Annotated in this window: 84 protein-coding genes (2 of these 84 only partly in view); 41 read left to right on the top strand and 43 right to left on the bottom strand. The window is 49.4% G+C overall.

The features are described 5' to 3' along the window. Window positions 1–473 carry the 5' end (the start) of a cytochrome-c peroxidase gene (locus Pan54_RS17930; RefSeq protein WP_146504786.1) on the bottom strand. It extends 601 nt beyond the left edge of the window, so only the first 473 of its 1,074 coding nucleotides appear in the window; its start codon is at window positions 471–473; the stop codon falls past the left edge of the window. A gap of 357 nt (window positions 474–830) precedes the next feature. Between Pan54_RS17930 and Pan54_RS17925 the strand changes: the two genes are divergently transcribed. Continuing rightward, window positions 831–2,723: a cation:proton antiporter gene (locus Pan54_RS17925; RefSeq protein WP_146504785.1), complete on the top strand. Its 1,893-nt coding sequence runs from the start codon at window positions 831–833 to the stop codon at window positions 2,721–2,723. 284 nt (window positions 2,724–3,007) lie between these two features. Next, window positions 3,008–3,598 carry an REP-associated tyrosine transposase gene (locus Pan54_RS17920; RefSeq protein WP_165441838.1) on the top strand — a complete coding sequence of 197 codons (591 nt, stop codon included), beginning with the start codon at window positions 3,008–3,010 and terminating at the stop codon, window positions 3,596–3,598. Window positions 3,599–3,786: 188 nt separating this feature from the next. Here the strand turns inward: Pan54_RS17920 and Pan54_RS17915 are convergent, their stop codons facing one another. Both Pan54_RS17915 and Pan54_RS17910 read right to left on the bottom strand, forming a co-directional pair. Then, window positions 3,787–4,245 carry a hypothetical protein gene (locus Pan54_RS17915; RefSeq protein ID WP_146504783.1) on the bottom strand — a complete coding sequence of 153 codons (459 nt, stop codon included), beginning with the start codon at window positions 4,243–4,245 and terminating at the stop codon, window positions 3,787–3,789. Next, window positions 4,242–4,658, bottom strand: coding sequence for a hypothetical protein (locus tag Pan54_RS17910; RefSeq protein ID WP_146504782.1), 417 nt, complete (start codon window positions 4,656–4,658; stop codon window positions 4,242–4,244). Before Pan54_RS17910 ends, Pan54_RS17915 begins: the two co-directional genes overlap by 4 nt. A 688-nt stretch (window positions 4,659–5,346) precedes the next feature. Here Pan54_RS17910 and fusA point away from each other — a divergent pair. The 5 genes from fusA (at window position 5,347) to Pan54_RS17885 (ending at window position 11,935) form a co-directional block, all read left to right on the top strand. Continuing rightward, the gene (gene fusA, locus Pan54_RS17905) at window positions 5,347–7,431 is read left to right on the top strand and encodes an elongation factor G (RefSeq protein WP_146504781.1); all 2,085 of its coding nucleotides are present in this window, start codon (window positions 5,347–5,349) and stop codon (window positions 7,429–7,431) included. A gap of 298 nt (window positions 7,432–7,729) precedes the next feature. Further along, window positions 7,730–8,044 carry an ArsR/SmtB family transcription factor gene (locus Pan54_RS17900; RefSeq protein WP_146504780.1) on the top strand — a complete coding sequence of 105 codons (315 nt, stop codon included), beginning with the start codon at window positions 7,730–7,732 and terminating at the stop codon, window positions 8,042–8,044. Window positions 8,045–8,128: 84 nt separating this feature from the next. Then, on the top strand, window positions 8,129–8,686 hold the full coding sequence (locus tag Pan54_RS17895; RefSeq protein WP_146504779.1) for a rhodanese-like domain-containing protein: 558 nt from the start codon (window positions 8,129–8,131) through the stop codon (window positions 8,684–8,686). Between the two features lie 250 nt (window positions 8,687–8,936). After that, window positions 8,937–10,343: an arylsulfatase gene (locus Pan54_RS17890; RefSeq protein ID WP_390621951.1), complete on the top strand. Its 1,407-nt coding sequence runs from the start codon at window positions 8,937–8,939 to the stop codon at window positions 10,341–10,343. Window positions 10,344–10,456: 113 nt separating this feature from the next. After that, entirely contained in the window at window positions 10,457–11,935 is a 1,479-nt protein-coding gene (locus Pan54_RS17885) for a flavin-containing monooxygenase (protein WP_146504777.1), read from the top strand. Window positions 11,936–12,231: 296 nt separating this feature from the next. Here Pan54_RS17885 and Pan54_RS17880 read toward each other — a convergent pair whose 3' ends face one another. Then, window positions 12,232–12,801: a PDZ domain-containing protein gene (locus Pan54_RS17880; protein ID WP_146504776.1), complete on the bottom strand. Its 570-nt coding sequence runs from the start codon at window positions 12,799–12,801 to the stop codon at window positions 12,232–12,234. 618 nt (window positions 12,802–13,419) lie between these two features. On the opposite strand from Pan54_RS17880, the gene Pan54_RS17875 reads away from it, so the two are divergent. From Pan54_RS17875 to panB, 4 genes are all read left to right on the top strand, one after another. Next, on the top strand, window positions 13,420–14,982 hold the full coding sequence (locus Pan54_RS17875; protein ID WP_146504775.1) for an ABC transporter permease: 1,563 nt from the start codon (window positions 13,420–13,422) through the stop codon (window positions 14,980–14,982). Window positions 14,983–15,079: 97 nt separating this feature from the next. After that, window positions 15,080–15,814 carry an ABC transporter ATP-binding protein gene (locus Pan54_RS17870; protein ID WP_146504774.1) on the top strand — a complete coding sequence of 245 codons (735 nt, stop codon included), beginning with the start codon at window positions 15,080–15,082 and terminating at the stop codon, window positions 15,812–15,814. A gap of 255 nt (window positions 15,815–16,069) precedes the next feature. After that, window positions 16,070–16,921: a branched-chain-amino-acid transaminase gene (ilvE, locus tag Pan54_RS17865; protein WP_146504773.1), complete on the top strand. Its 852-nt coding sequence runs from the start codon at window positions 16,070–16,072 to the stop codon at window positions 16,919–16,921. Between the two features lie 407 nt (window positions 16,922–17,328). Then, entirely contained in the window at window positions 17,329–18,120 is a 792-nt protein-coding gene (panB, locus tag Pan54_RS17860) for a 3-methyl-2-oxobutanoate hydroxymethyltransferase (RefSeq protein WP_146504772.1), read from the top strand. 15 nt (window positions 18,121–18,135) lie between these two features. Here panB and Pan54_RS17855 read toward each other — a convergent pair whose 3' ends face one another. From Pan54_RS17855 to Pan54_RS17835, 5 genes are all read right to left on the bottom strand, one after another. Then, window positions 18,136–19,596: a Gfo/Idh/MocA family protein gene (locus tag Pan54_RS17855; RefSeq protein WP_146504771.1), complete on the bottom strand. Its 1,461-nt coding sequence runs from the start codon at window positions 19,594–19,596 to the stop codon at window positions 18,136–18,138. Window positions 19,597–19,801: 205 nt separating this feature from the next. After that, entirely contained in the window at window positions 19,802–21,244 is a 1,443-nt protein-coding gene (locus Pan54_RS17850; RefSeq protein WP_146504770.1) for a TAXI family TRAP transporter solute-binding subunit, read from the bottom strand. Window positions 21,245–21,472: 228 nt separating this feature from the next. Continuing rightward, window positions 21,473–21,985 (bottom strand): Hsp20/alpha crystallin family protein, encoded by a 513-nt coding sequence (locus tag Pan54_RS17845; protein WP_146504769.1) that lies wholly within the window; start codon window positions 21,983–21,985, stop codon window positions 21,473–21,475. A 140-nt stretch (window positions 21,986–22,125) separates the two neighbouring features. Next, window positions 22,126–23,436 (bottom strand): hypothetical protein, encoded by a 1,311-nt coding sequence (locus Pan54_RS17840; protein ID WP_146504768.1) that lies wholly within the window; start codon window positions 23,434–23,436, stop codon window positions 22,126–22,128. A 190-nt stretch (window positions 23,437–23,626) separates the two neighbouring features. Beyond that, window positions 23,627–25,543, bottom strand: coding sequence for an ABC transporter ATP-binding protein (locus Pan54_RS17835; protein WP_146504767.1), 1,917 nt, complete (start codon window positions 25,541–25,543; stop codon window positions 23,627–23,629). A 274-nt stretch (window positions 25,544–25,817) separates the two neighbouring features. Between Pan54_RS17835 and modA the strand changes: the two genes are divergently transcribed. Genes modA through Pan54_RS17820 form a run of 3 tightly spaced genes read left to right on the top strand, consistent with a single transcriptional unit; the run spans window position 25,818 to window position 28,374 of the window. Continuing rightward, window positions 25,818–26,615 carry a molybdate ABC transporter substrate-binding protein gene (gene modA / locus Pan54_RS17830; RefSeq protein WP_146504766.1) on the top strand — a complete coding sequence of 266 codons (798 nt, stop codon included), beginning with the start codon at window positions 25,818–25,820 and terminating at the stop codon, window positions 26,613–26,615. After that, window positions 26,615–27,277: a molybdate ABC transporter permease subunit gene (modB, locus tag Pan54_RS17825; RefSeq protein WP_146504765.1), complete on the top strand. Its 663-nt coding sequence runs from the start codon at window positions 26,615–26,617 to the stop codon at window positions 27,275–27,277. Before modA ends, modB begins: the two co-directional genes overlap by 1 nt. Then, window positions 27,274–28,374, top strand: coding sequence for an ABC transporter ATP-binding protein (locus tag Pan54_RS17820; RefSeq protein WP_146504764.1), 1,101 nt, complete (start codon window positions 27,274–27,276; stop codon window positions 28,372–28,374). Before modB ends, Pan54_RS17820 begins: the two co-directional genes overlap by 4 nt. A 221-nt stretch (window positions 28,375–28,595) precedes the next feature. Here Pan54_RS17820 and clpB read toward each other — a convergent pair whose 3' ends face one another. Next, window positions 28,596–31,232, bottom strand: coding sequence for an ATP-dependent chaperone ClpB (gene clpB / locus Pan54_RS17815; RefSeq protein ID WP_146504763.1), 2,637 nt, complete (start codon window positions 31,230–31,232; stop codon window positions 28,596–28,598). Between the two features lie 279 nt (window positions 31,233–31,511). Beyond that, window positions 31,512–33,431: a molecular chaperone DnaK gene (gene dnaK, locus Pan54_RS17810; protein WP_146504762.1), complete on the bottom strand. Its 1,920-nt coding sequence runs from the start codon at window positions 33,429–33,431 to the stop codon at window positions 31,512–31,514. A gap of 523 nt (window positions 33,432–33,954) precedes the next feature. Between dnaK and pheA the strand changes: the two genes are divergently transcribed. From pheA to Pan54_RS17775, 7 genes are all read left to right on the top strand, one after another. Then, window positions 33,955–35,184, top strand: a complete 1,230-nt coding sequence (pheA, locus tag Pan54_RS17805; RefSeq protein WP_146504761.1) for a prephenate dehydratase — start codon at window positions 33,955–33,957, stop codon at window positions 35,182–35,184. 241 nt (window positions 35,185–35,425) lie between these two features. Beyond that, a complete protein-coding gene (locus tag Pan54_RS17800; RefSeq protein WP_146504760.1) occupies window positions 35,426–36,406 on the top strand; it encodes an adenosine kinase in 981 nt (326 codons plus the stop codon). 255 nt (window positions 36,407–36,661) lie between these two features. After that, window positions 36,662–40,489: a DUF7133 domain-containing protein gene (locus tag Pan54_RS17795; protein ID WP_146504759.1), complete on the top strand. Its 3,828-nt coding sequence runs from the start codon at window positions 36,662–36,664 to the stop codon at window positions 40,487–40,489. Window positions 40,490–40,503: 14 nt separating this feature from the next. Next, the gene (locus Pan54_RS17790; RefSeq protein ID WP_146504758.1) at window positions 40,504–41,040 is read left to right on the top strand and encodes a macro domain-containing protein; all 537 of its coding nucleotides are present in this window, start codon (window positions 40,504–40,506) and stop codon (window positions 41,038–41,040) included. 285 nt (window positions 41,041–41,325) lie between these two features. Then, a complete protein-coding gene (locus Pan54_RS17785; protein WP_146504757.1) occupies window positions 41,326–42,414 on the top strand; it encodes a tetratricopeptide repeat protein in 1,089 nt (362 codons plus the stop codon). Between the two features lie 213 nt (window positions 42,415–42,627). Continuing rightward, entirely contained in the window at window positions 42,628–43,716 is a 1,089-nt protein-coding gene (locus Pan54_RS17780; protein ID WP_146504756.1) for a DUF1559 domain-containing protein, read from the top strand. Window positions 43,717–43,992: 276 nt separating this feature from the next. Next, window positions 43,993–45,087 carry a DUF1559 domain-containing protein gene (locus Pan54_RS17775; protein WP_146504755.1) on the top strand — a complete coding sequence of 365 codons (1,095 nt, stop codon included), beginning with the start codon at window positions 43,993–43,995 and terminating at the stop codon, window positions 45,085–45,087. A 130-nt stretch (window positions 45,088–45,217) separates the two neighbouring features. Here Pan54_RS17775 and Pan54_RS17770 read toward each other — a convergent pair whose 3' ends face one another. The 6 genes from Pan54_RS17770 to Pan54_RS17745 form a co-directional block, all read right to left on the bottom strand. Next, window positions 45,218–45,466 (bottom strand): GlsB/YeaQ/YmgE family stress response membrane protein, encoded by a 249-nt coding sequence (locus Pan54_RS17770; RefSeq protein ID WP_146504754.1) that lies wholly within the window; start codon window positions 45,464–45,466, stop codon window positions 45,218–45,220. Window positions 45,467–45,516: 50 nt separating this feature from the next. After that, on the bottom strand, window positions 45,517–46,161 hold the full coding sequence (locus Pan54_RS17765; protein WP_146504753.1) for a BON domain-containing protein: 645 nt from the start codon (window positions 46,159–46,161) through the stop codon (window positions 45,517–45,519). Window positions 46,162–46,233: 72 nt separating this feature from the next. After that, on the bottom strand, window positions 46,234–47,235 hold the full coding sequence (locus Pan54_RS17760) for a hypothetical protein (protein WP_146504752.1): 1,002 nt from the start codon (window positions 47,233–47,235) through the stop codon (window positions 46,234–46,236). A gap of 74 nt (window positions 47,236–47,309) precedes the next feature. After that, on the bottom strand, window positions 47,310–51,008 hold the full coding sequence (locus Pan54_RS17755; RefSeq protein WP_146504751.1) for a secretin N-terminal domain-containing protein: 3,699 nt from the start codon (window positions 51,006–51,008) through the stop codon (window positions 47,310–47,312). A 248-nt stretch (window positions 51,009–51,256) separates the two neighbouring features. Continuing rightward, window positions 51,257–51,814: a hypothetical protein gene (locus Pan54_RS17750; RefSeq protein ID WP_242631363.1), complete on the bottom strand. Its 558-nt coding sequence runs from the start codon at window positions 51,812–51,814 to the stop codon at window positions 51,257–51,259. Window positions 51,815–52,465: 651 nt separating this feature from the next. After that, window positions 52,466–54,010 (bottom strand): tetratricopeptide repeat protein, encoded by a 1,545-nt coding sequence (locus tag Pan54_RS17745; RefSeq protein WP_146504750.1) that lies wholly within the window; start codon window positions 54,008–54,010, stop codon window positions 52,466–52,468. Between the two features lie 482 nt (window positions 54,011–54,492). Here Pan54_RS17745 and Pan54_RS17740 point away from each other — a divergent pair, with 482 nt between their 5' ends. Next, window positions 54,493–55,941, top strand: a complete 1,449-nt coding sequence (locus tag Pan54_RS17740) for an IS4 family transposase (RefSeq protein ID WP_146504749.1) — start codon at window positions 54,493–54,495, stop codon at window positions 55,939–55,941. A 446-nt stretch (window positions 55,942–56,387) separates the two neighbouring features. Here Pan54_RS17740 and Pan54_RS17730 read toward each other — a convergent pair whose 3' ends face one another. The 3 genes from Pan54_RS17730 to Pan54_RS26840 form a co-directional block, all read right to left on the bottom strand. Then, window positions 56,388–58,538: a S8 family peptidase gene (locus Pan54_RS17730; protein WP_146504748.1), complete on the bottom strand. Its 2,151-nt coding sequence runs from the start codon at window positions 58,536–58,538 to the stop codon at window positions 56,388–56,390. Between the two features lie 257 nt (window positions 58,539–58,795). After that, window positions 58,796–59,737 (bottom strand): ISAs1 family transposase, encoded by a 942-nt coding sequence (locus Pan54_RS17725; protein WP_165441837.1) that lies wholly within the window; start codon window positions 59,735–59,737, stop codon window positions 58,796–58,798. Further along, the gene (locus tag Pan54_RS26840) at window positions 59,650–60,018 is read right to left on the bottom strand and encodes a transposase family protein (protein WP_390621931.1); all 369 of its coding nucleotides are present in this window, start codon (window positions 60,016–60,018) and stop codon (window positions 59,650–59,652) included. Before Pan54_RS26840 ends, Pan54_RS17725 begins: the two co-directional genes overlap by 88 nt. Here Pan54_RS26840 and Pan54_RS17715 point away from each other — a divergent pair. The 4 genes from Pan54_RS17715 (at window position 59,942) to Pan54_RS17700 (ending at window position 63,429) form a co-directional block, all read left to right on the top strand. Then, window positions 59,942–60,301: a hypothetical protein gene (locus tag Pan54_RS17715; protein ID WP_146504746.1), complete on the top strand. Its 360-nt coding sequence runs from the start codon at window positions 59,942–59,944 to the stop codon at window positions 60,299–60,301. The two genes, Pan54_RS26840 and Pan54_RS17715, sit on opposite strands and share 77 nt — an antisense overlap. A gap of 940 nt (window positions 60,302–61,241) precedes the next feature. After that, on the top strand, window positions 61,242–61,622 hold the full coding sequence (locus Pan54_RS17710; RefSeq protein ID WP_146504745.1) for a hypothetical protein: 381 nt from the start codon (window positions 61,242–61,244) through the stop codon (window positions 61,620–61,622). A 111-nt stretch (window positions 61,623–61,733) separates the two neighbouring features. Continuing rightward, complete coding sequence (locus Pan54_RS17705) at window positions 61,734–62,120, top strand: hypothetical protein (RefSeq protein ID WP_146504744.1); 387 nt, start codon at window positions 61,734–61,736, stop codon at window positions 62,118–62,120. A gap of 154 nt (window positions 62,121–62,274) precedes the next feature. Continuing rightward, on the top strand, window positions 62,275–63,429 hold the full coding sequence (locus Pan54_RS17700) for an ISAs1 family transposase (protein WP_146504743.1): 1,155 nt from the start codon (window positions 62,275–62,277) through the stop codon (window positions 63,427–63,429). A 530-nt stretch (window positions 63,430–63,959) separates the two neighbouring features. Here the strand turns inward: Pan54_RS17700 and Pan54_RS17695 are convergent. Beyond that, window positions 63,960–64,415 carry a peptidylprolyl isomerase gene (locus tag Pan54_RS17695; protein WP_242631362.1) on the bottom strand — a complete coding sequence of 152 codons (456 nt, stop codon included), beginning with the start codon at window positions 64,413–64,415 and terminating at the stop codon, window positions 63,960–63,962. A 104-nt stretch (window positions 64,416–64,519) separates the two neighbouring features. Then, a complete protein-coding gene (locus tag Pan54_RS17690) occupies window positions 64,520–67,486 on the bottom strand; it encodes an alpha/beta hydrolase family protein (protein ID WP_165441834.1) in 2,967 nt (988 codons plus the stop codon). 366 nt (window positions 67,487–67,852) lie between these two features. Here Pan54_RS17690 and Pan54_RS17685 point away from each other — a divergent pair, with 366 nt between their 5' ends. Then, window positions 67,853–72,583 carry an outer membrane protein assembly factor BamB family protein gene (locus Pan54_RS17685; protein ID WP_165441833.1) on the top strand — a complete coding sequence of 1,577 codons (4,731 nt, stop codon included), beginning with the start codon at window positions 67,853–67,855 and terminating at the stop codon, window positions 72,581–72,583. Window positions 72,584–72,759: 176 nt separating this feature from the next. Here Pan54_RS17685 and Pan54_RS17680 read toward each other — a convergent pair whose 3' ends face one another. From Pan54_RS17680 to Pan54_RS17665, 4 genes are all read right to left on the bottom strand, one after another. Further along, entirely contained in the window at window positions 72,760–74,046 is a 1,287-nt protein-coding gene (locus Pan54_RS17680; protein ID WP_146504739.1) for a hypothetical protein, read from the bottom strand. Next, a complete protein-coding gene (locus tag Pan54_RS17675) occupies window positions 74,046–74,711 on the bottom strand; it encodes a class I SAM-dependent methyltransferase (protein WP_146504738.1) in 666 nt (221 codons plus the stop codon). Before Pan54_RS17675 ends, Pan54_RS17680 begins: the two co-directional genes overlap by 1 nt. A gap of 61 nt (window positions 74,712–74,772) precedes the next feature. Next, complete coding sequence (locus Pan54_RS17670) at window positions 74,773–75,210, bottom strand: ASCH domain-containing protein (protein ID WP_165441832.1); 438 nt, start codon at window positions 75,208–75,210, stop codon at window positions 74,773–74,775. Between the two features lie 6 nt (window positions 75,211–75,216). Continuing rightward, window positions 75,217–75,669 carry an RbsD/FucU family protein gene (locus tag Pan54_RS17665; protein ID WP_146504736.1) on the bottom strand — a complete coding sequence of 151 codons (453 nt, stop codon included), beginning with the start codon at window positions 75,667–75,669 and terminating at the stop codon, window positions 75,217–75,219. Between the two features lie 556 nt (window positions 75,670–76,225). Here Pan54_RS17665 and Pan54_RS17660 point away from each other — a divergent pair. The 4 genes from Pan54_RS17660 to Pan54_RS17645 all read left to right on the top strand — a co-directional run bounded on the left by Pan54_RS17660 (window position 76,226) and on the right by Pan54_RS17645 (window position 81,850). Then, window positions 76,226–78,028, top strand: a complete 1,803-nt coding sequence (locus tag Pan54_RS17660) for a GspE/PulE family protein (protein ID WP_242631361.1) — start codon at window positions 76,226–76,228, stop codon at window positions 78,026–78,028. Between the two features lie 68 nt (window positions 78,029–78,096). After that, on the top strand, window positions 78,097–78,783 hold the full coding sequence (locus Pan54_RS17655) for a CvpA family protein (protein ID WP_146504734.1): 687 nt from the start codon (window positions 78,097–78,099) through the stop codon (window positions 78,781–78,783). Between the two features lie 303 nt (window positions 78,784–79,086). Next, window positions 79,087–80,064 (top strand): DUF368 domain-containing protein, encoded by a 978-nt coding sequence (locus Pan54_RS17650; protein WP_146504733.1) that lies wholly within the window; start codon window positions 79,087–79,089, stop codon window positions 80,062–80,064. A 154-nt stretch (window positions 80,065–80,218) separates the two neighbouring features. Then, the gene (locus Pan54_RS17645; protein ID WP_146504732.1) at window positions 80,219–81,850 is read left to right on the top strand and encodes a PP2C family protein-serine/threonine phosphatase; all 1,632 of its coding nucleotides are present in this window, start codon (window positions 80,219–80,221) and stop codon (window positions 81,848–81,850) included. Window positions 81,851–82,437: 587 nt separating this feature from the next. Here Pan54_RS17645 and Pan54_RS17640 read toward each other — a convergent pair. The 4 genes from Pan54_RS17640 to rpsO all read right to left on the bottom strand — a co-directional run bounded on the left by Pan54_RS17640 (window position 82,438) and on the right by rpsO (window position 87,242). Then, window positions 82,438–83,529, bottom strand: coding sequence for an FAD:protein FMN transferase (locus Pan54_RS17640; RefSeq protein WP_146504731.1), 1,092 nt, complete (start codon window positions 83,527–83,529; stop codon window positions 82,438–82,440). Window positions 83,530–83,532: 3 nt separating this feature from the next. Continuing rightward, a complete protein-coding gene (locus Pan54_RS17635; RefSeq protein WP_146504730.1) occupies window positions 83,533–84,273 on the bottom strand; it encodes a sensor histidine kinase in 741 nt (246 codons plus the stop codon). Between the two features lie 273 nt (window positions 84,274–84,546). Next, on the bottom strand, window positions 84,547–86,709 hold the full coding sequence (gene pnp, locus Pan54_RS17630; RefSeq protein ID WP_242631360.1) for a polyribonucleotide nucleotidyltransferase: 2,163 nt from the start codon (window positions 86,707–86,709) through the stop codon (window positions 84,547–84,549). 263 nt (window positions 86,710–86,972) lie between these two features. Continuing rightward, entirely contained in the window at window positions 86,973–87,242 is a 270-nt protein-coding gene (gene rpsO / locus Pan54_RS17625) for a 30S ribosomal protein S15 (RefSeq protein ID WP_146504729.1), read from the bottom strand. Window positions 87,243–87,747: 505 nt separating this feature from the next. On the opposite strand from rpsO, the gene Pan54_RS17620 reads away from it, so the two are divergent. Further along, window positions 87,748–88,350, top strand: coding sequence for a hypothetical protein (locus tag Pan54_RS17620; RefSeq protein ID WP_146504728.1), 603 nt, complete (start codon window positions 87,748–87,750; stop codon window positions 88,348–88,350). 16 nt (window positions 88,351–88,366) lie between these two features. Here the strand turns inward: Pan54_RS17620 and Pan54_RS17615 are convergent, their stop codons facing one another. From Pan54_RS17615 to Pan54_RS17595, 5 genes are all read right to left on the bottom strand, one after another. Then, window positions 88,367–88,720, bottom strand: coding sequence for a DUF5615 family PIN-like protein (locus Pan54_RS17615; RefSeq protein ID WP_146504727.1), 354 nt, complete (start codon window positions 88,718–88,720; stop codon window positions 88,367–88,369). Continuing rightward, window positions 88,717–88,941 (bottom strand): DUF433 domain-containing protein, encoded by a 225-nt coding sequence (locus Pan54_RS17610; protein ID WP_207310171.1) that lies wholly within the window; start codon window positions 88,939–88,941, stop codon window positions 88,717–88,719. Before Pan54_RS17610 ends, Pan54_RS17615 begins: the two co-directional genes overlap by 4 nt. Window positions 88,942–89,014: 73 nt before the next feature. Further along, window positions 89,015–90,445: an adenylosuccinate lyase gene (purB, locus tag Pan54_RS17605; RefSeq protein WP_146504725.1), complete on the bottom strand. Its 1,431-nt coding sequence runs from the start codon at window positions 90,443–90,445 to the stop codon at window positions 89,015–89,017. A gap of 98 nt (window positions 90,446–90,543) precedes the next feature. Then, the gene (ffh, locus tag Pan54_RS17600) at window positions 90,544–92,031 is read right to left on the bottom strand and encodes a signal recognition particle protein (protein ID WP_146504724.1); all 1,488 of its coding nucleotides are present in this window, start codon (window positions 92,029–92,031) and stop codon (window positions 90,544–90,546) included. A 266-nt stretch (window positions 92,032–92,297) separates the two neighbouring features. Then, window positions 92,298–92,885, bottom strand: coding sequence for a hypothetical protein (locus Pan54_RS17595; RefSeq protein ID WP_146504723.1), 588 nt, complete (start codon window positions 92,883–92,885; stop codon window positions 92,298–92,300). Window positions 92,886–93,092: 207 nt separating this feature from the next. Here Pan54_RS17595 and Pan54_RS17590 point away from each other — a divergent pair, with 207 nt between their 5' ends. Further along, window positions 93,093–93,674 carry a hypothetical protein gene (locus tag Pan54_RS17590; RefSeq protein ID WP_146504722.1) on the top strand — a complete coding sequence of 194 codons (582 nt, stop codon included), beginning with the start codon at window positions 93,093–93,095 and terminating at the stop codon, window positions 93,672–93,674. Between the two features lie 268 nt (window positions 93,675–93,942). Further along, window positions 93,943–94,308, top strand: a complete 366-nt coding sequence (locus Pan54_RS17585; protein ID WP_146504721.1) for an acyl carrier protein — start codon at window positions 93,943–93,945, stop codon at window positions 94,306–94,308. A 256-nt stretch (window positions 94,309–94,564) separates the two neighbouring features. Here the strand turns inward: Pan54_RS17585 and Pan54_RS17580 are convergent, their stop codons facing one another. After that, on the bottom strand, window positions 94,565–95,548 hold the full coding sequence (locus Pan54_RS17580; RefSeq protein ID WP_146504720.1) for a dockerin type I domain-containing protein: 984 nt from the start codon (window positions 95,546–95,548) through the stop codon (window positions 94,565–94,567). A 776-nt stretch (window positions 95,549–96,324) separates the two neighbouring features. On the opposite strand from Pan54_RS17580, the gene leuC reads away from it, so the two are divergent. The 3 genes from leuC to Pan54_RS17565 all read left to right on the top strand — a co-directional run bounded on the left by leuC (window position 96,325) and on the right by Pan54_RS17565 (window position 99,053). Further along, window positions 96,325–97,746, top strand: coding sequence for a 3-isopropylmalate dehydratase large subunit (gene leuC / locus Pan54_RS17575; RefSeq protein WP_146504719.1), 1,422 nt, complete (start codon window positions 96,325–96,327; stop codon window positions 97,744–97,746). 182 nt (window positions 97,747–97,928) lie between these two features. Further along, entirely contained in the window at window positions 97,929–98,519 is a 591-nt protein-coding gene (leuD, locus tag Pan54_RS17570; RefSeq protein WP_146504718.1) for a 3-isopropylmalate dehydratase small subunit, read from the top strand. Window positions 98,520–98,834: 315 nt separating this feature from the next. Continuing rightward, window positions 98,835–99,053, top strand: coding sequence for a carbon storage regulator (locus Pan54_RS17565; protein WP_146504717.1), 219 nt, complete (start codon window positions 98,835–98,837; stop codon window positions 99,051–99,053). A gap of 95 nt (window positions 99,054–99,148) precedes the next feature. On the opposite strand, the gene Pan54_RS17560 is transcribed toward Pan54_RS17565, so the two are convergent. Both Pan54_RS17560 and Pan54_RS17555 read right to left on the bottom strand, forming a co-directional pair. Further along, complete coding sequence (locus Pan54_RS17560) at window positions 99,149–100,393, bottom strand: cytochrome P450 family protein (RefSeq protein WP_146504716.1); 1,245 nt, start codon at window positions 100,391–100,393, stop codon at window positions 99,149–99,151. 92 nt (window positions 100,394–100,485) lie between these two features. Next, window positions 100,486–102,327, bottom strand: coding sequence for an OPT family oligopeptide transporter (locus tag Pan54_RS17555; protein ID WP_146504715.1), 1,842 nt, complete (start codon window positions 102,325–102,327; stop codon window positions 100,486–100,488). A 1,057-nt stretch (window positions 102,328–103,384) separates the two neighbouring features. On the opposite strand from Pan54_RS17555, the gene Pan54_RS17550 reads away from it, so the two are divergent. From Pan54_RS17550 to Pan54_RS17540, 3 genes are all read left to right on the top strand, one after another. Further along, window positions 103,385–104,608, top strand: coding sequence for a peptidase MA family metallohydrolase (locus tag Pan54_RS17550; RefSeq protein ID WP_146504714.1), 1,224 nt, complete (start codon window positions 103,385–103,387; stop codon window positions 104,606–104,608). 505 nt (window positions 104,609–105,113) lie between these two features. Beyond that, window positions 105,114–106,523 (top strand): protein kinase domain-containing protein, encoded by a 1,410-nt coding sequence (locus Pan54_RS17545; RefSeq protein ID WP_146504713.1) that lies wholly within the window; start codon window positions 105,114–105,116, stop codon window positions 106,521–106,523. A gap of 157 nt (window positions 106,524–106,680) precedes the next feature. Beyond that, window positions 106,681–108,945, top strand: a complete 2,265-nt coding sequence (locus Pan54_RS17540; protein WP_165441831.1) for a serine/threonine protein kinase — start codon at window positions 106,681–106,683, stop codon at window positions 108,943–108,945. On the opposite strand, the gene Pan54_RS17535 is transcribed toward Pan54_RS17540, so the two are convergent. The 5 genes from Pan54_RS17535 to Pan54_RS17515 all read right to left on the bottom strand — a co-directional run bounded on the left by Pan54_RS17535 (window position 108,936) and on the right by Pan54_RS17515 (window position 113,885). Further along, window positions 108,936–109,922, bottom strand: coding sequence for an IS30 family transposase (locus Pan54_RS17535; protein ID WP_165441826.1), 987 nt, complete (start codon window positions 109,920–109,922; stop codon window positions 108,936–108,938). The genes Pan54_RS17540 and Pan54_RS17535 overlap by 10 nt on opposite strands. Window positions 109,923–110,367: 445 nt before the next feature. Further along, on the bottom strand, window positions 110,368–111,045 hold the full coding sequence (locus Pan54_RS17530) for a DUF1963 domain-containing protein (protein ID WP_146504711.1): 678 nt from the start codon (window positions 111,043–111,045) through the stop codon (window positions 110,368–110,370). Further along, on the bottom strand, window positions 111,042–111,395 hold the full coding sequence (locus tag Pan54_RS17525; protein ID WP_146504710.1) for a hypothetical protein: 354 nt from the start codon (window positions 111,393–111,395) through the stop codon (window positions 111,042–111,044). The genes Pan54_RS17530 and Pan54_RS17525 overlap by 4 nt, the downstream gene beginning before the upstream one ends. Continuing rightward, on the bottom strand, window positions 111,392–112,714 hold the full coding sequence (locus tag Pan54_RS17520; RefSeq protein ID WP_146504709.1) for a HEAT repeat domain-containing protein: 1,323 nt from the start codon (window positions 112,712–112,714) through the stop codon (window positions 111,392–111,394). The genes Pan54_RS17525 and Pan54_RS17520 overlap by 4 nt, the downstream gene beginning before the upstream one ends. A gap of 850 nt (window positions 112,715–113,564) precedes the next feature. After that, entirely contained in the window at window positions 113,565–113,885 is a 321-nt protein-coding gene (locus tag Pan54_RS17515; RefSeq protein ID WP_146504708.1) for a DUF7716 domain-containing protein, read from the bottom strand. Between the two features lie 541 nt (window positions 113,886–114,426). Here Pan54_RS17515 and Pan54_RS17510 point away from each other — a divergent pair. Further along, a protein-coding gene (locus tag Pan54_RS17510; RefSeq protein ID WP_146504707.1) for an SH3 domain-containing protein crosses the window boundary here: on the top strand, window positions 114,427–115,343 show its 5' portion. 772 nt of this gene lie beyond the right edge of the window; 917 of the gene's 1,689 nt are visible here — the first part of the coding sequence; it begins with the start codon at window positions 114,427–114,429; its stop codon lies beyond the right edge, outside the window.

Below are 115,343 nucleotides of genomic sequence, written 5' to 3'. Positions count from 1 at the left end.
ATCTTCATATTCATCTCGATCGGATTCTGAATCGGCCCCAGGGCCTGATCTTCCAGACTGGCCGCCCGACCATCCCAGAATTGGAAGGTCTGGAATGCACTATTAATTACTGTTGGAGAATTCCGTCCTCCTTTTTGGTTTTCAACACCAGTGGCAAACTGCTCTGCGTTGCTATAGCCCTTGTCAGGGTCGTGACAGGAAGCACAGGAGATTGAACTGTCCGCAGAGAGCCGTTTGTCGAAAAACAGCATTTTCCCCAGTTCGATTTTCCCAGGCGTCGAAGGATTATCCTTCGGTTCTTTCAGCTTTGGTAATCCAAGTGGGACTTCTGCCTGCAATGACGCCCCGCAAGTGATGCAAAGTACAATGGAGAGTGACAGAAGTGCAGTGACTGCCGTATTGGATATCCCTGATGTCAAAATCAATTTTTCACAAACTGATGTATTCGATTTCTGTTGTCGTCGTAAACTCATTTGTTGCCTCGCGTTCTCTCGGTCAGTCCAGGATTGGATTGATTAACATATTCATCTCGTTTGATGGAAAAGTTCTTCAAACGGATTCTAACACCTTCTTGCACAAAAGCACTTTGCAGGAAGGCTCCTTAAACGGTACAACTCTCTGGAGCAACAGCCTCTCCTCAATAGCATGGGCAAATACTCTGGCTATTGCCTGGAATCCCCAGAAAATATCATAAGGCGGCGACGTCCATTTTTACAGTCGAAGCAGGGGAAGACAGACGGGAATCCAGTTTTTGAAATTAAACTTCGTTTTCCATTACAATTAATCTCCGAAATTCATCTTCAGAACATACAACACAGGTGGCACAGATATTGAATACTCCTCTGATCTATCTGACAGGTTTATTTGTTCTGGGTATCACTGCTCAGTGGCTGGCGTGGCGAATGAGACTGCCTGCCATTCTGCTGCTGCTCATGTTTGGCTTTGCCGCCAATACGGTGGTCGATCCCACTCGAATCATTGATGATGCGCTACTCTTCCCGCTCGTCTCGCTTTCCGTTGCCGTCATTCTCTTCGATGGCGGTTTGAGCCTGAGGCTGGGTGAATTGAAAATGACATCCGGTTCCGTAACCCGCCTCGTGACCGTCGGCTGCGTGATTACCTGGATTCTTGGAACATGTGCTGCCAAATTAATTTTCAATAGCTGGTGGATTGCTTCGCTTGCCGGTGCGATCTTCGTGGTAACAGGCCCGACAGTGATCGGCCCTCTGCTCAGGCATGTGCGACCGAATCCGACGATCAGCTCAATCGCCAAGTGGGAAGGGATTGTGATCGATCCCATCGGAGCATTGCTGGCGGTACTCGTATCCACCGCGATTGCTTCCGGGAGCTTAACCGAAGCGACGGTCGATATTATTATCAGTCTGGGATCAGCGGTGGCGATCAGTACCGTCATCGGATTCATTACCGCTTACATTTTGATTGTGATGTTCCGCAAGCACTTGATACCCGACTATTTGCAAAACCCCTTCATGCTGATGAGTGTGCTCGCCTCTTATACGCTTTCAAATCTGTTGATGGCAGAATCGGGACTGGCTACGGTCACTGTTCTCGGAATTCTGATGGCCAATCAGAAGAGCGTTTCAATCACACACCTGATTGAATTTAAAGAAAATCTAGGCGTCCTGCTGATTTCCGTATTGTTCATTTTGTTATCATCAAGATATCAATTCACCGAACTTCTCCACTTGGGCTGGCCAGCTGTCGGATTTCTGATTTTGATGATTGGAATCGTTCGGCCCATCGCAGTCTTTGCTTCGACCTATGGGACGAAACTCAAATGGCAGGAAAAGGTGTTTCTTTCCTTCCTCGCACCCCGTGGAATTGTTGCTGCTGCCGTGGCCAGTGTGTTCGCTCTCGAATTGACTCATCTGGCTGGCGGAGACCATTCAGTCATCTCGCCTGAAATGCTGGCCGATTTGAACAAACTCGTCCCGCTGACCTTCGTCGTCATTGTAGGCACCGTCGCTTTTTATGGACTGACAGCTGCTCCTCTGGCACGTTATCTGGGGATCTCGGAACGAAATCCACAAGGCATTCTGTTCGCCGGGTCCGACCGGCTGGTCCGTTCGATTGCATCGGTCGTCCACAAAGAAGGTTTTCAGGTCCTGCTTGTCGATACCAACCATGAAAACATCAGTGCTGCTCGAATGCTGGGGCTGCCTTCCAACAATGCGAGCATCCTTTCGGAATACGCTCGCGAAGAGCTGGACCTGGGTGGACTGGGCCGTTTTGTCGCGATGACCCCGAACGATCAGGTCAATATGCTGGCGGCTCTGGAATTTCAGGAAGTCTTTGATCGGGCAGATCTGTTCCAACTGAAGCCAAATGTCTCCGACAAACAGCGGCAGGCGTTATCGCATCAGTCCAAGCGGGCTCGCTACATTTTTTCCGGCGGTACAACCTATCGGATGTTGTCCGATTTGATGAACGATGGCTTCGTCGTCAAAGCGTCTAAACTGACTGAAGAATATTCTTACTCATCATTCCGCGAAAAATACGGCCCCCAGGCGTTGCCACTATTTGTCATCACAGAATCCCGCAAACTCATCATTCTGACGGATGAAGAACGCTCCGAACCCCAAGCTGGCGAAACCCTAATCGCCTTCGTACCCGATATGACCTACGCCAAAGTCGAAGAGCATCAGAAAAAGGCCAGTGAAAAATTAGCCGCGAAGGAACTGAAAAAACCTGAGGGTGCTTAATACTAGTGGCACGCCCAGAACGAAGTGATGGGCGTGGTGATTTGCCAGATACCGTTGATGATTTAAGAATTGTCTTTGCATGAATCGAGTTCATGACGTGGACGTCGATCTACAAGCGACCACGCCCATCCTTCCGCTTCGCTCCACTCTGAGCGTGCCACCCGTTGGCGTTGAATGTTTTTCAGTTTCACGATTTAATGAAATCGTGGGTAGCACGCTCAGAACAAAGTGATGGGCGTGGTGATCGCAGGATAGATATTGAATTTTCATTCAAGGCTATTTTCATGCAAGTCCGAAATCTTTCAACAGGAAAGCAATACTACAGCAAACGTCGCAAACGCTTTGAGAAGGATCTCACTGCTCGCTCACTAACCTTTACCTGCTATCAGCGTTACCAATTTCTTTCCAAGGATCGAACCAGAAAATGGCTGATTGAGGCTTTAGAGAAAAATCGCCAGCTGTTTTCTGTGGATCTCTGGGCTTATGTGATCATGCCCGAACATGTCCATCTCCTCGTTTATCCTCAAGAGGATGGGAAAACTGTCTCCAGATATATCAGCAAAGTGAAGGAAGATGTTGGTCGAAAAGCAGTCCAATGGATTGAATCAAATGCCTCTGAATGGATTCCCAAAATAACAGTGACTGAGGGAAAAAGAACTCGCAGACGATTCTGGCAGGCTGGGGGCGGATATGATCGGAATATTGATAATCCCAAAGCGATTCTCGCAACACTCGATTATTTCCATGAGAACCCTGTCCGTCGAGGATTAGTCAACAAAGCAATTGACTGGAAATGGTCAAGTGCACGATGGTATGCCGGTGAAAACGATGTTCCTCTGAAAATGGATAAAAGTTTACCCGTTTTCAAAGAGTAAGCAGCGTTGGGTGGCACGCTCAGAACGGAGTGATGGGCGTGGTGATTTGCCAGATACCGTTGATGATTTAAGAATTGTCTTTGCATCGATCGAGTTCATTTCATGGACGTCGATTTAGAAGCGACCACGCCCATCCTTCCGCTTCGCTCCACTCTGAGCGTGCCACCCGGATTCGAAGATTTAGAGAGTTAGTCCCAGCAATTGAATATCACATCGCCAATTCGTTTTGGTTTCCAATACTTGACCTGTATTCTTTCTGCTGGCGAGAGTTGTTCCAATTCTTCCTTGCTAATTTCTTTTTGCAAATCTGATTGTGAAAGGATTTCAAAGTCTTCAAATTCAGTCGTTTCCCATAGGCAATCAATAAACTGAAGGTTTGATGAATTAAAGCCTCCAGTACGTGAAACGAATCCAATAACAGGGAAGTGAAGATTAACTAAAGCGGAGAATTTTTGGTTAGGAGTTTCAAAATGAGCCGTTCTGAAGTTTGAGGTCTCATTGGGAGCTTTGAGATTCTCGGAATTAACCCGTGCGCCAGTTTTGCGCGCAAACTCAAAGCATGACGTTTTGAATTTGGCTATATCAGATAAGGAAAGAGGAGGATCCAATCGTTCTCGAAAGCCAGTTATTCCTATACGAAGAATCATTGATCTGAGCCTATACTCGCTCTCTCAGAAATAAGTGGTTTGAGCTGAATTCCTTTGTAATAGTACGGATAGATCACTTGTGGTTTTGCATTGAACCCAATGACAATCATTCCCAAATGGTAGTTTCCAATCCAAACTTCATTTGAATCATCTTTTAATCCAAATTCATCAATCAATGAGCGTCTGACAATTTCAACGTATTCGCATGCTTTGGGATCACTCTGCATATTGCCTGAAGAGACGATCTTCCAAACATTTTCTTCTACTGAGTTCCTAACGGCTGATTGCAAATCTGAAAGGTATTGATCAACTACTTTCGGAGGCAAATTCTGAATCGGAGAATACACCGAGAGAAAGACCTTGTCACCTTCTCTAGTAATCGTATAACGAGACGCTTTTCTGAATGGCCACATTGGTTACATTTTCTTAAGGGACATATTGAACTGATTACTCAATTTCGACATGGATGGGTGGCACGCTCAGAACGAAGTGATGGGCGTGGTGATTTAGTAAGAGCAATTTATTCAATTGTGTCGTGATTAATGTCGGGTCCCAATTCTTATTAAAGTATCACAAATTAATTGCCATCCGTACTCTGTTATGCCAGTTTCTTGAGGAGTGTGAGATCCTAGCCAGCAAGAAACCAGAGAAACGATAATCCCTTCTTCGAATGAACCCAATTCAACAAGGACTGCTTCCGGAAAATTTGGATGCCGAGCCTGATCAAATAGTCGATATTGTGTAATACTACTCGAACGTCCATCAATACATGCTTGGTCAAATTTTCCTATGTTATCCTCAAACGAAAACCAGATGGTCCCATCAGAATAAGCACTTACCATTCTTACACGAATAGGATTTTCGAGTGATAAGATCGGACTTAACATACAATTACTGATCTCCAAATTCCCACACGCCCATCCTTCCGCTGCGCTCCACTCAGAGTGTGTCACCCGGATTCGACATGGTTTTCAAATTCTCATCCCTGCAATCCCACCCGCCGCACTGTTCACATTCTGCAAACATACTTATGATTGACAAAACTCGGGGATTTTCCGGGAACTCAATCCAACCAATTTATCAATAAAACCAGTTGAAATCATGGCAAAATCGTTAGAAGACCTTCGTAATATTGGCATTATCGCACATATCGATGCCGGGAAAACCACGACGACGGAACGGATCCTGTTCTACACCGGGGCTTCGCATCGGATGGGGAATGTCGATGACGGCACCACCACGACCGATTTCGATCCCGATGAAGCCAAGCGGGGAATTACGATTTATTCAGCTGCGATCACCTGCTTCTGGAAAGATAAGACGATCAACATTATCGACACGCCGGGACATGTCGATTTCACAGCTGAAGTCGAACGTTCGCTGCGTGTGCTCGATGGAGCGGTCGTTATTTTCAGTGCGGTCGAGGGGGTCGAAGCTCAAAGTGAAACCGTCTGGCGGCAGGCCGATCACTATGAAGTTCCCCGTATCTGTTACATCAATAAGATGGACCGGATCGGAGCCGACTTCGAGCGAACGTTGAATCAAATGCGGGATCGCCTCAAAGCTCGACCCGTGCCGATCACCATCCCGATTGGAGCCGGGCCCACTCAAAATCCCGATCCGTTTCGCGGCATCATTAATCTGCTCACGATGAAAGCCGTTTATTTCGATACCGAATCTCGCGGCGAGAACATCACAGAGACAGAAATTCCAGATGAACTTCGCGATCAGGCTGACCTGGCCAGAATGGAACTCGTGGAAGCGGCTGTTGAGTTCAATGACGGGTTGATGAACGCCTACCTCGAAGGCGAAACCATCACAACCGAACAGATGATCCCAATCCTGCGTCAGGCGACACTCGACCGAAAAATTCAACTGACTTTTTGCGGTTCCTCTCTCAGTTATATCGGCGTACAGCCTGTGCTCGATGGCGTCTCCGCGTTTCTTCCCAGCCCGCTTGATCGACCGCCAGTTTCCGGCAGCAATTGTCATTCGAAGAAGCCAGCGATTGAAACGCGTGCTCCAGATGCTGATGAACCATTCTGCGGCATCGTCTTCAAAATTGTCGCCGAGCCTCATGCCGATTTGTACTTTATGCGAGTCTATTCTGGAAAACTCAAAAGTGGCTCGCGGGTACTGAATCCAAGAACCAACAAGAAAGAGCTGATCAATCAAATCTGGCATATCCAGGCCGACTCCAAAGAGAAAATCGAAACCGATGTCATTGGCCCCGGCGATATTGCAGGCATTGTCGGACTCAAGGAAACCGCCACCGGCGATACCCTTTGCGATACCCAAAAACCAATCGTGCTCGAATCGATCAAATTCCCGGCGACCGTCATTTCCATGGCTGTCGAACCGGAAACCAATGCCGATCGTAAGAAACTGAACGAAGTTCTCGCCCGGCTCGAAAAGCAGGATCCGACCTTTCAGTGCACCATCAATGAAGATACCGGTCAACAGATCATCAGCGGAATGGGCGAATTGCATCTGGAAATTATTAAAGACCGCATCCTGCGGGACTTCGGTCTGAACGCCAAAGTTCACAAGCCACGTGTCAGTTATCGCGAAACCATCGGGAAAAAGGTCAAAGGTCATGGCGAGTTTCATCAGACAACCGCCAGCGGCAACCGCTATGCTGGAGTCACCTTGGAGCTTGGCCCCATCACTGACGATAAGTCAGACGCTTATGTCAATAAATTAAAGCCCGATGCCCTTACCAACGAGTTGAGGTATATCCTCGATGAAACCGCCAAGCAACTACTCGATGGCGTCGGCTACTACGGCTATCCGCTGATGGGCGTGCAGATGACGATTCTCGATGTCGATTATCGCCTCAATGAAACCGAAGAAATCTCCCTTAAAGCCGCTCTCGACCGCGCGTTCGATGATGCGATGAATGCAGAGAATGTTGTGCTGCTCGAACCGATCATGAAGCTGGAAGTCGTCTGCCCGGATGAATTCCTCGGCAACATCCAGGCCGACCTGCAAATTCGACACGCGACCATTTTCGGCCAGGAACAACGCGGACACCTGACCGCAATCGCAGCCGAAGTCGCACTCGCAAAGATGTTCAGCTACTCCTCACAAGTTCGCAGTCTCTCTCAGGGACGAGCCTCCTACTCGATGGCTCCCCTCAAATACGCCCCGGCTCCTAAAGATGTGCTGGAAAAAATGCTGGGATGATTTTTGCTCAACTTGTTTCCAGGGTCCTCATCATTCTGCATGAATAATCATAACCCGAAGCGTCAGCGAGGGGGCGGCGTTCAAGACAAGAAATGAGGTAAATGTATTACCACAAAACGTTTATGGCATTTTATGTAAAACGCTGTGCTCCTGGGGAGCACGCAGTATTGAAGCTCCTGCTTCGACACCCAGGGAAAAGTGAAAAAATGATTTGTGTTTGGATTAATCTTACAGATTTCCAAATTAAATCAATTGAAATGTCGTAACATGACGATATAATTAAGTAAGAGGTTATCCAATGACAACGAAATCAAAAACTAAAGAAAAGCCACTCATTTCACTGCCAGCCTTAGAGCAGGCTGCTGAGTGTCTGAAAATTCTGGCTCATCCGCATCGACTGCGAATTGTGCAGATGTTGCTCAATGGTCGCTTTACGGTCGGACAACTTGCTGAAGCCTGTGAGATCCCCAGCCACATGGCCTCCGAACATTTGAGGCTGATGCAGCGTTGTGGATTCCTGGAAAGCGAGAAGGAAGGCCGGAAAGCTTATTATAAGGTCGTGGAACCTCACCTGGCACAAATTATGACATGCATCGAATCCCGTTTTGGGTGAGGGGTGCATTTTTTTGAAAAAATATATCGTAACATCTCGACACTATGACAATTATCAGGTGGAAGTCCACCAGGGAGACTCGCTATGAGTTCATCAACAATTACGCCAGAGCAATTGCAGGAACGACTGAAGTCAAAACCGGAATTGGATTTAATCGATGTCCGCACGCCGGCTGAGTTTCAGGAATTGCATCTAAAATCGGCTCGAAATATTCCACTCGATAAACTGGATCCGAATGCGATCGTCAAAGAACGCAACGGTTCTGCAGAAGAGCCCGTTTACATGATTTGTCGATCGGGCAGCCGGGGGGAAATGGCGTGTCAGAAATTCCAAAAGGCTGGACACTCCAATGCGGTGAACGTCGTCGGAGGAACAATGGCCTGCGATGAAGCTGGTCTGCAAGTCGTTCGCGGTCGCAAGGTCATGTCACTCGAACGTCAGGTTCGCATCGCAGCCGGGTCACTTGTTGTCATCGGGACCGCTCTGGGAGCGTTCGTCCATCCGGGCTTTCTCGGAATAGCCGCGTTCGTGGGAGCCGGATTGGTTTTCGCGGGAATTACCGATACCTGCGGCATGGGAATGATGCTGGCTCGTATGCCCTGGAACCAGTGCTCCGAGAATTCCGGATCCTGCAAAGTGTAGTAAAAACGAACTGAATTTCCGCTGAGAATTGACCTCGGGAGATTCGAGAGAGACAATGAAACTTCAACCCGTCTCACAATGTTTTCAGAATGCGCACGTGGATCAAAAGTGAGAACGGGAGTGACTACAGCGCAGAGCATGACAGCACTCAGAAAGTTTCATTATGTCGATATGTTTTTCCTGGACGCAGGTCAGCACAAACCAGTCATTCCCAAATCGTTTGTTCAATCGAATAACATCCCAAGTTATTTTGCTACTCGCAGCAGTGATTCCGCAACTCTTTCCTGCGCAATCATTCGCGGCAGAGTCCTCCACTCGGCCGAATATCATTTTCATTCTCGCCGATGACCTCGGCTATGGAGATCTCGGCTGCTTTGGTCAGGAGAAGATCAAAACTCCGAATCTCGATCAGATGGCAGCCGAGGGAATGAAATTCACGAACTTTTACGCCGGAGCAACCGTTTGTGCTCCTTCCCGTTGCGTTCTCATGACGGGCTTGCACACAGGTCATTGCGAAGTTCGGGGAAACTCCGCATCAAATATTCAGCGATTGCGGGATGAAGATGTCACGATTGCAGAAGTGCTTCAGGACTCAGGGTATCGCACCGCTCTGATCGGGAAATGGGGACTTGGCGAACCGGGTGGAGGAGAAGCTGGCTTTCCGAACAAACAGGGGTTCGATTACAGCTTCGGCTATCTTTCTCAGCATCAGGCTCACAATTACTATCCGGAAATTCTCTGGCGAAATGGCGAGAAAGTTCAGCTGAGAAATGTCGTCAATAAAGTGAAAACCGGCGAATGGGGATCAGCGGGCTGGGCGACGAAACGCGTCGATTATTCTCACGACCTGTTCATGGAAGAGACCAGCAAATTCATTGCCGATCAAAAATCGGGCAAACCCTTTTTTCTGTATCTGGCACTGACTATCCCCCACGCAAACAACGAAGGAACCCGCGGCACCGGCAACGGACAGGAAGTTCCCGATTACGGCATCTATTCTGAAAAGGATTGGAGTGATCCTGATAAAGGCCAGGCCGCTATGATCACTCGCATGGACAACGGCATCGGCGAATTATTCAAGCAACTCAAGTCTCAGGGACTCGATGAAGAAACCCTCGTCATCTTCACATCCGACAACGGACACCACAAAGAAGGGGGTAACAACCCAGAGACATTCGACCCCAACGGCCCTCTCAGAGGAATGAAACGCGATCTGTATGAAGGAGGCATCCGCGTTCCGACAATCGCCCGCTGGCCAGGGCATATTCAGCCGGGCAGTGTGACGGATCACGTCGCCTATTTCGGCGATTTCTTCGCCACTGCCTGCGAGTTGGCCGATGCGAATACACCAAAAAATCTCGACAGTATTTCCTTCGTCCCTGTCATGACCGGGCATCCCGAACAGCAGTCAGAACACGACTATCTCTACTGGGAATTCTACGAAAGAGAATCGAAGCAAGCTGTTCGCAAAAAAAACTGGAAAGCGATCCGCATTCCGATGTTTGACGGCAAAGTCGAACTGTACGATCTCTCCCAGGATCTTGGCGAAGAAAATAACATCGCCAGCGAGCATCCCGAAATCGTCAAGCAATTGACGAAACTGATGGACGAAGCCCACGTTTCACATCCGAACTGGAAAACACGCGGCAAGAACTGAGATTCTTTAGACTTCCTGTTTCTTATGGTCAGGCTCTCGTTTATAGTGTTTTCGGAACATTCAGAATCGACAATAAAAGTCAGGTAATTGCAGCTGTTAAGTTGAGGGACGAAGTGACGCGAAACGGGCCAGAAGGGAGTTTGAATTCGGGGCAGCCAACCATCGTGATTGTGGGGGCGGGGGTCAGCGGCATCTGCATGGCGATTCAGCTGAAGCGGGCAGGCTATCGGTCCGTCACAATCCTTGAGAAATCGAACGATTTCGGCGGAACCTGGCTCGAAAACAGTTACCCCGGCTGCGGTTGCGATGTCCCGGCCATGCTTTACTCGTTCTCGTTTGCCCTCAAGTCCAACTGGTCCCGCCTCTACGCACTCCAGCCCGAGTTGCTGGAATACTTCAAAGAGACCGCTAATCGGTTTGACCTCTCCTCAATCACACGATTTGGCGAAACGGTCGATCAGGCCCGTTTTGATGAAGCGACTGGACTCTGGAACATCCAGCTGGAATCTGGCGAAGCACTCACTGCCAACATTTTCATCAGCAGTGTTGGCCAGCTGAACCGACCAAGCATTCCGAATCTGCCTGGAGCCGATCAGTTTGAAGGCCAGCAATTTCACTCGGCTCGCTGGAATCATGAGTTTGATTTTCAGGATAAGAAAGTAGCCGTCATCGGCAACGGAGCTTCAGCAATTCAACTGATCCCCGAAATCTCAAAACAAACCCGTCAGACATACATTTTTCAGCGATCTGCAAATTACATCGCACCTCGAAACGATCAAACTTATTCGAGAATAAAAACCGCTGCCTTCCGCTGGATTCCCGGCTTTGCCCGACTGTATCGCTCCTATCTGTTCTGGAGACATGAATACCGGATCAAACTCTACCGGCGGAACAGCGTTTTGAACAAGAATTTTCGACACTGGCTTCTCAAAAAAATGCGGGAGCGAACGCCAAAAAAACTATGGCGAACAGTCATTCCCCGCTACCCGGCTGGCTGTAAACGAGTCCTGCTTTCCGATGATTATCTACAATGTCTGGGTCGGGAAAATGTCGAAGTCATCGATCATGGCGTGACGTCGCTGACTTCTGACAGCGTTGTCGCCGGTGAGGAAAATTATCCCGTCGATGCCATCGTTTATGCGACCGGTTTCAAATCGACTGAATTTCTCTCGCCAATGAAAGTGATCGGTCGAAACGGTCTGGATATCAATACCGCCTGGCAAGCCCGCCCGAAAACCTGGTACGGCGTAATGGCCCACGGCTTCCCCAACTTTTTCATGCTCTATGGTCCAAATACCAACCTGGGACATAATTCGATTATTTTCATGATCGAATGTCAGGTCAAACTCATTATGAACTGCCTCAAATTGATGCAAAAAGCACAGGCCAGTACGGTCGAAGTCACAGAATCAGCCGTCGAAGAGTTCGATCAGAAACTACAGTCCGACCTCGACAACTTGATCTGGAATGAAGACTGCGGCAACTGGTACACCAATCAAACCGGAAACATCGTCAACAACTGGTCCGGTGCCCCCATTCGCTACTGGTGGGAAACGAGAAACATCAATCAAAAAGTGTTTGAATTGAAATGATTGACAATAAAACGGGCGAGTCTTTTTCAGACTCGCCCGTTTTTGTTTTCGTTTGACGCTCTGCAGGAGTAACTGGAATCGTTTTCTGTACCCAAATCGTCCAAGCGACTGCCCCCGGTGGAGCAGTTGTAGGGTGCGTCCTGACGCACCATGCTGCCGAGATGACTTCGCTATTGACTCTCAAATCCAAAATGAAACCTCCGCGATTCACTTATCGCTTTCGAATTGAATTCTACCCGGATTCCGGTGCGTCAGGACGCACCCTACTATTCCGCCCCCGGTGGAGCAGAATGCTCCTAGTAAGCCAGGCCGGGTGCCAACTGTGCGTGGTACTCAAGGATCGTGTGTTGTCCGCAGGGAATCACTTTGAGGCAGGCGACTTTGCCTGAGCACTTGAGTGCGTGAGTCCAGTCGTCTTCGCAGATGATGCGGATGTCATCGAACATCTTGATCACATCGCCAGGAGCCAGACCCAAACGGCAAGCTTCGCTGTTCGGCTGGATTTCTTTGATCAGCATCCCTTCAGGACACATCACACCGAAAAAGCCGAGGGAAGGGAGTGGAGCCGGGCAGACAGGTTTTTCAATGATGACTGGCTTTTCGACAATCACTTCGCGGTAAACCGGTTTTTCAATCACAACTTCGTGAACGATTGGCTTGGCGTATACAGGTTTCACATAGTGATCGTTGTGGTAAGTCTTTTTGTAGCCGTAATTTCCGCCGCCGTAGTGACCACCATAATTTCCACCGTAGTTGCCGCCGTAACCTTTTTTGTAGCCTCCCTTTGAGCAACCACCCGCTTGAGCAGCAGTGGTGAAGGTTGTCAGAGCAGCCAGAGCGATCAGTGTGAGAGTGAAGCGTGACATGGTTTTGTTCCTTGGAGTGATGTTGTTTTTGTTGTGTTGAGGCCGCGTTGTGCTGCCTCTCACTCTTAAAAACGGAAAGTCGGCACGGGAGGGGACAGGGGGATGGAAAGCCGAGGGCAGAAAGCGGAAAGCCGCAGGTATAATCTTATACCCGAAGCGTCAGTGAGGGGACGGCTTTACTTGTCTTTTTGCTTGGAATGCATCAATAAAAGAGATCTCACAAAAAAATCTGAATGCGGAAAAAATTTGGAATCTCAATTTTCCATGGGATCGCCTGCCCCTCGCTGACGCTTCGGGTTGTGATGGCAAAAGGTTGTTTACGATGCTTGGAGCTAAGATTCCGCGCCCATCACTTCGTTCTGGGCGTGCCACCCGATGCTGGATGAAGCTATAATTTCAGCTCTTTCGACTTGGGCTTGGCTGGATGTCGGGGAATCGATATAGTTTCGGGATCGGGAAGGGATTGTTGCGTATTCTGGTTGATTCCAAGAACGCAATGGGGACAAGTTCACCTGTTTTTGATGTGGATTTGTGCGGTTGTTTACAGATAACAGCCCTTCTGATGCGGTCTGGAGGACCGGGACACGAAAATAATTCCTCAGCCAAGGGACTGGCGAGATGTATAAAATGCTCTTATGTCAGCGATATTTGCGGACCCGCTATATTGCTTTAGCCAGCATTATCAGTGTGATGCTCGGCGTTGCCACAATGATCGTCGTCAACAGTGTGATGTCCGGTTTCGGCACTCAGATGCGGGAGCGAATTCACGGATTGTTGGCCGATGTCGTCATCGAATCCCACAGTTACGACGGCGTTTCCGATCCCGATCTGCAGATTCGCATTGCCAGGGAAGTGGCCGATGGTTACATCGAAGCGGTCACACCGACTGTCGAAGTCTACGGCATGTTGAACTTCAACTTTGCCGGGCAATGGATCACAAAACCGGTCACACTGATTGGAATTGAGCCGGAAGGGAAGGCGAAGGTCGGCCCGTTACGCTCATTTCTGGACAGTTTTAATCCGGTCTACGAAAATGGTGAAATCGCTCGACCTGCCTTGCGACCCGATGAGGAAGTTCCGAACTGGAAACTTTCGCCGGAAGCCGAAGAATATCGTCACGAGAAAATCGATCGTCAAAAGTGGTATGAAAGTCAACTGGCGGCTTTGGAATCGGAGAAAACGCCGAAACAGACAGCCTCGATTGAGCCTCAGCAAGAAGTCCAGACCGCTGCCCTTCCAGTAGATCCGTTTGCCGATCCGTTTTTTGATGGACAAGCCGCCGAACAGGCTCCGGCTGACCCTTATGAAATGATGGATGGTCGAGTTTATGTCGGAGCAGGACTGGTCAGTTATCCGTATCGCGATCCGGAAACCGGATTGATGAAAACAATGATGATGGCTCGTCCCGGAGACGATGTTAAAATCAGCACTGTGACCGCTGGACGTCCTCCTTCTCATGCCGCCTTCCAGGCAACGATTGTCGATGTTTTCAAAAGCGGAATGACCGAATACGACAGCAATCTGGTCTTCTGTAATCTTGAAGAACTCCAAAATGTGCGAGGCATGCTTTCCCCGGCGACCGGTAAGCGAGCGATTACTTCTCTGCACATCAAACTGAAGGATTACAAAGATGCCGAGGTTGTTGTCGAACGATTGAAGTCGGCATTTCCCCCGGATCAGTTTGTCGTTAAAACCTGGGAACAGAAGCAGGGGCCATTGTTGGCCGCTGTGGAAGTGGAATCAGCCATTTTGAACGTGCTGCTCTTCCTGATTATTGCCGTGGCTGGCTTCGGAATTCTGGCCATCTTCTACATGATTGTCGTCGAGAAAACCCGCGATATCGGCATCCTGAAAGCATTGGGAGCTGGCTCGGGTGGCATCATGTCGATTTTCCTCTCTTACGGTCTTGCTTTAGGAGTCGTTGGCAGTGGAGTCGGTGTTCTGCTGGGGCTGACGTTCGTGCATTACATCAATCAAATCGAGGATGCGATCACGTATATAACGGGCCGGAAGGTGTTTGATGAAACCATTTATTACTTCCCGGAAATCCCGACTGCAGTGCAACCCTCCATGGTCCTCTCGGTTGCCCTGGGAGCGATGTTAATTGCGGTACTGGCCAGTGTCTTCCCGGCTCGTCGAGCCGCTCGAATGCACCCGGTCGAGTCGTTGCGACGCGAATAGCTGTAGGTCAGGCTATGCCTGACATGATGTATAATTGACGTCCATTTTCGTCAGGCACAGCCTGACCTACGAGTGTTTTCAAATTCAGGTCCATCGAATGAACGAAATTCTTCCGACTCCACCGGTCCACTTGTCGGCTGTCGCTCTCGATAAAAGTTATCGAAAAGGACCCGAAGCGGTGAATGTCCTTCGGGGTGTGAATCTGGAGGTTCGCAAAGGCGAGTTCCTCTCGATCATCGGCCGCTCAGGCTCCGGAAAAAGCACATTACTGCATCTTGCAGGCTTGCTGGACACGCCCGATATCGGAGAAATCCGACTGGATGGCAAACGGATCGATCATCTGCCCGCAAAAACTCGAGATCAGTTACGAAATCGAGTCTTCGGCTTCGTCTTTCAGTTCTATCATTTGCTGCCTGAACTGACAGTTCTCGAAAATGTGCTGTCTCCGCTGATGATCCGCTATTCGATGTGGGAATACTGGAAAAAGCGGAGCGAACTCCAGGATCAGGCTCGGGAATTGATTGCCCAAGTGGGTCTGGAGCATCGAATTAAGCACAAGCCGAGCCAAATGTCGGGTGGCGAGTTGCAGCGAGCCGCCATTGCCCGCTCTCTCATTTCCGAGCCGGAAATCCTCCTGGCCGACGAACCTACGGGAAATTTGGATGTCGATACGGGGAAAGGGATTATTGAACTGCTGGAGCGATTGAATTCTGAGCGACAACTTACCATTATGATGGTCACTCACGATGAGGCAATTGCCCGTAAAGGCCAGCGGATTGTAAGGTTGTCGAAAGGTCAGGTCGAAAACATTCGCGAGCGAGTCGCTTCTTAATGACTTTCGATGATTTGACTTCAAAACTGACTGACAGCCAGAATTGCCAGATGAGTCAATAGTCCAACAATTCCGTAACCAATACAGAAACTGCGATGCAGTATTGGCACGAAGCAGGTGCAGCGACCATTTTATTGTGTGAGTGATCAATCCTGTTTGAGCACACCAGTGAGTGTGCGGATTTGTAGGATTCACCCATCAATAGTAAGTGGTTACGCCACCGGACCTCGTGCTTTTTTTCGTAAGAAGCAGCTCATGAAGATTTACCTGAACGGTCAACTCGTTTCCAAAGATGAAGCAAAAATCAGCGTTTTCGATCACGGCCTCCTCTACGGAGACGGAATATTTGAAGGGATCCGCATCTACAATCGGAAGGTCTTTCTGCTAGAGGAGCATATCGAGCGTCTGTATGAAAGTGCCCATGCTATTCGATTGCCGATCCCGCTTTCCCCGGCAGAAATGACTAAAGCTGTTGAAGAGACCGTTGCCGCCAACGAACTCGTCGATGGCTATATTCGTCTGGTCATCACCCGAGGTTCGGGGTCACTGGGACTGGATATCCGCCGCACGAGCGATCCTCAGGTGATCATTATTGCCGACAAAATCAGCTTGTATCCGGAAGAATTGTACGAGCAGGGGCTGAAAATCATCACGGCCAGTACGATTCGAAACCATCCCCAGGCGCTGAGCCCGCGGATCAAATCGCTCAATTACTTGAATAACATTCTGGCTAAAATTGAAGGTTCGGACGCAGGTTGTCTCGAAGCGGTGATGCTCAATCACAAGGGAGAAGTGGCCGAGTGTACGGGTGATAATATCTTCATTGTCAAAAATGGAGTGCTGAAAACTCCCTCAACTGATGCCGGCATTCTCGATGGAATCACTCGCCGGGCCGTTCTGCGGCTGGCTCGTGAAGCGAAGCTGGAAATTATGGAAACGACAATGACCCGACACGAACTGTATGTGGCCGATGAATGTTTCCTGACGGGAAGTGCCGCAGAAGTGATTGCGGTCGTCGAACTCGATGGTCGCTTGATTGGCGATGGCAAACCGGGGCCTGTCACAAAAGACCTGAAATCTCGCTTTGAAAAACTGACCAGAGAGTAGTTTCAACGCACTGGGTTTCGCTAAGCACAAAAAAAGACGTGACCGGTTACACCACCGATCACGCCTATGTCCACCATCGAAGCAAGTGCGGGCCAACTCCTGCCTCAAGGTGAATTCTATTAAATGCAAGATATGTGCCAATTGCTTATTCCCGTTTTTAATTGGCATAAGGCGATTGCAGGTAGCAGGTTACGTCAGAGATGGATTGTCAGAGCCCGAGAGCGTATGTATTGATTCGTTGCATTATCGTTCAATGCGACTGTTCAATTTTGCAACATGTATCGAGATAAGACACTCGTGTGGTCTTCCGTTCAGGAGTTGCTTGCGAGAAATTGATACGAATAATGAAGTCCGTCATACAGAATTTAACCATCTGTCGAATTATTGCTGGAAGTTAAGGTGAGTCGATGAGTTCCATGACTGTTCCCAAGTTCGCTGCTGCCAAGCAGAAAGGACGAAAGCTGGCGATGCTGACTGCCTATGATTTTACCTGGGCAAGCATTGTCGATGCGGCTGGAGTCGATGCGATTCTTGTCGGAGATACGCTCGGCATGGTCGTGCAGGGAAATTCCACGACATTGCCAGTCACAATCGATGAGATGATCTACCATGGGAAGATGGTCGTTCGCGGAACTCAGAATGCTCTGGTGATTGTTGATCTCCCGTTTTTGAGCTATCAGATCAGTCCAGAGCAGGCGATTGCGAATGCCGGGAGAATCCTCAAAGAAACAGGAGCAGCAGCCGTCAAACTTGAGGGGGGCATCTCGCAAGCCAAAACGATTGCGGCTCTGACAAATGCCGATATCCCCGTGATGGCACACGTTGGCTTCAAACCGCAATCCATTCGAGCGGTCGGTTCGATGGGCAAGATACAGCGGGATGAAGATCTATTGCTCGCAGATGCCAAAGCCGCTGAGGCAGCCGGGGCTTTTGGAATCGTGCTCGAAATGATTTCCAGTCCGATCTCGGCTCGAATCACCAAAGAACTGCAGATTCCGACGATAGGCATTGGAGCCGGGCCCGAGTGTGATGGTCAGGTCCTTGTCCTTAACGACATGCTGGGACTGACCGAGGGCTTCAAGCCGAAGTTTCTCAAGCATTACGCCAATCTGCACGAAATCGTGACAAAGAGCGTGCAGAACTATGCAAACGACGTCCGGGAAGGAACCTACCCGGACGCCGATCATAGTCATCAATAAAGTTTACACGTTTCCTTAAGCAATTTCGGGCACTTCAAAACCGGGGCGGTACTCTCGTTTGAGCAGAGCATTGGCTCCTTCAGCATGAGGTCCGGTGAAGCGTTCCGTTTCGGGATCGTGGTTCAACATCGGACTGACACGGATTTCCGAGTCGCTCAGTTTGTAGCCGTGGGCTGCCAGATGCGATTCCATTTGAGCCTGTAGATCAGACCAGATGCGTTTCGCACCTTCGTTTGGTGTGACAATTTCTTCGAAGGCGTCCGGCTTGTACTGACCACCAACCTGGAAGCCGATGTTGGCCAAGTTGCACCAGCCGGTGGAATCGTGACCGACGGCCACTTCCGCTTTCAGATTCGAATTGTCCTGAGCACGAACCGCATCAATAAAGTTCTGAGCGTGAGAAGTTCCAGAGGAACCTCTCAGAGAACGCATTTTCTTGCCTTGATTATCGTAGGCATCTCCTCCGCCGCGGCGTCCCGAGTAGTAGCCTCCTTCGCACTGAACGAGGTAGCCCGAGGTGACGCCGCGATAGTTCAGGCCTTTCTTGCCACCAGGCTCAGCTGGCAGGTTGCTCAAACCAATAAAGGTTGGGATTTCGCCGGTATCGAAGTACGCGAAGTGCACATTCGGCGTATCTCCGGCATCATTCCAGACAACCCGTCCGCCACCTGCCAGAATTCGCGTCGGCAATTTGACGGAATCGCGGAAGACAACGTTGCGGACATCGTCGAGCACATGCACGCCCCAGTTGCCCATTTCGCCGGAGCCGGTATTCCAGTCCCAGTGCCAGTCGTAATGGAATTTGTCACGGTAGAGAACCTGATCGGCTGCGGGGCCGAGCCACAGGTCGTAATCGACACTGGAGGGAACTTCCAGCGGAGTCGATCGCTTTCCGATCGAGCCACGGATGCCGTAACGACAGACCTGCACGCTGAGAATTTTTCCGAGGGCCTGCTCTTCATGCAGCAGTTTTTTCGCTTCGTCCTGAATCGGTGAAGAACGCTGCTGAGTACCGATCTGCACGACTTTGTCGTACTTACGAGCCGCATTGACGACCTGACGGCCTTCCCACTGACTGTGAGACAACGGTTTTTCGACATACACATCTTTACCCGCTTCCATCGCCCAGATAGCAGCCAGACAGTGCCAGTGATTACAGGAGGCAATCGTGACCGCATCGATCGCAGGATCTTCGAGCATCTTGCGAATATCGGTATAGCGTTTTGCTTTCGGGAATTTTCGTTGGGCAGAGCCTGTTCGACTTTCATCAGGATCGACCAACCCGGCAATATTCACGCCCGAGAGAGAGCTAAACTGACTCAAATGCGCTCCACCTCGTCCACCGCAGCCGATCACGGCGATGTTCACTTCTTCATTGGCAGCCATCGCTTTTGAGGACGACGCAGAAGATAAAGAAACAAAAGCCCCGGCAGCCAGACTGCTCTGCAGAAATTGACGACGATTGAATTGTGACATGGAAAAGCTTTCGTAAATAATTTGAATCGAATCAACAGTTTTAGTTTTTACAAGCACGAAGCGCAAGCGAGTGTGTTCCTCCTGAGCTCACACATTCACTTGTGCTTCGTGCTTATACGATACTTAAAGGCGAGCCGAGCCAGTAATGGCTCGGCTCGCATCCATATAGGATAAGCGAGTTTGGATGGGAACGCAAACTCTGTTTTCAGGAGTTCGTGCCGGAATTCTGACTCAAATCCGTCACACCCAATACGCGACGACGGATCAGATCGATGTGCAGGTGTAAATTGTAGAACTCTTCCATGTAAGAAAGCGGGACATCGACTTCACTGAGTTCGCAGGCAATTCGATCGAGCTTTTCCAGATATCTCTGCTGGTTTACTGTGGTTTGGTCGCGAAGATTTTCCTGATCGATTTCGCGAAGTAAACGATACCAGCGATAAATTCGTGAGCGAATTCGCCAGCGGTAAGCAGGAGGTGCCATTTTGAACAAAGGTATGGCAAGCGTGAGCAAAGGAACCGCCATAATTTTCATGCGATTCAAAAAGGATGCCAGCCAGAAAGGGAGATAGCGATACAGGAACGATTCCCCCGACTGAAAATAATCGACGGCTCCTGCATGAGGCTCAAATTCTATATATCCCAATGACGGAAACTCCCGAGACGGAACGATCAGGTTTCCTTCATTGCTGGTCAGCGTGGCCGCTTTGAGCAGTAACGGCACAAAAGCATCGTGCAATTCCGGGGTACAGACCAGGTTGGCAGCCGGGGCAATCAGTTTGAGATTTTGAGCAGGCTGATGATTTTTCAGATCCAGAATTCCTTCCTGAAGCTGAATGTCAGAGAGGGCAGGAAACAGCAGCCGATACGTTTTATTCAAGGGGAAGGGCATTGCGGAAAGCTCCGGTGTTTCAAAGAGCTGACGAATCACCGGATTGGAAGCCGAGCGAACCATGCAAACAGCATCCCGCTCGCCAGCACGTAGTTTTGCAATCGCTGTTGCAGAGGATTCCCGGAATAACTCGATCGCCTCCTCTGGAGTGGAGTCTGTTGATGCTTGTGACTCTTCAACGGGAGCAATCAGGCCATTAATTTCCAGAAGGCGAAGCATCAGCGCTTCGGTCCCACTATCGGACAGACCAATGCTGATTCGCTTTCCTTTCAACTGACGGATTTCCGTAATTTCACTCTCAGCCTGACGAAAGATCCATAGCGGCTCGAAATTCAGACTGGCGATTGCTTCCAGAGACGTTTTTTCCAGCGTCTCCGGGACAGCTCCTCCCTGGACAATCGCCAGGTTAATGTCGTTGTCTTCCTGAAGCAGACGATAGTTTTCGATCGTCCCTGCGGTTTCCACAATTTCCAGATTGATGCCCGCTCCCTGGAATACCGCTGCATATTTTTTTGCTGTCGCGTAATAATTCCCATCACTGGGACCGGCTGCGATTTTCAAATGATTTCCGGGAGCGGGCTCAACAAATAGCCACGCAATCGTAAAACCAACAATGGTGAGAGCAATCGACGATCCCCAAATGCTGTAGAACTCCTTACGCGACCGTTTGCGAGGTTCCAGAGGTGGCGATAGTGCTAAATTCTCTTCCGATGAGTTCTGTGCTGATGAGTTATCGATCATAGATTCGTCTGGCATTGAATAATGAAGCAAAATTGATGGGCATCATATCGTTTGTCCGCAGACAATTCGATCTTTACAGAACAATTCTGCAACGGCTTCACTTCAAAGAGGCAATCCGTTAGCACCTTAATTTTGATGTTCGCTGAACTTTATCACTCAATCAAGCCGCATCGCAAACGAAAACAGGCTGGAAGCCTATCCTCTCGGACGTGCCTTCCAGCCTGTTTACTTAGCAGAGTTGCCCTACACATGCTGTGTTTGATGAGCAGGTTCGTCGACCTGAGTGATAGGGACTTTGCGAATGCGGTTATCAACCGATTTCTGCATCTCAACTTTGAACACACCCTTTTCGGTCTGGGCGGATGCGGAGTCGTTTTCGACCGGGCAGGGCAGTGTCACGACACGTTTGAGATGCCCGGTAGGTCGTTCTCGTTTAATCACACGATCATGATCCTGCAAGGTGAGCGAGTTCAAATCGGCAGTCACTTCGAGAGTGTTGCCGATCAATGTCAGTTCCACATCATTGGAACTCAAGCCGGGCAGATTCATGAACACCACAATCGTATCGTTGGTTTCCACAATATCGACAGCCGGCGTCCAGTCGCACGATGTCGAATCCTGATTGCGAAACTGCCCGAGGACTTCTTCGCCTCGTGTCCAGGCCATGTCGGTTAAACGATCCAGTTCCGTGCGAAAACGTTCGACAGCTTGTGAGAATCGTTGATTGGTCGATTCGGTGTTACATTTCTGATTCATGATTAGCGACTCCTGTTGAACCCAAATGGGAGATTTGTATTGATTGTCGGAGACAGCTCTCCTTCTATCATTGTGACAGTTGCAACTGTGGAATCAATACCTTTCTGTCATGCAAATGAAATGTATTTCAATATCATTTATCAACGCGACGTTTTCCATTGCGGCAGGGTCTCACTGAGAATCTCGTAAATCGCCTGACGATCCTCATCACTCAAATGAGCGAACTCTGCTTCAACAGTTTCGGCTGTCAGAATCTCCTCCAGACGGCTTAGCACCTGATCAACAACGGGCTGTGGTAATTGCTGAAACGAATCTGCATAGATGAGGTAGCTGCACGGATACTTGAAAAGCCGAGTCTTTAAATCAAAATCGCGGAGGGAACGGCCTTGAGAATCTTTTGGACCAAGGGCAGAAAAATAATCGGCAAAGCCGGATGTCCCAGCTACGGGAGATTCGAGTTTGAATTCGTCGCAGAAGAGCATGTATTGGACGATTTTTTCCGTCGCCGCCTGAAATCGCCTGACGGTGCTTTCACTTTGATACCCGGCTGGTCGTTCGAGAGCCTTGTTCATGATGCCGTCGTAATGATCAGCCAGGCGGGAGTCCATCTGGGCAAATGTGAAATGATTATGCATCGCTGTTTGATGTTCGAGAACCATCAGTGCGACCAGATCGCTATGCGATGACAGATAAGGCGAAGTTTCAAATAGAGAATCGAGCGAGACCAGATTGGCGCCTGCTTCACGATCAATCTTTTCGAGGGCATCGGGTTCACTCACAATCGCATTGCCCATATGACGCATCGTTCCATGAGTTCCCGTTACATACCAGCCTCCCCAGCGTTCAGAGAATGGGCTGGAATGTTCTGTATTGAAGGTCCCGGCAGAAAGCAAAAGTTGTCCGCGACGATCCACAAAAACAGAGCGAACCAGATGGCCGGGGACATTTTTTGTCCGTGATGAAGCATGGCAAGTGAGGCAATGCCCCTGATCACGAATGAGAGACGGCTGCTTTGCTGGTGAATATTCCAGGGAATAAAAAACCGCACCCAGGTTTGGATCAGCCGTCGAAATCTCGAGCAGGTCGCTGTGCTGAACCCAGCCGACGTAAGTTTCGTCGTTGAAATAAATCGCGCGGGGTTTCTGGGGCGTAATTTTTCGAAGCTGAAAACTTGTCTGTGAAAACACCAAAACCTGAGATTCCGGGGAAATGTCCAAAGCATCCAGCAAAGCCGGAAGGTATCCATGCTCTTCGGAATATTCCAACTGGACACGACCGGCTACCAGATCCGCATGTAACCTGGCTACAGGATTCTCTGCTGGTGCATTTTGATAATCGATGGGAGGGGATTCAAATTCCAGTTGAGCGTGAACTGAAGAACTGAATCCGATCAGAAGCACATAAGAAATGCAGAGCTGTTTCAGAAATAATTGGAATTGCAGATGGGGCATGAGCATCGCCTCAGCTTTGCGGGAATGAGGATTGGTGATTCCTCTATCATAGCAAATAAATCTATACAAAGAGAGGTAGAATATTCCCTGCGGCAATTTATCGCAAATACAAGCACGAAGCGCAAGCGAGTGAGTTCAAATGCGTGATGACTCACTCGCTTGCGCTTCGTGCTTGTATAATAAGAATTTGTTACACCGAACCGGAAACTTCCTGATCAGGGATCCGTTCTTCTGAGGTTTGCATCCGCACCATTTCTCGATAGACCCCATCTTCAGCCATCAATTCGGCATGCGTTCCAACTTCCAGTATCCGCCCGGCTCGCAAAACGATAATTCGATCCGCATGTATGATTGTGCTCAGTCGATGGGCAATCACGAAGCAGGTTCGGTTTTCCATTAGCGAAACCATACTCGACTGAATGAGCCGTTCGCTTTCGGTATCGAGATTGCTGGTTGCTTCATCAAGAATCAGAATTCGTGGATCGGCCAGGACAGCTCGAGCAATCGCCAGTCGCTGCCGTTGACCTCCGCTCAATTTGACACCCCGTTCACCGATGATCGTGTCGTACTGCTTCGGAAGTTGCTCAATGAATTCAGCCGCATTGGCGATTTTCGCTGCTCGTTTAATATCGTCGAGAGAAGCCGAGCGATCTCCGTATCCAATGTTAGCAGCGACAGTCCCATCAAACAGAAAGACATCCTGTTCAACGATGCCGACCAAACGCCGATAACTTTCAACTTCGAGATCGCGCAAGTCAACTCCATCAATTTTCATGGAGCCGGAAGTCGGATCGTAAAATCGAGCGACCAGATTACAGAAGGTCGTTTTCCCGGCTCCACTCGGCCCAACCAGGGCAATGGTTTCTCCCGGTTGGATTTCAATCGAACAGTCAATCAACGCCGGCTGATCGGCAGCCGGGTAACTGAAACTGACATTCTCAAAAGTGATTTTTCCATCGCAGGTTTCCAGATCAAGAAGTCTGGTCTCACGATCACTCTCCATCTCCTGAGTTTCTTCCAGCAGATCGAGAACTCGATCCAATCCTGAGAGGCTGTTCTGGAAGGTGGCCGCACTTTGTGCGAGCACCGCCAGGGGATCGAGGAGCATCAGCAGATAAACGAGGAACATCATCAAATCGCCCAGCGATAAAGTACCCTGTAGCACCTGATAACCGCCATACAGCAGCAGTCCAGCCGAGGCGAGAGGGATGATCGTTTCCCAGACAATTTCAATGAGCCGCATCCACCACCATGCGTATAATTCCTGCCGCCCCATCAGATGATTACCACGCATCAGCCGATTTGTTTCCGCACGCTGCTGGCTGAATCCGCGAACAATGCGAATGCCTCCAAACGATTCCGTCGCCTGACTATCCACTTCCTCCCGCTGAGCGCGCACTTTGCGAAACTGCGGACGAATCCGACTGATCCACGTTTTGTGGGTGACATAGACGACAGGAATCAACAACGAAGCCCCGATCAACAGTTTCCAGTCCACCCATGCTAAAACGAGCAGGCTGCCGAGCAATTGAATCAACGCCCGCCACGGATTGTATAACATCCCGAACACGAGATCGCCGACACTTCCTGCATCTTGCCTCAGAATACTGGCTGCTCCTCCCGAGCGGAGTTCGTGTATTCGATGCAACGGCAGTCGAATCGCATGATCGTAAACTTTCTTGCGAACCGACATCTGCACTAACTTAGTGACGCGTGTCGCATGCCAGCGACCCCAGACATGCAGCAATGTTTTGATCAGTGAGATCCCGAGGACGCCGAGAGTTATTGTCATCAATAACGGCCACGGCTCTCGTGGAATCCAACTCGGAAAAGTTGTCGGCATCGATTTGTCACCGAGGACATAATCGACCACAAATTTGATCCCGACTGGTGGCAACAACGCAAGGACTGTCGCAATCGTTAATGTGCCGAGTGAAAGAGTGATAGCCGCGTAATGTCCCCGCAACAGTCCAAAGAAATCGGCAATCAGCTTCCGTGAGGATCGCTCCCGCTTTTTGCCGGACATCTTCGAATTACGGACTTCCTTATCAAGAAAATCGGCTCGATATTCATCAAATTTCTGACGGCTCGTAGGTTGACGCTGCATGAATGTTTCAGGAGTTCCCGTTAAAATTTCGATTGTTGAGTTTTGTGGTTGAATTATATGCAGTCATAAGAGATTTAATAAGTACCTCAAGGGCAGGTCAGGCTGTGACTGACATAATGTGCGAACTTCGCGACTCAAGAATTCATGAGTGGCGGGGGCGCTCCGCTTCAGCGGAAGCCCCCGAAAGTTCAACGATTCGGGGGGCTTCTATTCGAGAGCGCCTCGCCACCCTGACTGGCTCGCCTCACTAGAATTATTTTAATGTTGAATTGCGATGAATTCACTTTGGCTACTAATGTTTCTTGTATTTATTGCTGGCTGTGCAGATTCACATGTTGAGCAAACGTCTGGGCATGAAACTATCGTCCTCAAAGTCGCAGCCGCGGCTAATCTTCAGTATGCCATGACAGAAATAGAATCGAAATTTGAGGAGAGTCAGCCGGCCATCTCATTAGAGATAACTTATGGGTCTTCCGGGCAATTCTTTTCTCAACTCTCGCAGCTCGCTCCCTACGACATCTTCTTTTCCGCAGATACGAACTACCCACAGAAACTTGTCGAACAAAATTTGATTGCCGAAGCCGATTATTTCCCCTACGCTTCCGGACAGATTGTTCTCTGGGTGCCAGAAGGTTCTCCACTCGATCTGGAAGCTTCCGGGTTGCAGATTTTGCTCGATCCTTCCGTGAAAAAGATCGCAATCGCCAATCCCCGTCTCGCTCCCTACGGCTCGGCTGCTGTCGAAGCGATGCAGCATTTTGAGTTGTACGATCAAATCAAAGATAAGCTTGTGCTCGGAGAAAACATTTCCCAGACGACTCACTTCGTCGAGTCAAAAGCGGCTGATGTGGGCGTGCTGGCATTCTCACAAGTCTGTGTGCCCGAGCAGAAAAATCGCGGGCAATATTGGAAGATACCCACTGACGCTTATTCCCCGATTATTCAGGCAGGTGGAATCCTAAAAACCACTTCACATCCCGAAGCCGCCCGGCAATTCCGTGAGTTTGTTCTCGGATCTAATGGTCAGAAAATTTTGTTCCGCTTTGGCTATTCGATTCCCGAGGCGAACTGATGGACTGGATCGCAATCGGACTCACTCTCAAGCTCGCACTGTGCACCACATCAATTCTGTTCGTGCTGGGTATTCCACTCGCCTACTGGCTGGCATCGACAAACTGGAGAGGGCGATTTCTAATCGAAGCAATCGTCGCCCTCCCATTAATTCTTCCACCGACCGTGCTCGGCTTCTATCTGTTAATTGCAATGGGGCCACAAGGTTGGCTGGGCAACTCTTACGAGCGTTTTTTCGACAGCCGATTGCCATTCTCTTTTGCTGGCATTTTGCTGGGATCGGTTTTGTACAACCTCCCCTTTGCAGTCCGACCTTTTGTCGCTGCCTTTGAGAGAATGGATCGAAAATTGATTGAAGCCTCGTGGTGTCTGGGTGAATCGAACTGGCGAACCTTCTGGCGAATCACATTTCCCCTCAGTTGGCCGGGGATCCTTTCAGGATTGATCCTGACTTTCACTCATTGCATCGGCGAATTTGGCGTGGTGCTGATGATCGGCGGAAATATCCCCGGCGTCACACGCACACTCTCGATTTCCATTTACGATGATGTCCAGGCTCTCGATTACGCCTCAGCCAGTAGAACTTCCTTCTGGCTCATCTTATTTTCAATAATCGTGCTGTGTTGTGTGCATCTGTTGTCTCAAAGGGGAGGCCAGAGATGACAGCTCTGCTCGATACTCATTTTGAAAAGCATTATTCCGGCGGCACGCAGATCTCCGCTGACTTTTCACAACCATCACAGGAATTTTCAATCACCGTGCTGTTCGGTCCATCCGGCTGTGGCAAGACGACCATTCTCCGCAGCCTGGCTGGGTTGATTCGCCCAGAAACCGGCTCTATCAAATGTGATGATGATCTCTGGTTCGATGAGAACACGTCCATTTGCCTGCCGCCGCAAAAACGGGATGTCGGCTTCTGTTTTCAAGATTACGCACTATTTCCGCATATGACGGTGAGTCAAAATATTGGCTATGGATTACGTCTGGAGAAGCAAAAGCGAAATCAAATTGTTGGCGAATTCCTGGAGCGATTTCATCTGACAGGTTTAGAGGATCGCTTGCCTCATCAAATCTCAGGAGGTCAACAGCAGCGTGTCGCACTGGCAAGAGCTCTCGTTCGTAAACCGAGACTACTTTTGTTAGACGAACCTCTCTCTGCCTTGGATTCAACAATGAGGGATGAACTGCGGCTGCAAATGCGAAAATTGCTCAGTCAATTCAAAATTCCTGTCGTCCTCGTGACACACGATCGGACGGAAGCGATTTCACTGGCTGATCAGATGATTGTGATGAAAGAAGGCAAAACTCTGCAATGCGGTCCTGTCGAAGACGTCTTTTCTCGTCCAAACGGACCAGAAGTCGCGCGGATTGTAGGCATCGAAACTATCGAAGTCGGTGAAGTCATGAATCGTAAAGACGGTATGGCCACCATTGAAATACAAGGTGTGAAATTGCTGGCCGTCGATACGGTATCGCTCTACCGAAAAGTCCATGTCTGTATCAAAGGAGAACATGTCACATTAAGCAGAGGCGAAGCTGGGACGCTGAGCAGCAGAAATCACTTGCATGCGTTTGTAAAATGGATCACTCCCGAAGGCCCGCTCATTCGAATCGGCCTGGAGTGTGGAGAGAATCGAAGCCTTGAATTGACATCACTCATCACGCCATCAGCCGCTCAGGAATTGCATCTCCAGAACGGCAGCCAGGTGATGGCGATGATTAAAGCTTCCTCGATTCATTTGATCCCGATGGTGGAATAACTCAGGGGGGATCTGACGTCTTTCCTATCCCCTGGAAACTGGTATTCTTTCCTTCTCCCTGGGGAGATGGTGGCCGAAGGCTGGATGAGGGGATACCTTCGACGCACAAAAAATCTCACGCCGATTCCCCTCACCCTAACCCTCTCCCTGTGGGAGAGGGAACTTTATAAAAGCGTGACCACACCTGAGTCATGACTGACTCGGCTCGCCAGTTATTCCACTTACTTACTCGCAAACGTAAACTCACCATTCTGCTCATCAATGGCAATCGTCGAACCTTCCGGGAATTCTCCTGAGAGAATCGCATTAGCCAGCGCATTCTGCAGGCGATTCTGAATCACGCGTTTCAAAGGACGAGCCCCGTATTGAGGTTCGTAACCTTCCTCGGCCAGCAACGCTCTCGCGTTTTCTGAAACCTCCAGTTGATAATCGTGATCAGTCAGTTGCTTCTGCAGCCGACTGATCTGCAAATCGACAATCTGACGGATGACAGACCGGTCAAGCGGATGAAAGACGATCACTTCGTCAACACGATTCAAAAACTCTGGTAGGAAGTGCTTGCGTAACTGTTCTAAAGCAGTCTGTCGAATCGTGTCATCATCGAGTTGCCCCGAGTATTCCATAATCTGCTGCGAACCGATATTGGATGTCATCACGACAATCGTATTTGTGAAATCGACCGTTCGACCCTGACCATCGGTGAGGCGACCGTCATCGAGCAATTGCAGCAAAACATTGAACACATCCCGATGAGCCTTCTCAACTTCGTCGAGCAGAATCACCGAATAAGGCTGACGACGCACCGCTTCAGTCAAGCGACCACCTTCTTCGTAGCCAACATATCCCGGAGGAGCACCAATCAATCTCGCGACCGAATGCTGTTCCATGAACTCGCTCATGTCGATGCGAATCATGTTGCGTTCATCATCAAATAGAAACTCCGCCAGTGCTTTACACAACTCAGTTTTTCCGACACCGGTTGGTCCCAGAAAAATGAATGAGCCGATGGGTCGGTTCTTATCTTGTAAACCGGACCGCGAACGACGGACCGCATTCGAAACCGCAGCCACCGCTTCGGTCTGATTGATCATCCGGCGATGAATTGCCCCTTCCATGTTGAGCAGTTTTTCCCGCTCCGTCTGCAACATGCGTGAAACAGGCACGCCCGTCCAGGAGCTGACAATGTTCGCGATCTCTTCTGGACCAACTTCTGTCCGCAGCAGTTTGGTTTTTGTCTCACTGGATGTCGATTTCTCAGCCGCGGCTTCTTCCTGTTCCAATTGAGAACGCAGCTTCTTCAATTTGTTATCCAGCTCGTACAGTTTCTGATAATCCTGCTCCGAAACAACCTGGCCGGATGACTGTTTTTCTCTGACAGCCGCTTCGAGTTGAGAGTACTCCAGTTCTGCCTGCTCAAGTGCCTGACGTGTCCCTTTGACATCGCCCAGGCCTAGCTTTTCAGCTTCCCATTGCTCATTCAACTCGGCCAGTTGCCGCTTAACACTTTCCATTTCCTCCTGAATTTCATCCCGCTCTTTCGCGGCATGATCTTCCTGCTCCTCAGAAAGTTGACGGGCAGCCAGTTCGAGGCGAGTCAACCGGCGTTGAAGCACATCGATTTCCGTCGGCACACTATGTAATTCGAGTGACACGCGGGAAGCGGCTTCGTCGACCAGGTCGATGGCTTTATCAGGCAGGAATCGGTCATTGATGTATCGATCCGACAATGTCGCGGCGGCTTCGAGAGCAGAGTCGCGAATTTTAATATTGTGATGCTTCTCGTATCGTTCTTTGAGACCGCGAAGAATGGCAATCGTATCTTCCACGCTTGGCTCATTCACCTTGACCGGCTGAAACCGGCGTTCCAGAGCAGCATCTTTTTCGATGTACTTGCGATACTCTTCGAGAGTCGTTGCACCGACGCAATGCACTTCCCCACGCGCAAGAGCCGGTTTTAAGAGGTTTGACGCATCCATCGCCCCTTCCGAAGCCCCAGCTCCGACAACGGTATGTAATTCATCGATGAAGAGAATCACCTTGCCGTTGGATTGCTCAACTTCTTTCAAAACCGCTTTGAGTCGATCTTCAAATTCACCCCGGAATTTGGCCCCGGCTACGAGTGCTCCCATATCGAGCGCGACAACACGCTTGTCTTTGAGAACCTGAGGGACATCGCCCAGTACGATACGATGAGCCAGTCCTTCAATAATCGCCGTTTTCCCAACACCCGGCTCTCCGATGAGAACGGGATTGTTCTTCCGGCGGCGGGAAAGAACCTGCACAACGCGGCGGATTTCGTTATCGCGACCAATCACTGGATCGATCTTGCCCCGCTTCGCCAGCGCGACCAGATCTTTGCCGTAGCGTTCAAGTGACTGGTATTTGTCTTCAGGATTCTGGTCATTCACGGATTGTCCACCACGAACCGATTGCAGAGCCGCGAGGACATCCTCTTTTTTGACGCCATTGAGTTCCAGCAATCGCTTCGGCTGATCATCCCGTTCGACCAACGCCAGAAACAGATGCTCGGTCGACACATACTGATCCTGCATTTGATCGGCAATGGACTGAGCTTTCTCAAGCGTATCCATCATGGCCCGAGTTGCAGTGGCTTGGGTATCGGCTCCAGAGACGGAAGGAAATCGCTTCAGTTCCCCATCAACCATGCTGGTCAACTGCTGTTGGTTAACACCAATTTTCTGCAGCAGTGGTTTAATGACTCCCTCAGTTTCCTCCAGGAGTGCCATCAGCAAGTGCAGCGGTTGCAGCTGCTGATGATTGCGCTGTTCGGCCAGTCGCTGAGCATGTTGCACAGCTTCCTGAGCCTTGACTGTTAATTTATCGAATTTGAAAGCCATGATACATTCTCCTGATCACGGTGGGTTTATTAAATCTTAACCCGACGCGTCAGCGAGGGGCCAGTTTGGAATACAAAGTCGACAGCTATCTTTGCATGACACAATTGAATGCATTACTAATGATGTCGATAAGCAATCAACATTCTCCCCTCGCTGACGCTACGGGTTAAGAAGTTCAGTTCAGCTAGCTCTCGATCAGGTCCTTGGGAATAGGTTAAAGTGAATTATCAGTAGACGTAAAAAAAGCCCCGGAGATCGCCCCGGGGCTGGATCTCGTTATTACTCTTTCTTCTCAAACTCGGCGTCAATCACTTCGCCTTCGTCTTCGGTGGCAGCCGCTTCGGGCGGTGCTCCGTCGGCTCCAGCCGCAGCTGACTCTTCCGCCTGCGATTCATACATCGCTTTGGAAAGAGCATGCGAGGCTTGCGTCAACTCTTCGATCGCCGCTTTGATCTTATCCACGTCATCGCCTTTTTCGGCTTCGCGGACTTTTTCAATCGACGATTCGAGAGCAGTCTTGGAACCTTCATCGAGTTTGTCGGCATGTTCTTTGATCAGCTTTTCAGTTTCGTATGCCATTGTCGAAGCCTGATTTCGGACCTCGGCCAGTTCACGTTTCTTCTTATCTTCATCAGCGTGAGCTTCGGCATCTTTCTGCATCTTGCTGATCTCATCTTCAGAAAGTCCACTCGAGTTGTCGATCGTTACAGACTGCTCTTTGCCAGTCGCCTTGTCGGCGGCCTTCACGTGCAGAATTCCGTTCTTATCGATATCGAATGTCACTTCAACCTGAGGCACACCGCGTGGTGCGGGTGGAATTCCATCGAGGTTGAACTCGCCCAGCATCCGGTTATCGTTCGCCATTGGGCGTTCACCCTGGAAAACACGTACCGTCACAGCGGTTTGGTTATCAGCAGCCGTTGAAAACGTTTCCTTCTTCTCGAAAGGAATGGTTGTATTCCGTTCGATCAGCTTCGTTAATACGCCCCCTTCGGTTTCAATTCCGAGGGAAAGCGGAGTCACGTCCAGCAGCAGGATATCTTTATATTCCCCGGCTCCGGCAATAATCGCACCCTGAATTGCGGCACCGATCGCGACGACTTCATCAGGATTTACACCCTTGTGAGGCTCCTTGCTGAACAGTTTCTTGACCAGTTCCTGAACCTTGGGAATGCGAGTCGAACCCCCAACCAGAACGACTTCGTCGATATCGCCAGGTTTGAGATCGGCATCAGCCAGTGCGCTCAAAACAGGTTTGCGGCAACGCTCAACCAGATCATCGACAAGACGTTCGAATTCCGAACGGGAAATTGTCATCTGCAAGTGCTTCGGATTTCCACCATCAACTGCGATAAACGGCAGGTTGATGTCGGTCGATTGTGATGAAGACAATTCTTTCTTCGCCTTCTCGGCTGCCTCACGCAATCGTTGCAGTGCCATTGGCTCTTTGCGGAGATCGACACCTTCGTCAGCCTGGAACTTCTCGGCAATATGATCGATCAGCACTTCATCAAAGTCGTCACCACCAAGGTGAGTATCTCCGTTTGTACTCAGGACCTGCACCAGTTCGGCATCGACTTCAAGAATCGAAACGTCGAATGTACCACCACCCAGGTCGAAGACGGCGATTTTTTCGTCCTTCTTCTTTTCCAGTCCGTATGCCAGAGCAGCTGCGGTAGGTTCGTTGACGATACGTTCAATTTCCAACCCAGCAATCTGACCGGCATCTTTAGTCGCCTGTCGCTGAGCATCATTGAAGTAAGCCGGCACAGTGACAACCGCTTTATTCACTTTATGACCCAGGTAACTTTCAGCAGCTTCTTTCAGCTTCTGAAGCACCTTCGCGGAAATTTCCGGCGGAGTATAATCTTTGCCGTTCGATTTGATTTTGACGTAATCGCTCGCTCCACCGACGATTTCGTAAGGAACCGTTTTTTCTTCGGAAGCCACTTCGTCGTGACGACGCCCCATAAATCGCTTTACCGAGTAAATCGTATTCTTAGGATTGGTCACTGCCTGACGCTTGGCAGGTTCTCCAACCAGAACTTCACCCTTTTCAGTAAACGCGACGACACTCGGTGTTATGCGGTTGCCTTCAAGGTTTGTAACGACCTTCGCTTCGCCACCTTCCATCACTGCGACGACCGAGTTGGTGGTTCCCAGGTCGATTCCAATTATTTTTTCACCATCTAATGCCATAATAAATATCCTTTCAGAGATATGACCGTGTTATCTTCATTGAATGCTCTGTAATCAGTGCAGAGTCATTGTCAAATTTCAAATAGAATTTAGGCCCCTCATGATCTATACCGGACAGATTGGCATAATTAAGAGGTTGTGATTGTATAGAGCAACAGGTGTACCAAATGAATGGAAAAAATTGAAAAATGTTCCGTAACGTTATCGACAACATGACTTTACGGAATATTAGAAAAACTTGTTGCCTGGGGGCTGCCAATACGGCACAGTGCGGCCGGCGACCAGATTTCCCGGAATAGTGCCATAATGGCACTTCGGTTGCTGACTTTTTCCTGAAAAAACAGATGAAGCATGAATTCGACAGAAATCGAGCAGAGTCAATGGATTAGGTTCATTTCGGCAGTTTCGCTTCCTTGACTTTCGGGAAACGTGCGGTTACAAAATACTCGCTTAAACAGGGTCATGGAGGGTGTGAGCCGCAAATCGAAGAGCAACTTGAAATCTACTCCAGCGGAACAGAGTCATGGCGAAAAAAAGTAGTGCAGCTAAGGGGTCGTCCTCAAAATCGGCAGCCGCGAAATCTGGTAGTGCATCGACTGCCAAGGCAAAAAAGAGTACGCCAGCTGCCAAAAAACGTTCCACGAGTTCCGGGACGACAGCGGCTTCCAAGAGCCCCTCGACCCGAAATGCTTCTCCGGATGTGCAGATTCGACGCATTGATAAGGAAGTGGTCGATCTGCTCAATAAGCGGTCGCAACTGGCTCTCAGCCTGCTGCAGAAAGAGCCGATTACCCGGGAAGCCCTGTTTGACCCCCATGCCGACGATCAGTTATGGGCCAAATTGGCAGAGTTGAACAAAGGGCCTTTGCCAGATAGTGCTTTGCGGGCCATTTTCCGGGAAGTTCTTAGTGCGACCAAGCAGAAGATCAAACGCCAGCGGGTCGCCTATCTCGGGCCGCTGTACAGCTTCACTCACTTTGCTGCTCTGGAGCGATTTGGTGGACATGCCGATCTGGTTGCAGTCAATACGATTGCATCTGTCTTTGAAGAAGTGAACCGCGGTCATACCGAATTCGGAATTGTGCCGATCGAAAACAGCACCGATGGTCGAATCGTCGATACGCTCGACATGTTCCAGCGTTTGCCGCTGAAAATCTGCGGAGAACTGCAGATTGCTGTCCATCACAATTTGCTGTCCCGCTCACCTCGCAGTGAGATCAATGAGATTTACAGCAAGCCCCAGGCACTTTCGCAATGTCGAGACTGGCTTTCGCGCAATATGCCTCAGGCAGATCTGATTGAAGTCACCAGCACTTCGACAGCTGCTCAACTGGCACGGGATAAACCTGGTGCAGGTGCAGTCGCGTCTCGCCAGGCTGCAGTGCAGTACGATCTGGAAATGGTGGCAGATAATATTGAAGATAACCCAAACAATATTACCCGCTTCGCCGTCATTGGCGATGTCGAAGCCAAGCCAACCGGCCACGACCGCACTTCCGTACTGTTGCAGATTCCCCATGCACCGGGTTCACTTTCCGATGCCTTGAATGCCTTCAAAACAAATCGTGTCAATCTGACCTGGATCGAGTCTTTCCCATTGCGGGGTGCAGAATCCGGATATCTGTTCTTCCTCGATTTCGAAGGACATGAGAAGGACGCCAAAATCAAGAAGACACTCAATGCTCTGCAGAAAAAGGCAGTTGCATTACGGATCCTGGGCTCCTATCCTCGCAGCGAACCTGTTGATGGTTAGTTGAGAGCTTGTCAAAGCTCGACCGTAGTTCAGGCTCTGCCTGACATGAGTTCCTGTAGATAGAGATTTCCCTACAAGCACGAAGCGCAAGCGAGTGTGTCAATCATAGCAAAGACTCACTCGCTTGCGCTTCGTGCTTGTAACCCAATATAAATCGACATGGGTGGCTGGGGTCGAAGCGTAGCGAAGCCCCCAGTAAGACTATCGTTCCAATTCGCTACAACAACAGAAATATTTTTCAATGTATAACGTATACGGTGTTGGTAACTCACTCGTCGATATTCAGGCTCATGTCAGTGACGATTTTCTCACGGAATTAGCCTATCCCAAAGGGGGCATGACGCTGGTTGAAGAAGCAATCCAACAGAAGGTCATCGCATCTCTGAATCCCGATAAATTCAGCCGCTGTGCCGGAGGATCGGCTGCCAATACAATGATGGGAATCGCCGACTTCGGTGGCAAAGGAGCCTACGCAGGCAAGACCGCTGACGATGACATCGGTCAATTCTTTCTAAACGATATGCGAAATGTCGGCATCCGCATCGAAGTTCCAGCGACTTCCGGACAAAGTGGAACCTGTGTGATTCTGATTACGCCCGATGCTCAGCGAACCATGCTCACGCATCTCGGCGTCTCTTCAGAACTGGGGCCAGACGACATCGAAGAGAGCGAAATCGTCAAGTCGCAATACGTCTATATCGAAGGGTATCTCTTCACGGGCGAATCGACCAAAGCCGCTGCCATGAAGGCAATTGAGCTGGCGAAAAAGAACAACGTCAAAGTTGCATTCACCGTTTCCGACCCGTTCCTGATCGATCTGTTCCGAGACGAATTCTGGGAATTGATTCACGGACCAGTCGACCTGCTGTTCTGTAACCTCGATGAAGCCCGCGCCCTGACAGGAAAAGATGACCCTGTCGATTGTGCTCAGGAAATTCATCATCATGCCGAAAATGTCGCGATGACTCTCGGAGCAGATGGCTCCATTCTGATGCACGAAAAGAAAGTGATTCCGATTGAAGGAGTCCCAGTCAAAGCGATCGATACAACCGGAGCCGGCGATATGTATGCCGCGGGAATCCTCTTCGGCATCACCAATGGGCTGACCTGGCAACAATCCGGCCACCTCGCTTCCCACGCAGCCGCTCGCATTGTTTCGCAACTGGGAGCCCGACTCGCTCAGCCGTTCACGCAGGAAGAAATCGGCCAGTTGGTGAAATAGTCTTCGATGACGGTGCCACGGCTCTGTGAGCCGTGTTCTTGGATAACGCTTATGGACTTCACGGCTCACAGAGCCGTGGCACACCTTCGTTCAATTCTCTCGCTCGCAGCAAGCAATTTCTTATTCAGGTTTCGCAAAATCTGAATCTCATGCGTGTATTCCGATAGCTCATGCAGTTATGATTTGTGAGTGAACTCACTTCTGGGAGTTCGCCTGCCTAAAAATCAATTTCCCTGCTGAATCACGGATATCCCTATGCTGCGATCTGCTTTAAGCCTGCTCTGTGTTGTCTTTCTGACTGTCACTCATAATTCACGGATCGATGCGGCTGAGAAGCCAATCAAAGCATTGCTGATTACCGGCGGCTGCTGTCACGATTATGCCCGTCAACAGAACATCATTGCCCAGGGTGTTTCTGCTCGTGCCGATGTCGAATGGACCATCGTGCATCAGGGGGGCTCCACCACCGATACCAAAATCCCCGTCTACGAAGACGACAACTGGGCCGATGGTTTTGACATCATCGTCCACAACGAATGTTTTGCGGGTGTGAAAGATAAAGAGTGGACCGATCGAATTTTGAAGCCGCATCAGAATGGGACACCCGCCATTTTGATTCACTGTGCAATGCATTGTTATCGCACGGGGGATGATCGCTGGTTTGAATTTTGCGGCGTGCAGTCTCCGGGTCATGGTCCGCATTATTCATTTCGAGTCGAAAATCTGGAGCCCGAGCATTCGATCATGAAAGGTTTCGGTTCGGAATGGCTGGCTCCGAAAGGCGAGTTGTATCACTCGGTCAAACTGTTCGATACGGCCACTCCTCTCGCACAGGCAAAACGACAATCGGATAACGAACCGCAAATTTGTATCTGGACGAATCAGTATCAGAAAGCTCGTGTGTTCGCGACGACGATCGGCCATTACAACATTACGATGGCTGATCCGCATTATCTCGATATGCTCACACGAGGCTTGCTGTGGGCGGTCGGTCGGGAAGATCAGCCCATTCGAGAAACGGACGAGGAAACCAACGACAAGATTCTCGCACTCGTCGAAGCTCCGCTTGAGCAGGAGTCGGAACAGTCGGATCTCCAAGCCTGTTGTGGAGCCGGGAATCTGGCGTTTGGGCGGAATACGAAAGCGAAGTCTGAGGAAACATCGAAAAACAATTTTGCGAAGAATGCAGTCGATGGAAATCTGAAAACACGTTTCTGCCCGAATGGCGGACAGGCGAACGAGTGGTGGCAGGTGGATCTGGAAAAGCCGGAGGATGTGAAATCGGTTCGCATTCATTGGGAAGGCAATACTGCCTATCAGTACAAAATTGAAGCCTCAGCCGATGGCGATGAGTGGAAAACGATTGTCGATGAATCCAAGAATCAGGAGACACGCAAAGTTTGTGGTCACAAGGTCGATTCTCCTGAAACTCGCTATCTGAAAGTAACCTATCTCGGCAGCAAAAGCGGAGGCTGGGGCAGCTTCTGGGAATTCGAAGCTTATGCAGGCGATCTTCCGGAGTTGCCGAAGGTCTCGGATGAAAAAATCGTTTCCGTCTCCGATGTCAAAGCTCCTGCTGAGTTTGAAGTGCGGGCATTCGGTCTTCCACCGGAAGTGAATTACCCGGTCTGTCTTTCCTGTGCACCGACAGGAGAAGTATTCGTTGGCGTCGATGAAATGGGCTCTCTTGGAAAAGAAGAAGGCCGGGGAAAAATCCTGCGATGTGCAGACCGGGATGGCGATGGCAAAGCCGATGAGATCATCGAATTCGCAAAGGTCGATCATCCACGCGGGTTGATTTACGATCAGGGGAAACTGTGGGTGCTGCATCCACCGAAGTTGACTTTGTTTCACGATGACGACCTCGATGGCAAAGCCGATCGCAGTGAAGTGCTGATTGAAGGAATCAGTACGGATCAGGTCGGTAAGAGGGGAGCCGATCATACGACGAATGGAATTCGTATGGGAATCGATGGCTGGATCTATATTGCCGTCGGTGACTATGGAGTTGTTAAAGCGGTCGGAAAAGATGGAACCACCTTGAACCGACGTGGTGGCGGTATCATCCGTATTCGCCCTGATGGAACCGAAATGGAATTCTTCGCCTGGGGACTGCGAAACATTCTCGATGTCTGTATCGATCCGTATATGAATGTCTTCACTCGCGATAACACCAACGATGGCGGCGGCTGGGATATCCGGGGGACGCACATTCTACAGGGAGCAGAATACGGCTATCCTTCCTGGTATGCGAATTTCGCCCCCGAGACAATGCCCCCTCTGGCCGATTACGGCGGAGGTTCCGGCTGCGGCGGCATGTATCTGCACGAGAGCCGCTGGCCGGAAGGTTTTCGCGATGCACTCTACACCTGTGACTGGGGACGCAGCGAAGTTTATATCCATCGTCTACCCGCTAATGGCCCAACCTTCGATCCCCATCAGGATGTCTTTCTCAACATTCCCCGACCAACCGATCTGGATGTTGATGGCAGCGGGTTGATGTATGTGGGAAGCTGGAAGAATGGCCGCTTTGCTTACGATGGTCCGAATATCGGATTCGTAGCACAAATTCGACCGAAGAACTTTCTGCCGAAACCGTTTCCGGATTTGCAGTCACTCGAACTCGATCAACTCGTTGAACAGTTGCGAGTCGACAGCAGTGTCTATCGCCTGCACGCTCAACAGGAAATATTGAGACGGGGGATTAGCCCAGAAGCGACTACCTTGTTAACTGTACTGGCATCTGACCGTCTCGCTCAGACCGCCTCCCGTGTCGCTGCGATCTTTACACTGAAGCAATTGAACGGCGAAAAATCGAAAGCAACACTTGTTGAGTTAACGAAGGATGAATCGATTCGCGAATTCGCACTCAAAGCATTGACCGATATTCCCTCACAAAACACAAATCTACCAGTCGCTGTTTTTGTGGATGCTCTCAAGGATCCCAATCCACGGGTTCAGGTGCAGGCCTTAATTTCTCTGGCACGATTAAATGTCTCCGATAAAGACGCAGTCGCCCGTCAGGTCTTACCTTTGACCTTACGTACAACGGGCGAACTCCCTCCAGCAAATCGCGATCAGCATAAGCAGGCCGACCCCGGTCGAGTCATTCCGCATCTGGCAGTCCGAACCCTGGTTGCTTTGGATGCAGGCGATGTTTGTGTCGAAGCACTGGATGGTTCCTTCCGTGAAGGAGCCTTGTGGGCCTTAAAGTATTTCCATCAACCTGAGATTGTGAATCAGTTAATCGATAAATTAAAAAAGACCGAACAGCAAGGGGCTCAACAGGAGTTGGTCGCCTTGTTGATTCGCCTCTATTTCCGTGAAGGCGATTACGATGGCGGCTGGTGGGGAACGCGCCCCGATCACAGCGGCCCCTACTTTGATCGAGCCAAATGGTCTGCGACTCCCGCCATTGCTGAAGCTGTTCGAGCTTATTATGAAAATGCCTCCGAGTCTGTTCAGGATGGATTCCTCAAGCAACAACTCGTGCTGCATAAAGTCACTATTGATGGACTGCCAGAGTGGACCGAGTCGGATACAGAAATGATCACAGAGAACAAGCCGATTGCCGTGCCTCAGTTTGATCCGAATAACAAAGACCAGATTGGAAATCTGGATTACGAAGAAGTTGTCAAACGTCTCGAAGCATTGCCCACAGTGAAGAAAGGGAATGCCGGGAAGAAGTTGTTTATCTCGCAATCCTGTAATGCCTGCCATACAGTTCATGAGGGGGAGACACCCAAGGGGCCACACCTGATGGATATCGGGAAGCGTTATAAACGACCCGAGTTGATTGAATCGATCCTCAAACCATCAGCAAAAATTGCTCAGGGATTTGACACCTACATCTTCGTGATGGCCGACGGCAAGCAGCATATCGGCTTCGTGACGAGTGAATCAGCAGAGTCGATCATGATTCGCAAGAACGACGGTGTCTCGGTAGAGCTGTTACAGGATGATATCGATTTCCGTAAAAAGCAGGAACAATCGATGATGCCAAAAGGGATGGTCAATAATTTGACGGCTGAGCAGTTTGCTGAATTGCTGGCTTATCTGGAATCGTTGAAATCCAAGAAGTAAGTGATTTTATCATTATGAAACGTCGGCTCGGAAATTGCATTGTCGAATTGGCCATTGGAGACATCACAGCCGAGCAAACCGATGCGATTGTCAATGCGGCGAATTCTGAACTGGCAGGCGGCGGAGGAGTCGATGGTGCAATTCATGCCGCTGCTGGCCCGACGATTATGCAACAGACACGTAAACAATATCCAGATGGTTGCCCGACAGGGTCCGCTGTGGCCACCAATGGTGGGCTCTTGAATGTGAAATATATCTTCCATACCGTCGGCCCGATCTGGCGTGGCGGCCGCCTCGGTGAAGAAGCCGACCTGCGTTCGGCTTATCGATCCTGCCTGCAACTCGCAATCGATTTCCAGTGCGAGAGTCTCTCCTTTCCAGCCATTTCCACGGGCGTGTACGGCTACCCTCTGGATTTGGCCACAGAAGCAGCTTTGAGCGAAATTCAATCCTTCGTAAAAAATAACGAGGCTCCCCAACGAATTCGCTGTGTCTTGTTCAATGAGGGAATCTACGGTGCCTATGCCCGAGTGCTTGAATCGTGGGAATGAGCATACACGGTTTATGGAATTCTTTGCTTCTACTTGGGGGAGCGGTTTTCTTTCCTTCTCCTTGGGGGAGAAGGTAGCCAAAGGCCGGATGAGGGGATGCCTTCGACGTATCTACAAAAAACACGTCGACTGCCCCTCACCCTAACCCTCTCCCCGGGGGAGTGGGGACTTCATAGGATTCATGAGTTGTTATAGTTTCCCGTCTGATAGGGAATTCATGAGTTACTTCGATGCTCGCTGGGTGGTTCCCTTTCACTGAAAATGGTATGAAATAAATCGTAGTTGATGTCCCACAAGATTTTCAGCAGGGTGCCTGTCGCGGTGAATGATGATTTTGAAAAAGTTCATGAATTCAAATTCCAATGGCTGAATCAAAATGGTCAGCCGACATCGATGTTTCGCAAGAAAGGAAATATCGAGGGGGAGACGATCACTCTTGAAAAGTCGGAAATTCCGATTGCGGCCATTTTCCAGACATTGATCCGCGATAAATCGATGGTGATCACAATCGCCACCGTCGACCCGGCTAATCCTTACTCTTCGCTGCTACTGCAACTCCCTTCTGTCAAAGCCGCCAATGAATTGAAAACGTCGATCGATATTATTCGCTCTGCAATCTGGGCGAAGCAGCATCGGGAAGATCTTCAGAAGAAAGGTATGGGACATACCTTTCGAGCGGGGCAATGTCCACATTGCGATGCAGTTCTCATTTTGAGCGATATGCCAGAAACGCCTCAACTCTATTGCCATTTTTGCGATTCTCTTTCGACAGTCGATCCAACAGCCGAGCCGATTCGCCAGGAAAAAGATTTGCGGATCTGCGAAGAATGCGGCATGTACAGCAAGCCTCAGAAATTCACGATCTTCTATTTTTATTTTCTGCTGGTCGTTTATGGCTTCTGGCAGAAATCGACCTGGCGATGTCCGCCCTGTATGCGTGGTGAAGCCTGGAAAATGGTGTTCGGAAATCTGCTGTTTGTCCTCGGATTTCCCTGGGCGGTCTATCAATTGTTTCGCTCTTACGGGGGAGCCTCAGTTGGAGGTGTATATCGAGGGTTAGATACGGGAAATCTCCGTGCCCGCAAAGGGAATTTGACTGGAGCTCTCGATAATTACCGAGAGATTTTATCCAAGGTCCCGGTCTCCGCAGGCGTTAAATATAATCTCGGAATCGCACTGCTGGGGCAAAACAATCCCAAGCAAGCGGCGGAATCGTTTGAACTGGCTCTCGCCGATTGCAGTAATTACGCCCCTGCCTACGGCCAACTTATTGCTCTATATGAACAACTTGGAGAAACCGAAAAAAGGAAAGCACTGCAAGCGATGTGGGAGGCAGAAGAAGTGGAAAACACGCCTGAAGTTGCAGTTTTGTAGTAAATCTTTGCTTAATCGGCCAAAGTTCGAAGTTTATTGATGCTTTTTTCGAGCTTATTTATTTGCACTTATTGACAGACCAGTAAGCACCGATGTATTATTAATGTTCATATAAGTATATTTGCCCATCAGGTTCAATACGTATCATTCGATTAAGCTGTGGTTCTCACAGTAATTTATTTAGTCCTTTCTTATCTGGAGGAGTATCAACTCATGTCATTGCCCTCTCATGTCAAAACGTCACCACAGAGTCGTTCAGCCTTTACTCTGATTGAGCTACTCGTTGTCATCGCGATCATCGCCATATTGGTAGCCCTGCTATTACCAGCAGTTCAACAGGCACGGGAAGCGGCTCGCCGCAGTTCCTGCAAGAACAATCTGAAACAACTTGGATTGGCGCTGCAGAACTACCACGATACCTATACCGTACTCCCAATGGGCCGTGGTGGTCCAGGGCATCAATCAGGTGACCGATGGTCGGGTCGAGTCCACTTGCTGCCTTATGTTGAGCAGGCTTCTCTTTATGATGCCTGGATGGCACGGGCAACAGCTTCCGGTTACCCTTCGATTCGTCCTTGGGAAGAATGGCAGATCAATGGAATCGTTGTATCTGGACAATACATTCCCACTTATAACTGCCCTTCCGATACCTATCAGAAAGACCAGTTCGGTGGTCAGGGTGGTGCGAATTACATGTTCAACGGTGGGGACAATGGCGATCGTCTCGACGATGCCGATGGTCGTGGAACTTTCACACGCAACAGTGTCTATAAATTGCGCGACATTCTCGATGGGACCAGTAACACAATTGCAATGGGGGAAGCACAACGTCCACGCGGCGGCGGATCTTTGGGAGATGTCGCCCGCCCCAGTGGCAACTTTGACTCTATCGTACGAACGAATCCTTCTGGTTGTCTGGCATTTTTTGATAAAGCAGCTGGAACCTATGTGAACCCAATTCCAGGCGGATCTTTAATTGGTGGAGACCAGAAGCAAGGCTACCGCTATGGAGATGGTGGATCAGTATTTAGTTTCATTACAACAGTACTTCCTCCGAACTCTCCAAGCTGTATGCGTTCAAACAATGACAACGGAGATGCACTGTTGAGTGCAGGGAGTAAGCATTCCGGTGGTGCTCAGTTCGTTTTGTGCGATGGTAGCGTCCGTTTCATCAGCGAGAACATTGACACAGGTGACTTAACAGCTGCACCTCCCGGTGGAACTTCAGCTGCAAAATCTCCCTACGGCATTTATGGTGCCTTGGGAACTCGCTCTGCTAACGAAGTCATTGGCGAATTCTAATTAGACGATTGCTTCGTCGCCTGATTCATTTTGATGACTCCGGTTCCCCTTAACCGGAGTCATTTTAAATTTGAGTTGAAAAAGTTGGAGATGCTGAATTTGCAGGTGGTAGCCAATTTCCATTGACATTTCACTACACTTTGATGTAATGAATTATCGCTTGACTGCTCAGCAATCAGGCTTCTTAGTAAAAGAAATAATGGCATTAAATAGTGATATTACCGTGCTTGGCACAAATTCTTTTTGCGTTTCTTTTTTCTGAAGGAGTATTTACTCGTGCCCTACCGTCCATTAGTCAAATTGCCACGTCTCGGACGTGCAGCATTTACGCTGATAGAACTGCTCGTTGTCATCGCGATCATCGCCATACTGGTGGCCCTGTTATTACCAGCAGTTCAGCAGGCCCGGGAAGCGGCTCGCCGCAGTTCCTGCAAGAACAACCTGAAACAACTCGGATTAGCGCTGCAGAACTACCACGATACCTATACAGTACTTCCAATGGGACGCGGAGGCCCGGGACATCAATCAGGTGACCGTTGGTCGGGTCGAGTCCACCTGCTGCCATACGTCGAGCAGGCCGCACTATATGAAGCATGGATTGCTCAGGCAACCAATCCTGCCTCACCAACAATTGCACCTTGGAATGAATGGACTGTTAACGGAATCGTTGTCACTGGACAATACATCCCAACTTACAACTGCCCTTCCGATACCTATCAGAAAGATCAGTTCAATGGTCAGGGCGGGGCGAACTACATGTTCAATGGAGGAGATAACGGAGACCGACTGGATGATGCCGATGGTCGTGGAACTTTCACACGCAACAGTGTCTATAAATTGCGCGACATTCTCGATGGGACCAGCAACACAATTGCGATGGGTGAAGCTCAGCGGCCACGTGGAGGAGGTTCCTTAGGGGATGTCGCCAGACCATCAGCAGCAGATGGCTTTAACAATATCGTTCGAGTAGATCCATCTCAGTGCCTTGCACTATTTGACAAAGCGGCAGGAACTTATGTGAGTCCTATCCCCAGTGGCCAACTCATTGGTGGTGATCAGAAACAGGGTTATCGATATGGTGATGGAGGCCCTCCATTTAACTTCATTACCACTGTGCTTCCGCCTAACTCACCCAGTTGCATGAGGTCGAACAACGATAGTGGAGATGGACTCATGAGTGCTGGCAGTAAACACTCTGGTGGTGCTCAGTTTGTTCTCTGCGATGGCAGCGTTCGTTTCATCAGCGAGAATATTGACACCGGTAACCTTTCTGCGGCTCCCCCTGGCGGAACCTCAGCAGCCAAATCTCCTTATGGAGTATATGGGGCGTTGGGAACTCGCTCTGGTAATGAGGTGATTGGCGAATTCTAGACGATATCTAGTTTTACGGATTCAAAATCGCCCTCGGTTGCAAATGCTTGCGAGGGCGTTTTTTATGTCCGTAATGCGGGGTACGAAATCATGAAAAGAGTTCTGTCCCGAGTAAAATATCGTGATTTTCTTATCGACTGCGCCCAAGTTTTCTCAGAATCAGTATGAACAAAATGGCCCCTACGGTAGCCGTCACCAGTCGTCCCAGCAGATTGTAGGACGCCAAACCGAGTAATCCGAAAACCAGGCCTCCCAGAACCGCACCGACAACACCAATGACAAGATTCATCAGTAAACCGGAACTGCTGCCTTTCATGATTTTGCTGGCTAACCAACCCGCTGCGAGTCCAATGAGAATCGTGTAGAGTAAACCTAGCATTGTTCGGCCTTTAATCGATGAGGATTGATAGTTTCAATTTTGAATTGATTTTACTGAGGCAGAACAACAATCTGATTGGCGATCTTCTTGACCCCCGGCTCCAGTCTCGCAAAGGCTTCTGCCAGTTTTTTATCACGAGGTGTATTCACAACTCCATTCAAAATCAGCGATCCTGTCTCATCGAAATTGACAGAGACACCTGAAAACTGGGGCTTATTGAGCATTCGGAATGACAACTGGCGATCAACGGGAATCATCCGCGAGCGTGTGAATTGAGTTTGCGGAATATCAAAAGCAATAATTAACACAGGGCGGATTTTACTCTGTTTCGTTGGCTGTCCGCCATTAACATTACTGCCGTTGCGTTGCTGAAAATTCGGTCCCTGTTGGTTCAGTCTTTGTGTCCCGGCCTGTTCATCGCCGACAAACCGCCCCACATTGTCGCTTTGACCGACAAGGCCCTCATTGAATTCTCGTTCGATATTGGCAGAAGAACCGGCATCTGTATTAATCTCTTGCGTTGCAGCGGCTCCTCCACCAGTTGGCCCCGCAGCCGTTCCGCCACCGGCAACACCTCGCCCAGCCGCTCCTCCAGTTTGACCTTGATTCTGAGATTGATTTTGGTTCTGTGCATACGAGGCTGACTGATTAACAATCAGTAAGCCAGCCATCAGCGTGAACAAGAATCTAAGCATGATCAGTATCCCTGGTAATCAGTGAAATTCGACTGACTTTTCATTGGTGTGTTACGAAACTCTTCCAGAATATTATTGCAGCAGAATTGTTTCGACTTTCAATGTGGAAGTCTGTTTTTCTGGTTTTTTCCAGGAATTATCGAACGGATGCTGATCCTGAAAGAGCGTTTTTGCTTCTGAGGTGGTTTCCCCAATGACTTGTGTGGAAAGTTGTTGCTTCGCAAAAGGATGCCTTGATGGTCCTTCTGGTACAGTTTGCGAAACTTCACGATCCCTAGTCACAGGTTTACGTGCTGGCGTGGCGACATTCCAGCTCGTCAACTCAAACTCTGATCGCTCCGATGTTTTGTTTGCATCGAACTGAGAGTACAGCGCATCATCAATAACTGAACTGGAATTCGGACCAGGAGTAGATTGCTCTGAGTTGAGTGTCGTCTTGGCCAGTTGACCTTTCCCTTTTGGGGAAGTCGGAATTGTCGTCACCAGCATAGAGGGATCGGCTTTGACTGACTGAGGAACAATCGTTTCATTTGTCACCACAGTTTTCGGAAGCGAAGGCATTGTTCGACCATTGAGCAGGATGTCTGCCGGGTCGGAAAGTGTGACTTCAGAACTGTTAGCCGTATGTTTGACACGCAAACTGCAGACCGCTCGATGATCTCCCGTTTTCGGATACGGTATAAAAACCTGATAGGCATAGCCAATGTTCGTCTTCGTGCAGTACGCATTCCAGGAACCTTCATCAAACTCATAGATATGTATCGGTTTGCGTTGTTCTTCCGCAGTTCCCTGATCATCAAAGACATAAATTTTCACATTGCCGGTCACTTTAACCGGAGCCTCTTTCCCGTGAGTGAAAAAGAAGACCTGACCTGCAAACCCGCGCGAAGGCAATCCCTGTGGATCCCGTCCTTCGCCTGGCTGCCACAGTCCCATGATACTTGCTACTGAATCGTAAGGATCCTCAGCCGCCCAGAAGGTCAAGGCCGACATATTGACTGCCGCACAACCGCTTAACATCACGATCAGCATTGCTGCTGATATAATGGAAATCGATATTTTTTGGTTAGACATGGAAACTCTCATTCCAAACAGACGGTAGGTCAGACACTGTCTGACATGCTAAAAACGGAACGACACCTGACAAATCAATTCTTGAGTCGCACTTGTCCTTTGGTATTTTGCGAGTCCGGCTTTTTGTAGAGTGGATATCGTTTCCAGGGAATTCCCGAAGGAGTTTTCTGGGGAACCTGCTGATGAGACATCGGCTGGAGTTGTCCCGGGGCAACCATTGTTCTCGGAATACTGTCCTGCGTTTCCTGAGTCGCTTCTTCTCGTGAAGACTCCAGATCATCCGACTCCATTTCCATTGGCAACGGAGCCAGTTCAGGATGCTTCTCCCAATCGACTTCAGCCGGAGACATTGGCGATTCGAACGCGTGTGGGTCGGGAATACCGAAGATCGGGCCGTGAATTTCTTCAAACTCTTCCCGGAAGAAGTGAATACGACCCGCTTCGACTTCCTTCACCATTTCGTTGGTTTCATCGTTATGAATGATTCGCGGGGTGAGGAAAATGAGTAACTCTGTACGGATGTTGGATTCTGAATCGAATCGGAACGCACGACCAATAATCGGCAAGTCACCCAGCCAGGGAACTTTCCGAATGGTGGTATCTTCGGTTTTAGAAATCATGCCACCCAGCACAATTGTCTGTCCATCACCAACACCCACAGTGGCCCGGGCGACGGAGATGTTCTTAATCGGAGAGTTAATCGTATTCCCGTTTTCGGCATCAACAAAAATTGGCACTCCACCCGCTTGATAGGCACTTCGTTCGGCAACCACTTCCATTACGATTTGACCATCCGGTTTCACACGAGGTGTGACCGAGAGAATAATCCCCGCTTCGTCGTATATGATATTGGGGTTCGCCACTCCGTTCGCGGTGATGTTTACACCGTTGATAATCGGAACTTCCTGACCCACTTGAATCTGAGCCAGTTGACTGTCGACCGTTCGAATTTGCGGACGGCTCAAAACCTGCACATTCCGCTGCTGTGCCAGGGCTCGTATCAATACGCTGACCGATTCTGAACTAGCTGAAAGGACCAGCCCACCAAAGCCAAGATCTCCATTGACTCGACCGACACCAAAGTTGGCCAGACCTTGTCCAGCCACAAGATTCGGTTGGGAAGCCGGTCCGGTATTGTTGCCCAGGTTAGGATAGATCGACGGGTTGTTGAATAAAAATCCGGGAGCTCCATCCTGAGAAACAATTTGCTGAGAGGTTGTCTGAATGTTCTGGTTTGTTGTGGTATTCGTAACGGTCAAGAGGTTGTCGATCACGCTGCGGTCAAACAGAATTGAATCCTGAAATCCGAGTTCCACGCCAAATTCATCCAGATTGTTCAACTCCACTTCCACAAGTAATGCTTGAATGACAACCTGAGCTGGATCGCAATCGATTTGCTCGACCACCGCCATGATCTCCGCAAAATACTCCGGCGTGGCACTAATCAACAGATTGTTACTGAGTGGTTCAGGAACAATAATCACCTCGCGCTCCAGCAGTTCGAACGAACTGACAAGTGCGGGATCAATCGAGTTCAATTCTCGTTGCGATTCCAGAAACAGATTGATCGCCTCGGCTGCATCGGCCGCGGGCACATTTCGCATTTCGATGACTTGATTGATTCGCTTTTTCGGAGCCGCATTGTCAAGACGAAGTAGAATTGCCTCGACCACCGTCAACGCATCGCGGCCACCAATCGCCAGAATGCTGTTGCTGCGAACATCGACAGAAAACCGAAGCGGTAATAAGGTGCTTCCTGAATCACTTGTTCCTGCAAGATTCACACCGACTGGACTCTCGGCATTGTTCTCATCAAACAATTCCTGTAGCAGGGTTAACGAAGCAGCGGCATCAGCATGTATCAGTGTGAAGACTTTCACTTCCGCTTCTGCATCAGAAGGCTGATCGAGTGATTGAATCAGTGCAGTGATCAACGGCAATGATCGTTCCGGAGCAATCACAGTCAAACTGTTAGTGCGTGGATCGGCCGAGATGCGTACGTCTGAGAGGATCCCTGATCGAACAAGTTCTGCCTGTGTGCCAGAGCCCGCCAGGAATTCGAGGACAAATGATTTCGGCTGATTATTCTGCTGCTGATTTCCCTGCTGCGTCGACTGTCGTGGATTCAACGCTTCATCGAGTGCAGTATTAATGAACTCTGCCAGTTCCTCGGCGACAGCATTTTTTAAGGGGATAATTTGCAGACGTGAAATCGCATGCGATTCATCTTTATCGAGATCGTGAATCAGCTTACTGATTTCTTTCAGATCGCGAGGATCGGCTTGCACAATCAGCGAATTCGTACGTGTATCGGCTGTTATCCGAACACGAGTTCCCAGGCCGGGACGCTCTTCATAAAACTCTTCAATCACGGTAACCGCTTCAGCCGCACCTGCATTTTTCAAACGGAATAACTGGAGTTGTAGTTTCGGATCGACTTCCTGATCGAGTTCGTCAATCAACTGCTTGACCGCTTCCATTTCAATCGATGGAGCGACAATCAAAACCGCATTTGGTTGGACGACCGGAATCAAATTCACCGGCCGATTCTGACGACTGGCTCGTTGATCGGTCGATTGCACAGACTCATAAACACTGTTGAGCAGTGTTGCCAATCCTTCGCTGTTGACCTGTGTCAAATAACGCAAATGAATTTCCGGAGTCGTCCCGGCACTCATCGTTTCGATAGCACGAACAATCTGCATCACCGATTCCACATCGGCTTCGTTACCACGCAAAATCAACAGCCCCAGTTCGTTCAATGCTTCAATGCTCACATCACCACGAATCTGATCGAGAATTGCATTTAAGTCGGCTGACGGTCCAGGCTGTGCTGGATTTTCGGGAGTCGGCTGTGTGGGACTGGTTGGGGCTTGTTCATTCTGCGTAGCAGCCTGTTGAACCTGCGCCAGGATTTTCGGTAGTTGTTTGCTCGTCGCTTCGTGAACTTCCTGAGGCGCAAACATCACTTCGGTGGATTTGTCTTTCGGAGTCGCCCGACTTTTGTCGGCTGCCTGATCCAGAACATCCATCACTCCAACCAGTTTCTCACGGGCAGCTTTCTCGGCAACCAGAATAATTCGATTGGACTGCTGATCGATTCCCATCGTGAATGTCACAGGAAGAGTTTTCCCATCACTCGGAACAGAAACCTTAAACGCAGGCAACCCGAGTGGACCTTCTTCAATCAACTCGGCATGGTCCCCGTAAATATCATAAACTTGCCGCGCCAGAGCAGTCGCATTGAGAAACTTGGGTTCAATCGCCAGCGCTTCTTGAGAATTCTTCTCAGAAGCGGCAGTGACTTCCTCAAATGCAGCTTGTTCAATCCTCTGGGCTGGAATTTGTTTCGAAGTCTGAGTCATCTGAAGATGTGACACTTCGCCAGATTTCTTGACGGTATTGGGATCTTTTGTCTCATTGACATACGGAGAATATCGCTGCCGAAACTGATCATCTTCCAGGACAATCAGAAACTTGCCCTTGTCCATAATACGAAATCCAGTCGATTCCAATTCCTGATTGAGAATCTGAATCGCATCGGCTGGCGTATAGGGATTGCGATCGTAGCGACTCAAACGACCTCGTGGAGCCTTCGGCATCACCAGTTGCTGGCCGGTGTCTTCGGCCAGTTCTTTCAGAATGCTCGACCAGCTTTTGCTCACAAATCGCAAATGGATTTCGGGCGTATTTTCCTCACCAATTAACCGCGCAGGCTGCAAGACAAGACATAAAATTGCCGGCAAGCATATTTTGAGAATCAAGTCCCGCATGGTGGACTCCGTAATTGCCTGAACAGGCAGATGGGGTAAACTAGGAAGGGATCATGGGTGTCGATTCGGGAGAATCGGCAGGGGGGTTGTCGGTTGTATCGGTTTTAACGACGACTCGACTCTAACCTAAACACCGCTTCCACTCAGAGAGACCGCAAGTTTTCCAGAAACTTTGAAATTTAAGAGGAAATGCAGGTGTGAGCAGTTGAGCAAGATATCTGCCTCAATGATTGGTCAATCAGGAGGCTCTACTGAGCTTGCAGTTCGAGCAGGATTGCTCGTTCAAGATCGAGATCTCGACCTTGAGGAATCCAGCCGGAGGGGCGGGATTGACCCAATACAGGTGTCAGATCTCGCTGTAGTGGAGAAGTCTCCTGAAATGTCGCTCCTCCGGGAGAATTGGCGGTGATCGCATCAATATCTTCCAGCTCTTTCAGAGCCACCACTTGAATCGCATGCCCGCCTGATTTCACAGGGGAAACGGTAATCACGACTTTCCGCCGAATGGTTTGCAGCGTACTTTCCAGACGATTCGACCAGCCCACCGATTCCTTGTGCCAGGGTTCGAGCAGACCCGAGCCTGTTCGATACTTCGTTTCGATGGTACGTGCCTGTCGATTTTCCCGCTCGATTTCAAAGTGAAATCCATGCAAAACATCAATCACACGCTCCCACGCCACTTCCTGGGAAGTAGCCGAGACGACAAGTGGGTTCGGAACGGTCGCGCTCGCCCGAGGCCGCATCTGCATGGCAGCGCAGCCGGAGATCATCGCGAACAGAAATAATCGGGTGAGAGTTCGAGTCACACTGAAACGAGCCAGTTCGTTAGTTGGAGAAATTCCGCCAGAGAAACAAGGCAGAGTTTCGTAGAATCCCGATTTCAGAGCAAGAGGAATTCTGCTGAGACAATAGGATTTTGGGAACTGGCTGGTCGAAAGATTATGTCAATTGTATTTATTACAATTTTATAGCTAGTTGGTACAGGAGTATTTTCTCAATCTCTTGAATGGAATCTCCCTTCACAGCGAGTCCCAATTTTGCCAGTGTGCACATTTCTACCTGCTGGCTCAAGAAGAACTTGGGTGGGGTAGCCTTCAGAGGCTGGGCAAATAATTTCAAATGATTCTCAAGAAGGGGAATGCTAATGCAGGAAATTTGACATAACTCTCAATCACCCACCGTCAACCTCTTGTAGCTTCACCACACAATTAGCTGCTTCGCATCAACCTGTGCCACCCGCCGCGGGAACTGATTTGAAGTGATCGCAATGTGAAACTCAATGTGATCTATTTTTTAATGCAAGGGTTGGTACCCGACTAGTACAGTCGAATTGCCACGAAAGATTTTTCCGAAGTCATCCACGTTCCCTTCTGCGAATGCGCAGCCCAGTGGGAGTTTTATATAGACCTTCAGTGTCATATTTCACAGTAAAATATTAACGTATTTGATCCAGGATTTCATCGTCGCTGTAGCCGGAGCAATTTTATTGCCTCTGTGCTTCCATTCTTGGCAGATTCTCTCAGCCACTCCATTGCGTTTATTTCGTCTTTATTCAAGCCAATCCCTCTGGCATACATTGTACTAATAATAAACTGGGCATCTGCATCATTCTGGTTGGCTGCCTTTAATAGCCATTTTGCAGCTTCGGTCGAACTCTGCTTAACCCCGTCTCCACTGTAGTAAAGGAGGCCAAGATTATATTGAGCGGTTTTTTCACCTTGTTCAGCTGCCAGCTGGAAATACTCATGAGCTTGTTCATAATTATGTTCAACGCCGCTGCCATTGAAATAAATCATTCCAAGATTGGTCTGAGCATTCGCATTTTTCTGTTTAGCGGCTTTCTGATACCAAGCCATTGCAAGTGAAATATCTTTCGGAACGCCGCGTCCGATTTCATAGAGATATCCGATCTGAAATTCAGCGTCTGCATATTGCTGTTCCGCAGACAATCGATACCATTTGGCCGCTTCTTCGTAGTTTTGATCGACCCCTTTTCCGCTTTGTAACAAAATGCCCAGCAAATACTGGGCTTTCGAATGATTCTTTTCAGCTGCTTTCCGATACCACTTCGCAGCCGTGCTGTGGTTTTGCTCGATACCCTCTCCGTTATGATACATCGTTCCCAACGAGTAAATGGCTTGCATGTGATTCTGATCTGCGGCTTTTCGATAAAACGAAACGGCCAGCTCGTCATCAACATCGACGCCTATTCCATGATCGAACATGGATCCCAGCATGTATTGAGCTTTCGCGAATCCTTGCCTTGCCGATTTGCGAAACCATTTCTCTGCTTCGGTGTAGTCTTTTTGAACTCCCTCTCCACGGTAATAACAATGGCCCAAATAGCATTGCGCCTCTGCATGCCCCTGCAAGGCCGATTTGCGATACCAATTGGCAGCGATGGCATCGTCTTTCTCTACACCGGCTCCAATGCTATACATGTCTCCCAGATTACACTGAGCTTTCGCATCTCCCTGTGCAGCTGACAAACTGAACCACTTAATCGCTTCAAGTTCATTAATCTCAACCCACCGGCCTGTATGATACATCACGCCAAGACTATTCTGGGCATTAACTTGTTTTTGGAAAGCTGCCTTTTGAAGCCATTTAAAGGCCTGCTCGTCATCCTGCTCTACCCCTAAGCCTTTAACGTATTTTACTCCAAGGTTGTTTTGAGCTAAGGCATTCCCTTGCTCGGCAGCAAGTCGATACCATTTGATCGCTTGCACATAATCCTGAGTAACTCCATTGCCAAAGTCGTACATTTCACCCAGCCAGCACTGAGCATCGATGTGTCCTGCCAAAGCCGCTTTGCTGAAGTACCGAGCCGCTTCTTTGCCATTCTTTTCAACCCCATCTCCTTCGAGATATTTGATTCCCTGGCGATAATTGTATTCGATTGAACCGGTCGCATGCTCCTCTTCCTGATCCGAACTGAATACAGAGACATTCAGAAAACCGAATAGTAAAAGAGTAAAAATCGGAGGAAAGATCGTCTGCATGCTATCAAATCTCTAAGCAAATCATTCTGAACGAGAATTACTATATAACGTCCGTTCAGCATATCTGACAAAAGCAGACACATCAACTTACGTTTATTGAGAAAGTGGGATTTATTGCTCCCATTTTTCGTCACAATAAAATCGGGGTGCGGGACAGGAACTTCCTGATGAACTTGATTCCTGGCGAACTCTGTCGACTTGCCGGGGCCCATACTCAAACTCGTTTGAGCATGCAATGTGCGAATGAATTCAATTCAACGGGCCAGCCGCGTAGAAATGTACTCACAGGGTGCCCCAACCGACTTTGTCGGCTTGTCTTTACCCACATATTTACAAAGTCGTGCCGGGGTGTTTTGCATTTTCCGAAAATCTTAAGTTCTTACTTCTCAAAGACATTCATCATTTGAGCAGCATTCTGGAAGTCATTTGGTGCGAGAATTGCTCGGTCAACTCTGGCCCGTGAGGATCAATGCGGGTGGGGTATGGTGACGGGACGGGACACCGCTTCGAAAGACGTTTACAGCATTAAGAGTCTTTTGCAGGGATGCAGTCTTGTGGCAATCTGCGAACTTGATGTCAATCGGTGGGCCGAACTTAACTTTGGAACTTGTGATCTGGGAGATGCACGGCGGACGCGGCGAGCGGTCAAAGTGGCACGACTGATGGCCGAGCATCCCGATGGCAGCACGCCGGCACAGTGCGAGCGATGGGCGGATCTGAAAGCCGCTTACCGATTATTTGATTGCGATGAGGTGACCTTCACCACTCTGGCCGAACCGCATTGGCAACAGACCAGAAAACAGGCACGCCGAACGGTTTTACTGATTGGCGATACGATGTCGACTCACTTTGAGTTTCGTCGACAGATTGAGGGAATGAAGCAGGCCAGGAATGGATCCGCACGTGGCTTTCTCCTGCACAATTCGATGATGGTCTGCGCGGCTTCGGGCGAGATTATTGGGTTGGCAGGACAGGAACTGTTCTATCGGCAACCGGCTCCGAAACAGACTTCCTTTCAACGGAAGAAACGCGAGCGGGAGTCCGAAGTCTGGGGACGCGTGATCGATCTTGTCGGCCCGCCGCCTGAGCAAACCCGGTATGTGCATGTGTTTGATCGGGGAGCAGACAACTTCGAAGTTTTCTGCCATCTTGTTGAGCAGCGATCCGACTGGGTGATTCGAGCCGCTCAGATGCATCGGGCCGTGACCGATCCAGACGGTCAACGCGTGAGCGTAAACGACTTACTGGCTCAGCAACCGGTGTGGGGAACGTATGAGTTGGAAGTGCGGGGATCTTTCCGATCTCCGCAGCGAACGGCGAGGCTGGAAGTGTGTGTCGCCGAGGCAATCCTTCCTCGCCCCAAACGTATGACTCCGTATCTGAAACAGGTCGGCCTTGAGGAAATTCGTCAATCGGTGATTGAGGTGCGGGAAATTGATGCCCCCGCTGGTGTTGATCCTTTGCGCTGGGTGCTGTGGACCTCGTTACCGGTTCCTTCATTCGCGGCGGCCTGGCGGGTGATCGAGTATTACGAGCGCCGTTGGTTGATCGAAGAGTTTCATAAGGCGATCAAGACGGGGTGCCGTCTGGAGTCGCGTCAGTACTTGAAATCACAACGTCTCGAAGCGTTGGCTGGAATGATGAGTGTGCTGGGGGTGCGTCTGGTTCAAATGAAAATGCTCGCCCGCTCGCAACCGGACCATCCTGCCGAACAGGTTGTCCCCAAGGTCTGGCTGGAGATGCTGCGTGTGCTGCGGAAGGGATCAAAGATTGACACGCTCCGCGAATTCTTCCGCCAACTGGCGGGACTGGGCGGACATCTGCTTCGTACAGGAGATGGCGAACCCGGCTGGCTGACCATCTGGTGCGGTCTCGACAAACTTCTGCTGGCGATCCGTGGCTATGAAGCCATGCGAAAAAGATATGGGTAAAGACAAGGCTCAGTAGGGCAGGCTCCTGCCTGCCTTTCCTGAATGGTGTTTACGATGGTTCTCCGTAATCATCCCTCGTATTTGAAATTTTGATTGGCGGATGATTTTTGCACTCCCAGTCCTCAGGGTAGACTCCCTGCTTCACCCAACGATTGAAGCTTGTCGCTGCCAATCTTTCGGACACTCAACGAGTTTGTGTTTGACGAGATTGTAGTGGAGGTCATCGAAGTGAGCTTCAAAGGCCAATCTCGCTGACATTCGCGGATGGCATCGCCGAGAATCATTCGGTTTTCAGCGAGTTGAAATCATCAACGTTGGCGATGAGTGACCTCCGTAAAGAAATCTATCCCGCCAGGGATAGAGGGGCGTCGATAATTTGGCATCCAAACGACCTTCCACACAAGGAAGGCAGGCAGGAGTCTGCCCTCCTTGACTGTTGCATCGGCCTACGATTCAATATGAGTCTCTATTACTGATTTGATTTTTAGCTCGATTTCTGTGTAGAAATCCACTTCTTCGCTGTCTGTTTCTAGGGAGACAACAAGGGAGTATCGAGCATCTTTTTCCCAGCAGTTTAAGTGTTTTCGTTCCTTCCACCATCCTGAAACTGGATAAACGGCCAGCACACCAGAGCTAGCGAGATCCGCTGCAGTACCAGTCCAAACATCAGAATGAACTGAGCCTTTTTTGCGATACCAGCTTCCTAATGTCCATTTTTGTTCATCAGCAGGAGACGATTCATTGTCGTCATCTTTCTGAGCTTCGGCACTGATACGTGCTTGAAATTCAGCCGTAGTTTCTCCCGGTCGTTTAACGTCGAATCTCAGACCATGTGATTGATAGCGATGCTTGCGAATCCAACCTCTTTCGCCAGGGTTTGGCTCAATAAAGTAAGACAACGTAACCCGCATAGTAACATCTGCATCGAAAAGTTGTGTCAAGACTGAATTAGGCCAGGGTAACTCATGCAGATGCATATGTTTTGTCTTAATTTCTGAGCCAACTTTGTGATACGGACGAAGAGATTCTTCAATCACCATAGTTGCAGCATTACCAACACTAGACATGGCCTTGGTAAGATTTGGCACTCCGTAACCATAAGTACGTAATCGTGCCACCTTCTTCCTTTTCTCATCCGGGAATTCCTCCATCATTTTGTCTGTCCATCGAGCTGAATGAATTAACAAAGCACGTATTGTTTCTGGCCACAGTTTTGGATATTTGCTCCAAATCAGAGCAGCGTAACGAGATGCTAGTGCTGTGGCAGCACTGGTATCTCCTGTCGTAGTAAGTTGAGCGGTTCCGGTCCCCATTCTTGTTGTCAGCAGAGAAAGATCGTCCAGAAAGTCAGCATCGCCATTGGCTGGATAGATCGCGTTGTTGCCACCTTCCATAACAATATCTGGTTTAAACGGCCATGTGATATTCCATAAAGTTGATGTACGACTGGAAGGACTGAGGCTGTCAGCTTCGGCAATTGTGTTCCAATGTTGAACTACTGGGTCATTGATGGTGGTTTTTTGAGTCATCGCTCCAACACTGATTGCATTCCAAGCCTGATTTGGATCTTTGACAGGACGATGTGCGTTTATGGAGGGGTAATTTATTCGCTCGGTTAGTGGTTCAATATTTCCAGCAGACACGCAAACCAATCTTCGAGGAGCGTCTTCAGATTCTGCTCCAGCACAAAGACCATCTATGGCTGCAGACCACGACGAAGGAAGTCCCTCCTCGCATCCGTCATTAGAGGTAACAGTAAGACAGAATGCTCGTTGGACACTGGATGATGCGATCTCAATCTGCGACATGGACTGTGATGTAATTTCGCCGTACAGATCTGGATCATTGGCTCTCTGAATTGAAAAGATCTTGACCGACTCAAGGCGATGACCGAGTATTACCGGATCAGTTGAATTGAGATGCTCGTTCAGGCAACCATACAACGCCAGTCCGGCCATTTCGGTTCCGTGCCCATCAACGTCGACACCATTACGATGTGGTAACACATACAGAGCATGTTGAGCGTCGATTGCTCTTGTTAACAGTGGATGTCCCGCTTGGATGCCCGTATCAAGATGACAAACCGCAGGGGCCGTCGCAGGAGGGGGCGTGGTTCGAATGAGCAGTTCGTTGATGAAATCGATATGATCAAGAGGGGCGAGATCAAGAAATTCGCTATTCGGGATACGAGCAAGGCGAATCTCAGCGAGGATTTCGAACAATCCTTCTACCTGAGTAAGTTTTTCTAGCGATGTCGTCACAAGCAGAATAATTCGTTCCGGAAAAACTATGCTTCGATCGGTTGTATTAATTCCGGCACGGTTTGCTCGAGCTTTGAATCCTGCGATTTCGTCGTCCCTGCTGTTATTGCTCCGTCTAATCCAGATTTCATAATTGCGATCGTCTACAGCCTTCGGCATGTCATGATTGTCAGTCCAGAAGGACCTGATCGTCGCCAATCGTATATGATTGATACTCTCAGTGAGTTTTTTTTCTTTAGGTTTTCCGGATCGGGGGTCATCTTCGAAGCAATACCGTTCAAATGCATTAAGAAAGATGCTTTCTTTACCTACCGGAATAAAGACGGTTGCCATCATTATTCCATCAACTACTCGGGAATTCAGAAGTTCAATTCCACTTTGTCGGCGTTCAAGACTCTTCAGAGCAAGTTTCAAGCCGTCATTACTCTCGAACTGAAGAGTCGTTCCCTTAGATTTGGCTGTTGCTGGGGAAGCGTTCTTTGCCTTTTTCGCACACTCCGTGATCTCACTTATTAACCGCTGTCCATGTTGAACTCTGGATATTCCATCTGGAAGTTTAAGCTTGGGCTCACCACCAGGGCAATCGCATGAGATTATGCCTGATTTCCTGTTAAATATCGCAGTAAGTTCTCGGAATTCCAGCTCGCGGTGAGTCGTTTCGAGCGGATGCTCATTTTTTCGTCGGTGTATCTCTTCAAAATTGTCAGTGCTAATCGGCGGAAGATCGCTGCATTCGCCGCTCCCTCGCCTTTGCGGATTCGGCTTGTATCTTCTGCAAAAGTCACATCCAAACTCCAGTGCATCTGGTTCTCAATCTTCCAGTGGTCCCGAACGTGCTTAGCCAGGGCTCGCACTTTAGGCGGCAGGCTGGAGATGAAGTAGATCAACTCCTGCGACGTCTTCCCATTGACCGTTCGTTCGCGGTACACCATGCCGATCGATTTGACATCGACCCACCCGAGTTGTTTCACTTCGGCTGGGGCAGGAAAGACGATGTAGCGTCGATATTCGTCCCGTCCTCCGTTTGATTCCCGTGTCGTATGACGCCGAACTTTGGGATGCTGAAAGTCGTTCTCAGAAAGCTCCTCAAACTTCTGATTGATAAGCTCATACAACTTCGGTTGATTCCCCTTGACGGTCATCACGTAGTCCGCGTTTTTGCCACGCAACTGCCGGGCTACCGACTTGTTTGCATGAGCCGCATCGACAGTCACAACGGCTCCCGATAGCTCCAGCAGCTCAATCAACTTCGGCATCGCTGTCTTCTCGTTCGTGCCTTCCTCGACCGGTAACTGTCCCAGGCACAAATGCAGATCACCCGCCCAGGCCGTCACAACATTTAAAGCTCCCTTGCCAGCAACTTTGTCGAAACTCCGTCTGAGAACTTTACCATCCAGATGCACGCCCTGGCCGGCGAGATCACTTTGCAGGGAATCCACCCACTTGATCAAGCATTCCGAGAATGCGACCGGATCGAGTCGTGAGAAGACTCGACTGAACGTATCGTGCGAGAAAATTCCATCTGGCAACAGCACAGGCAGAGAATACCGCTGAGCGAAACATATTTCTTGAGGAACTTGAGATGATTGCGAGCATAGATTTTAATCTCCGTCCAATGATCGCAATTAGCAACCGCCCCGCAGAGAGCCAGAAAAATCATATCGCTGAGCGAATGAGTAACTTTGTAGTCCTCTCGTGGATCAGCCAGGTCTTCAAAGAAAAGTAAAAATGACAACGGATTGGAAAATATTGCAAATACCTTGGTCGAAGTTGCAAAAGTCCTTGCGCACAACGAGACCCTCGTGGCCTCAAACACCGAGACTGGTAAGATGCATTTCCAGTGCCATTCTCATCCGATTGCCCTGATTGCGGAGAATATGTCATTATCCGAAATCGATGAATATGGAGACCCTGGTAATTGGTCGTACAATGGTAACAAATCAGGAAGTCCTGCCCCAGCGACATCATCAGATGCACCTGCAGGAACTCTAAAAGTCTATGAGAGATGGTCAAGTGAGTATGGAGACATCCTAGAAGGACATTACTTTAGATATCTTGATGGCTCAATTGACAACATCAAAATATCTGAAGCAACTTAGTATTTTTTGAATATATTTACACGTTTTTTGATTTAGGAAGGAAGCGGACTTGAAACGTAACGACCCAAGCATTGAGGATTTGGAGCGAGCCAATAATTTCACAAAATCTGATTGTCCTCGACGGTACTGTTGGTGGTGGGTTAGTACTGCTTTTGAATGGGATTTATCAACCTCTGAGGGGTGCACTCGCCTCATAGACCCCCCTTCCAGCTGGAAAAATAATGACGTTCCATGCTGTAGGTGCTCTGAAGAATCTAACCATGATCACTTTGAACCTAGAGAACCATGTATTGAAAAAGACGGAGCGGACATGCAAAAGTTTTGTTAGCCGGATGGTGGCCCGACCGACTCCGTCGGTTGGGTGCTGAAAGCACACGAGGCTTTGCCGTTCGCTCTCCCTGTCTATTTAACTGCAAATTTATCGTTCGTCTCCCAGTTACCCAAGCGTTCAAACGACCTTCCACAGAAAGAAGGCAGGCAGGAGCCTGCCCTACTTGACTCAAATTTGTTTGAGCAGGCAATGCGAGGGTAGGTAAGTAGGGTGCGTCTCGACGCACCTTTCACCCGAAGTTATTGAACCCCTCATCATACCAAATTGGTTGGCCTAACTGATGAACTGGGCGTACTTAGAACGTCTGAAATGGATCGTAGATTGGTTCTGCAATCATTGCAAGGTGCGTCGAGACGCACCCTACGAAACTAAAAGATATCGTGGCGATTTGAATTCATGGGATCATTCTTGAAGAGTCTGACTCAGGCATGTACGCTTATTGGTGTTGTGAAGATTGCGGTATATTTTCTTTGGATCATCAGCGTTCTGTGACAAAGAGCCTATGCATTCTTCTAAAGTTAAGTATTGTATCCGTGCTCGACCCAATAAATGCGGTAAAACTTTGCCGTACTTCGGCGGTCGAATACCTGTTAGGCCACTTCACACCTCATGTCTCAGTCACATCGCAAATACGAAGAGATTGGTGAGTGGAGCCACGAGGTTGTCGAGCGGGCTTTACGTGATGACGACACAGAGGTATTGCTTCGAGCAGTTATCGGTGTTTCGATGCACCATGATGACTGGCGTTACGCCCAGGGTTTGTGCGTCCGGCTTTCCACGCACCATCACTTCAACGTGCGCGGTAACGCTGTGCTTGGTTTCGGCCACATTGCTCGCGTTCATCAGCAACTCGACCGAGCCACAGTTCAGCCGATTATTGAGGCTGCATTGCGTGACACCAACGATTACATTCGCGGTCATGGTCATGATGCAGCGGATGACACGGCGCATTTTTTAGGATGGAGTTATGATGAGAAGCCAGTGGCCTAACCTGTCGCCGGAGCCAACAGCCGATGTGCGCAGCGGTTTATCGCAAGAGCATTGGGTTCGCGGAGTCGCAGTTCGGCTGTGGCTCAGCTTTTTTCGTTAGTAAGGCATGGAATGGGGCAAGTAAAATTCGCAGTTCGGTGTGCAGGCTGCAAGGGGCAGGCAATTGCTTTAATGCGCCCCTTTGGGGTGCGTGGAACATATCGCGAGGCAACTGCTGAGATGGTGGCAGTCAGGATAACTTGTTTAAGCTGCGGAAATACGCAGGAATCTGCAACAGGTGTCCCGTTTGAATTGTGGTACAAGGCAGATGTTCGAGGGCAACTGCTTTGGTTCAATAACGAAGAACATGGGCAGGCGCTGCTCGAGTACATTGAAGGTAGTCGCGAGCGGCCTGAGTTTCCGGTGTCCACTTGGGTTGAGGTGCTCCCCCGTTGGATGCTTTCTTCTAAGAATCGAATAGTTGTTGCTGAAAAGGTGCGGGAACTATTGGACGGTTGAGTTAGCTTACTAAATCGAGTAAGGACCACCATCGCAGGGCTTACGCACCGATTGCTCGACGCAACTGCTTGACATATTGTATCTTGTGGTCTTGGTCGTGTCGAGAATTGTCCGGTGGCGGGCAGCGGGATGATCGTTTTAGCAGGAGGCGGTCATGGAAGACCAGGCACGAGGATTTGTTGCGATGCTCGAATCGTGTTTCTCAGAACTGGAAGATCCCCGCAACGAGAACTCTTGCGAGCATCTGCTGATCGACATCATTGCCATAACCATTCTGGGCGTGACGTGCGGAGCTGATGACTGGACAGACCTGGAAACGTTTGGCAACGGACGTCGCGAATGGCTCGAAAAGTTCCTGGCACTTCCCAACGGAATTCCTGCTCACGACACATTCCGACGAGTCTTTGGAATGCTTGACCCGAAGCAGTTTTCGACGAGTCTGTTTCAATGGACTCACGCTATTCAGGATGCGACGGACGGTCAATTAATTGCCATTGATGGCAAGGCACTCAGACGCTCGTTTGCCAAGCGGACTGGAAAGAAGATGTTGCACCTGGTGACTGCATGGTCGAGTGATAATGGCCTGACACTCGGTCAGGTTACTTGTGAGCAAAAGTCCAATGAGATCACGGCTATTCCACAACTGTTGACCATGCTGGACCTCAAAGGGAACACGGTCACGATTGATGCAATGGGTTGCCAGACGGAGATTGCTGCACAAATACGAGAGCAAAAAGGGCATTATGTGCTGGCTCTCAAAGGGAATCAGTCATCGCTCAAGGACGACATGCAGGCGTTATTTGATGTGGAGGCAGAGCGAGATTTTAGTGGAGTCAAGCACCATGTGTTTGAGAGTTCGAACTCTGGACATGGCCGCATGGAAGAACGTACCTGCCATGTTCTGGAAATACCCAAAGATCATCCACAGCGTGAGAAATGGCGAGATCTGAAGACATTGGTTGTCACGGTGTCGCGTCGTCAAGTCGACGAAAAAGAGACTTGGGAATCACGATTGTTTGTCAGCTCGCATCCGCCACGAGCCAAGTTTGTTGCCGAAGCAATCCGTCGCCATTGGAGCATTGAGAATAGTCAGCACTGGATTCTGGACGTGACGTTCGGCGAAGACCATCGACGCCAGCAGGACCGAAACGGAGCGAGTAATCTGGCAGCGGTGAGACGACTTTCAACCAGCTTGCTTCGTCAGGAAACAACACTCAAAAGGGGAGCAAAGTGCAAGCGAATGAACTGTGCATTAGATCCGAATTACCTGTTGAAAGTCTTCACGCCACCAGAAACAATCGATGCGTAAGCCCTGACCACCATCGCACAATTTTTGAATTTACAGCACGGTCCAAATGGAGCACGATATTCTATTGACCCTGGAACACCATTAATCCAGCAATTAACCTGAACATGATTCATCCAACATTTCTTAACATATGGAAAATTTGTTGTCGGAGTCGGCCAGAAGTGATGAGCTGGATGTACTCTCATTTTACATCTCAACTTTAAGTTTTTACAGTAACGAATTAAATCAGTAACCCATCCCCTCGCGTCGGCAATTGCTTCGTCTACTGGTGTACCTATGTTATTGACTGCGCTGATTAAAGCTTGTAAGCACGACGGCGTTGCCAAGCATGCTGTTAAAGTAAGGCCAAAAGCGGCTGCAATTGCCTCAGCTTCAGTAATCGCGATTGCAACCCCTCCTACAATAATTACGGCTGGATTATTTCCGCTTGGATCGCTAAAACTCAATGGGTTGTTTATAACATAGGTAAGCCAAGGGCAGGCTCCTGCCTGCCTTCCTGCTATTCACGGGTGGCCCTCATGGAAAAGTGCTCACTGAATCTCTTCAATCGTCTCCACCGGCACCGAAGACGTCCCGGCTGGTGTCGACGTCCCTTCAGCAGGAGCAGTTGAAGTCGCAACCGGTGCCGGAGTCGAGGTACCCGTTTCTACCGGGCTTGAGGTCGTCATCTCAGGCTCAGCGACTGGCGTCTCGACCGGCTCTGCCGGAGCCTTCGTTTCCTGAATAATCTCAGCCGACTTGATGTAATCAAGATTAGGAAAACTCTTCTTCAAATATTCATTGCCACGCGACTGAATCTGCCCCTGATCAGGCTGCTCCCCATATTCAGAGTTAAGAGAATCAACAACATCCATCCCCTCAATCACTTTGCCGAAAGGCGGGAAGCCTTGAGGATCGAGTGAGCCGGAGTTGTCGCCATAGTTGATAAACAACTGAGTCGTTCGCGGGTGACCCAACCGATATCGTCGGTTGGGTGCTGAAAGCACAAGAGGCTTCGCCGTTCGCTCTCCCTGTCTATTAAACTGAAAATTTATCGTTCGTCTCCCAGACACCCTCTTAAGAACTCACTCGCTTGCGCTTCGTGCTTGTATCACGTATTAGTGGGGGTTTCGTTTTCTAATGTGAACGATTCCGTCTTCAAAAAGTTTTCAATCGCCGTAATTGCTCGTTTGTCGCGCATTAAGTAAAGGTGCAGGCAGGGGAAGGAGTAGAAGTCGGTCATGCCTTCGAGGTTGGTGCTGGCGACGGTGACGGTGCCGTCGTCGTCGCCGGGGATCATGGGGTTGTAGCCGTTGGAATTGGAGCCGCGGGCTCCGGCGATGACGCCGAAGGGCACCGTCGGAATGGGAAGTTTGTCGATGGTTTCATCCATTGTCCGCAGCTGGCTGCCGGCTTTGCCCATCAGCCAGTGGAAGGGGGGAAACTTGTCGAAGAAGTCGGCCATTTCGGCTCCGTGATTCGGGGTGCCGAGCATGACGACTTTGCCGATCAGTTGCTGTGCAATAGATTCACTTCCCGGCAGGCCGAACCAGGCGCGGATGACGAGTCCGCCCATGCTGTGGCCGACGAGGTGAATGGTTTCGACGCCTTCGAGAGAGTCGATAATTTTCTGTAAGTCAGCAGCGGCCTGTTCAATCGTGATTTTCGTACTGGGATAGTTAGCCGCGAAAACCATATAGCCCTGTTCTTCCAGCGATTTCTTGAGCGGCGTGAACGAACTGGCCGAGCGGAGGATGCCATGCAGGAGGATGACCGCTTCGCCGGACATCGGCTTGAGTTCCTGTTCGACACGAATCTCTTCCAGTTTTGCAACACAGGCATCGAATTCGCCATATTCATAGCGGACGTTACGATTATCGAGCAGGCGGCAATGTTGCGTGAAGACGTTCTGCTGAATGCGGAAGTCGCGAAAAAAGTGAATATCACTCCAGAATTGGGAGCCGCCGAAGGTTTTCATGTCGAGGTTTTCCGGCTCTTCAATGGTGAGGGGGGAATCGGGTTCGTCCGACGCATTTTCGATCTGGCAAATGTCTACGCTATCCAATTCATTAACTGATGTCACATCCTGATCAGAAGTCTGAATCGGTTTCAAGGAGACACCCTCTAATTTTTGCAGCTGCTTGTAAAAATCCAACACGCCTGCCACTTCGCCATCGAGATTAATCGGCGTGTTTTGAGCGGCGAGTGCCAGGGCTTGAGGGATATCCAGAATTCTAAGCACGTTCAAATAAGTCGGCCCCTGCATATGAGAAGTGGGGATGTCTTTCAAGACAAGTTGATCGACAGGATGATCGAGCATGAGGTTGGCATACAGGGCATTGATGGCCTGATTGCCTGAGGCGTCGACGATCAGTTCGACATCTTGATCCTGAAAAGTCTGTCGAACAAGGCGGATGGCAGCCATGATGTCCCAGACTCGCATACTGTCGAGTGATTGTCCGATGAGAGCGAAGCGACGTCGGATGTGGTTTTGCTTTTTCTCATCGCCCGACCATTGATTGGATCCAAGGCCTCGCGGTGTGAAAATCATGGAGATTTCCTGAGGCGAATCGGGCAGGAACTCTTTGCGGTTTTCCTTGTTTGGTTCTTCATCAACGATATGCAATGTGACGGTGACGGGGTCAGTGGGATTGCGGGAAGCCGATTCGAGAACTGATAACGTGAGAGGCACGTGAGTTTGGGAGTCAAATCGTAATGTCAACTCTCGAATCAAATTGGTTACAGTGGATTTCAGGTCAATAAATATGGGTTTGGTGGGAGTCACTGGCCAATGTGCGAACGAATTCGTGCTGAGTTGTTCGTGGGTATTGCGGGCATATTCCTGCCACTCCTTAGCGGTGGTCAACTCTGGTGGTTCAGCCATCGGCACAAAGGAGTCGTGAATTGTGGATGTGATTTCATCGGCTGGTAATTCGTGGAAGACGCGAAGTTGTTCCGGTTCGTAGAGTTTTTCCGCAGGCTGGGCTTGCTCATCACTGTGCTTGAGATGTCGGTCGAACCATTCGAATTCGTTGACTTGCAGACGCTGGGTATCTTTATGCGGGCCTTCTGCGATGGCGATGCCGAGATTCTTTTCGGCTCCGAAATGCTCGTAGACCATTTTGGTTTTCCAGTAAACATCCATCACGCCATCGAGCGGGAAGATGGAGTCTTTGTCGGTATTGGTGATCAGTAGTGCTCGGGGAGCGACTAAAGCGGAGATCATTGGAAAATCCCAGGCTTCGGAGTTGACCTGGAACATGCAGTCGCAATGGCCTTCGATGCAGTCGTCGACGATATGATTTCGCATCGAGGTGATTCCCGCGACCGGGACGGCTGCTTTGATTCGTTTATCGAGAGCGGCAATCCACCAGGAGTAGGCTCCGCCTCCGCTGCGTCCGGTAACGCCGATGCGTTCGGGATCGACTTCGGGAAGGGACTGCAGGTAATCGATACTGCGGATGCCATTCCAGGCTTCAACGCCAGCCGGGGTGTAGCCGCGAGCGTTCCACCACCACATTCCCTTGCTGTAGGTGCCGTGATGGATTCCCTGAAATTCGCCGAGTTGAATGGTATCGATCATCAGACAGACATAGCCATTCTGGGCATACCAGATGCCATGATGCTGATAGCCGACTTTGTTGCCGTAGGAGATGCCATCCTTTTTGTTATTGGAGTGTCCACAAACATACAGAATAGCCGGGGCTGGTTTTTCAGTATTCTTGGGCAGGTAGAGATTCGCGGTGACATAGAGACCGGGCGAGGCCTGGAACTGCAGATTCTTGACGGTGAAGGTCTCTTCTTCAATTTCCCCTGTGACGACCGGCTTGAGAGGTGTGCGTTCGGGCATCGGGGAGAGGCCGAGCATGCTGGCGAGTTGCTTGCGGTAGGTTTCCTGCTCGTCTTTGTACTGGACATCCGATTCGAGGCGGGCAATGGTTTCGAGTTCGATTTGCGATGTCTGGTGATCGAAGTAGGCTTCGAGGGCGGCATCGTGGTCGATCGGTTCGGCGGCATAGAGTGTCGATGGCAGGCAGAGTGCAATCATCCAAGTGAGAATGCGGGGAGAGGTGATCATTGTGTTCATGGCTCCGTTAAAATGAGGGAAAGCATGAGGCGAGGTTGATCCATATCATGACGGAAAAAGGGCAGGATGTCTTCCTACCGAGTCATTTTACAAGAATATTCGTGTTGTCCCAGTCGTAAATGGAACCTGAAATTCGAGCCCGAGATTGAAAAAGGTAGTAGCAGTTGAAAGAAAGGGGTCGTATAATTTTGAGTGGAGATTTGAAAACAAGCACGAAGCGCAAGGGAGTACTCCGTCCGTTGAGAAATGGAATGTCGGCCCCTCGCTGACGCTTCGGGTTAAGATGGTTCCTGTATTCTAGAGAGCATGGGGACGAATAAACACAATACAAACTGCAAACCTGCAGAGGATTTTATAATGGATTTGAAGTATCGCAGAGGTTTCCGTTCCAATACATTTTTTTACGGAATACTTGTGATTTGCGTGTGGGGTCTCTGCTTTGCGGCGACGTCAAACCGTGTGATCGCTCAGGATGAGCAGGCGGAGCAGCCGGCTGTGAACCCGTTGCAGAATTTCTTAAAGAAGTTTCTCAATCCGAACAATCCGGCTCCAGCCCCTGCAGACGATATTGCCGAAAAGCAGGAGCCAAGCGAACCGATTGATTCTTCAGTTCCGTTTGTTCGCGAACACAAAATGATTCTGGAGAACGCCAAAACACGAGTCCAACTGGGGCAGTGGCCAGAGGCGATTAAAATCTACCAGACGATGCTCGATTCGTCTGCGAATTCCATTGTTCAGGGATCGGATGGGGAATATCGTTCTGTGCGTTGGGAGATTCAGCGTCAGATCGCCCAACTGCCTGAAGTCGCTCGTGAGATGTATTTGCAGACATATAGCGGTCTGGCCCGGCGAATGCTGGATGATGCCTACGAATCTTCAGATATGAATCATGTTCGTGAGGTGGCGGAGAAGTATTTTTTGACAGATGCTGGTCAAGCGGCCGCGAACCGAATTGCTTCGATTCATGTTGATCGCGGCGAATTTGCGATTGCGGCGCTCTGGTACGAACGGCTCGTGAATGCTGGTGGGGAATTGACGCAGGATCCGTTATGGCGGTTTAAGGTGGAGTCGGTCTATGAACAGGCAGGTTTGCGAAACGAGGAGGAACGTCCCTGGGAAGCGATGACCAAAGTTGAAGAGCAGGGTCTCAATCGACGCTTACCCGGCGATTCCCTTGAAGCGGTCCGCAAGGCCTGGAGTACAGTGGGCGATTTTTTCAATCCGCCGCTTGAAGACTGGTTGTATCCGGGAGGAGCGGCTCATCGGTCTGGGCAAGCCGCCGGCACCCTTCCACTGCTGTTGAGTGTCTGGTCACAACCGACTACTGAACATCCGCAAATTCTCGACCAGATGGAGCAGCTGATTGATGATCTGGAAGTGAGTCAGATCCCTGTCATTCCGGCCATGCAACCAATCAGCGTGAAAGGAAAAATCATCTTCCGCACCTTTGAAGGGTTGTGTGTGGTCGATGGAGAATCGGGACAGATTCTCTGGGAAACTCGCGATGATATTTCACCGGCGATGCTGTTGACCACCACCTCCAAAAGTGCCAAGCAGTTCCTGCAGCAAAGAGGGGTGGTTATCAAAGTCAATGGTGTGGCAGTGAATCCGTATTTCGGATATCAGGCCGAGCAGCATCCGTTGACAAATTTTCTGTTTCGTAATGCGGTGCATGGCGCAGTCAGCAGTGACGGCCAAGCGGTGTACTCGATTGAAGAAAATGCTCTGCTCTCCAATCAATCTGCCTATAACTATTATTCAAACCGCTCGCTGGCAGATAATGATCCTTATCATCGCGACTGGGGTACGAATCGCTTGTCGAGCTACGATATTGAAACGGGGCGTCAGTTATGGAGCATCGGAGGTTCCCGCGTGGCAGAAACGATTGATTCTCCACTGGCGGGGACATTCTTTCTGGGAACTCCTTTAATTGAAGCGGGAGACCTGTTTGTTTTAGGAGAACAGGAAGGTGCAATTCGCATGCACTGCTTACGAGCCGAGGATGGTCAACTGCAGTGGTCTCAGGTAATCGCTTATACCGAAGTCCCAATGGACCGGGATGCAAGTCGTCGCTGGTGGCCCGCACAAATTGCACTTTCTGGAGGGGTGTTGGTTTGCCCGACGAACATTGGACTGCTGGTCGGGGTCGATCGGGCTTCGCACGAAATTTTGTGGGTCAGTCGTTATGCGGACAAAACCCAAAAAGATCAGAATTCGATTCAGATGCGCCGCGGAGGTTACGTGATGACGAACCCCGGCACGATTAAAGATCGCTGGTTTCCAACGCCGCCGATGATCATCAACCAGACAGTCATTCTTGCTCCCCCTGAAGTCCAGATGCTGGCAGGCTATCGCTTAAGTGATGGCAAAGAACTCTGGCGGATCAATAGCGAGAGTGGTGGACTTTATCCGGCAGGCAGTTTCAATGGAGAATTGATCGTCGTAAATCGAGCGGGTTTAGTGGGCTATGATGTCAAAACGGGCCGTAAACTTTGGGAGCGGAATTTCTTAGACTATGCTGATGCAAACAATGGCGACTTGCTGCTTCCGAGCGGTCGGGGACTGGTTTCGGAAGATAGGTTTCTGATTCCAATGGGGGGGAAGGAAATCTGGTATTTCGATTTGAAGGAGCGAAAGTTTACAGGCCGAGCCGGCTTGGGGGAAGAAAATTTAACGCTGGGGAATTTGATCATGTCGCGGGGCCGACTGGTCTCTGCATCCCCTGATCAGGTTGTACAGTTCGACCCCAAAGAAGATGTCGAAAGGGAAATTAATACCCGACTTGCTCTGGACAAAAAAGACTTTCGAGCACTTTCGAAGCAGGCACAAATTCTCTCGCTGGAGAAAGATTACGACCTGTCGCTAGCGACATTGAATCAGATTGATGCTTCCGCACTCCATGGTCAGGAGAAACAATTTTATCGCCAGCAGATGCAAGATGTATTATTCGGGCTGGTTGAACAGGATAGCGACCGAAAAGAGGAGTATCTAAAATTACTGGCTGAATATGTGACGTCGGAATCTGACCAGCAGCGTTATTTACGCCTGCTTGCTCAAGTTCAAATTGAGACCCGTCAGTTTGCAGGTGCGTTCGAGAGCTACACTCAGTTGAGTCAATTCGGAGACCGAAAACTGGTGCGGGATCATGGACATCCTTCATTACTGGTCCGGCAGGATGTCTGGCTTAATGCTCGATTGCAGGAATTGTGGTCGGAATCGACAGGAGAAGTCTCCTCGCAAATCTCTCAATTTGTCAGTGAGGCGAGTTGGGCCGCGATTCAATCCAAGGATCGGGAGCAGTTGCTCAAAGTCATTCGACTTTACGGATTTCATCCAGATACGATCGATGTCTATCTGGCAGTTGTCGAGTTGGGTATCAATGAACAAAATTTTGCACTGTCAGAATATGCATTAAAATGTTTGGGACAATTTGACGATCCCTGCATTCGAGCCAGTGCGATTGCTGGCCGGGCCGATTTACTCAGAGAGTTCGGCCTCCCGGAGGATGCTCGATACATGGGGGCAAAATTGTCCGAATTCGATCAGGACCTGGTGCTGCTGGATGGCTTAACCGTGCAGGATTGGCTGGAGGAGCAAGAGGTTTCTAATGACGAAAAACCTCATTCCAACATTACCTCCCACTGGAGTGATGAAGAGTTTGAAGTCTCCCATATGGGGATTTCACAGTGGAATCAGCAGCGAGGGACAATCAATTTGGATGTAGGAAAAGCTCCCTATTTTCAACAGCATCGATTTCAATACGCTCAACAGCAACCGAGGATCACCGTATTTGATAATCGGACAGATGAAGTCACCTGGTCCATCCCGATACAGCAAATGGAACAGGCACAAGCTGCAACTGTCCTGCCGATTCGCGTGCGTGGGCATGTGATGACATTATATTCCCGGGGCCTCGTGCAGTGCTATTCGTTGCCGGATCGTCGATTATTGTGGGCTCACCCGGTGTCGCGTCAATCAGGAGCAGTTGGCGTGACAAATGCAGGAAAGCAGCCGATGTCGAGCTTACAGAAAGCCAAGTCGGCTGCTTCTCGATTCCGCCTGAATCAGAACCGAAATGTTTATGGTCCACTGGTGTTGAATACAGATACGACGGTGTATTACTTTGGGCGAAACGAATTGATAGCCGCCGATGTCCTAAATGGAGAAATTCGCTGGATTCGTCGGGGGATTCCTCGGAGAGCAATGATCTACGGCGATGATACTCAACTTTGTATTGCGACACCTGCACTTTCTCAGGCAGTCCTTGTCGATGCCAGAGATGGCAGAACTCTTGAGTCTAAGGATCTGGAAAAACTCCTCAGTAATGGGATTGCGATTACGGGTGAAACCGTCATTACTGTGGACAGGAACGAACCGGCTGCGGCATTTTCAAGACAGTTTGGCAACGAGGACACTACGCATCAAATTCAAAAAACACATGTGGTTGAAGGACGCAGTCTCAGGACGAAAGAAACAATCTGGAGCCTGCAAATTGATGAGAATGAATATGTTGGTCAGATTGATGACGATCGATTTGCCATTGTGGAACTGAACGGTCTGGCTCACTTGCACGACTCTCATACTGGTGATTTATTGCAGACAATTCGCATTGCTGAACTCAACAGTGAACTCGCCAAACTGAAGGAGTTGTTCATGTTCATGGACGGCCCACGGTTGTATCTGGTGGGAAACAAATCGACGAATCATTCGACGTACTTGAACATTTACAGTCAACGGGTCAATGGGACGATTTTTTGTCTGGATCTCGAACAGGAAGAACTGGCCTGGTCTTATGAGACAGAGAAATTGAATCTGGTACTCGAAGAGATTGATCAGTTGCCGGTCCTGGTCCTGGCCGGTACGAAACATCAGCAAAAACACAAGCTCTACGTCGGCACCTTCCATGTGACGATTCTCGATAAAATTACTGGCAAGGTTATTATTGAAGAAGAGCTGCTCAATCAGAATCAAGTGCAACGGATCACCTGGTCAGAACACGACAAGCAAATCAGTCTGCATGCTTATAACTCAGTGATTACCTTGCAGCCGAAGCGAAATGTGGCGAAGAATGAGCCGAAGGTTGAGTAGTGTGGCACGTCCCAGAACGAAGTGATGGGCGTGGTGTCAGTCCTAATACTGGGCTTGCGGAACGCGTAACTCACTCCGGTGCCCATATTACAGATTTGGTTACTTTGAAAACCAGATCCATTCATGCCTGCCCTGCTTCGCGATGCAGGCATGGCACCCGATTTTTGAGAACTCATTTACTCACTCGAAATGCCACAGATTGTGATGACGAATGAGAGCAGGGTGAGCAGGCCAAAGCCGGCTGCTTTTACGGGTTCACGCTTCGAATGGTTCTCGTTTTCGGACCAGGCGATTGAAGTCGCGACTGCACATTGCAGGGCATAAAACAGGGCAAAAGCACGCGAAGCCAGACTGATGACCTGCAGCACATCGACGACCCAGACGAGCAGAATGGTCATACCGCCAATCGCCAGATAAGCGGTTTTGGCGTTGAGCCAGTCTTTAGTGAGGGAATCGAGCAGTCCGCCGCAACCGGCTTCGTCAGCGACTGCAGCGGTGAATTGACTCCCAACCGCAGTCACAGTCAACAACATGGGCAGAATAGTCGCCACCGGAGCGATGAGTGTAAGAATCATCGTCACATCAGCTGAAGACGAGGCTTGTTCAGGGGTGATGACGATCAGCATCAACGAGAGAAAGACCAGATAAATCAGACTCGCAATTCCCTGAGCCCACCGCATCGTTTTGATGCGTTCCTGAGCAGGATGTTCGGTCCCCAGAAACCGGCTCGTTTCAAAGCCCTGCACGACGACCAATAATCCCATCATCACACGGAGAGTGTGCCAGGGATCGGAGCCGATGGCGAGTTCCGGAAGTTTCCAACTTCCGTCCCACGCGGCTTGTCCATTGAAGACGATCAGTCCCGTCAGTAAGGCCAGAATTGTCGCGAGATTTAAACTGACAATATAACGTTCCACTTTCTCAACAATGTGCAAACCGAACAGAAAGCCGGTGCCCGAAATAATGACGAGAAGACTCGTTGCCAGCATTTTTGGAAGAAAACTGGAATCGATTCCAAAAGGCTGCATTGCGAACAGGCTGAGGAGTTGAATGTAATAGGTGATCGAAATGAAGTAGGCGATGGCGAGTACATAATGACTCAACTTTTCGACACCTTTGCCCAATTCAGCAGTCAATCGGTGGGAATGGTGATACTTATGATCGTCTCGACCGTGAACAGGCTCCGTAATCTTGTCGAACAACGGTTCGGCATTGGCAATATTAAATCGGATTGCCGAGCCTATCAGCCAGGCAACCAACAGCAATACCGCCATCGCAAGCGGAGCATAATTCCCGGCAACACTGGCAAGCAAGGGAGCAGAAACCAGAAAGCCGCTGCCCATGATCGAGGCCAGAGGCGTCATCGTCGCGGCCCAGGCCGAGGATTGTCGCAGCTGTGGACTCAAGGTCAACCAGGCCAGCATTCCCAGAGCGACCACTGCAATCAGGACATTTACGAACATTACGCTTTTTTCCCGACAACAATGGCCACTGGCATTGTCCAGATGGTTTGTCGTTCGGAGTGCGTCATTTTAAATCCTCCGTGTTCCAGTATGTCATCGGGATCGATAGGCTGACAATCAACAATGTGCGGAAAGTGATGATGCATCCAGATGTAAGTCGACTCCAACACAGAAGTGTGATCTTCCTTATTGACCATCGCCATCGAGACGACTCCGAACCGGCCACCCGGTTTGAGAACACGTTTCACTTCTTCGATCAGTTTGGGGATCACATTTTCGGGGAAGAGTTCAAGTGTCATACTCATAAAGACCGCATCGAGCGAGGCATCTTCAAATGGAAGCGGAGGGGCAGGTTTAACCTGCAGTTCCACTTGTTCTTGGACCCCTGCTTTGGCAACCCGTTTCGAGGCGACATCGTACATGCCCTGGGAAACATCAATGCCGTAGGCATGCCCACTTTTTCCGACAGCTTGCGCGATCGCGACAATCGAATGCCCCGTGCCGAAGCCCACTTCGAGGACCGATTCTCCCGATTGGACATCAAGAGCCTTCAATCCGGCTTCACGAACTTCATGTTCGCTGCTATCAGAAATGGCATCGTAGGCCGAACTGATACGATCGTAAAAATGACGAGCCTGTGTGGCTTGTGTTCCGTTTTGAGACATGGTTTCAACCTTTGATGAGCAGAGATGAGAAAATAAATGTTGCGGCGTAATTGGCCTGCAGTTACTTTTCGGGGTTTCGTTCCGATGACTCTTTCCGTCTGCAGTAAGGGTAAAACCAGACGCCATAGGGTAGAAATCGGACCGGTTGCGGCTTCGTAAATCGAACCGGATTTTTCAGGATCCATGCATATCGATTCTCCAACTCCTGAGTCGATAAACAACTCAAAACGGTATCCTGAGGTGTTGTCTTGCGACATTCAACAATTTCGACCGAACCGACAATCAATCCCAGAGGAAAATCGCAGGAGTCGAGTTCGTGATCTTGAATTGCTTTTACGGCATACGTTTCGGTCGCGTGTTTTTTGGATGTGTAGAGATAAATTGAGCCCCGAACGTTCGTGGATCGGGACCGGATTTCGAGGGTCTTTTTTCCACGCAGAATCAATTCGGCCCAAGGCTGTTTGATACCGAGAGCGATACGGTCTTGATCAAGTTCCACAAGGATTTACTCCCCAGGTTGTCTGACGCCGATCGAGAGCAGCAGGTTGGCCCATAATGCCTGATCTCCTGTCTGGATTGTCAGGACAAGATCGCGGGAGGCGACTGCGTCGTAGAAGTCCCATTTTTGAATCGGTTCAAGTTCAACTTTGGAGTTCGCGTTTTTCAAAATGCGACGATAATCATCCCAGACTGGAGGATCGCCTTTGCTGGCATAAGGGTCGTCTGCAGGAATTCCCATTGTGTTGACAATATCGATGGGAATGGCGGTCAGTAAGACTTCCAGGACTTGGGAGACGGTTAATAATCCCGGAGTAAGATTGAGGGAAATCAGCTGAGCATTCGGCCCTAATGTGGATGAAGCCGGATAATTGCCATCGGCAATCAATATTTTACTGTGATGGCCCGCCCGGCCAATAATCGCATTGATCTCCGGATGAATCAGTTGATGCTTGAGCATGGGAAATAAAAACTCCAAAAGCGTATCATAAAATGTAGGTTCTGTTCGTAATTATCAGGTCGTAATTTACGGCTTCCCCTGGATCATGAGCCTGTTAAAAATAGCCTTGCCAATGAGGATCCTGCAAGCGGGTCTACCGAATATCATTCCACCTCGAAAGAAATGTGAGGAGTCGAAGAGATGAGGCAGGAACCCAATGAATGAGAAATGCATGCATTTCGGCGATCTTGCCATCTTGGCGGTCCCACAAAAATACGATGACTTTTCCAGGATTTGACATGTTGATTAAGTGTTGAAATTCCTGAACCGCGATGGTCTTTCAGGCTTTGTTTTCGTAAAGCGGTACTGTTACACTATTCATGTGTTGCGTTCCTGTGATTAGTAGCTGGCTATTGATTCAGAATGGTAACATTCAACAGAATATGTTTCCTCAATTTGAGTTTCATAAAACAACTTCCCGGCATTAACCGGGATGACCTGATAAGCGATTGCTATGAATTTTCATTTGACAGGCTCACTCCTTTTGTTTTTCGTATTTTATTGCGGAAGCTCGGCATTGGCTCAGGAAAATGGGGCCATTCCACCCGAGGGCGCTCCTGCAACCGTGGAGACTGCTCCCGATACGGCGACAGGTACTGCAGCGTCTCCTCGCGCTGCAGGCGATTATCCACCGAATCCGTTTCGTTTTTATCGTGGCAATGTGCACCTGGATAACCAGCGGATTCTCATCGGAGATCAAAGTGTTTCGGCTCCGCGGGATGGATACTATTTCAGTCTCGGGAAATTGATTCCTGTACTGGGAATTTTCTTTCTGTGGATCTGGTCGTCCCGCTGGGCACAATCGGACAGCACCAGCTTGAAGGTTCGTCCAATATTCTGGATGACAAATCTGCTGCTGGGGGGGTTAGCCGCCTTTATACTGTGCTTCATCTCACCGAGTTATCTGCTCGGATTCTTTCTACTTCTGCTTGGCTATGGCGGACCGATTGGGGCCTATGTTTATGAGAGAAATCAGCGTGTTCCTGAATCTGCCAGGGTGATGACCCCACGACATATTCGCAGCGTTGTTCTCAGAACGCTGGCCAAGTATGGCATTCGCATCGGATCGACCGAAGTTCACGAACAAGCGGTCGGTCCTCCAATTACGTTTATTGGAAAATCGAAAGAAGGGGGACGGTCGAAGGCTGTTGAAAGTTCCCGGGGTTATATGTCCGCCAAGGAACTGATTTACGACGCGATTCTGCGTCGCGCGACCGACGTCCACCTGGAGCCGAAAGACGAGGAAACTTCTGTCCGACTGCGTATTGATGGAGTGATGTATCCGACCGAGCCATTCGATTCGGCCGTGGGGCAGAACGTTGTAAACATCATCAAAGTTCTCTCCGCGATGGATATCACAGAAAAACGTAAGCCTCAGGATGGCAGTTTTCGAGCCGAGATGGACTTCCGCGAAATCGATTTTCGTGTTGCCACCCAGGGAACCCGCTACGGCGAAAAAATGGTCATGCGTATCCTGGATCAGTCGAACTCCGTCAGTTCACTGGCTCAACTCGGGATGCGTAAACAATTACAGGATGGTCTGCTCGCGGTCATCAGTCAGCCTCACGGTCTGTTTTTGACCTGTGGTCCAACGGGTGCCGGTAAGTCGACAACCTTATATGCGGCTCTCGGAGAAATCGATTCGTATCAGCGAAACATCATCACGATTGAAGACCCGATCGAATATAAGATGGAGAGCGTGACGCAGATCGAGATTAACAATAAAGCGGGACAGACGTTTGCCGGTTCACTGCGAAGTGTGCTGCGTCAGGACCCCGATGTCTTGATGGTTGGGGAAATTCGAGACGAAGAAACGGCGGTTATTGCCTGTCAGGCTGCCAATACAGGTCACATGGTCTTCTCGACGGTGCACGCCAACGAAACCTTTACAGCCTTATATCGTATGATGGATCTGGGCGTTGAACCGTTCATGTTGTCCAGTTCTCTTTCTGCAATTTTGGGGCAACGTCTGGCAAGGCGTCTTTGTCCCGAATGTAAAGTCCCTTACAAGCCTAAGCCGGAGTTCCTCAAGAAGGCCAATCTACCCGCCAATAAGATTGAAAACTTTTACAAGCAACCTTCCAACCCTGAAGGGCAATGTCCAGCCTGCGGCGGGTTGGGTTACAAAGGCCGCGTGGGGATCTATGAATTACTGGCGTTGAACGAACGCATGCGGGACATGATTCGAGACAGTGCCGCCATTACGCAAATTAAAGCAGAAGCCCGCAAGAACGGCATGCTTTATATGCGTGAAGAAGGCTTACGACTCGTGGTGAAGGGGATTACTTCGGTCGAGGAGATGTTGCGGGTTGTGAAGTAAAAGTGGATCGAAAGTCCTGCGAAATTGAGTTTGATAGTAACCGACGAAGAAATCGGGATTGAGTAAATATGATTGACATTGCACTACTGATTATTCTGGGGCTGGTTGCCTGGTGTGTCGCCTCGGAAGGGGCCTGGGGAGCGGTTTTGGTTTTTCTGAGCACGTTCTTCGCAGGCATCATCGCCATAAATTACTTCGAGCCTCTGGCTGATTTACTCGATAAAACATTGAACCTGGGATATGCCTGGACAAATCGCTGGGACTTTATTGCCTACATGCTGCTGTTCATAGCGGCCGCCTTTGCAATTCGTATCGGGGTAGAACGAATCATGCCTACATTTATCGAAGTTCATCCTCTGGCCCACGACGGAGTCCGCTGGGTGGTGGGAGTGATGACTGGTTATTTGACGGTTGCGATTGTCTTGACCTCGATGCATTTAACTCCGTTGCCACGTACGTTTCTTGGATTTCAACCAGAACGAGACAATTTTCTCGGGTTGTCAGCTCCTGATCGTCAATGGTTGGGCTACGTCCAATATATGACGGAAAAAGCATTCTCGCGAGGCGGCGGCCACATGTTTGACGGTTCTACGGTACAACTTTCTGATGGCACACAGGTTGTCATCCCCTCATTTACGATTCGCTACGCATCCCGCCGTTCGATGACTGGAGGAGGTGGTGCGAACGCTCCCACTATCGAGGCTCCGGCACCAGTCGTTGTCCCGCAATCCGGTGGCACAGCGATGCCATTCTAGAGCATTTCTAAATGCAGTGTGCCTTCGCATGTACGATTATTTGCCTAAATCGCTGCATTTGCTCAGGCATATCGCGGAAAATCACCTGCAGCGTTCGGCAGGAGCAAACTTAGTGTTTTACGTCCAAGCGACTGCAGAAACCATTTGAAAATGGTCTAGAGGCATGCAACACATCAAGGATGTGAGTTATTTTACAAGCACGAAGCGCGAGCAAGTGTGTCACCAATCGTAATCTCGACACACTCGCTCGCGCTTCGTGTATGTCTTTAGAGTCACCCAAACTGCATAAATAACGAGACACCAATGTCAGCAAAAGATGGAACTTTCACTGCGGATCTCCTCCAGGTGGCACGCGGCTTTCTCATGGGCGGAGCAGATATTATTCCCGGTGTGTCGGGAGGAACCGTCGCACTCATACTGGGGATTTATGAACGCCTCGTCCGGGCTATCAGTCGAGTCGATGGGACATTATTCGGTTTTGTCCGTCATGGAGAATGGAAGCAGGCCGCCCACTATTTTGACCTACGCTTTTTAGTCACACTTGGTATTGGCATCGGTCTGGGAATCATCAGCCTGGCTGGATTGATGCACTTTCTTCTGCTGGAGCAGCGAACTTTCACTCTGGCTGCATTTTACGGCTTGATCGCGGCTTCCTCCTGGCTGGTCGCCTGCATGGTCGACCGCTGGCGGTTTCTCGAATGGATCTGTTTAATCGCCGGAGGTCTGTTTGCCTTCTGGCTGGTTGGATTGCCGATTTTACACACGCCTCCTGACAACTCTGCTTATGTTTTTTTCTGTGGTGCCGTGGCGATCTGTGCGATGATACTACCGGGCATCAGTGGTGCCTTTATTCTGCTCCTTCTGGGTAAGTACGTCGAAATTACGGGTCTCATCAAAGGGCTACTGCATGGCGAAATCAGTATCAGCATTTTGATCACAATCTCGGTCTTTGCACTCGGTTGTCTGACAGGCCTGCTGACATTCAGCAAATTGCTCAAGTGGTTATTGACGCACTATTTCTCTGTGACAATGGCCATGCTTTGTGGATTTATGATTGGCTCACTCCGCAAGTTGTTCCCGTTTCAAAACGATCTGACTCCCGAAATCACAGAATTGAAACACAAAATTTATACCAATCGAAATTTTGCCGAGATCGATTTGCAAACAGAGCTCATCCCCGCCGTTGTGATCGCAATTCTGGCAGCAGCATTCGTACTTGTTTTGAGTCGGTTGTCCGAAGCGAAGCCCCACCCGGAGACGCTTGAAAATGATGAAGAATAATTGAGAAGGTCTTCAATCGGTTCAATGCTGTTGTATTATCTGCTATGAAAACTCTCAGATTCCAATATTCTCAAGACGCAGCATGACACGATGTGACGGTGAGTAATCTAGCCTGAAATCAACATCGTGCGACGACCTGCATAGACGAACTTTCATGAAACCGAATCGACTTCCCAAGACTGTCGTTCTGACTGTTCTCATCCTGACACTGATCATCGCCATCATGTCATTGGGCGGCTGGGGAATTAGTTACACGGCAGGCTGGACGAACTCCAAATCCAGAGTCGAAGTGTCAACAACTGCTGCAATCCTGACCTACTACGAGATGTCAGGTCCGTTCTATCACACGATACTGGAGTGGACTTCGGTTTGCCTGGCGATATTTACGGGAATTTTGTCCATCGTGCATTATCGGCTCAAGCGCGATGTCACCACTCCCATTATTGGCACGGCTCTGTTTTTTTCCGGCATGCTCGATGCGTTCAATATTCTGGCAGCAGATCGTCTGGTGTTCGCGGTCAAAAATCTGCAAGACTTCATCCCGTTTACCTGGGCGGTCTCGCGCACATTCAATGTCGCTATTCTGACCGCTGGTACGCTTCCCTTTATCGTGCGTAAGAAACTTCCTGCCCGCAAAGCGACAAAAAACGATGCCCGCTATCTCATTCTTGTTGGCTTCCTGTTTGGATTGGTTGCCTATGTCATCATTCATTTTTTTGCCGTCATTGTCAGTGTTCCCGATTCGCAATATCCCGAACTCTGGATTTCCCGCCCCTGGGAACTCATTCCATTTGTGTTCTGGATGTTTCTGGGAACAACGGTTTTCCCTAGATTCTGGAAAAAATTTCCCAGTCTGTTTTCACATAGTCTGATACTGTGCGCCATACCAGCAGCTCTGCTAAACGTGGTCGCCGGATTGGGATCCAGAGAGTTGTTCGATGCCAACTTTTTCAATGCGTATTATCTGAAGATCCTGGCCTACGGCACCCCCTTGATCGGGCTCTTGCTCGATTACAAAAATGCTTACCGGGCGGAAATGGAACTGGAAAAAACGGCTTCGAAACTGGAGGCCGCTAAAGAAATCCAACAGAGTTTGCTCCCCGATGATCATCCGGAAATTGCCGGAATCGATGCCGCTGGCTTTTCCTATGCGTCTGAAGCCGTCGGGGGAGACTATTACGATTACCTGCGACTGGCGGATGGTCGTTTTGCATTTGTTGTGGGTGATGTCAGCGGTCACGATCTGGCAGCCTCGCTGCTGGCAGCTCAAACGCGGGCCTATCTCAGAGCTTACGTTAACTCGCATGGCGATCTGGTTGAAGTCATGACTCGGCTCAATCAGGCCCTCGTTATCGATACGCAACACCGTCGATTTGTCACGATGTTTCTGGCTGCAATCGACAAAGACCTTCGTAGTTTTGAATATATTGCAGCCGGACATCAGGGTTATCTCGTTCGACATGATGGACAAATCGAAACTCTGGATTCCAATGTATTGCCAGTCGGTATGACCAACGAAAACAAAATGCAGGTCAATAAAATTTCAAGGCTGCATCGGGGAGATACCGTACTCGTTGTGACCGATGGCATTACCGAAGCCGTTTCTCCAACGGGAGAACAATATGGACTGCAACGTCTGCTCGATTTCATCAGTGTGGAACACGAACGCAGCGTCAAAGACCTCGTCGAACTTCTGCAAGCCGATGTGAACCGCTTCTGCGAAGGTAAGCGACCAACAGATGACGTGACCGTACTGCTCGTTCGCTGGTTAAGAAACATCCCCTGACCTCAGAAGAGACAAGCATGAAGCGCAAGCGAGTGAGTTTATTACGTTCTGACACACTCGCTCACGCTTCGTGTCTGTATTACTCTCTGCAAAGGACCTGCATAAGGCGAAGCAAAAATGACTCACAACGTCCTGCAGGAGCAACCACCAGCGTCTCAGACGAGTAGTATTTCAACTATCGCTAAATGTCGTGTACGTTCAGAGGTTTGGAGCAGGCAAACTGCCTGCGGTGTAGCGATTTGAGGGTGACATTTAAAGCTCGAAAGAGCAGTAGGGTGCGTCTCGACGCACCTTTCACTCTTTTCCAATTTCACGTGAATGGTTTATGCTCGTGTATGAACACTCATAGAAAGGTGTGTTTAAACTCACCCTACTGCTTCATCCATCGCTAAATGTCATCTCATTCTGAAATCTGAAATTCAACACCATATTTCACACTGCCGGGCAAGCCAGCAGTGGCACACATCAAACGAAAAATTTGCGATCGACCAGGCACGAAGCAAAATGCCTCACAGCGTCCTGCAGGAGCAAATACCAGCGTCTCAGTCTTATTGCGAACATGCGACTGCCCCGGTTAAGCGGAACGCTTATTGCCAGTGAAGTCGTTTTTCGTCGATGTGGATCGAGACGGGTTCCAGGCGTTTTCCAGCGGGAGGGTTGGGAAAAATGAGAGCGGCGATTTCAGGATGCTGCTCGCAATAGGCAATCGACTCTTCCAGAGGCAGCACATAGAAGGCGGTGGAGAGAGCATCTGCAATGGCTGCATTCGGAGCAAGAACAACAGCGTTGAGAATATGCTCGACCGGCCAGCCTGTGCGGGGATCGAAGATATGACCGTATCGCTTTCCTTCATGCCGAAAGAATTGCACACCGCTTCCGCTGGCTGAGAAAGCCTGATCCTGCAAAAGGATGGTCGCGATTCGCTTATGAGGTGCCTGAGGATGACGTATCCCCACGGGCCAGCCTAAAGGTGTGCTGTGAGTGCCCCGTGCCAGAATGCTGCTGTGTCCACCGTGCAGCAGAAAATTTTCGACTTGCTCCTGCTGTAGAAAATCAGCGACTCGGTCGAGCGCATACCCTTTGCCGATCCCGCTCATATCAAGCCCTGTCAGTTCATTTTGAAAGGTGATGACATGGTTCTTTGAATCAAGCAATACATCGCGATAGTCGCTCGTGATGACTGCCGCTTCAATCTCCTGTGCATCAGGCACTTTCCCCAGGGACCGATTTGTTCTCCAGAGAAGATTGAGCGCGCGAGCTGTCGGTGTGAATGCACCATGTGTCTGCTGAGCGAGTTGAATCGACAGCTCAATCAGCTTAAAAATCTCTGCTTCAACGGTTGCTCCGCCCTGTCGAGCCGCTTCATTAATGGCGAGCAGGTCGCTCGTTTCGCGATACACCGTCAACTGAGTTTCCACTTCGTGAATAATGTCGAGTGCATCAGTGGCCGTGATCACTTGTCGGCGATTCTCCGATGGATTGAGGATCAGCGAAAATTCACAGGCCATCGCTTTTGTCGATAAGCGGACTGTGTCTCCAGAACCGCGTGCCGATTTCTCCTGAGACCCCAGCAGTTCGTCAGCGATCTCCTGACCACGACGTTCGAGAGAATGTCGGATCGCTTTGCCTGTCAAAAGGTCTCGCCTGCTTGAACCGGGGTTTGGATTGTCTTCGGACATTTGCTAATCACTTTTAGGCAGGACAGGCAAAGTTATTCGAAATCGGGTTCCTTTATCGATTTCGCTGGCACATTGAATTTCTCCCTGATGAGCTTCGATAATTTTACAAACCGTCGGCAAACCTAAGCCGGAACCCCCAGTTTTTGTCGAGAAAAACGGGTCAAAGATCTTTTCCCGTACATTCTCGGGAATGCCTTTGCCTGTATCGATGATTTCCAGAACCACCTGATCGTCTGCCAGATAAGTTTGAAACTCGAGCACGCCTCCATCAGGCATAGCTTGCTGAGCGTTCCGTGTCAGGTTGAGCAAGCCCCGACGAAAAAGAGCTTCATCAATTTGAACTGCTGGCAAATTCGTCCCGAGATGCGGCGAGATTTCGATGCTTTGTTGTGAGAGTTCCGGTTTAATGAATTCGATCAACTCCGAAACAAACTCTGAAACATCGACAGCCTGAAAGTTCAATTCCATGACACGAGCAAATTGCAGAAAGTCGTTCAGGAAATCCTCCAGCCGATCGCATTCGGTTTGAATCGCTGCCAGACGCTTAACCATGCGCTGGTCTCGTGGATCGTCGGCTCCATCCAACTCTTCTCGTAAAACACCCAGATTGAGCGAAATGGTGGAAAGAGGATTGCGAATCTCGTGGGCCAACCCGCCCGCCAGTTCCGCAATTTCCAGATAACGTGCCCGAAGTTCCTGCTCGGTATCATTCAACGTCGAATTGTCAGAAGAAGTGTTTGTCATGTCAGACATTCTGATCGACCTGGATTTCTACGAACGGTAAATACGAACCTCAGTTTATCATGAGATTAGACGAAATCCCAACTCATGCATAACTCTATTCCAGACGAGCCACTGGTAACTGGTCAATACAAGCACGAAGCGCAAGCGAGTGTGTCATCGCTTAACTGGACTCGCTTGCGCTTTGTGCTTGGAAAAAAATCTCTGTCCACAAAAAAACGCAGCCGGAATGACAATGCACTCCCGCTGCGTTCTTGTATTTGTAAAACCTGACGATTAGTCGTCGAAGCTCAGATCTTCTTCATCTTCGGAATCATCATCGTCTTTCGCCTTTTCCTCTTCCGCATCGGGCAGCAGAGCTTTGCGGGAGAGTTTGACGCGATTCTGCTCGTCAACCGCGATGACTTTCACTTCGAGTTTATCGCCGATTTTCACAACGTCGCCAACATTCTTGACGAAGCCATTCGACAATTCACTGATGTGACAAAGTCCATCTTTGCCTGGTGCGATTTCAACGAATGCTCCGAAATCTTTGATCGCAATAACAGTTCCGTTGTAAACACGACCAACGCGAACTTCTTCGGTCATTGCTTCAATGCGAGCTTTGGCATCTTCCGCTCCGGTTCCCTTGGAAGCAGCAATTGTCACGGTTCCGTCGTCGGAGATATCGATTTGAGTGCCGGTATCTTCCTGAAGCTGACGAATGTTTTTTCCGCCAGGTCCGATCAGCAGACCAATTTTTTCAGGATCGATTTTGACAGTTTCAATTCGTGGAGCCAGCATCGAAATTTCTTTGCGGGGACGACGAATTTCAGTCAGCATCGAACGGAGAAGTTCGAGGCGAGCCTTGCGGGCCTGCTCCAAAGTCTTCCGCATGATCTCTTCATTGATCCCATCAATTTTGAGATCGAGCTGAATCCCGGTGATTCCCTTTTGGGTTCCGGCAATTTTGAAGTCCATATCGCCGAAGTGATCTTCATCGCCGATGATGTCAGTCAGGAGAGCGTACTTGTCGCCTTCTTTAACCATCCCGACAGAAATACCAGCGACAGGCTGTTTGATCGGCACACCGGCATCCATCAGAGCCAGAGTCGCGTTACAAACAGAAGCCATTGAGCTACTTCCGTTCGATTCGGTAATATCAGAGATAATTCGAATCGTGTATGGGAAAACCGATTCATCTGGCAGAACCCATTGAACAGATCGTTCTGCCAAAGCTCCGTGACCGATTTCGCGACGTCCTGGTCCTCGGATCGGACGACATTCGCCAACCGACCACGATGGGAAGTTGTAATCGAGCATGAATCGCTTGGTATGCTCGCCGAACAGGTCTTCAACCCGTTGTTGATCGCGAACGGTTCCGAGTGTCAGCGAAGCGATCGACTGAGTTTCACCGCGTGTGAACAGGGCAGAACCATGAACGCGAGGAGTAATACCGACCCGGCAGGAGACATCCCGCAATTCATTGGGAGAACGACCGTCGAGACGATGACCATTCACGGTCAAATCACGACAGGCCTGCTTGTCAACCTGATAGAAGGCTTCTTTGAAATCGCCGATGGTGCGACCTTCGCTATCTTCCTCGGCTCCCTCAGGGAAGTACTTGTCAATCAGTTCCTGCTTGATTTCAGCGGCTGCCGCAGAGCGTTCCGTTTTTTTCGGATTCTGTCGAGCCTTCTTCAAATCATCGAGGGCATCTTTGCGAACGATGGAGACGAATGGGTTCTCAGCCGGGCTGGTGAATTCATTCTTCTCGACGCCGACTTTGCCAGCCAGTTCTTCCTGCAATTCGCACAGGTCGCCAATCGCTTTGTGAGCGAACAGCAGAGCATCAATCATCACATCTTCTGGAATCTGGCGACCGAAACCTTCGATCATCAGAATCGATTCCCGATTACCGGCAACAACCAGATCCAGATCGCCCGATTTGGTCTGTTCGTCGGTCGGGAAGAGAATCAGTTTGTCATCGACCATACCAACCCGCACGGCTCCGATTGGCCCCTGGAAGGGAATCGGTGAAATACACAGAGCGGCACTGGCTCCGTTGATCGAGAGGACATCCGAGGGATTTTCCTGATCACTGGAGAGCACGACAGTTTGAATTTGAACTTCGTCACGGAATCCCTTGGGAAACAATGGGCGAAGGGGACGGTCGGTCAATCGAGCCGTCAGAATTTCGTGAGTCGAAGGACGACCTTCCCGTTTAATGAAACCACCAGGAAACTTCCCGGCTGCGGCATAGCGTTCGCGATAATCAACAGTCAGTGGAAAAAAGTCGATCCCCATTCGAGCGGGACCTGTTTGAGCGGCGACCATCAAGCTGGTCTCGCCGTATTGAACCATGACAACGCCACTGGCCTGTTTCCCAATTTCTCCAGTCGTCATTTTCAGCTGACGACCTGCGATTTCCTTCTCAACAACAATTTGTTTTCCTGACACAGATTTTCTTTCTTTTTTCTATCGATATTTAGCAATGAATTCACGGCTACTTTCATCAGCAGCCAGCCTGCAAGCGTTCGACAACATTTTCGTTAACAAATCAACGACGCAGTAATACAGAAATGCGTCCAGCATCGACCTGAAATCCACAGCGGCTTCCCGGGAATTCAGATCATCAATTCGGCTATCAATCAGTAGCCATTCCACCCTTACGCAAGGCGGGTAAAAGAGAAAACCCGACGAAAACTCGCCGGGTTAAACCGCTACTTTCTCAAACTGAGTCGCTCAATCAGGGATGCGTAACGTGACGGATCCTTGGCTCGAACATAATCGAGCAATCGGCGACGACGGCTGACCAGCATCAGCAGACCACGTCGGCTTGCAAAATCTTTGCTGTGAGTCTTCAAGTGAGCGGTCAACTCGCTGATACGATGGGATAAAACGGCAATCTGAACATCGGGCGAACCGGTATCCCCTTCGGTTCGCTTATAATCATCAATCAGTTCCTGCTTCTTCACTTTGGTGATTGACATACCTTAAAACACCCTTACAGAAAATCTACAATAATGAGTGAACATCCCACTCGGAATTCGGCAACTTCGCCGTCTTTTAGAATCGCGCCAATTCGCGGAATTCGGTACTGTAGTCAGATCTCAACAGTTTTTCAACTAGAGAAGACCATTCCAGATCATTTCGCGATCAAAAAAATGAGTCCCGCTTAAAACTTACCTAATTTCACAATCACGAATTGCATAACAATCTGTAACATTCCCTCACTACAGTGTACATTTGCCAAATGAGACGGCATGATAAAGCCGATTATGAACCGCTAACAAAACTGATTTCAGTCTAAATGATCTGGGGTGCCGGGGACGCTCCGCGTCAGCGGAAGCCCCCGGAAGTTTTACGATTCGGGGGCTTCTCTTCGAGAGCGCCTCGCCACCCGTGATTTCATACGACTAAAACGAATTTAATTTCGTGTATTGTTAGGAGTTCTATAACTGTTCTTTCCTTAAATTTCACCCAAAGGAATCTCCGATGCAACGCTTATCATCGTCCCTGCTGATTTTCAGCCTAATGCTTGTTGGTCTGGCCAATACCGCTTTTTGTGAAGACTACCGAGATAAATCGGGATTTTCATTCACCCATCCTACCGGCTGGCTGCCGATCAATGGATCGCTCAAATCCGAACTCATTGATGGCGGGATAACCGATACCGCCAAAGACTACCTGAAAAAGCAAAGTTTCGATTTCGAGAAAATTAAAGTCCTGCTGATCCGAAATGGACAGGATGATTTTCTCGAAAACGTGAATGTTGTCGTCATCGATAGTAAACTTCCGGCCACTCAGGAATTTGCCGATCTAATCGTGAAAATTCTCCCCCAGCAGTACAAGCAGATGGGCATGAAAGTCGATAACTTCAAATCAAAAATTCAGACCTTCGGCTCCAACAAAGGAGTGATTGTCGACCAGCGGATGAATCCCTCAGAAACGGTCCCCAATACCTTGAAACAACGTCAGTTTTACATGGCCAGTCAGAATGAGGACAAGAGTTACATCATCACCTACACCGCGACACCCGAAACCTTTAGGGATCACGTCAAGACATATGAGGAGATCTTGAAAAGCTTCGCGGATTGAAGATTTGGCATAGTAATTATTGATGCAGGATTAAATCGGCTTGAGTCAACTCGACACAATCGACTTGCTGAAAGGCAGATTCCAGTTCGATCAATTTGTTCTCGAACAATGTGAGTAATGCATTGTTCGAGAGATTTCCTGTTTTCACCCACAAAAATTGCTTTGGTGAACCTGTTACCAAGTGGGAATCCAGAAAGTCACTGTCTTTCGAGACTACTGCTCTGTTTTGACCATCTGCAATCTGACTAATTTGATCATCAGTCGTGCGATTTGCTTCAGGTAGCTCAAGTGTATGGATCGAGTCTTGCCCAAGCTCATTAAGACGTTCGGAGAGTCGTTTAGGCAACTGCGCATCGACCAACCATTTCATATGGAAACCTGTGTTGTCGATTTCACATCACTTAAGCGAGCCGCATACTGCAGGCATGCAGTAATATCGTCCGCTTCCAGATCTGGATAATCAGCCAGGATCTCAGGAACCGACATTCCCGAGGCCAGCAACTCAAGAACCATCGTAACTGGATACCGCAATCCCCGCAGACAGGGCTTGCCATGACAGATTTCAGGATCAATCGTAATTCTTGAGATCATCCTACTGCTCCAGATAAATGATTCACTCGCTTCCAGTTCATCATATGCAGATCTTGATGCAATTGAAACGGCACTAAACATCCAAATCTTCGTTTCCACGCTTGAGCGCCTCCGCAAAATCCTTACGGATGGGCTCAATATAATCCCGCAGAAATTCATCGACCTGCTCCGGAGACCGACCGATATACCGTTTCGCATCCAGCGTAGCCGCCAGGTCGATTTTGGAGAAAGCTGCGTCTTTCGTCAGCCGTTCGATCAAATCATTCGGCAAGCCTTCTTCTTTCACGACTTTCGACGCCTCGTGACTGTAAACACGAATCAGCTCATGCAGTTCCTGACGATCCCCGCCAGCCGCAACGCCCGCCATCAGAATTTCTTCGGTCGCCATGAATGGCAATTCCGCATTCAGATTCTTCTCGATCACTTTCGGGTAAACGACCAACCCATCGCAAATATTGCGATAGATGATCAGGATCGCATCAACCGACAGAAACGCCTGCGGCAACGAAAGCCTTCGGTTGGCCGAATCATCGAGCGTGCGTTCCATCCACTGGGTCGCCATCGTTTGATCGGCATTCGCCTGCAGCGACATCGCAAATCGAGCGAGCGCACACATCCGCTCGGACCGCATCGGATTCCGTTTGTAAGCCATTGCTGACGAACCAATCTGATTCTTCTCGAACGGCTCTTCCAATTCTTTTCGATGCTGCAGAATCCGAATATCCGAACCCGCTTTGTGAGATGACTGAGCAATCCCACTCAGGCTGGCCAGCACTTGAGCGTCAATCTTGCGGGAATAAGTTTGCCCGGTGACCGCATAGGAACTCTCAAACCCCATCTTCTCGCAAACGAGTTTGTCGAGAGCAGCAACTTTGCCGTGATCGCCTCCAAACAACTGCAGAAAAGTCGCCTGTGTACCGGTCGTCCCTTTAATGCCCCGCATTTTCAGCACTGCGAGTCGATGATTGATTTCATCGAGATCGAGCACAAGATCATAACACCACAGCGTCGCCCGTTTGCCGATGGTCATAGGCTGAGCCGGTTGCAGGTGAGTGAAACCGAGGCAGGGGAGATCGCGATATTTTTTCGCGAACTTCGCCAGCTGATCGATCACATTCACGAGCCTCTCGCGAACGAGCATCAGGCTCTCGCGAATCTGAATCAACTCCGAATTGTCGGTCACAAAACAGCTGGTCGCTCCGAGGTGAATAATCGGTTTGGCAGCCGGGCATTGATCTCCCCACGTATGCACATGAGCCATCACATCGTGACGAACATTCTTCTCATGCTTAGCCGCACTCTCAAAATCAATATCATCCAGACTGTTACGCAACTCATTGAGCTGAGCCTCCGAAATATCCAGCCCCAACTCCTGTTGAGATTCCGCCAGCGCCAGCCACAGCCGCCGCCACGTCGAATGTTTCTTCTGAGCAGACCAGATGCCACTCATCTCACGAGAAGCGTAACGGGTATTGAGCGGATTTTGGTAGATGTCGTGTGTCATTTAATGTGGGTTTCGGGTTTCGGTATTCGGGTTTCGTATGTTCAAGTGAGGCAATCTGTGAATTCGAAACCCGATACCCGAATCCCGAACCCCGACAATCACCGATTCTTCTTCCGCGCCTTCCGTGCCTGCTTCCGCTTATCTTTCTTAATCTGCTGCAGTTTCTTCTCATCAGCTGGGCCGCGTTTGCTGCGGAGTTTTTTATCGGTGATCCGTCCGCCTGGGTCGGCCATGCCCATTTTGGAGAGTTCCTGGACGGCTCGCATTTTGTCGCGGACACCCATGCCGGCCATCTTCTGCATCATGCCAGCCATGTCGTTAAACTGCTTGACCAGATTCCCGACCGCTCCCGGCTCCGATCCACAACCCCGGGCAATTCGATTACGTCGGCTGCGGTCGATCAAATTCGGGTTTTGACGTTCCTGGGGCGTCATCGAAGAAATCATCGCTTCCATGCGGCCGATTTCTTTGTCCGGATTCATCCCGTCGGTCTGAGCCATCATGTCAGCCATGCCACCCATGCCGGGAATCATTTTCATGATTTCGCCCATCGAGCCGAGCTTCTTGATCTGCTTCATCTGCTTGTGGAAATCGTCCAGGGTAAATTTCCCCTTGGCCATTCTTTCCTGCTGCTTCTCCATCTCCTCGGCATCGAACTGCATCTGGGCTTTTTCGACGAGCGAAACAATATCGCCCATCCCCAGAATTCGACTCGCCATACGATCCGGATGAAACAGTTCCAGCTTGTCGAGCTGCTCGCCAACACCGATAAACTTAATCGGCACGCCGGTCACCTGCTTCACACTCAACGCCGCTCCACCACGGGTGTCGCCGTCGAGTTTGGTGAGGATCGCTCCATCGAGTTCGAGAGCTTCGTTGAACGCTTTCGCCGAGCGGACCGCATCCTGACCAGTCATCGCATCGGTCACGAGCAACACCTGATCTGGGCTCAACTTGCGATCGATTTGAGACAGCTCTTTCATCAATTCCGCATCGACATGCAATCGACCGGCGGTATCGAGAATGACAGTATCAACCGAACTGGTCTTCTTCGCGGCTGCCACACCATTCTGGCAAACTTTGACCGGATTATTCCCTTTGGGATCTTCCGCATGCACCGGCACCCCAACCTGAGCACCAACGGTTTTCAGCTGTTCAATCGCACCCGGACGCTGCAAGTCGGCTGCGACGAGCATCGGTTTGCGACCTTCAGCCAGCAACATTTTGGCGAGCTTGGCACAGGTCGTCGTTTTCCCGGACCCCTGCAGACCACACATCATAATGATGCTGATACCCGACTTCCGCATATGCAGCGAATGGTCGACAGGCCCCATCAGGTTGATCAGTTCCTGATGAACAATCCCGACAATCTGCTCGCCCGGCTTAAGCGACTTGAGAACCTTTTCCCCCAGAGACTGCTGCGTGACCGTCTTTATGAACTCATCAACAACATCATAGCTGACATCCGCTTCCAGCAGCGCCTGCTTAATCTCCTGAATCGCCTCTTGAATATTGGCTTCATTAATACGGCCACGCTGCAAATTGCCCAGCGCACTGCCTAAACTCTTTGTAATGGACTCAAACATGAAGAAGTTGCCTGTTCATAATGTCAGGCCAGTCTTAACCGAAGAACGGGTAGTTTATGGAATTGCAATTCGACTCGCAAGCAAACCAAAAAGGCGATTGAGAAAATGATTTTGCAGTTCATTAGGCATGGAGAGCTAATGGTAAAGCATCTTGTACTTCCAGGCCCCAACCGACAAAGTCGGGCGGGACATCTTACGACTGGCAAAAAAGCCCAGAGTCAAATAGCACGAAGTCTGAGCCTTAAGAGGTTGCTCGGCTTGGTGTATTAACCATTCTGAAAGTCCTCTTTCGCAATCAACTCACAAGACGAAAGAAAACCGTTGAGACCCTCCATCCTGTCGCGTAAGTTCTTTTTGTTTATCCAGATTGGAAGTTGTGAGTAGTCATTTACAGTCTCGTCAGTGTTTTGGTAATAGCGGAACGTCTGGCCGGTTCGGTCAGTGTTGTGAAGTTCTAGAATTATCGTTTCGGTCGCAAGGATTAGGTCTGGATCATCACCCATATCCTCAATTAAATGTTTGGCCTTATTCCACAGAGGTTGAAGTGAATGCCCTTTCAACACTTTAACAATTGATTTAGTTTCTTTAACTCTCCCGGTTTCAATACAGTACTTAAGTATATTCTTCAAACGAATTTCAACCGAATGCCGAAAGAGATAGCACACTGGAATAATTAAATAGTCCTTGTACCTGTCTTCGCACTTGGAGTTATCAATCAATGTGATTGCAGCATCATAAAATGCACCCGCTTGAGGTTGATTACGACAGAAGAGACTTTCACGGTGGAAGTCACTATCTACTTGGTCTGTTTCGGAAAACAGTTTGTCACCAAGCTTGGGCCAATTATTTTTCATAATGTTATCACGACACGTAATTACTGAGGTGGTTCTATATTTGCAAAATAAACTTTGCCGCGGATGGAACCGGTTGATGCGAATCAACTACCGCGAATGGCCCTGACAGATTCTCTCAGGACGGCATAGCCGTAAGCAGGACTTGGCAGAACAGTTCATTTAACTGAAAGCATCTGATGGACTTCGTCCACTCAGATATTATAAGACATGTTACAAAAAATTCTACATTTTATAATGAAGCGACAGTTTTCAAAGTGGTTGTCGACGCCGTTTGAGCTTGGTGAAAAGCCCAGGCGTATTCATATTCGTTATGAAGCTATGGTCAAAATAGATGGACACGATGATGTAGAATATGTAACTCTTTTAGATTACGAGATGCGAGATGGTTCTCAGGGAGGAGGATTTAATGGTCCATGCTGTTTTTCGTTTTGCGACGTTGATCATGATAAAGTAGAACCTGAAGACCTGATAATATCATATTTAGGTATGTATCTCATGATCTCACAATCCCCAGAAGAAGTTCATCAACTGGAACCTGAAGTAGAAGAAACCATTGAAAGTATTATAAAAAAATCCGGTTTCGAAGATGTTGAAGTGCATGAATCTATTATTTGCAATGAGGTTCTGTACACGCTTTTCAATGCAAAACTTAACAGTCATGAATTTAAGGGGTGTATTTACAACGGTGATGAAATAGTGTCATTTGAGGAAAATAATGCTTTATCTAATATTCCAGCATATTATTATGCGTATGGGAAAGATCGAATAGAATTTCAAATCGAAGAATAACAAAATATAGAGTGGCCCTGAAAGATTCTTTCAGGGCGGCGCACTGGGTAGCACCGGTTGATGCGAAGCAGCGACCGGTGTGACAAAGTCATAGGAGGCTTCCACTTGTTAAGCACAGCAGACCCTACTGCTCTAACGAACCTTCTCCTGATTGACAGAGATCGATTCCTCAGTCGATATTGAAAAATGTGTTATACAGAATGTCAAACTTTATGAGACAGAAGCTAATCCTGTCCATCATGAGTTATCCAGCAACCGAGGCAATGAAATGAGACCGATTCCGTTGCTTATCGTGAGTGCCACACTCGCACTGCTCGTCGGATGTGGCGGCTACTCTGACCCACCTGCAGGTGTCCCGGCTCAAGTCGAAACCCGAGCAATGGTCAAACAGATCATCGCCAGGCAATTCAACGTCGCGGAGGACACGTTCAGCCTTGCTGATCCAATAATGGGGAAAAAACTTGGTGCCGATGAGCTGGATCTGGTCGAACTGGTTATGGAACTCGAAGACAATTTTCAAATTACATTACCCGATGCCGTATTGATCGGCTCCGAGTCGGACAGCGGATTTCAAGCTGGCCTCACCGGCCAACAACTCGCCAACCTTGTAGAAGGTGAGCTACAGAAAAACTGAATTGCAAGCCGTAATGCTGGTTCCGCGTTTTATTCGGTGTATGTGATCGCCATGCTGGTCGGCATCCTGCAACGTTTGCCATCATCGTGGGTGGCGATGGAAGATTCTATAACACCCACTCGCAGTTTGGAGATGGAAGATGAATTTGGCTTACATTAGAGATGAAGAGCGAACGGTGTAACATCTTGTGCTTTCAGCACCCTACCGACAAAGTCGTTCGGGTCACCATGCTCCACGATACAGAGAGTTGCAGAACTTATTGCCTCATTTGATTTCGCCAGATGTTGAAGTCCTGTGCATCGACCGTTCCATCAGAATTGGCATCCCCGCCGCTGTTCGAGAATTCAGTTGCTCCCAGGTTGTTTCGCCAGATTAAATAGTCGGATCCATCCACATAGCCATCACGATTGAAGTCTGCATTTGAACGACCGGGGCGAAACTCAAATCCAACAGTCACACCTGTCGAGTTGCCCGAAGCCCCCGTTACTCCCCCCGTCTGCAGGATGAACAGATTCGTAATCAGATTGAATTGTCCGTATCGGGTTTCTGTGCCCGCGCCCGCTGTAATCCGTCCACCAAACACACCATCATCTTCCAATTCGGAGACTCCCGTTCCCACCGGTACGAAATACTGCGTTTTGTTCGGGTTGAACGTCGTGAAATTCAAGTCCGTTTTCGTTTTTCCCAAACCTGCACCAGCTCCGACAAAGAGCTCTATTAACTGATCTCGGCTCTCCGACCGAATTTTCGTCCGAAAGAGGCAATCGAGGTGAAATTGATACAGGTCCACAGAATCAATCTCGGCCTGCAGTCCACCTCCGATCGGCTCGTTGAGCTGGAAGTCGTCATTTCCGTGAGCACGAGAGTAAGAAAATCCCCCCAGAATTTCGAAACTGTTAATCCGTGTGGGAGACGCAATTTCGCGAACGGAAATAAATGGGACTTGAACTTCGAAACGGGTGCCCGGATTCAGCAACGTACTGAAGGCTCCGCCGGTATAAAGATCGCTTCCCACAGTGATTTTTGCGGCATCAATGCCGGTATACCCTCCTGATGAATCCTCTGGATCGAATATTGAACTCAAAGCAAAATTCGATCGACCCGTCTGGCGATCCCCAATGATGAGTTCACGCTGCCCGCGACCAATTGGATTCGACGCATCGATGGAACGCAGCTGTTGTGCATAAACATCGACTGAGCACAATACAATCACGCAAAAACAAAAGAGGATTCGGATCATTTTCTAAGGCCTCGAGAAAGAATGAGTTAGCACTACTATTCGAATCGACAGGTAGCCTCATTTCACTTGACATTTATCATATGATCGAATGAATCCCTGTAACCGTTAAAGTCCACAATAACACGTGGAGCGACAAGTGGAACTTGCAGGTGGCTGGGCAACGAGTAGCACCGTTTGATGCGAAGCAGCGACCGGTGTGACAAAGTCACAAGAGGCTTCCCCTTATGTCTAGTAAACATGTCCCCGCGGGTGGCTAAGTCAAGTAGGGCAGGCTCCTGCCTTATGTGGAAGGTCGTACGCGAATGGCCCTGAAAGATTCTTTCGGGGCGGCGTAGCCGTAAGATTCTTCACGTCCAACTCACTATTAACTGAAACCCTCTTATGGACTTCGCCCACCCAGATAGCAGAGCTATCTGGGCCACCCGAGAATTTCCCTCAGTTCATTATTATTCGCCTGGAATATGACCGTATGGGCACATCCTCAGAGCACCCATCAATATCCACCCATGCCTGATCGATGTGACTGATGTGGATTCCTTCTGGCCTTAAAACAGTGGGATCTCGATTCTGGCGAACTCTGTCGACTTGCTCTTGTCTCGCTTTTGTGTAGAGTGAATAAAATCGTCACTCTGTGAGATAAGTGCATCGTGTACGAACTGCTGTGGCAGTGTAGGCGAATTGCATATTACGCGATTGGAATGGAAAGACATCGAGCGGGAATCGCTTTCGGCTCTGTCTGCTTTGACGAACTGTCCTCATCAAATTTGAAGGTCATAATGAGCGAGAAAAAGAATCTGTTTAACAAGGTCTGGGATCTGCATAACGTCGGCACCTTGCCGACCGGACAAACACAATTGTTCATCGGTCTGCATCTCATTCACGAAGTGACCAGCCCGCAGGCGTTTGCCATGCTTCGCGAGCGGGGTTTGAGCGTGATGTATCCCGAGCGAACGGTCGCGACAGTCGATCATATTGTGCCGACGGATGATCAGGCGCGGCCATTTAAGGATCTGCTGGCTGAGCAGATGATGTCTCAAATCGAGAAAAACTGTCGGGAATTCGGCGTCACTCTCTTCGACATCAGCGACTCTCGTCAGGGAATTGTCCACATTGTCGGCCCGGAACAGGGACTGACTCAGCCCGGATTGACGATCGTCTGTGGAGACAGTCATACCTCGACTCATGGGGCATTCGGTGCAATCGCCTTCGGAATCGGCACCAGTCAGGTTGCCGGCGTGCTGGCGACACAGACTCTGGCACTCGGCAAGCCGAAAGTTCGCCGGATTGAAGTGAATGGCGAACTGAATCCCGGCGTTTATGCCAAGGACGTCACACTGTACATCATTCAGAAGCTGGGTGTGAAGGGCGGCATTGGTTATGCCTATGAATATGCGGGCGATGTATTCGACCGGATGACGATGGAAGAGCGGATGACGGTCTGCAATATGAGCATCGAAGGGGGTGCCCGTTGTGGATATATCAATCCGGATCAAACAACCGTCGATTATTTACGCGGTCGTCCGCAGGCTCCTCAGGGGGCAGATTTCGACAAGGCAGCCGAGTGGTGGCTGAGCCTGGCTTCAGGGCCGGATGCCGAATATGACGATGTCGTGACCTTCGATGCGAGCGATATCGAGCCGACCGTGACTTGGGGAATTACGCCGGGACAGTCGATCGGCATCAACGAGAATGTGCCGACGCTCGATAGTTTTGAAGAGGATGACCGGGCCGGAGCTCAGGAAGCTTACGAGTATATGGGCCTGGAAGCGGGGCAGTCGCTCAAAGGTGTGAAAGTCGATGTGACGTTCATCGGCTCCTGCACCAACGGACGTATTTCCGATCTTCGAGAAGCGGCTCAACTCGTGAAGGGTCACAAGGTTGCTCCCGGTGTGAAAGCACTGGTTGTGCCTGGCTCTCAACTAGTACTGAAACAGGCCGTTGAAGAAGGTCTGGATAAAATCTTTGAAGAAGCGGGCTTCGAGTGGCGAGCAGCCGGTTGTTCGATGTGTCTGGCGATGAATCCGGATAAATTGAAGGGCCGCGAGGTGTGTGCGTCTTCCAGTAACCGCAACTTCAAGGGACGTCAGGGTAGCCCGACAGGCCGAACCTTATTGATGAGCCCGGCTATGGTGGCAGCCGCTGCGATCAATGGGCATGTGGCCGATGTCCGGGAAATGATGGAACCTGTCGGGGTTTGAGATGACCAGTGCCACTCGCTAAATAAACGCGGGTGGCGGGGGCGCTCTCGAAGAGAAGCCCCTGAATGATAGAACTTCCGGGGGCTTCCGCAAAAGCGGAGCGCCCCCGCTACCCCAATTAATAATGATCATAGTCGATTCCGGTGCGTCTAGATGCACCCTACAGTTATAGAGGTCGAGCAATGAACGAAATCAAACAAGTTTCCGGCACCTGCATTCCTTTGATCCTGGATGACATCGATACCGATCGCATCATCCCGGCTCGATTCCTCCGCTGCGTCACCTTCGATGGACTTGGCGAGCATGCATTTGAAGATGACCGGCAGCAGAATCCGAATCATCCCTTCGATAATGCGAAGTATCAGAACAGTTCAGTGCTGCTGGCTGGCCGCAACTTTGGGTGTGGGTCATCCCGTGAACACGCTCCTCAGTCGCTGATGAGATGGGGAATCAAGGCGATCATTGCGGAATCATTTGCGGAGATCTTCTTCGGAAACTGTACCGCTCTCGGGGTTCCAGCTGTCACAGCCAGTTCAACAGATGTGGATGAACTGGGCAGACGGGTCGAAGCCGATCCTCAACTGGAAGTGAAAGTCGATCTGGTCGCGAAAAAGGTGACTGCAGGAGATTTCTCGTGCGACATCGATATCCTCGACTCTGCTCGCGACGCTTTGCTCTCGGGTCAGTGGGATTTTATGACTCTCCTGCTGGAAAATCAGGAATTCATCAAGCAGACCGCGGAAAAAATTCCTTATCTCAGTCAGTTCGCTTGAGCAAATTCTTGCAAAATCCGTGCAATTGTCGTCATTGTCTGATTTTGCAGCACTTGATCTTGGTTTAAAACGCAACAGAGCCTGATTTTCCCTGAACGCAGAGCTTTCAATTGGGACGCTCTGCGATCAGTCTGTGTCCAATAACTAAAATAGTGGTTACCAATCAACCACAGCATCTACGCCCCAGGCTTCTTATTGCCCCCATTGTTACAGTTAATGGGATATATACGAGTTTGGCACACTGTGTGCACATGTCCGAACCGTTGCTCGATTCTTGAGCTTTTCTATTAGCGGCATATTTCCACGGAGGGTTCGATGCTTGTATTATCACGAAAACTGAATGAGCGAATCATCATCGGCGACTCAATTGAGATCAAAGTTCTGAAGATCTCGAATGGTCGAGTTAAACTCGGAATCGAAGCCGATTCCTTTATCGATATCCGTCGTGGTGAAATCGATCTGGATCTCTCGGAAGCCGAAGTGCCACAGAGTACCAAGAAAACTCAGTCTGTCACTCTACAGGTTGCTTCGTAGAGATTATCAATGCCGGCAGAAGCATGAGGCGAAATCCAGTCCGTCAATTTGCGATCGATACAAGAGACGGACTCGCTTGTGCATCGTGCTTATTGTCAGCCGAATTGAATCGGTAAGGCTTGAGGACGTCGGACACCTTTTTGTTTGCTCCATTGGACATCTTCTGGAGTAATAGCCAGTTCCAGGTTCTTCAGTTCTGACCATAATTTTTGAAACGAAACCCGCGCTTCGAGTTTCGCCAGTTTCATACCCAGACAGACGTGAATTCCCGCTCCGAAAGCAATGTGCGGATTCGGTTTGCGGGTGATATCGAATCGATCTGGATTTACAAAGACCGTAGGATCGACATTGGCAGCTGCCAGGACCGCCATCAAGACGTCTCCCTTTTCCAGTTCGGCTCCATAATAATTCATCGCCTCAGCAGCACGCATCGGTTTAGTGAATTGCACTGGGGATGTGTAACGCAGAATTTCGTTGATGGCACTTTCCATCAGCGAATCATCGCCCAATAGCCGTTCCTGCTGATCACGGTGCCGAAAAAGTTCGAGCATGCCGTTGCCAATCAGGTGGGTTGTCGTCAGAAACCCCGCAAATAACAGCAGCACCGCCATTGCAACCAGCTCATCTTCGGTCAGTCGCTGCCCATCGCTTTCCGCCTGCACCAGTTCCGTCAATAAGCCGGGGCGTGGAGCGTCTCGACAAAGTTGAATTTGACCACGCAGATACTTTTCGATTTTCCCAAGCGAAGGGACGAGTTTCAGAAAGCCGATTAGTCCTGGTTCGATCGCAAACTTCTCCGCCCAGTTGCCGAACCGAGAGCGATCCGCTTCGGGTAATCCGAGCAATTCTGCGATGACGGCTATTGGAAATCGCTGGGCATATTCGGCCATCAAGTCGACAGACTGACCAGTCCTTCGATGTTTTTCACGCATCTCCTGAATTAATTCGTCTGCCATTTCCTCGATGCGAGGCTGCATCTGTTCGAGACTTCGTCGAGCAAATGCCTGTTCAACGAGGATTCGCAAGCGACGATGATCGGGCTCATCCCGCAGAATCATGCCCGAAGCCATCACCCGCAAACTCCGCGGCATCCAGAACGGAAAGTAACCTCGCTGACCTTTGCCAAGACTGGCCGGGTCGCGAACAAATCGCTTCCGATCTTTGAGCATCTCATTAACGGCTGCATGAGAAGAGACCATCCAGACATTACCCAGAAAGGGAAACTTCGAGCGAACAATCGGCCCCTGTTCGAGGAGTTCATGCAGAATCGGGTAAGGATTCCGTTTGAACTCCTGCGAATAAAGTTGACGGGCAATTTCATTGGACATGAAGTTGGACAATCATAATATTCCTGCCCCCAGACTCCTGTCAGAGGACAGGAATACAAGCACGAAGCGCAAGCGAGTGTGTGAATCTGGCCATTATTTGACGATTACTGCAGCCCAAGATACTGTAGTAATTCACGGATACGCAATTGAATATCACCAAATGCATGAATTCCAACAATCGTCAGCCCCGCGTTCACAATACCCATCAAACCTTCGCCGGCGATCAGTCCGGAGGCGAGGGCGAAGTTGTATTTCTGAGCGGCTGCTGGCGCGATCGCTTTCCAGATCAACCAGACGACCAGGCCGTAAAACATCACGAGGGAATAATAAGCTGGGACGATGAAAGCGATGCCCATTGCCAGTCCACTCGGGACGAAGTTGGCGATCGATTTAATTTGTCGTAGACCTGCAATGGCTAGCCCAATGATGCCGGCAATAATGATCGACTCTTCGGCAAATGGAGGCAGGGCTCCGAAGCCTTCGTTCAGAATGACAGCCATCGCTTTCCAGGCCATCGCAGCTGGAGCCGGGAGTTGTTCGCTCCCCAATTCGTAAGCCTTAGTAAAGATAAAATAGACAGGAACTGCGAACAGGATTCCGACACAGATTCCGCATAACTGGGCGATAAATTGTTTACGAGGAGCGGCTCCGAGCATCTTGCCCGTTTTCAGATCCTGCATCATGTCAGCTGCTTGGGAAGCTCCTGCAGAAGTAATCGCGGCTGCCATCAGGTTAGTCGAGATAGAACCGGGTGCGATGCCTCCAAAAATCAACTGCGTCACTTTTCCCATTCCCCCAATCGGATTGATATCGGTTTCTCCAGCAGAACGCACGGCTACGATTGAAAGGATAAAGGAAACCGGAATGGCGATGAGTGTTAAATACCAGGGGATATCGAAAACGAACTGTGTGATGATAATGGCCAGAATGGATCCGCCAATCAAGCCGCCAATCCACCAACTGTTGGGGATGTGCCCGGAGACGGTTTGTTCTTCATCGAGACTTTTGGCGACGGGCATTGTGAAAGCATTCACAAATGTTTTCCAGGAGAAAGCAAGGGATCCGAGAGCTTCTGAAACCATCAGAGCCACACCCGGCCAGAGTAACCAGCCACGGGGACCATTTTCATAGGCCATGATTGGTCCTGGTGCCCACTCCATAGATTGACAATAAGGTCCTAGACTTCCCCAGCCGAGAATCGCTCCGCCGACTAGAGAAAGCACCACGCGCGGGCCGATCAGAAATCCAGCTCCCAGCAGCGAGGGACCGAGATAAACTTTGAATCCCCAGGCAGCCGCTACCGCCAAATATGCTACTCCGGGAACCCACTCCCATTCATGAATGGGAGGCTGTTCGAGTTCCGGAACAAAGTGGTAGGCCAGAGTAAACAGACCTGCACAAATCCCGGCTATCACCAGTACGCGAGCTTTAGCTAGAGCATCAGCTGCATCTCCATACATGGCAAGAATCGTTTCGGCAGTCGCCGTTCCCGTCGGAAAGCGGAGCTTATCGACATCGATCACCTGACGTCTTAATGGCACGGCAAAGAAGACACCCAGGAAGGCAACCGAAACCGACCACATCATCAAGGCGTACCAGCTGAAGTTATAACCAAGCAGCATCATTGCCGGAATTGGGGCCAGCAAGCCAGCTGCCGAAGACATGTACCCAGCTGCGGAGCCGGAGGTTTGTGCGATGTTGGTTTCAAGAACCGAGAGTTTGCGGTTCAACAGCGAGAAGATCGAAAACCCGAGGACAGCGGAGATAATCGAAGCCCCGAACGCCCAGCCGATTTTCAGGCCAATATAAATGTTCGTGCAGGAAACGATACTGCCAACCAGACATCCCACAATGACGGCTCGAGCGGTCAATTGTCGTTCCGAAGGCTCCGGAAAATAAAGCTGTTCAGACTCCTGTTCCTCAATTTCGATTTCCACATCTGCCATCTGGGCTTCCCTTTCCTATTGTCTGTGATTCACCGAAGTTCACACGATAAGAAGTGCAGAAATTTCGAACAATGCCAAATGAGGTTGAAAGCGAGTTGAGTGGGGAAGAGTTGAATTTTGAACCACGGATGCTCCCAACCCGGCGTAGCCATAACCGATCACCAGGAATTGAAGAAAATAACCGCCAAGACGCCAAGGGAAACAAGAAGTTCTTTGAAATAATAATTTTGGAACCACGAAGACACGAAGGCACAAAGAAATTTATGAATCATGAAAAACAATCACGAACATGATGATGAATTTGAGGTAATATTGTTACAGAACTCTTCGTGCCTTTGTGTCTTCGTGGTAAAATAATCAGAGCAACAAGCTCCTGTTTCACGACACTCTCGCCTGTGTGACGGAAGACGACGACGGGTGGCTGGGGTCGAAGCGAAGCGGAGCCCCCAGATATTCCGCTACCATAAACTGCAAATTACAGTAGTAGCACAGTTTATTTTTATCTGCGTTGATCCGCGTACATCTGCGGTTCTAACTGTTCCCAGGTTTGACTTCTGAAACGAGTGACGGTTGAACATCATTAATCATTGTAGAAATGGAAATCAACGCTCGATTGTCAGAATTACATCGTCAATTCAGTGAACGGATGCTGTATTCCGTGTAAGGCTTACAAGGCAGAATTTACAGGGCTGATCGGACTGAAAAATTATCGGGCGTTCTTTGACTGCTGGAAAATCGAGTCAAGATCAGTCCCGGAAAAAGTTGGGGAGGTTCTGGCACGGGTGTTGCATAATTGATCTCTCGTTACGGCATTCTTCGGAATGATTGGAACATGCCGCGGGGTCCGGGGGGATCAAACGGTGAACATAGGGGACGAAGGAATGGAATTCCTTCGGGACATAAATCGATCGTAAGCATTACCAGAGCATATTCAAAAATTATCTGCAGCGTTCGGCAGGAGCAAACACAACGTTATTAGCTCCTTTGGTGCCCAGGCGACTGCAGAAACCATTTGAAAATGGACTGTAATGTTCAAAATCAAAAAGGATACCAGAGCATGGAAGCTCGTGTATTTGCCGCTCGCGTTACGCTCACTGTTTGTGCCGGACTGTTCGCGAATCAGTTGCAACTCCAGGCCGCATCCTATCGGACTGCGAATTTTGTGGTCGAAGCACCAACCCAGCAATTTGCAGAACGGGTAGGACAGGAAGCCGAGCGTTTCCGAAAAGAACTCTCGGAAATGTGGGCTGGCAAGAACCTGCCAAACTGGTCTGCTCCCTGCCCGATTCGCTGTAAAGTTGGACAAATTGGAGCGGGCGGAGCCACGACATTCAATTTCCAGAACGGCGAAGTGCTCGGCTGGCGGATGAATATTCAGGGCACCGAAGAGCGGATTCTCGATTCCGTTCTACCTCACGAAATTACTCACACCATTCTGGCCTGTATTTTCCGACGTCCCCTACCCCGCTGGGCCGATGAAGGCATGTCGACTCTGATCGAACACGAATCCGAACGCCGTCGTCAGACACGCTTGCTTGACGATGTGATGCGGGGCGGCAAGAAAATTCCTCTGCAGTCACTCCTCGGCATGACCGAATATCCTTCTGACATGCGGGATGTGATGAAACTGTATGCTCAAGGATACTCACTGACTGACTATCTGGTTCAGCAGGGTGGCCGTCGTACTTTCCTGGCGTTCCTGCAGGATGCTCATCGCAAAGGAAACTGGGATCATGCCTTGAGTGCTCATTATGGGGTGAACTCCGTCGGACAACTCGAACAGAAGTGGGACAGCTGGGTGATTGCCGGCAGCCCTTCATTGAACCTGCCTGAAGGTAATCAACTGGCATTGAATGAAAATCGAATCCCGGAAGGAACCGTTGTTCGTGGACAATCACCTGACCTGAATGCCCCTGCAACCTCGGCTCCAAGCCCGATTGTCTCTCAGAATGTCGCGACCAATTCTGCTCCTGAACGCAATCATCAAATGGCCCAACTCGATTCCGCCCCGGCTTACAACGCCACAAACCGGACTGCTCAACCGGCTCGTGAAGAGACCACCATGGCCGGAAGCTATCAAACTTCCCGCTCACGCAGTGAACTCACCCAGCCAATTTATGTACGAACCGTCAACCACGCCGGCACCATCGCCGACCGCAAAGACCGTAGCCCACTCGTGTTGACGCGTGAAGGCTTCACCGCTCCGCAGACGCCACTGCGTTCATTTGACACGGTGAATCCATTCGGGGGAATTGGAAAGTCGGATCCGTTCACACCGTAACCGTATAATGAAACCGCCAAGACGCCAAGGACGCGAAGAGTACTATATGACTCTTCGCGTTTTTTTGTGATGTAAACCAGTAATGGGACACAGCGATTTCAGAGGCATTCCTTTGGTAGAATCGCCTCTTGTGACTTCGTCACACCGGTAGCCGCTTTGCGTCAACCGGTGCCACCCGCGAAAAGGAGTGATGCTATTCGTGAAACTCTCCACATTAATGAGTCATAATCAAATGAATAAATTCTCATTGAAAGTGCTCTTCTGTAGATCCAACCACACGTCGCGAGAATTGGTACGTGGATGTTTCTTCGATGGTTTGGTGGATTCGTTGTTTAGACGACAGCCCGAGAAACAGTTGAGTTCAATGAGTAGGAATTGATAATTTGAGTCGAGCTTAATTATCATTCAGGAATAAAGCTCGGGATTAGACAAAAAATCATCACGAAGTACTTTTCTCTAAATCGCACTTCAATCAGACACTTTAGTAATAGCTTATTGCTGTCTCATGAACGATTCCATAGAACTGCACATTGAAGAAGGGCCTTTGATGGGAAAGGCTTTCCAGATTGAGCAACACGACATTCTTATCTGCGGACGCAGTAAAAAAGACTGCCACATTGCATTACCCAAAGATGGTTACATCTCACGGCATCATTTCTTGATGGAAGTAAATCCTCCTTTGGTGCAGATTCGAGATCTGGGAAGCAGAAATGGAACTTATATCAATGGAGTGAAATACGGAGGTCGAACAAAAGGGGAGTCAATTGCTGAGGCAGCGGCAAAAACCTACGCCACTGTGGAATTACAGAATGGGGATCGCTTACGGGTCGGAAAAACGGTCATCCATGTCACGATTAATACTGCTCCGAAAATAGTGCAGCCAGAAAAAGTTCACTCAGATACGGTGAAAATGAAGTTTGCAAGCTGTTCCACTTGCGGTATTCAAATCCCTGTGATGGCTGCTGAAATGGTATCTGCTGGTCAGTTCCAGTGTGAAAGCTGTCAGGCAATAAAAGCACAACGTTTTGACGAGATCAGAAGCCAGATCACTTCCGATCGCTCTGATGAAAATGCGGTGTTCCCTCAAGTCAGTGGTTTCCAGATTAATGAACGATTGGGAAAAGGAGGCATGGGAGAAGTCTACCTGGCCACCAGCCTGGAGAACTGTAGTCCTGTTGCCATTAAAACATTTCACACGATGCAGGAGAATCTTAAATCGAAATCCATTGCCCAGGAGTTTGTTCGTGAGTGTGAAATCCTGGACAGCCTACGTCATCCAAACATCGTCCAGTTTTATGACGTCGGTATGGAGAGCTCATTCATTTATTGTGTGATGGAATACTGCAACCATGGAAGTTTGGACAATTATCATTCAGAGAATAAAGATTTCTCGTCTCCAGTAAACATGGCCGAGATATTCATCGAACTGCTGGATGCCCTGCATTACGCCCACCAGAGTGGGTATATCCATCGAGACATTAAGCCTGAGAACATTCTGATACAAAAGGAACAAAACAAGGCGGTTCCCAAATTGAGCGACTTTGGGCTTTCTAAAAACTACCAGACGGCCGGATTTTCCGGGTTAACTGTGACAGGATCTTTCTCAGGAACACTCGATTATATGCCGAGGGAGCAGCTGACTAATTACAAGTACCTGAATCCCGTTAGTGACTTATGGAGTTTGGCAGCCAGTTATTATTATCTGGTCACAGGGTGTTACCCTCGGCCCAGAAACGAGGGAGACGACCCTCTGGAAATCATTCTTACCAAAGATGCGATTCCCATCCGCGAGAAATCATTAAGTGTGCCATCAGCCATTGCAGAGGTCATTGACAAAGCTTTAGCAACTCAACCCGAGGATCGCTATCAGGATGCCTCCGAAATGCTGGATGCTTTGACTCAAGCAATTCAATAAGCCAAAATAGCTGCGATACATATGTTCTCGACTATAGGACTTTGATCTCGTGCCAAATAAGAAGTTGCAGTGCCCCAACAAGACTTGTGGAAAGACTTTCGTTGTAGACGACACTCAGATGGGAAGGTCAGCAAGGTGCAAAGCGTGTAACACCAGCATGCTGATCACTGCAGAAGGCGCAATTTCCACTGACAAACGCCTATCTAGTATTTTGAAATCGAATTCGTCACCCGGCGAATCTTCCATCTCCAAATCACCAAAGAGAATCGGTCGCTTTGAGATTCTCAAGAAGCTGGGAGCAGGTGGATTTGGGATTGTATATCTGGCTTTCGATTCGGTTCTAGATCGAGAAGTTGCACTGAAATTACCTCACAATGAGTTACTGCAGAATTCAAAATCCGCAAAACGTTTTTTGAGAGAAGCGAAAACTTCAGCTCGATTAACGCATCCGAATATTGTGCAGGTTTATGATGCAGGCCAGGTGGAGGATAATTTCTTTATCGCTTCACGCTTTGTGAAGGGAGTTTCTCTTGACGAGTATGTCAGCCAGAGAGGAGCACTGGAGGCAGGAGAGGCAGCTGCGATCGTCAGAAAACTCGCTGAAGCGGTTCATTATGCTCACTCATGCGGAATTATTCATCGGGATATCAAACCTCACAACATCATGATCGATGAGCAGGGAGAGCCCTATTTGATGGATTTTGGTCTGGCCCGCTTCGAAACCGACGAAGATAAAATCACAAAGGCAGGAGCATTGATTGGTACGCCAGCCTATATGTCACCAGAGCAGGCGAGTCCGAAAAATTCAGAAGAGGTCGGACCGCTTTCAGATCAATATAGTCTGGGGGCAGTCCTCTATGAGTTATTAACAGGCCAAGCCCCTTTTTCCGGACCTGTGGAAGTTGTGCTCTACAATGTGATATCAGTAGAACCGGAGCCGATAGCAAAACTGGCTACTCATATCCCATTGGATTTGCAGACCATCTGTGCCAAGGCAATGTGTAAGGAGGCGGGCCAACGCTTCGAGAACTGTCAGGAATTTACTGATGATTTGGAGCGACTACTGGATGATCGTCCCATAACTGCCAGACGGGTTGGAAAATTGGAAAAAGCTTTCCGCTGGTTAAAACGTAACCCGCTTGTGGGAGGATTAACAATTGCCGTGCTACTCGTGACCACCATTGGTTTCATTATCTCAAGCTCTCTATTGCATTACTCATTATCTCAAAAAGAAGCTGCTGAAGACGCATTGGAGAAAGTAATCCAGGAGCAGGAGAACACAGAACAGCAAAGGCAAATAGCGGCTTTGGAAACAAAAAGAGCTGAGGAACAAGCAGAACGTGTGAGCATATTATCTAGTGAACAGCAAGTACTTAGCTACCGTAGTTTTATCCGGCAAGCTTACAAGAGTTTGCAGGAAGGTGACCTTCAGTATGCAAATAATTTGCTCAGGCAATGTCGGGAGGATTTGAGAAAATGGGAATGGTATTTTCTCATCAATCTACTCAATCAAAAAGAAGAGACACCTGTAATTCGTTTTTCTCCTGATCGTGTTGAGCGTTATAATACTGGAATCAACCTATTTGAATTTGGGAATACTAGTGATTTAATATATGCGCTACAGGGATACACAGGGAATTTATATTCTGCGTCAACAGATCGTATAAACACAATTAATAAATTGGCAACAATTGAATTTGATTGGTCAAAAGTAAATCCAAACAATAATATTTATACTCAAAGAAATTACCCTTCTAATATTTTTCTTTCTTCTTATTATAGCCCGAATACACATAAATTGTATCTCATGTGTAACAATGTGGTGTCTCGGCCTGGAAGTGGTCCTTACAATGAAAATGCAATGCCGTTAATTGTATATGATTTCAATGGGAAAGGGTATGATTATGTGTTTTTAGAGGGGAGTGTGAGGTTAATTGGGAATGCAGTTCTCGTCGATGAAGAAAATGGAGTTATTGATATTTGGAGTGGGTCAATTGAAAAACGCTCCCGGGGACCAATGGCTTCTGTGAACATAAAAGATCTATCGAAGACACCTTATGAAGAGGGGGGGATTGAGGGTGTGCCTCTTTATTCTTCTGATACCCATAAGCCATATTTTATTGAGGCGCATACTGATGGAAATGTCGAGACCTTAATTGTTCATCGTGGAATCTCAGCGTTCAACGACACTTATGAGTTAAGTGTAGAGGTACCAGGCCGAGTGTTATGTGCTGCTATTTCTGATAAGAACCAAATATTGTATCTTGGGACTATTGAAGGGACTATTTTTAAGTACAGACTCGCGACTACAGAGCACGAAAAGCATAGAGCGCTAGAGCGATGGCCTGATGCGCATTTCGACGATGTTCTAGAGGTGGCTTTGTCTGCAGATGGCACAAGGATGGGGTGGATTCAATTTTGAAATGCACGGGTTTTGGGTTCGAACAGTTCGTGTGGTGATTTGAATTGGTACTTTTTGCGAGGCCGGTTGTTCAACTCCATCACAGCCGCTTGAATATCCTCGGCTTTCAGTTTACGGAAATCGCTCCCCTTCAGGAAGTATTGCCGCAGAAGCCCGTTGGTGTTCTCATTCTGGCCGCGTTGCCACGGCTGGCGAGCCGGAGCAAAATAGATCGCACAATGCAGGGCTTGCTCCAACTCTCGATGACCCGAAAACTCACTCCCGTTGTCCGTCGTCAAAGTTCGAATCAATGACGATGGCAACCCCTCAAACGCAAACACCGAAGCCGCGTTCAACGTCGATGCTTTCTTGTCCGGCAGATAGCTCGCCACAAGATAGCCGGTCTTGCGTTCGACATGCGTGACAATGTAGCCGGTCCCCTTTTGACCCTCGATGGTATCCGATTCCCAGTGCCCGATCCGCGAACGATTGCGTGCAGAAACCGGTCGCTGATCCATTGGCTTTTTGGTCGGGTCGCATCGTCTGGAGATCCCTGTGCCGTAGCGTTTGCGGCGTTTCTTTCTCGATTGACGCAGCTGCCTGTAGATGTTGCCGCCCTGCTTTTTGTTTGCTTTGATCCAGGCGTAAATCGTCTCAATGGATATTCGCATTCTGGCCTCCCGAGGATGCAGTCGCAAGAGTTGACCTGCAATCTGTTCCGGCGACCACTTGAGAGACAACTTATCGAGCAGGAATTCTTTGAGCGGAGCGTGGTTGAGTTTCCAGGGGAGTTTGCAGAGTTGTCGACGCCGTCGCGCTTTGCGGTCGGCTTTCCCGGCGAAATACTTCCCGGTCGCATCCGAATTCCGCCGCAGTTCTCGGGAGATCGTGCTGGGGTCTCGGGATAACTCGCGCGCAATTTCTATTCGAGAGTGTCCCAGGGCGTGCATGTGCGCTATGGAATCACGTTCCTCAGCAGTAAGATGCGTGTGTGACATTCGTGATTTCTTCTTAGTAGGATTGATGGTCGTTTGGTCAAAACAAACCATCTCACGAATGTCACTCTTTTTCCATCAACCCGTGCATTTCAAAATTGAATCCACCTATTTCTCGTGTGTCAATGATAATAGTGTCGTAATTGCCAAAGTCTACAAATTGACAGATGTGGTGGCAAAGCGGATACCAGTGCAGCGAAGTCACTAGACCATTTTCAAATGGTATCTGCAGTCGCTTGGGCCTCAAATGTCCTGAAAACGCTGTGTTTGCTCCTGCCGGATGCTGCAGGTAATTATTCAATATGCGCTAGAAGCTATCTCCAGGGACGCGTCTGGGCCATACAGTTCTTTTGACCAACACAGGGTGGCCCAACCGACTTCTGTCGGTTGGGTGCTCAAAGCACAAAACGCTCCACCATTCGCAATCCATGTCTATTGACTATCAATTTCATCCACATGCTGCTTCCACTGAAATCTCTCCATTCTTACTCAAATACAATGTGAACTCTCCCATGTCACCGATCATGAGACAGTTTTTCTTGTCATGAATCCCGTCTTCTCTAGGTCTAAGGTGCATTGGAGCCTCTTCATTGACCCAGGGCCATTTGGTTTTAGCACTGACTTGGATGGAAGTAAGTTGGCAAAGATAATCTGGCGGAGTGGTCCGTTGAATTTCTTGAGAGTGATAGGGCACTCCCCCAATTTTCGTCGCCCAGTAAACGGGGAGCATCCAGGTACGAACCCGACTTACTTCGTCATAGGAGTCATATGCGGCGTCCCATTTGGACGGCACATCTACAGTTCGAAATCGAACACCCCAGGCAGTAGTAAATTCAAAAGCATGAGTCGGCTCTGGCATGTCCGAGGCAGTCAAAATATCTTCATCTCGTTCATCGGCTGATACCCAGATGAATCGTAGCTTCTCCATATCAGCGGTAAGAACCGCCTCCTGATCCGCGACGAAAACCAGTAATAAGTCGCCAGGTAACTCTCGAGACACAGTCTGTCCCGTAAGATTGCGACTGTCACGAAAATCAAATTGACAAAGAAATTGTGTAACCGTGTCATTGACCTTTGGCCATGGAATTCGCTTTGGGAGAAAAGGTGTGCCTCCCACACGAGTCATACGGAGATTGGGCGGCTTGCCCTTACCCCAGACAAAACATCACAGGGAACTGCTTTTGGATCTTCAATACCATGCCAATGTCGCAATTGTTCCCAGGAGATTAAATCGCTTGCACTACCAATATTGTAAACATCTGATTTTATGTCCGGGTAATAGCTTTCCAGTGCATCAAAATCAACGACAGGATGCACTCCCAGACCTGCGCGAATAAAGGGAGCAATAGGCATGTTTTCAAATCCCAAAATGATTTTTCTGCGGAACACAGCCAGGCGGGTGGCCCCGATTGATTCCTTAGGGGCGGCACAACCGCGAGATGTAGATTTGTAATACGATATGTTTTCAATGGTCAACTCTCCAACCAATCATGCAACTGTTCGAAAAGCGTTTTATCAATTTGCGATCCTACTTTATTAATCGCTTGTTCAATCGCTTGCTGTTCCGAATCCGAAGGACGAGTAAAAACTTTGTTACAACGAGGTGGCGAAAACCAAGCTTCGATGAAATTTTCAGCCTGTTCCTCAGTAGAGCGGTCTCCACAATCCAATGATCTGATAAGCCAGGGAATACTTCGCCATTTTGACATCTCGAATATCAATTCAATCGCATTTTTTCGAACATGAGGGCGGCAATCCTGCTTGATGATCGCCAATAATCGGCTCCCATCGATCATATGAAGATATTCCTGCAACTGTCGCTTCACTTCTCGAACAACTTGAGGGCTGTCATCCTGGAACCTATCGATAAGTTCCTCCAGGACCGATACACCTCCAAGTTTGGCAAAGGCTCGAAGAGCAGTCCTTCTGTGGTAGGGAATCTTGGCATCGAGATAAAGACGGACGGTTGGAAGGTCTGATGAATCCCCAGTTTCACCCAACCCGGCCAGTGCTGCTACATAATCTGGTCGCATATTTAATGCTTCCCGATAGATTTGTGCCGAATTCAAAAAACCGAGTTTTCGTAATTGAAACTGCGCCAGTTCTCGAATTGAAGCATTGTGGTCAAGCAAAGCCTCGGTCCATATTTCCTGTTCAGATTCAGGAAATTCATTCGCTTCCAGACGAAATCCCACCCTTCTAATTGGCATGAAAGGATCTTGTTTGATTTGGATCAGTCGTTCTTTTAAGTTTTCACCTGAATCGATCGAGTGCACTTCTCTGGCACACCAGATACGCAGAACTGTGTCTTCAGAGGTTAATCCCTGTTCTATAATCTGCCTACGATGATCACCGGGAAGATTGAGGGACAGTTTGACGACATTCCTGCGAACTGCACGACCTGAAGCCTGAATGACCCCTGTCAATATCTCTCGACATTCTGGTTGGAGGAGCATCTCAATGATCTGTTCTACGACAGATACATGGTCGTGGCGACCAAGTTCAAGCAAATGCACCACCAAGGGTAAGTTACGAACGAAGTGTGGTAGGTATTCCTCTTTGAGCCGGTCTCTGATAGCAGAAATTGCTTCTGTGCTGATCGGCTCAACCCAATCATTCTGTCGAATCAGGAGATATGGTAACTCGCTGCCATCATGGATTCTGGTGAGAAGCCGAATCGCTTCATGTCTGACATAACCATTCCGGTGAAAACTCGCCAACCCAAGAATTGAGGAACGGCACAATTCATCTGCAACAAGAGTATCGATCTGTGTTGGTTTTAGAGTATTCCACATACGCGGCATACACCACGAAGCAAACTGAACTTCGCACTTTAGGAGTTCTTCAGATGAGACCGATGTCAGGAGCCTGTGAATTGCAAGGCAGTTCGCGACCTTTAACTTTCGAGATCTCCCAAAAAGAAATCGAACCAGATATGGCACCAAATAGGGAACATCATCACATTCACTCTGAGCAGCAATTTGTTCGATAAGGGAGATGGTCTTCTCAATTTTCTTGCTGGCTCCCACGAGGTTTTGCTGCTCAGAGAATCGATAAAGTTCTTGAAGTAAATGTTGTAGTCGATTCGATAGCATGAAACTGTAACCGATGAAAAATTGAGACTTTTTGTGATTTCAAATCATGACACTTGAAAGTTTATAGAGTTCGTAGAAGGGATGGACCAAACGCATGTTTCTGACAGGATGAGCCAGAAGCAGGGTGTCCCAACAGACTCCTGTCTGTTGGGTGCTGAAAGCACAAGATGTCCCACCATTCGCTCTCTTAGTCGATTGAACAGCAAATACTTCCTGGGAGGCGGCAAGTTCGATCGTCTTTTGCATGACGAGAACGTGACGAAGTGGATCTGTTTCTCATCGTAGACTCTGCGTTTGAACGATGTCTGGCTTTTTGGGTTGAGGAATATCCAATAAAATCAGAAACCGCAGGATAAGTACATCTTCTCACTTCGCGACCCAACCGACAAATTCGATCGGGCCACCCGCCCGGCCTATCAGGAAGTAGCTCAACACCGCTTCCGAGGGGTGTCTACCATGGACTGATCGTTGAGGGAGTGTGACACAAATTGGACGGGTAACACCGGAGGGTGGCTGCCAACCAACTTGTGAACGGCGCTACTAAAACAAGTTAGTTCAAGCAGATAAATGCATCATTTAGGACATAGTGATTCAGTGCTTTAAGTTTATCGTCAGCCGTACACTCAGGTTTCTGCTGGTTTAAATTAGATAAAATTTCTTGAACCGTATTAATTCCAAGCACATAAACCATACCGTTTTCAGAGGGAAATACAGGTGTTTCTTGACCGTCATCAACCACATCATCTGGATCGTAAACGATTGCGGGTGTATTCAAAGTAAACGCAGTATTTATAGGTAAGTATAATGCATCGCTCCATTGAAACTCACCCGCAACATCTAACACATCCGAAAGCCTCATAATTTCGTCCATTAGGTTATGCCCCATAATCAATAACTTTCATTCCAGTCACGGGTGGCCCAACCGACTTTGTCGGTTGGGTGCTGAAAGCACAAGATGTCCCACCATTCGCTCTCAATTTATATTGAACACGAAATTCATCTTCTGTACAAAAGTTGTTATCGATGCAACAAAGTCAAAAGAAGTTAATTCCCAAGTCTCTCCTTAATCAAAAAATCTTGCAAACAAAATCCCCTACCCAATCTCCAACCGGACCCCCATCCGTGAAAATTCGTGCCCATCCGTGGTTCAAAAAGTCACACAACCCTACCCAAAAACCCAACCCATCCTCCCCATCTTGGCGTCTTGGCGGTTCCCCCACCCCCACGAAATTGTAATTTCTACCCGTCTCGGCTCTTTTCCAGGCCATCTTGAATCGTTTTTCTAATTTCGGGTAAGTTTCCGAAAATTCCTCTCGGGATTGTCGTGGCTGGATTTCCATTCAGCAGGCGGCTTTCCCTCTGCGACTCTGCACGATTCCCTTTCGTTTAAAAAATCTCAGGAGCCTGGTCTTATGTGCCCAGCACGTCCGCGATTCTGTCATTCCAACACCCTGCGGCTGCTTTGCAGTTCGATTTGTCTTGTGATTGGCCTCTCCACCAACGCCTTCGCTGGGATGCAATTCCCCTATGAGGCCCAAACCAACACCGCCGATGTCGCCGTCCACAGCGGCCCCGGCAGTCGGTTTTATCTCACTGGAGCCCTGAAAAAAGGCGAAAAAGTCCAGGTTCACCGCCACGATCCCGGCGGCTGGTACATGATTGTCCCCCCCGATGGGAGCTACAGTCTCGTCCGAGCCGAGTACGTCAAAAAAGAAGGCGGCGGCAGCGGCGTGGTTGCGGAAAATAACGTCATCGTCCGCGTCGGCAGCCAACTCAGCGATCATCACGAAGTCGAACAGCGTCGGCTCATGAAGGGCGACAAAGTTCGCATCCTCGGCGAAGAACAGATCGAAGATCGCGGCCGCGTCGTCAGCATGTTCAAAGTCGAACCCCCTCGCGGCGAGTTCCGCTGGGTCAAGGGCGACTACCTCATCCCGGTCGACAGCAACCTGCGAAAAGAACACGACACCAACCCCTTCGCCTACCCTTCCAACGGCATCGAACTCGAAATGAAAGATCCTGTCGAGCGCAAACCGGTCGACAGGTATCCGGTCGCTGAAAAGAAATCGGCTCATTTTGTGGTCGATTCCCAGGAAAAAGCGATGCGGGTCGATCGGCCTGATGAGCAGTGGTCGCATGAAACCGGCGTCGTCGCCAACAATGTCGACCTCAAAGCGATCGAAAAAGATCGCGATATCCTCGATGCCCTCGATCATAACTTCCGACACATGATTGATCAGGATATCTCTCAGTGGAAGCTCAACGATTTACGGCACGACTACCAGAAACTGCAGAAAAACACGAAAATCGATGCCATCGCCAGCCAGGT

The sequence above is a fragment of the Rubinisphaera italica genome (assembly GCF_007859715.1).
Taxonomy (GTDB): domain Bacteria; phylum Planctomycetota; class Planctomycetia; order Planctomycetales; family Planctomycetaceae; genus Rubinisphaera; species Rubinisphaera italica.
Note: the sequence above shows the minus strand (reverse complement) of the source record. Positions and strands in the feature narration are given on the sequence as shown.

What these genes read in the sequence shown, in the direction of transcription:
- Pan54_RS17770 (WP_146504754.1), bottom strand. Translation starts at nt 45,466, where the DNA reads ATGCTAGGTTTACTCTACACGATTCTCATTGGACTCGCAGCGGGTTGG.
- Pan54_RS17705 (WP_146504744.1), top strand. Translation starts at nt 61,734, where the DNA reads ATGGGGCAAGTAAAATTCGCAGTTCGGTGTGCAGGCTGCAAGGGGCAG.
- dnaK (WP_146504762.1), bottom strand. Translation starts at nt 33,431, where the DNA reads ATGGCATTAGATGGTGAAAAAATAATTGGAATCGACCTGGGAACCACC.
- Pan54_RS17730 (WP_146504748.1), bottom strand. Translation starts at nt 58,538, where the DNA reads ATGATGGCAACCGTCTTTATTCCGGTAGGTAAAGAAAGCATCTTTCTT.
- Pan54_RS17850 (WP_146504770.1), bottom strand. Translation starts at nt 21,244, where the DNA reads ATGCCAGACGAATCTATGATCGATAACTCATCAGCACAGAACTCATCG.
- modB (WP_146504765.1), top strand. Translation starts at nt 26,615, where the DNA reads ATGGACTGGATCGCAATCGGACTCACTCTCAAGCTCGCACTGTGCACC.
- Pan54_RS17645 (WP_146504732.1), top strand. Translation starts at nt 80,219, where the DNA reads ATGAAACCGAATCGACTTCCCAAGACTGTCGTTCTGACTGTTCTCATC.
- Pan54_RS17680 (WP_146504739.1), bottom strand. Translation starts at nt 74,046, where the DNA reads ATGTTCGTAAATGTCCTGATTGCAGTGGTCGCTCTGGGAATGCTGGCC.
- Pan54_RS17555 (WP_146504715.1), bottom strand. Translation starts at nt 102,327, where the DNA reads ATGGCAGATGTGGAAATCGAAATTGAGGAACAGGAGTCTGAACAGCTT.
- Pan54_RS17550 (WP_146504714.1), top strand. Translation starts at nt 103,385, where the DNA reads ATGGAAGCTCGTGTATTTGCCGCTCGCGTTACGCTCACTGTTTGTGCC.
- leuC (WP_146504719.1), top strand. Translation starts at nt 96,325, where the DNA reads ATGAGCGAGAAAAAGAATCTGTTTAACAAGGTCTGGGATCTGCATAAC.
- Pan54_RS17920 (WP_165441838.1), top strand. Translation starts at nt 3,008, where the DNA reads ATGCAAGTCCGAAATCTTTCAACAGGAAAGCAATACTACAGCAAACGT.
- Pan54_RS17790 (WP_146504758.1), top strand. Translation starts at nt 40,504, where the DNA reads ATGAAACGTCGGCTCGGAAATTGCATTGTCGAATTGGCCATTGGAGAC.
- Pan54_RS17580 (WP_146504720.1), bottom strand. Translation starts at nt 95,548, where the DNA reads ATGATCCGAATCCTCTTTTGTTTTTGCGTGATTGTATTGTGCTCAGTC.
- Pan54_RS17785 (WP_146504757.1), top strand. Translation starts at nt 41,326, where the DNA reads ATGTCCCACAAGATTTTCAGCAGGGTGCCTGTCGCGGTGAATGATGAT.
- Pan54_RS17675 (WP_146504738.1), bottom strand. Translation starts at nt 74,711, where the DNA reads ATGTCTCAAAACGGAACACAAGCCACACAGGCTCGTCATTTTTACGAT.
- panB (WP_146504772.1), top strand. Translation starts at nt 17,329, where the DNA reads ATGAGTTCCATGACTGTTCCCAAGTTCGCTGCTGCCAAGCAGAAAGGA.
- Pan54_RS17585 (WP_146504721.1), top strand. Translation starts at nt 93,943, where the DNA reads ATGAGACCGATTCCGTTGCTTATCGTGAGTGCCACACTCGCACTGCTC.
- rpsO (WP_146504729.1), bottom strand. Translation starts at nt 87,242, where the DNA reads ATGTCAATCACCAAAGTGAAGAAGCAGGAACTGATTGATGATTATAAG.
- Pan54_RS17620 (WP_146504728.1), top strand. Translation starts at nt 87,748, where the DNA reads ATGCAACGCTTATCATCGTCCCTGCTGATTTTCAGCCTAATGCTTGTT.
- Pan54_RS17760 (WP_146504752.1), bottom strand. Translation starts at nt 47,235, where the DNA reads ATGTCTAACCAAAAAATATCGATTTCCATTATATCAGCAGCAATGCTG.
- Pan54_RS17535 (WP_165441826.1), bottom strand. Translation starts at nt 109,922, where the DNA reads ATGTCACACACGCATCTTACTGCTGAGGAACGTGATTCCATAGCGCAC.
- Pan54_RS17745 (WP_146504750.1), bottom strand. Translation starts at nt 54,010, where the DNA reads ATGCAGACGATCTTTCCTCCGATTTTTACTCTTTTACTATTCGGTTTT.
- Pan54_RS17800 (WP_146504760.1), top strand. Translation starts at nt 35,426, where the DNA reads ATGTATAACGTATACGGTGTTGGTAACTCACTCGTCGATATTCAGGCT.
- Pan54_RS17755 (WP_146504751.1), bottom strand. Translation starts at nt 51,008, where the DNA reads ATGCGGGACTTGATTCTCAAAATATGCTTGCCGGCAATTTTATGTCTT.
- Pan54_RS17640 (WP_146504731.1), bottom strand. Translation starts at nt 83,529, where the DNA reads ATGTCCGAAGACAATCCAAACCCCGGTTCAAGCAGGCGAGACCTTTTG.
- Pan54_RS17915 (WP_146504783.1), bottom strand. Translation starts at nt 4,245, where the DNA reads ATGATTCTTCGTATAGGAATAACTGGCTTTCGAGAACGATTGGATCCT.
- Pan54_RS17880 (WP_146504776.1), bottom strand. Translation starts at nt 12,801, where the DNA reads ATGTCACGCTTCACTCTCACACTGATCGCTCTGGCTGCTCTGACAACC.
- Pan54_RS17515 (WP_146504708.1), bottom strand. Translation starts at nt 113,885, where the DNA reads ATGGACGAAATTATGAGGCTTTCGGATGTGTTAGATGTTGCGGGTGAG.
- Pan54_RS17765 (WP_146504753.1), bottom strand. Translation starts at nt 46,161, where the DNA reads ATGCTTAGATTCTTGTTCACGCTGATGGCTGGCTTACTGATTGTTAAT.
- fusA (WP_146504781.1), top strand. Translation starts at nt 5,347, where the DNA reads ATGGCAAAATCGTTAGAAGACCTTCGTAATATTGGCATTATCGCACAT.
- pheA (WP_146504761.1), top strand. Translation starts at nt 33,955, where the DNA reads ATGGCGAAAAAAAGTAGTGCAGCTAAGGGGTCGTCCTCAAAATCGGCA.
- Pan54_RS17655 (WP_146504734.1), top strand. Translation starts at nt 78,097, where the DNA reads ATGATTGACATTGCACTACTGATTATTCTGGGGCTGGTTGCCTGGTGT.
- Pan54_RS17685 (WP_165441833.1), top strand. Translation starts at nt 67,853, where the DNA reads ATGGATTTGAAGTATCGCAGAGGTTTCCGTTCCAATACATTTTTTTAC.
- ilvE (WP_146504773.1), top strand. Translation starts at nt 16,070, where the DNA reads ATGAAGATTTACCTGAACGGTCAACTCGTTTCCAAAGATGAAGCAAAA.
- Pan54_RS17650 (WP_146504733.1), top strand. Translation starts at nt 79,087, where the DNA reads ATGTCAGCAAAAGATGGAACTTTCACTGCGGATCTCCTCCAGGTGGCA.
- Pan54_RS17590 (WP_146504722.1), top strand. Translation starts at nt 93,093, where the DNA reads ATGTTACAAAAAATTCTACATTTTATAATGAAGCGACAGTTTTCAAAG.
- Pan54_RS17855 (WP_146504771.1), bottom strand. Translation starts at nt 19,596, where the DNA reads ATGTCACAATTCAATCGTCGTCAATTTCTGCAGAGCAGTCTGGCTGCC.
- Pan54_RS17895 (WP_146504779.1), top strand. Translation starts at nt 8,129, where the DNA reads ATGAGTTCATCAACAATTACGCCAGAGCAATTGCAGGAACGACTGAAG.
- Pan54_RS17875 (WP_146504775.1), top strand. Translation starts at nt 13,420, where the DNA reads ATGTATAAAATGCTCTTATGTCAGCGATATTTGCGGACCCGCTATATT.
- Pan54_RS17795 (WP_146504759.1), top strand. Translation starts at nt 36,662, where the DNA reads ATGCTGCGATCTGCTTTAAGCCTGCTCTGTGTTGTCTTTCTGACTGTC.
- purB (WP_146504725.1), bottom strand. Translation starts at nt 90,445, where the DNA reads ATGACACACGACATCTACCAAAATCCGCTCAATACCCGTTACGCTTCT.
- Pan54_RS17780 (WP_146504756.1), top strand. Translation starts at nt 42,628, where the DNA reads ATGTCATTGCCCTCTCATGTCAAAACGTCACCACAGAGTCGTTCAGCC.
- Pan54_RS17565 (WP_146504717.1), top strand. Translation starts at nt 98,835, where the DNA reads ATGCTTGTATTATCACGAAAACTGAATGAGCGAATCATCATCGGCGAC.
- Pan54_RS17540 (WP_165441831.1), top strand. Translation starts at nt 106,681, where the DNA reads ATGCTGATCACTGCAGAAGGCGCAATTTCCACTGACAAACGCCTATCT.
- ffh (WP_146504724.1), bottom strand. Translation starts at nt 92,031, where the DNA reads ATGTTTGAGTCCATTACAAAGAGTTTAGGCAGTGCGCTGGGCAATTTG.
- Pan54_RS17610 (WP_207310171.1), bottom strand. Translation starts at nt 88,941, where the DNA reads ATGATCTCAAGAATTACGATTGATCCTGAAATCTGTCATGGCAAGCCC.
- Pan54_RS17910 (WP_146504782.1), bottom strand. Translation starts at nt 4,658, where the DNA reads ATGTGGCCATTCAGAAAAGCGTCTCGTTATACGATTACTAGAGAAGGT.
- Pan54_RS17900 (WP_146504780.1), top strand. Translation starts at nt 7,730, where the DNA reads ATGACAACGAAATCAAAAACTAAAGAAAAGCCACTCATTTCACTGCCA.
- Pan54_RS17545 (WP_146504713.1), top strand. Translation starts at nt 105,114, where the DNA reads ATGAACGATTCCATAGAACTGCACATTGAAGAAGGGCCTTTGATGGGA.
- Pan54_RS17840 (WP_146504768.1), bottom strand. Translation starts at nt 23,436, where the DNA reads ATGCCCCATCTGCAATTCCAATTATTTCTGAAACAGCTCTGCATTTCT.
- Pan54_RS17845 (WP_146504769.1), bottom strand. Translation starts at nt 21,985, where the DNA reads ATGAATCAGAAATGTAACACCGAATCGACCAATCAACGATTCTCACAA.
- Pan54_RS17820 (WP_146504764.1), top strand. Translation starts at nt 27,274, where the DNA reads ATGACAGCTCTGCTCGATACTCATTTTGAAAAGCATTATTCCGGCGGC.
- Pan54_RS17740 (WP_146504749.1), top strand. Translation starts at nt 54,493, where the DNA reads ATGGTGACGGGACGGGACACCGCTTCGAAAGACGTTTACAGCATTAAG.
- Pan54_RS17700 (WP_146504743.1), top strand. Translation starts at nt 62,275, where the DNA reads ATGGAAGACCAGGCACGAGGATTTGTTGCGATGCTCGAATCGTGTTTC.
- leuD (WP_146504718.1), top strand. Translation starts at nt 97,929, where the DNA reads ATGAACGAAATCAAACAAGTTTCCGGCACCTGCATTCCTTTGATCCTG.
- Pan54_RS17710 (WP_146504745.1), top strand. Translation starts at nt 61,242, where the DNA reads ATGTCTCAGTCACATCGCAAATACGAAGAGATTGGTGAGTGGAGCCAC.
- Pan54_RS17665 (WP_146504736.1), bottom strand. Translation starts at nt 75,669, where the DNA reads ATGCTCAAGCATCAACTGATTCATCCGGAGATCAATGCGATTATTGGC.
- Pan54_RS17595 (WP_146504723.1), bottom strand. Translation starts at nt 92,885, where the DNA reads ATGAAAAATAATTGGCCCAAGCTTGGTGACAAACTGTTTTCCGAAACA.
- Pan54_RS17530 (WP_146504711.1), bottom strand. Translation starts at nt 111,045, where the DNA reads ATGACTCGTGTGGGAGGCACACCTTTTCTCCCAAAGCGAATTCCATGG.
- Pan54_RS17690 (WP_165441834.1), bottom strand. Translation starts at nt 67,486, where the DNA reads ATGATCACCTCTCCCCGCATTCTCACTTGGATGATTGCACTCTGCCTG.
- Pan54_RS17615 (WP_146504727.1), bottom strand. Translation starts at nt 88,720, where the DNA reads ATGAAATGGTTGGTCGATGCGCAGTTGCCTAAACGACTCTCCGAACGT.
- Pan54_RS17635 (WP_146504730.1), bottom strand. Translation starts at nt 84,273, where the DNA reads ATGACAAACACTTCTTCTGACAATTCGACGTTGAATGATACCGAGCAG.
- Pan54_RS17835 (WP_146504767.1), bottom strand. Translation starts at nt 25,543, where the DNA reads ATGCAGCGTCAACCTACGAGCCGTCAGAAATTTGATGAATATCGAGCC.
- Pan54_RS17870 (WP_146504774.1), top strand. Translation starts at nt 15,080, where the DNA reads ATGAACGAAATTCTTCCGACTCCACCGGTCCACTTGTCGGCTGTCGCT.
- Pan54_RS17520 (WP_146504709.1), bottom strand. Translation starts at nt 112,714, where the DNA reads ATGTGGAATACTCTAAAACCAACACAGATCGATACTCTTGTTGCAGAT.
- clpB (WP_146504763.1), bottom strand. Translation starts at nt 31,232, where the DNA reads ATGGCTTTCAAATTCGATAAATTAACAGTCAAGGCTCAGGAAGCTGTG.
- modA (WP_146504766.1), top strand. Translation starts at nt 25,818, where the DNA reads ATGAATTCACTTTGGCTACTAATGTTTCTTGTATTTATTGCTGGCTGT.